The sequence below is a fragment of the Prauserella aidingensis genome, assembly GCF_024171865.1.
Classification (GTDB): domain Bacteria; phylum Actinomycetota; class Actinomycetes; order Mycobacteriales; family Pseudonocardiaceae; genus Prauserella; species Prauserella aidingensis.
Genome location: NZ_JAMTCN010000011.1, coordinates 1 through 113,612, shown reverse-complemented (window position 1 = coordinate 113,612; position 113,612 = coordinate 1). Strand labels below are relative to the sequence as shown.

The following is a 113,612-nucleotide window of genomic DNA, read 5'->3' as shown; positions in this document are numbered from 1 at the left end:
CGCTCGTCCGCCAGTCGCACCGGAGTCGCGATCCGCTCGCCGAGCCGCCGCGCGTAGTCCGCCGCGATCTCGGCGGCGGAACCGTGCCGATCGGCCAACGTTCTGGGGAGTCCCACGATCACCTCGACCACGTCGTGTTCGGCGACGAGCCCCGCGAGCTCGCCGATGTCGGTATTCCCCTCCGAGTCCCGGGCCAGCGTAACGAGCGGAGTCGCCAGCATGGGGCCGGGATCGCTCAGTGCCACCCCGACTCGGACGGAACCGACATCCACGGCGAGCCGACGACCCGGCCCGGGGTCGTCGGCCCCGGGCCGGTCCGGCTCCACGTCACTCACCCGTTCGCGAGGGCGTTCCGCAACGCCGCGATCGCCTGGTCGATACCGGCCGGGTTGCTGCCGCCGCCCTGCGCCATGTCCGGCTTGCCGCCGCCGCGGCCGCCGACGGCCTCGGCGAACGACGGGACGAGCGTGCCCGCGGCGAGGCCCTTGTCCCGGGCCGCCGACGTCGTCGCGACGACGAAGCTGACCTTGCCGTCATCGGACGGCGCGAACAGCGCGACGACACCGGGGCGGGAGCCGAGCCGGTTGCGGACCTCGCCCGCGAGCGCACGCACGCCGGCCGCATCGATACCGCCGTCGAGCTTCCGCGCGACCAGCGCGACGCCCGCGACGTCCTCGGCGCCGTCGGCCAGCGAGCCCGCCGAACCGAGGACCTGCTGGGTCTTGAGCTGCTCGATCTCCTTCTCCGCGCTGCGCAGGCGCGCCAGCACGTCCTCGATGCGCTCGGGTACCTGCTCGGCGGGCACCTTCAGCGTGCCCGCCAGCTGCGACACGAGGAGCTGCTCCTTCCGCACCTGGCGAAGGGCGTCGGTGCCGACCAGCGCCTCGACGCGGTGCACCCCCGAGCCGATCGACGCGTCGGACACGAGCTTGACCAGGCCGAGCTCACCGATCCGGCCGACGTGAGTGCCGCCGCACAGCTCGCGCGAGTAGTCGCCCATGTCGACCACCCGTACGTCGTTGCCGTACTTCTCGCCGAACAGCGCGATCGCGCCGAGTTCGAGCGCCTTGTCCTTCGTCGTCGTGTACGCGGACACCTCGACGTCGGTCTGCAGGTAGTCGTTGACCTCTTCCTCGACCTCGGTCAGCACGTCCGACGACACGGCGCCCGGCGTGGTGAAGTCGAACCGCATCCGGCCGGGCGAGTTCAGCGAACCGGCCTGTGCGGCCCGGTTCCCGTACGCGCCCCGGACCGCGGCGTGGACCAGGTGCGTCGCCGAGTGCGACCGCGCGACCGACTGCCGCCGCGTCTCGTCGACCGACGCCGTCAGCTCCGTGTCGAGCGCGAGCTCACCGCCCGTGACCTCACCGCGGTGGACGAACAGGCCCGGCACGAGCTTCTGCACGTCGGTGATGGTGACCTCGACGCCGTGGCCCACGAGCACGCCGGTGTCGGCGATCTGGCCACCGCTCTCGCCGTAGAACGGGGTGCGGTCGAGGATGATCTCGGCCTTGCTGCCCTCGCCGAGGACGGACACCGGCTGCCCGTCCGAGAGCAGTCCGAGGACCGTGGCCGTGGCCTGCAGGTCCGTGTACCCGAGGAACTCCGTCTCGCCGTGCTGTTCGAGCAGGCGCCGGTAGACCGACAGGTCGCCGTGGCCGGTCTTGCGGGAGGCCGCGTCGGCCTTCGCCCGCTGCCGCTGCTCCTCCATGAGCGTGCGGAAGCCGTCCTCGTCGACGGACAGGCCCTGTTCGGCTGCCATCTCGAGGGTCAGGTCGATCGGGAAGCCGTAGGTGTCGTGCAGCTGGAACGCCTTGTCACCGGCCAGGATCGACCCGCCGGAGCGCTTCGTCTCCTGGGCGGCCAGGTCGAAGATGCGCGAGCCGCTGGTCAGGGTCGCCAGGAACGATTCCTCCTCCTGGCGCATGACGTCGCTGATGCGGTCGAAGTCGCGTGCGATCTCGGGGTACGACGGCGCCATCGCGTCACGCACCACCTGGGCGAACTCGGGCAGCACCGGTTCGTGGACGCCGAGCAGCCGGACGGCGCGGACGATCCGCCGCAGCAGCCGCCGCAGCACGTAGCCGCGGGCCTCGTTGCCCGGCGTGACGCCGTCGCCGATGAGCATCACGCCGGAACGGGCGTGGTCCGCGATGACGCGGAAGCGCACGTCGTCGGCGTGGTCGGAGCCGTACCGCCTGCCGGAGAACTCCTCGGCCCGCGCGATGACGGGGCGCACCAGGTCGGTCTCGTAGACGTTGTCCACGCCCTGCAGCAGGAAGGCGACGCGCTCGATGCCCATGCCAGTGTCGATGTTCTTCTGCGGCAGTTCACCGATCGGCGCGTGGCCCAGCTTGGGACTCTGCTCGCCGCGGATGTCCTGCATGAACACGAGGTTCCAGATCTCGAGGTACCGATCCTCGTCGACCACGGGACCGCCGTCGCGGCCGTACTCGGGGCCGCGGTCGTAGTAGATCTCCGAGCACGGACCGCCGGGACCGGGTACGCCCATGTCCCAGTAGTTGTCCTTGCCGTCCCGCACCTGGATCCGCTCGGACGGGATGCCGGTGATCTCGCGCCACAGGCCCGCGGCCTCGGCGTCGTGTTCGTAGACGGTCACCCAGAGCCGCGCCGGGTCGAACCCGAGGCCGCCCGCGTCCTGCGAGGACGTCAGCAGCTCCCAGGCCCGTGCGATCGCGCCTTCCTTGAAGTAGTCGCCGAACGAGAAGTTGCCGGCCATCTGGAAGAACGTGTTGTGGCGCGTGGTCTTGCCGACCTCGTCGATGTCGCCGGTGCGCACGCACTTCTGCACGCTCGTCGCACGCGGGTACGGCGGCGGGACCTCGCCGAGGAAGTAGGGCTTGAACTGGACCATGCCGGCGTTGACGAACAGCAGCGTCGGGTCGTCCAGGATCAGGGACGCGCTGGGCACGCGGGTGTGGCCGTGGTTCTCGAAGTGGTCGAGGAACCGTTTGCTGATTTCGTGTGTTTCCACTGGAGCTTCCTCGCAGATGTGGCGGCGGTTCCGGGCCGGCGGGTGCACCGGGGTGCTCGCCGGTTCCGGGTTCCCCGACCGTCGCAGCGGTATGAGCGACGACCGCCGTCGGGGAGCCCGCCGCCGGTGGGATCGGCGGTCTGGTTCGGCAGACCGCCTACGGCGTCGGACCGGGGCGGCGGAAGGCACAGGCGGGCGACGGGGCCCGGTGGCCTGGTGGCCTCAGCCTTCCGCCCGCGGAGCTCGCGACCTGCGCTGCGCCGACGGCCTGCCACCCTGGCCACGTCCCGGTTGGGGAAGGCCTTGCTGACCGGCCTGGCCCGCGGGGCGAGCGGGTCGCGGCGGGCGTCCACCGGTCTGACCGGGCGCGCCCGCCTGCGGGGGCGCCGACGCCGGAGACGACATCCTCGCCTGCTGCACCGGCCTGCCGGGCTGTGCCGACCGACCCGATTGTGCCGACCGACCGGGCTGTGCCGACCGATCAGGCTCCGGCGGCCGGACCTGCGTCACCGGGCGGTCCACGATCCGACTCAGCTCCTGCTCCCGCTCACTCATGCCGGCGCGGACGTCCGCTCCGAACGCGCCGACGGCGCCGGCGAGTTCACGCACGGCGTCACCCAGGTTCGAGGCTACGCCCACCGGAGTGGCTTGACGAGCGGTCTCACTGGCCTTGCGGGACAGCGTGACGCCTGCGGCCACGCCGACTCCCAGCCAGAACAGGCGTTTCATCGCTTGCTCTTCCTCCCGCGCCGGAGCGTGTGCTTGCCGTTCTCGGCCTTCGCCGCGCGGCGCGCCTTGATCGCCTTGCTCATGCCGTACGACAGCGCCGCGGTCTTCACCAGCGGCCCGCCGAGCGTCGCGGTGAACACCGACGACAGCGCGGAAGCGTTGCCGGACACGGTGCGCACATCGGACGTGATGCCGTCGACCCGTTCCAGTTGGGTGTTGACGTGCGTGATCGTGTCGCTGGCCCCGTGCAACAGCGGGTCGGTGTTCTCGTGCGCCTTGCGGATCGCGACCGTGGCTTCGTCGAGCGTACGACCGAGCTTGACCAGCGCGATCACCAAGAACAACACCAGCAGCACGAAGGCGCCCGCGGCGACCAGTGCGGCGATCTGCCCTGCCGACACGTGCCCTCCCTATTCATGGATCGGTGAGACGGTCCCTTGGGTCGATGGGAACTGTGAGGCTACCGTGCGCCACCCCGTCCGGAGCGGCAGCCCTGCCTCTCGGTGACCCAGCGTGTCGCACCCGTACTCCGTGCAGGCCCGCGTGGGCGGCCGCGGCGGGCCGGTCGCCCACGCGCGGGGACGTCACCGCCCTTCGCCGGGGTCGCCTCGTTCGCCGCGGATGGTGCGCCGCAGCCGCGGCACGCGCTCGGCCAGCGTCCGCTCGGCGCCGCGCTGCGTGGGGGCGTAGTAGTCGCGGCCCACGAGCTCGTCCGGCGGGTACTGCTGGGCGAGCACGCCCTCCGGCACGTCGTGCGGGTAGCGGTAGCCCTGCGCGTGGCCGAGCGCCGCGGCGCCGGTGTAGTGACCGTCCCGCAGGTGCGGCGGCACCGTTCCGGCACCCCCGGCCCTGACGTCGGCGAGCGCACCGTCGATGGCCGCGATGACGGCGTTGGACTTCGGCGCGGTCGCCAGGTGCACGGTGGCCTGCGCCAGCGCCAGCCTGCCCTCGGGCATGCCGATGAACTGCACCGCGTGGGCGGCGGCGACCGCGGACTGCAGCGCCGTCGGGTCGGCCATGCCGATGTCCTCGCTCGCGTGCACGACGAGGCGGCGGGCGATGAACCGGGGATCCTCCCCCGCCTCGATCATGCGGGCGAGGTAGTGGACGGCGGCGTCGACGTCCGAGCCGCGGATCGACTTGATGAACGCGCTGATCACGTCGTAGTGCTGGTCGCCGTCCCGGTCGTAGCGGACGGCGGCCTTGTCCACGGTCGCCTCGACGGTCTCCAGGCCGATCACGGCCGGCTCGTCCGGGGCCGCGGAGACGCTCACGGCGTCCGCGGCGGCCTCCAGGGCCGTGAGGGCGCGCCGGGCGTCGCCGGAGGCGAGTCGGACGAGGTGGCCGTGGGCCTCGTCGGTGAGCTCGAACCGGCCCGCCAGACCGCGCTCGTCGGTCAGCGCCCGGCCGAGCAGCCCGGCGACGTCGTCGTCGGTGAGCGGCCGCAGCTGCAGCACCAGCGACCGCGACAGCAACGGTGAGACGATCGAGAAGGACGGGTTCTCCGTCGTCGCCGCGACGAGCAGCACGGTGCGGTCCTCGACGGCCCCGAGCAGCGCGTCCTGCTGGGTCTTCGAGAACCGGTGCACCTCGTCGATGAACAGCACGGTGTCCTCGGCGTTGTACTTGCGCCGCCTGCGGGCCTCCTCGATGACCCCGCGGACCTCCTTGACACCCGCCGACAGGGCCGACAGCGCGACGAACCGCCTGCCGGTCGCCGTCGACACGAGGTTCGCGAGCGTCGTCTTGCCGGTGCCCGGCGGGCCGTAGAGCAGCACCGACGCCGGGGCCGCGCCCTCCACGAGCCTCCGCAGCGGCGCGCCTTCGCCGAGCAGGTGCTGCTGGCCGACGACCTCGTCGAGCGACGCGGGCCGCATCCGGACGGCCAACGGCGAACCGGGTGGCGGTTCGGGTGGCGCCTGCGGCTGGTCCGACACCGGCGGGGGCGCCACGTCCTCGTTCACCGTGAAGAGTTCGTCTTGCTGCACCCCTCGACCGTAATCGGCGGCGCCCGCAGGAGTGACACGACGGGCGCCCTGCCGGTTCCCGCGGCCCGCACCCCTGCCCGGACCAGGTCGCGCGCCACGATCCCGGCGGCGTGCGGCACCAGGTCCCTGCCGCGGCGCCACAACCACGGCACTCCCTTGCCGAGCAGCCAGGCGACGTGGTCGACGGTCCGGGCGGAGGCCCCTCCCGAGCACACGAGCGACACCGGCTCCGGGACGGCGAACCCCTCGCCGGCGAGCGCCTCCGTGACGGCCAGGGCCAGCAGCCGGTGACCCCGTTCGGAGGGATGGAGCCGGTCGACACTCCAGGAGTCCAGGTCGTAGGCGCCGGGCAGGACGTCGAGGTCGACGCACAGCGCACCGCGGCGGGCCACGACCGTGTCGACGACGTCGTTGAGCGCGTCCACCCGGGTCGCGTGCGCCCGGCGCAGCGGTCCGGGCAGGCGGAACACGCGCCCGTGGTCGTGGAAGCGGACCGTGACGACCGTCGTGCCCGCGTCCTGCAGGGCGGACACGGTGGTGTCGAGGTCGTCCGCCAGCGCCGAGGTGTCGAAGTCGGACCGCAGCGTGTCGTTCATCCCCGCGATCACGACGGCGACGTCCGGGGCGGTGTCGAGCACGCCGGGCAGCTGGACGGTGCGCACGCAGCCGACCCGCGCACCGGTGAACGACACGTTGGCGTAGCGGTCCGCGGGGACGCCGAGCGCCTCGGCGACCAGGGGGCCGACGCCGCGCCAGGCACCGCCGGGCAACGGGTCGCCGAGGCCGACGGCCGTGGAGTCGCCCAGGACGGCGAGCCGCTCCACACGGCGGGGCGGCGCGACCGCCGGCTCCCCGGCGGCAGGTGGGGCGGGCACCCGGGGCCGGACGGACGGGACGGACGGCAGGGGGTCGGACGGAGGGGGATCGTCGGGCAGGACGGTGGGGCGCGGAAGGCGGTCCGGCTGTACGCGGCTGTCGAGCGTCACAGGGGCACGGTCGCGCGCCCGTGCGCACCCGCGGTGAGACCCGGGTAACGAGGTGGATACGGGCCGGCGAACCTTGACGTCACCGCCCCCGCACCCGGCGGAACACGGGAACGCCTCAGCGGAACGCCGGGTACAGCGGCAGTTCGAGGTCCGGGCCGAATCGCCCGTCGAGCGCGCGGGCGACGGCCCCGGCATGGTCGGCGACGGCGGCGCCGTCGGCCGGGTCACCGGCACGGCCCGCGTGGTCGGCGAGGTCGCGCCACCACGTGGCGAGCGCCGCGGCGCGCGCCGTGGCCGTGCCGCGCTCGTGACCACGTGCGCGGTCGCCGTTGTCACGGTTCTCGGCGGCGGCCCCCTCGCCGGCGAGCGTGGGCAGCCACCGGCACGTCGCCTCCCACACGAGCAGCTGCGCGGCGTCGGTCAGGTACCGGTCGAGCGTGTCCTCCTCGGCCAGGGACGGCCACAGATCGGCCACCTCGGCACGCCACGACGTGATCATCGCCTCGCTGACGCCCGCGGGCAGGCCCAGCGGCTCGGGGCCGGACACGAACGGCACCAGCATGTGTGCCGCGTCCACGAGCGCGCTGCGCACGCGTCCCCGTTCGAAGTCGAGGAACCGCACGCCGTCGCCGGTGACGAGGTTGTTGTCGGGCCAGAGGTCCACCGGGCTGAACGCACGGAACGCCGCCGACCGCGCCTGCTCGGCAGCGCGCTGCGCCGCGGCCACGACCTCGGGTGGCGTGTCGATACCGAGTGTCTCCCCGAGCAACGCGGGCGCCTCGGCCGCCGCGTCCACCGGGTCGGCCGCCCCTGCGGTGGCTGTCGTGGCGACGGGGGCGGCCGGTGCGGACGAGTCCGACTGTCCCGACCCCGGCCCGGCCTTGCCGAGCCGTCGGAGCAGGGCGTTGAAGTCCGCCTCACGGTTGGCCGTGCTGAAGTGCATTCGACCCAGCGTCCGTGCCCAGGACAGCAGGGCGGTTTCCGCCGCGCGGGCGTCGGATCCGCTCAGCTTGTCCTGCAGCGTCGGCGCCCGGCCCAGGTCGTCGATCACGAGCAGCCGGTGGTCCGCGCTGTGCGCGAGGATCTCCGGGCAGGTGCGGTCGTCGGCGGACAGCGCCGTGAACAGCTGGTAGCTGGCCGCCTCGCGGGCGAACGCGTCGTCCTCGCCCTCGCCCGGTTCGTCGGGATAGTGCTTGATGACGAGCGTGCGGGGCAGGGAGAACGGCGACGACGCCACCCGGGCGCGCACCACCGTGGCGGGGCCGCTCCCGGCGAGGTCCTCGGCGTCGACCAGGGAGATCGTACTGCCGAATCGCTGCGCGAGAACCGCCTCCGCAGCCGTCACCGCGGCCATGGCGGTATCACTGGAGGAAGTGTCCGCTCCTGTGCCGACGGTCGAATCGTCGGCAGGAGGGGTGTCCACAGTCATTGGCTCCGACCCTACTAGTGCGACGGGAACAGTGACCACAATCAGGTGACCGCAATCCGCGCCACACGGCGACATTCGACCGTGCGGCCCATGCGGCGTCACGTCGCGAGCGGTCGCGGAGCCCACCCGCGTCCCCCGACTGCCGGAACGCTCGCTCCGCAGCCGCCCACGACCGCGCGTGCTACTGGGCGGCCCCGTGCTCGGCGGGCTGCGCCGGCGTGGCCGGCTGGGAGGGCTTGGCGGGCTTCGCGTCGACGCCCGCCTCCTTCCGCTGCTGCGCCGTGATCGGTGCGGGCGCGCTGGTCAGCGGGTCGAACCCGCCGCCGGTCTTCGGGAACGCGATGACGTCGCGCAGCGAGTCGGCACCCGCCAGCAGCATCACGATGCGGTCCCAGCCGAAGGCGATACCGCCGTGCGGCGGCGGGCCGTACTGGAACGCGTCGAGCAGGAAGCCGAACTTCTCCTGCGCGTCCTCCTCCGAGATGCCCATGACCTCGAACACGCGGCGCTGCACGTCCCCGCGGTGGATACGAATCGAACCGCCGCCGATCTCGTTGCCGTTGCAGACGAGGTCGTAGGCGTAGGCCAGGGCGTTCCCGGGGTCGCTGTCGAACGTGTCGACCCACTCGGGCTTCGGCGAGGTGAACGCGTGGTGCAGGGCCGTCCACTGGCCGGTGCCGACCGCGACGTCGTCGGTCTCGTCGGCCGCCTCGAACATCGGCGCGTCGACGATCCAGACGAACGACCAGGCGTTCTCGTCGACGAGGCCGAGCCGGTCGGCGATCTCCCCGCGCGCCGCACCGAGCAGGCCACGCGCGCTGTTCGGCGTGCCCGCGGCGAAGAAGATGCAGTCGCCGGGGTTCGCCCCGACGGCGTCGGCCAGCCCGGCCTTCTCCTCCTCGGAGATGTTCTTGGCCACCGGGCCCGACAGCGTGCCGTCCTCACCGACCAGGACGTAGGCGAGCCCCTTGTGCCCGCGCTGCTTGGCCCACTCCTGCCAGGCGTCGAGCGTGCGCCGCGGCTGGTCGGCCCCACCGGGCATCACGACCGCACCGACGTAGGGCGCCTGGAACACCCGGAACGGAGTGTCGGCGAAGAACTCGGTCAGCTCGGTCAGTTCCAGGCCGAACCGCAGGTCGGGCTTGTCCGAGCCGTACTTGGCCATCGCCTCGGCGTAGCTCATCCGGCGGAACGTCTCGGGCAGCTCGACGTCGATCAGCTTCCACAGCTGCCGGACGATCTTCTCGCCGAGCGCGATGACGTCGTCCTGTTCGACGAAGCTCATCTCGATGTCGAGCTGCGTGAACTCGGGCTGCCGGTCGGCGCGGAAGTCCTCGTCGCGGTAACAGCGGGCGATCTGGAAGTAGCGCTCCAACCCGCCGACCATCAGCAGCTGCTTGAACAGCTGGGGCGACTGCGGAAGGGCGTACCAGGAGCCGGGCCGCAGCCGGGCGGGTACGAGGAAGTCACGGGCGCCCTCGGGCGTCGACCGGGTCATGGTGGGCGTCTCGACCTCGACGAAGTCCTCGTCGTGCAGCACGTTCCGCGCGACGCGGTTGACGTCGCTGCGCAGCCGCATGTTGCGGGCCTGACCGTCGCGGCGCAGGTCGAGGTAACGGTGCTTGAGCCGCACCTCCTCACCGACGTCGAGGCGCTCGTCCACCGGGAACGGCAGCGGCGCCGCCTCCGACAGCACGTCGAGGTCGTTGACGTACACCTCGAGGTCGCCGGTCGTGATCTCCGGGTTCTCGTTGCCCTCCGGGCGCTTCGACACCTCGCCGGAGACCTTGATGCAGTACTCGGCCCGCAGGTTGTGCGCGCGCTCGGCCATCTCGCCCTCGCGGAACACGATCTGGGCGACGCCACTGGCGTCCCGCAGATCGACGAAGATCACCCCGCCGTGATCGCGCCGCCTGGCCACCCAGCCGGTCAGGGTGACGGTCTGGCCAACGTGCTCGGCACGCAGCGTGCCGGCGTCGTGAGTGCGAAGCACTGCGCAGGGTCCTCTCGGAAAGCGGAGAATACGGTCGGACAACAGCGGCGGCGACACCGCCGACGGCCCAGGTTAACGAATCACCCGCGGCGCATCGCCACCAGGTTTCCCGCCCGCTCCGTGTCTCACCCGGGCGTCACCGGGCCTGCTCCGGCCCCGGGACCTGGCACCCGGCCCGCCGCACCGGCCCGCGAGGATGTCCCCGTGCCCCGCGACTTCTCCGACGACGACACGGGCCCGGTCCTGCCCGAACCGATCCCGCCCCACGAGGGACCCGCCGGGTCTCGTCCCCGCCGGGCTCCCCGCAGGACGGATCCCCGCGACGAGCAGCCGCGACGCCGGCCCCGACCCGGAACGACCGGGCGAGCGCCCGCCCGTGGGAACGACGGCGACAGCGGCGCCCCGGCGCCCGCGGACCGGCCCGAACGCGGCAGGCGGCCCCGCGACCCGGCCGCGAGCCCGGCGCCCCCACGGGAGGCGGGCGCGCGTCCCGGTGTCCGCGATACCGCCGACGGGCTCGACCCCACCCGCACCCGGCCGCGCCGCGCCGCCGACCGCGACACCGGTCCGAGGCGGCACGGCACCGCACGCCCCGGCGACGGGCCGGAGAAGCCGCACGGCCGCACCCGCTCCGGCGAGCAGACGCCGTCGACCGCAGCCACAGCCGCACACGGACACGGACACGGACACGGACACGGACACGGACACGGACACGGACACGGACACGGACACGGACACGAGCCTGCGGCACCGGCCTCGCGCCGGGTACGGGTCCTGCTGACCGCCCTGCTCGCGCCGTTCGCGCTCGCCGCGCTCGCCGCCGTCGTGCTGCTGTACTCGTGGGGAGAGCAGGACGTCCGCGGCCACGCCGTCGGCGAGCCCGTCCACGGCGACGTGGTCTCCTCCGAACTGGGGCCGTGCCTGTCCCCGGGCCAGGTGCAGGTCGGCGACCCGGGCGAGGGCGGACCGTGCCAGCAGATCGAGATCACGCTCACCGACGGCCCCGCCGAGGGCCGCACGATCGCCCAGAGCCTGCCGGCGGGGCAGGGCAATCCGCGATTCGCCGCGGGCGACGCGGTCGTGCTGTCCTACAGCGGCGCCGACCCACAGGCCGGGTCCTCCTACCAGGTCCGCGACTTCCAACGCAGCCTGCCGCTCGCCCTGCTGGCGGGCCTGTTCGCGCTCGCCGTCGTCGTGCTGGGCCGGTGGCGGGGTGTCGCGGCGCTCGGCGCGCTGGCCGTCACCGCGGTGATCATCGGGCTGTTCGTGCTGCCGTCGATCCTCCACGGCGGCGACCCGCTGCTCGTGGCGATCGCCGGCGCCGGGCTCATCATGTTCGTCGCGCTCTACACGACCCACGGCTTCTCGGCGCGCACGTCGGCCGCGGTGCTCGGGACGATGGTGAGTCTGTCGCTCATCGGACTGATCGCCGCCGTGTTCGCCGGTGCCGCGAGCCTGACCGGTCTCGACGAGAGCACCTCCACGCTGATCGGCTCGCTCGGGCACGGCATCGACGCACGGGGCCTGCTGCTGGCGGGGATCGTCATCGGTGCGCTCGGTGTGCTCGACGACGTGACGGTCACGCAGGCGAGCGCCGTCTGGGAACTGCACCGCGCGAACCCGCGGCAGTCGTGGCGGGAGCTCTACGGCGCCGCGCTGCGGATCGGCCGCGCCCACGTCGGCTCGGCCGTCAACACCCTGGTCATGGCATACGCGGGTGCGGCACTGCCCGCGCTGCTGCTGGCGTCGCTGTCCGACGTCGGGCTGGGGCCGATCCTGACGTCGCAGGAGCTGGCGTCCGAGATCGTGCGCACGCTGGCGGGCAGCATCGGGATCATCGCGGCGGTACCGGTGACGACGCTGCTCGCGGCACTGATCGTGGTGCGGGAGGAGAACCACGCCGTCCCTGCCGCCGAGGAGCGCACCGATTCCCGCGGTCCGGCCGATCCCGCCGACGTGGACCCGGCAGGCGGCGACGGCGAGTCCGACGATCCGGCCGGCGCCGGCGGCTGCACCGATCGTCACAGCAGTCACACCCGTCACGCCTGACCACAGCAGCCACAGAACCGCAGGGCGCCGCGCTGCGGACCCGGCCGGTGGGGTACGAACAGCGACGACCTCCCCACCGTCCGAGCGGAGACGCCATGCCGGGTCCGCAACCCCCACACGCCGAACCGTCACCGTCCGACGTCCCACACCCCGAGTCGGGACGCCGGGAATCGGCCGACCACGACACGGCGCTCCACGACACGGCGCTGCCGTCCCTGCGGGGTCTGGTGAGCCTGCCGCTGGCCGTGGTGCGCCGGGTGGCGGGAGCCGTCGCCGCCGCGCCCGGAGACGTCCTCCGCCACACGACGGGCGTGGCCAGGTCCGCGGCCGCACTGGTGGCGGGCGCGGCCGCCGTCCCGGAACTCGCCCGTGCGCTGCACGAACTGCGCGAGACGGCCTCGCACCTCGAGCGGCTGGCCACGTTCGCGGCGGGTGAGCTGCCCGAGGCGGTGTATCAGCTCGAAACGATCCGTCTCCGGCTGGACGGGCTGCGCGAACAGCTCACGGCGATCGAACTGCATCTCGCCGCACTGCACCCGGTGACGTCGGCACCGGACCCCGGCACCGGCGACGGCGGCGAGCACACTGCCGGCGAGGATGGCCGCGAGGGGGACGGGACGCGGCCGCGTCGCATCACTCCAGCGACGCGACGAACCGACTCACCGCCTCCATCGTGAACCGCTGCGCGAGCTTGCCCTGCGGCGCGAGCGAGGCGATGCGGTACAGCGGCCGATCCGCGGCCCCGTCGCCGCGCGCCTCGGACCGCAGCTGCGCCACGAGCAGCTCGGAGAAGACGAGGCCGTTGGCCTCGATGTTGTCGGCCAGTGCGTCCGCGAGCCTGCGGAGCGCCAGAATGCCGAGCTCGCGGCCACCGGTCCCGGCATAGATCGCGAGGTCCACCTTCACGGCCTTGTTCGACTCGGACGTGACGAGCAGGCTCACGGTGCGCGATCCGCGCACGTCGCTGAGCAGCAGCTCGATCCGCGGCGCGGTGACCAGGTCCACGCGGCGGCTGCCGAAGCTGCGCATGACCACGGTCCTGCCGTCGAGCCACACCTGCCGACGTGCGTTGGAGGCCACCACGAATCCCAGTGCCGCGGCGACGATCACGGCGACCACCAGCCCCGCGCCGAGGCCGCCGATCAGGCCCGCCACCCCGCCGAACGCCGCGGCGAACAGGAGGACCCCCACGAGACCCGCGGCGGCCCGTTTCCGCCGGAGCGTCGCGTCCTGGCCGTAGAGCACGATCCGTTCCGGCTCGTCACCGGCTCCTGCGGACCGGCCCGCGGCGTTCCCGCCGGGAGTCCCGGCGTTCCCGGCGCCGTCGGCGTTCCCGCCGCTGTCGCCGCCCGTGACGTCCGGCAGGTCCGGGTCGGTCGGCTCGGGTTCGTTCATGATCGCCTCTCTCCGGCAGCTGCCGGCCCGCGTGGCGGCCGGGCCGGACCGCTCCGGTCCGCCCCTCCGCACTCCTCCGTGTCGCCCCGGCCCGCGTGACCGTTGTCCGCGTGACCGTTGTCCGCGTGACCGTTGTCCGCGTGAGCCTCGCCTGCATGAGGCTCGCCTGCATAACGCTGACCTGGATGACCCTGACCTGTATAACGAAGCTCCGCGGTGCCGCGCCCCTCCGCGGCCAGCCAGGGGTTCGACGTCTTCTCCTGCCCCATGGTCGTACTCGGCCCGTGTCCAGGCAGCAGAACCGTGCCGTCGGGAAGGGTCGCCGTCAGCCGCGCCAGCGAGCGGCGCAGCGCGGCGCGATCGCCGCCGGGCAGGTCCGTACGTCCCGCCGAACCGGGCAGCAGGGTGTCCCCGGTGAGCGCGACCTGTCCACCCTCGCCGGTGGCCAGGCGGAACACGGTCGAACCGGCCGTGTGGCCGGGCGTGTGCAGCGCCTCGATCCGCAGTCCGGCGAGTTCCAGCACCGGCTCCGGCTCGCCGTCGGCGCCGAGTTCCCGCACCGTGTGCGGTTCGGGCCACGGGCGGTCGCCGAGTCCGGCCGCGAGTTCGTCGTTGAGCCCGAGCCACGGCATGCTCAACAGCCGGCGGTCCTCGGACCGGATCAGGACGGGGACGTCGTAGGCGCGCGCGGTGTCGGCGGCCGCGTGGACATGGTCCGGATGGCCGTGCGTGGCGAGGATCGCGGCAGGTGTCAGACCGTGCTCGGCGACCACCCGGCCGAGTGGCGCACCCGCGTCCTCACCGGGGTCGACGATCACGCACGCCCGGTCCGGCCCCGGTGCGAGCAGGTAGCAGTTCGCCTGGAACGCCCCGGCCGGAAATCCTGCGACCAGCACGTTCCCACCTCCGCATCCGCGACGCGTCCAGCGTAGCGGCCCCTGTACCGGGGTCTTACAGACCGTGCCCATAGACTGCCGCCAGCCAACACGTGGGTGAACGAGGAGGCCAGGTGGGGACCAACCAGCAGCGCCGGGAGGCAGCGAAGCGCAAGCTGGAACGGCAGCTCGCTCGCAGGGCCGAACGCGCGAAACGACGCAAGATCATCGGCATCGGGGCGGCCGTCGGCGTCGTCGTCGTGGCTGCGGGCCTGATCGTGGTCTTCACCGGCCAGGACGACGACCAGGGCGCGGCGAACGCGCAGGGCGAGGCGAGTTCGAGCGCGGCGCCGTCGGAGGACGTGTCCATCCCCAGTCAGCGGGTCGAACCACCGGAGCGCACCAAGCCGCTGCCGAACCCCACCGACTGCGAGTACCCCGAGAGCGGTGAGGCGGCCAAGCAGGTCGAACCACCCAACGGCAAGAACGTCTCGTCCCGGGGCACGGTCGACGTCACACTGTCCTCCACCGCAGGCGACATCCCGGTCACGCTCGACCGCTCGCTGGCGCCGTGCGCGGTCCACAGCTTCGAGAACCTCGTCGAGCAGGACTACTACACCGACACCACCTGCCACCGGCTCGGCACCCAGGGCCTGCAGATGCTGCAGTGCGGCGATCCGACGGGCCAGGGTTCCGGCGGCCCGGGCTACACCTTCGCCGACGAGACGTTCCAGCAGCTCAAGTACGGCCGCGGCATCCTCGCGATGGCCAACGCGGGTCCCGACACCAACGGCAGCCAGTTCTTCATGGTGTACGGCGAAGCTTCGGCGCTACCGCCGAACTACACGGTGTTCGGCACGATCTCCGACGAAGGTCTGAAGGTGCTGGACAAGGTCGCGAAGGCCGGGCACGACGGATCGCTCGACCCCTCCCCCGGCGGCGGCAAGCCGAACACCGAGGTCCGCTTCACCGACGTGACGGTCTCCGGCTGACGTTCCCTTCCCGGGCCCGACGGCACCGTGCGCCGCCGGGCCCGGGAGACCACCCCGCACCGCGACTGGGGCGCCAGGGGCGGGTCAGCGGTGGGTGAAATTCGGCGTCCTGCGTTCGAGGAACGCCGCCACGCCCTCGGCGTAGTCCGCGCCGCGGGCGGCCTCGTCGCGCAGCGCGTGCACCTCGGCGTCCGGTTCGGTCAGGCCCCCGGCGATCTTCCCGATGATGCGGTTCATGCCGCGCACCGACGTCTGCGAGCGCGCACACAGCGTCGCTGCGAACTGTTCCGTCTGCCCCTCGAGGTCGTCGAACACGTCGGTGACGAGGCCGATCTCCCGAGCCCGGGCGGCGTCGACGAGGTTCCCTGACAACAGCAGGTAGCGCGCCTGCGCCGGTCCGACGAGCTCGGTGAGCAACCGGGTCGATTCGAAGTGGTAGACGATGCCGAGCTTGGCGGGCGTGATGCCGAACCGGGATCCCGGCGCCGCGAAGCGCAGATCGCAGGCCACCGACAGCTGACAGCCGCCACCGATGCAGTTGCCGCGGATCATGGCGATGCTCGGCTTGGCCATCCCCGCCAGCGCGTCGACGGCGGCGTCCACGGCCTTGTCGTACGCCGCGACACCCTCCGGAGTGGACCGCAGGTCCCGGAACTCACCGATGTCCGCGCCTGCCGAGAAGTGCTCACCCTCCCCTGTCAGCACCAGCACCTTCACCGCGGGATCGGATTCGACGTCGGCGACGATCCCCGGGATCGCCGACCACATCTCGTGGGTGATCGCGTTCATCTTGGCCGGCCTGGTCAGCGTCAGCCGGGCGAGGTCGCCGTCGCGGGTGAGGTCGATTCCGTCCGTCATGGACGGTAAGGCTAGAAGTCCGCGGCCCGCTCAGGCCGCCGACGTGACCCGGTACACGTCGTAGACCCCTTCGACGTTCCGCACGACCTTGAGCACGTGCCCGAGGTGCTTCGGGTCGCCCATCTCGAACGTGAACTTGCTGACGGCCACCCGGTCGTTCGACGTGGTGACCGATGCGGACAGGATGTTCACCTTCTCGTCGGCGAGCACCTTCGTCACGTCCGACAGCAACCGGTGCCGGTCGAGCGCCTCGACCTGGATGGCGACGAGGAACACCGACGATTCGGAGGGCGCCCACTCGACGTCGACGAGCCGCTCGGGCTGGCTCCGCAGGTCGTCGGCGTTGGTGCAGTCGGTGCGGTGCACGCTCACGCCGCCGCCCCGGGTCACGAACCCGAGGATCTCGTCGCCCGGGACCGGGGTGCAGCAGCGGGCGAGCTTGGTCCAGACGTCGCTCGCGCCGGGCACGACCACGCCGACGTCGCCGGAACCGCGCCGCCGCGTCACCGTGGACGGCGTCGCCCGCTCGGCGAGTTCCTCCTCGGCCTCGTCGACACCGCCGATGAGGGCCGTGAGCCGTTGCACGACGTGCTGGGCGCTCGTGTGCTTCTCGCCCACGGCCGCGTACAGCGCGCTGATGTCGTTGTAGCGCAGCTCCTTGGCGACCGCGCTCATCGAGTCCGCCGACACCAGGCGCTGGATCGGGAGTCCGACCTTGCGGACCTCCTTGGTGATGGCCTCCTTGCCCGTTTCGACGGCCTCGTCGCGGCGTTCCTTCGCGAACCACTGCCGGATCTTGGCGCGGGCCTTCGGCGAACCGGCGAACTGCAGCCAGTCGCGGCTCGGCCCCGCACCCTCGGCCTTGGACGTGAAGATCTCGATGACCTCGCCGTTCTCGAGCTTGCGCTCCAGCGCGACGAGCCTGCCGTTGACGCGGGCGCCGATACAGCGGTGGCCGACCTCGGTGTGCACCGCGTAGGCGAAGTCGACCGGCGTCGACCCGACGGGCAGCGTGATCACATCACCCTTCGGCGTGAACACGAAGATCTCGCGGGTGGCGAGGTCGTAGCGCAGCGATTCGAGGAACTCGCCGGGGTCGGCGGCCTCGCGCTGCCAGTCGAGCAGCTGGCGCATCCAGGCCATCTCGTCGACGTCGACGGTGTTGCCGCCGTGCGTCCCGCGTGTCTCCTTGTACCGCCAGTGCGCCGCGATGCCGTACTCGGCCGTGCGGTGCATCTCGTGGGTGCGGATCTGCACTTCGAGGGGCTTGCCGTCCGGACCGATCACCGTGGTGTGCAGCGACTGGTACACGCCGAACCGCGGCTGGGCGATGTAGTCCTTGAACCGGCCGGGCATGGGCTGCCACAACGCGTGCACGACGCCCATCGCCGCGTAGCAGTCGCGGACGTCGTCGACCATGATCCGCACGCCCACCAGGTCGTGGATGTCGTCGAGCTCGCGGCCGCGGACGATCATCTTCTGGTGGATCGAGTAGTAGTGCTTCGGCCTGCCCTCGACCTTCGCGGCCACGCGGGACGCCTCGAGATGCGAGTTCAGCTCGCCGATGACCCCGCGCAGATACGTGTCGCGGGACGGGGCCCGGTCGGCGACCAGTCGCACGATCTCGTCGTACTTCTTGGGTTGCAGGATCGCGAACGCCAGGTCTTCGAGCTCCCACTTCACGGTCGACATGCCCAGCCGGTGTGCGAGCGGCGCGAGGACCTCGAGCGTCTCCTTCGCCTTGCGGGACTGCTTCTCCGGCGGCAGGAACCGCATGGTGCGCATGTTGTGCAGCCGGTCCGCCAGCTTGATCACCAGCACCCGCGGATCGCGGGCCATCGCGATGACCATCTTGCGGATCGTCTCGGCTTCGGCCGCCGTGCCGAGCTTCACCTTGTCCAGTTTGGTGACGCCGTCGACGAGCTGGGCGACCTTGTCGCCGAAATCCGTGCCGAGCTGGTCGAGCGAGTAACCCGTGTCCTCGACCGTGTCGTGCAGGAGCGCCGCGACGAGCGTCGTGGTGTCCATGCCCAGTTCGGCCAGGATCGTGGCGACGGCCAGCGGGTGGGTGATGTACGGGTCGCCCGACTTGCGCCGCTGGTCGCGGTGCAGGTGTTCGGCTACGTCGTACGCGCGCTGCAGCAGGGCGAGGTCGGCGCTCGGGTGCAGCTCGCGGTGGATCGCCGCCAGGGGTTCGAGGACCTGCTTGACCGGGGCGGCGCGCTGCGCCGTGATGCGCCGCGCGAGCCGGGCGCGGACCCGCCGCGTCGGGGACGGTGCCCGCGTGGCCCCGGGATGCGGATTCCCGCGGGAGGCCGGGGTCGCGTCCGTGTTCGCGGTGGCGCCGTTCGTGGCGGTCGTGTCGTTGCCGGACGTCGTGTCGTCGCCGGAGGTCGTCGCCCGCTCGGGCGAGGAGCCGCCGGACGCCGCGGCGGTCCCGTCGGACGGGGACGCGCCACCGGCCGATGCCGACCGCCCGGTGGCGGCCGTGCCGCCCTCCGGTCCCGCGTCGGGTGCCGAGGCCGCGTCGCCGCCCTGCGTACGCGCGGGGCCGTCGCCGTCGTTCGACCGGGCTGCCACGGAATCGAGCTCTTGGCTCACCCGTACCTCCAGCTCATCGCGCGGGGGTGTCTGTCCCTTCAGGGTAGACCCCGGTGCGAAGCGGTCGGCGCGGCGCCGTTCACGGCGGGTTCACGGTCCCGCTGTGGTCCGGATCCCACCTGGTCACGCGAGCAGGCGGGATCCGGACGCGGGTCACACGGTTTTCAGCACGTGCAGCGGCGCGTCGCCGAGCCGCTCACGGCCGCCGAGCGCGGCCAGTTCGAGCACGATCGCCACCGACCGCACCTCCGCGCCGGCTTCGGCGAGCAACGACTGCGTCGCCGCGACCGTGCCGCCGGTGGCGAGGATGTCGTCGATGATCGCCACCCGAGCGCCGGGACGGACCGCGTCCGCGGGCAGTTCGAGGGTCGCCGTGCCGTACTCGAGCTCGTAGTCGACGCTGCCGCCGACCGACGGCAGCTTGCCCGCCTTGCGCACGAGCGTGACGCCGACGCCCTTGGCGTAGGCGACGGCCGCGGCGAGCACGAATCCGCGGGCCTCGACGGCCGCCAGCTGGTCGACGTCACCGACCGCCTCGGCCAGCGCGTCGATCACCGTGGAGAACGCCTTCGGGTCACCGAACAACGGGGTCAGGTCCCGGAACACCACGCCGGGTTCCGGGAAGTCGGGCAACTCGGCGATCAGCTCGAGGGCCTCGTCGAGAGTCATGAGCGCTTCCTCTTTCCGGTCGGAGTGCTCTGTCCTGACGGAGTGCCCTTGCCCGCCGTGCTCTTCCCGGTCGGCGTGCCCGAGCGCCGCGGCCGCTGGTCGCGCCCCCGGTTCCGGTCGCGGGCCTTCTGGTTGCGGGCGGGAACGGACGCCGCGGCGGCCACCGCCTTCTCCTTGCGGAGCTCGCTCTCGAGCTGCGCGTCGTCGCCCGGGTCGAAGTAGTCGTCCGGGTCGACACCGCCGGCCTCGCCCTCTGCCTGCGCCGCGCGTGTGCGCTCCGCGCGGCGCTCGGCCACGCGTTCGGCCTGCTCCCGGTACTTGGGCTCACGCATCTTGAACGTCACGAGCAGCGGGGTGGCGAGCAGCACCGACGAGACGACACCGGCGAGCATGCCGGTCAGCTGCACCAGCGCCAGGTCCTGCAGCGTGCCGGTGCCGAGCAGGATGTAGCCGATCACCATGAGGCCGAGCACCGGCAGCAGCGCGATGATCGACGTGTTGATCGACCGCATCAGCGTCTGGTTGAGGGCCAGGTTGGCCGCCTCGGCGTAGGTGCGCCGGGTCAGGTTGAGCAGCCCGCGGGTGTTCTCCTTGACCTTGTCGAACACCACGACGGTGTCGTACAGCGAGAAGCCGAGGATCGTCAGCAGGCCGATCACGGTCGCGGGCGTCACCTCGAATCCGACCAGCGAGTACACGCCCGCCGTCACGATGATGTCGTGGGCCAGCGTGATGATGGCGGAGACGGCCATCCACTTCTCGAAGTAGATGACGAGGAAGACCGCCACCAGCACCAGGAACACGCCGAGGGCGATGAGGGCCTGCTTGGAGATCTCGCCGCCCCACGAGGCGCTGACCGCGCTGTCACTGATCACCGACCCGCTGGGCTGGCCGTTGGCCGCCAGCGGCCGGAACTCGTCGTACAGGGCCTGCTTGGCCTCGGCGACCTGGCCGGGCTCCAGCGAACTCAACCGGACCTGGATGGCCGCGGCGTCGCCGACGCCGACGACCTGCGCCTCCGAGGCGGAGACACCGGTCGCCTCGCTGACGACGTCCTTGGCCGCGTCCTCGTCGATCCGGCCGTCCGCGCCCTGGGCAGGCAGCTGGATCTGCGTGCCGCCTTCGAACTCGATGCCCAGGTTGAAGCCCTTGATCCCGAGCGACCCGGCGCACAGCAGGATCAGCAGCGCGAACGCCACGAACCAGCGGCGACGGTGGCCGACGATGTCGAAGGCGCCGGTACCGGTGTAGAGCCGCTGCAGCAGCGACGTCTTCGTGCCGGCGGTCTCGGCGGCGGGCGTGGGGCCGGTGGTGTTGTCCTCGGACACGTCAGGCCTCCTTCGTCGTCGTCGCGGCCTTGGCCTGGCTGACGTGGACGCCGCCGCGCCGTTGGCTGCCGAGCCGCTGCACGGTGCCGAGACCGGACAGCTTCGGGCTGGACAGCTTCTTCGAGCGCGACACCATCGCCACCAGCGGATGCGTCACGAGGAACACCACGATCAGGTCGAGCACGGTCGACATGCCGAGGGTGAAGGCGAACCCGCGGACCTCACCGACCGCCAGGGCGTACAGCACGCCGGCGCACAGGAACATGATCGCGTCGGACGCGAGGATCGTGCGCCGGGCACGGACCCAGGCGCGCGGCACCGCCGAGCGGAACGTCTTGGCGTCGCGCATCTCGTCCTTGATGCGTTCGAAGTAGACGACGAACGAGTCCGCGGTGACACCGATGGCGATGATGAACCCGGCGACACCGGCGAGGTCGAGCGTGAACCCGATCCACCGCCCCAGTAGCACGAGGACGCCGTACACGATGGTCGCCGACAGCGCCAGCGACAGCACCGTCAGCACGCCGAGCATGCGGTAGTAGGCGAGGCAGTAGACGAACACGAGCGCGATACCGATCGCACCGGCGATCAGGCCCGCCTCGAGCGAGGCGAGGCCGAGCGTCGGCGAGACCGTCGTGGCGTCGGACGATTCGAACGACAGCGGCAGCGAGCCGTACTTGAGGATGTCGGCGAGGTTCTGTGCCTCCGCCTCGGAGAAGTCACCGCTGATCTGGGTCTGCCCGTTGGGGATCGGCTCGTTGATCGTCGGTGCCGACACCACCCGGGTGTCGAGTACGAATGCGGCGTTGGCGCCGGTGTTCTGCGCGGTGTAGTCCGCCCAGATCTCGCTGCCCTCGCCCTTGAACTGCAGGTTGACGAGCCACCCACCCTGCTGCGGCTGGAACTGCGCCGAGGCGTCGTCGACCTGGGTGCCCTGGAGGAACACGGGGCTGAGCACGTACTTCTCGGTGCCCTCCTCGTTGCACGTGACCAGCGGCTTGTTCGGGTCGTCGTTGCCGACCAGCGGGTCGTTGCCCGAACACGTCAGGCTCGCCATCGCCTGCTGCTGCAGCTGCATGGCCTGCTGGGACGCGCCCTGTTGGGGGTTTCGGCCGGGGTCCAGCGCCGGGTTCTGCCGGATCTCCTTCGCCTCGCGGATCTCGCGTGCGACGTCCTCGTCCGACTGCGGCTGAGCGCCCCCGCCGCCCTGCGGACCGCCCGAGGCCTCGGGCGACCCGTCCTGCCCGTTCTGCTGGCCACCGCTGCCGCTCTGGTCCTGCTGGCCGTTCTCGCCTTGCTGACCCTGCTGGCCGTTCTGCCCCTGTTGGCCTTGTTGACCGTTCTGCCCCTGTTGGCCGTTCTGCTGGCCCTGCCCCTGGGGCTGCGCAGGCTGGGCGTTGATCACCGTCCGGAAGCCGAGCTTGGCGGTCCGGCCGAGGTTCTTGGCCTGCTCGCCCTCCTCGCCGGGAACCGTGATGACGACGTTGTTGCCGTCGAGCACCACCTCCGCGCCACTGACACCGATGCCGTTCACACGGGTTTCGATGATCTGGCGGGCCTGGTCGAGCTGTTCCTGCGACGGCTCCTGACCGTCGGGAGTGCGTGCGGTCAAGGTGACCCGGGTGCCGCCCTGCAGATCGATCCCCAGTTTCGGGGTCGGCTCGCGGTCACCGGTGAAGAACACCAGTGAATAGAGCGCGACGACGATGAGGATGAAGATGCTCAGATAGCGTCCCGGGCGGATCGTCCCGGCCGGTGGTGCCACGTCGGTGGTTCTCCTCGAAGGTGTTCAGCGGCTTGCGATGACTCCGGAAACTGCGCAGCGCGCCGCACGGACTCGACCGAAAGGCGGTCCGACGCGAACGCACGCAGCACCGAGACACTACTCGGCGCTGCGTGAACGCTGCGTGCAAAGCCGCGAATTCATGGCCGCCGATCCGGTGAAGAACCGACGGACGTCGCGGGCTCGCTGCCTTACTTCTTGTGCTCGAGCGGCTCGGCGACCTGGGCCGTCGTCACGGAGTCGGGCTCGGCGTCGGAGTCGGACGTGGTGGCCGACTCGTCGGCGGTCTCCTCGACGGAGTCCTCGTCGTCGTCCTCGTCCTCGGCCGCCATCGGGTCGATACGCTCGCGGATGGCCTGACGCAGCCAGGTCGTCACGACACCGTCGGCGATCTCGAGGTCGATCGTGCTCTCGTCGCTCACGTCCGCAACCGTGGCGTACAGGCCCGACGTGGTCATGACGCGGTCGCCGGGGGCGAGGCTGTTCTGCAGCTCCTGCTGCTGCGCCACAGCCTTCTTCTGCTTGCGTGTGCCCATGATCAGCGGGACCGCGAGCACGAGCATGAGCAGGAGCGGCAGCAAAAGGCCTTCCATGGTTCTCCATTCGCCGGACGTCTCTCCGCCGTGCGGTACGTCCACGTTTGTCTGGATGTGCTCTCTCGAGTGTGCCAGGTAACGCCGCCCGAACGAGCGACCCCCTGCCACCGCACCCCGGCAACGTTTCAGTCGAACAGGGTCGGCGCACCGGCGTCAACCCCGGCCGCATCCGACGGCGGCGCCAGGCCGAGGTGCTCCCATGCGGCCGCCGTAGCGATACGGCCACGCGGGGTACGGGCGAGCATACCTGCACGAACGAGATACGGCTCACAGACCTCTTCGACGGTCGTCGGCTCCTCGCCCACGGCCACGGCGAGCGTCGACACGCCGACCGGACCGCCGCCGAACGACCGCACGAGCGCGCCGAGCACCTCCCGGTCGAGGCGGTCGAGGCCGAGTTCGTCGACGTCGTAGACCTCGAGCGCCGCCCGCACCACGGGCAGGGTGGCCTGTCCGTCGGCGCGGACCTCGGCGTAGTCGCGGACCCGGCGCAGCAGCCGGTTGGCGATCCGCGGCGTGCCGCGGGAGCGGTGCGCGATCTCGGCGCGGCCCGCGTCGTCGATCGTGATGCCCAGCAACGCGGCCGACCGTTCGATCACGTGGCCGAGTTCGTCGGGCGTGTAGAACTCCATCTGCCCGGTGAAGCCGAACCGATCCCGCAGCGGCCCGGTGAGCGCACCCGACCGGGTGGTCGCGCCGACCAGCGTGAACGGCGCGACCTCGAGCGGGATGCTGGTCGCGCCGGGCCCCTTGCCGACGACCACGTCGACGCGGAAGTCCTCCATCGCGAGGTACAGCATCTCCTCGGCGGGCCGGGCGATGCGGTGGATCTCGTCGATGAACAGGACGTCGCCCTCGGCGAGATTGGACAGCATCGCGGCGAGGTCGCCCGCCCGTTCCAGCGCGGGGCCGGAGGTGATGCGGATCGCGGCGTCGAGCTCGGCGGCGACGATCATCGCCAGGCTCGTCTTGCCCAGGCCGGGCGGGCCGGACAGCAGCACGTGGTCCGGCGGCACGCCGCGTTTCCGCGCACTTTCGAGGACCAGTTCGAGCTGTTCGCGCACCCGCGGCTGGCCGACGAAGTCGCCCAGCTTCTTCGGCCGCAGCGCCGTCTCGACCTCCCGGTCACCGGCCTGCGGGAACGCCGAGAGCGCCGCCTCCGCGGCGGCGTCGGCGAACCCTGCCGCCGGGCCGTCCTCGAAGCCCGCGTCGCCGAAGTCGGTCATGTCGTCATCGTGCATGGTGAGCGGTCAGCGTTTCGTGCCGAGGGTGGTGAGCGCGGCACGGAGCAGCGCGGACGTGTCGGCCCCCGCGTGCTCGGCCGCGACCTTCTCCACGGCCTGCTCGGACTGCTTCTGCGCGAACCCGAGACCGACGAGCGCCTCGACGACCTCGGCACGCGCCGCGCCGTCGTCCTGCCGTGCGCCGACCGCGCCGTCGCCCGGGTCGCCTGCGAGCACCTTGTCGCGCAGTTCGAGGGTGAGCCGCTCGGCGCCCTTGCGGCCGATCCCGGGCACCTGGGTCAACGTCGTGATGTTGCCGTCGGCCAGTGCGGTGCGGAGCTGGTCCGGGTCGAGCACGGCCAGCGCCGCGAGCGCCAACCGGGGGCCGATGCCGGACACGGTCTGCAGCAGGGCGAACAGGTCACGCGCCTCGGTGTCGGCGAAGCCGAACAGCGTCAGCGAGTCCTCCCGCACCACCAGCGACGTCGCGAGCCGCGCCTCGTCGCCGCGGCGGAGCGTCGCCAGTGTCGCAGGCGTGGCCTGCACCGCGAGGCCCACTCCCCCGACCTCGACGACCGCGTGGTCGAGACCGATCGAGAGGACCTCACCTTTCACCGAGGAGATCACCGGCGCGTGTTCCTTTCGCTGTTCGTGTCGCCCGCGGCCCGCCGGGCCCTGTCCTTCGCCGCCGCGGCGAGTTTCGCCTTGTGGGCGCGCGCCAGTTGCGCGGCCTTCTCCTCCGCCGCCGCCAGGCGTTCGCGCATCGGTTCCCGCCAGAGGTGGCAGATCGCCAGCGCCAGCGCGTCCGCGGCGTCGGCGGGTTTCGGTTGCGACTCGAGCTTCAGCAGCCGCGTGACCATGCCGGTGACCTGTGCCTTGTCGGCGCGGCCCGATCCGGTCACCGCGGCCTTCACCTCGCTCGGGGTGTGGAACACGACCGGCAATCCGCGCCGCGCCGCGTTCAGCGCCACGACACCGCCCGCCTGCGCGGTGCCCATGACGGTGCGCACGTTGTGCTGGCTGAACACCCGCTCGACGGCGACCGCCTCGGGACGGTGGACGTCCAGCCAGTGCTCGACCGCGTCGGAGATCCGCAACAGCCGCGTGGCCAGCTCGGCGTCCGCGGGCGTGCGCACCACGTCGACGGCCACGCACGTCACCGACCGGCCGAGTCCGCCGTCGACGACGCCGAGACCGCACCGGGTCAGCCCGGGGTCCACACCGAGCACGCGCACCTGTCTCCCCCTGTTCGGGAACATCCGTTCGAGCCGTCACAGTACCGCCCGCGCGGCGGACGGTCCGACAGGCGCGCCGGACCCACGCGCCCGCGGGCGTGTCCCCGCGTCGTGCGGTCAGGGACCGTCGACGCCGGGGGTCCAGCTCTCGGGCCTGCCGCTCTCGGTGAGCACCGGCTGCCACGACGCGAACCCCTCGGGCGCGGCCGCGGCCCACGGCCAGTGACCGTCGGGGGTCGGCACGATGATCTGCAACGCGGGGAAGTCACCCTCGGGGTAGACCACGAACGCGCTGCCGAAGAACTCCGGATAGTGGCCCGCGTTGACTCGTTCGAACGTGACGGGCACGCCGTCGAAGAAGTCGCGGTACAGCTCGCCGCACCGGAACTCCTCGCCCGTGGCGGCACGGTCGACGTAGGCGTCCAGCAGCACCGGCGCGAGTTCCGGGGGCAGTCCGATCACGACGGCCTCGGGGATGCCGTGCATCGCCCAGGCGCACACGGTGAAGGCGTAGCCCGCGCCGCGTTCGTCGGCCGCCACGCTGATTACCGCGTTGCCCCGCCGTTCGGCCTCGGCGACGATCCACTCCCGGAGTTCGTCGTCGGGGTCGGCGGTGTTCGCGGAATCCGGCGTCTCGACACTCACGGCGTGCATTCTGCCCCATCCCCCACGGCGAATCCCACCGCCCGCGCCGCACGAACACGCAGCGGGCGCACCCCCGCACACGACGACGGCGCCCGGCGGCGGCAGGACTCGCCTGCCACCACCGGGCGCCGTGAATTCCGAAACGCCGTGATTCCGAGACGTCGGGATTCCGGTACGCCGGGGCGTACCACGGGAGACGCTCAGGCGGTCGCCTCGGCCATCACCTCGTCGGAGACGTCGAAGTTGGTATAGACGTTCTGCACGTCGTCGCAGTCCTCGAGTGCGTCGATCAACCGGAAGACCTTCTTGGCGCCCTCGACGTCGAGCGGCACGTTCACCGACGGCTGGAAGCTCAGCTCGGCGGAGTCGTAGTCGAAGCCGGCTTCCTGCACCGCCGTGCGCACCGCGACCAGGTCGCCGGGCTCGGAGACGATCTCGAAGGTCTCGCCGAGGTCGTTGACCTCCTCGGCACCCGCGTCCAGCACCGCCATGAGCACGTCGTCCTCGGACTTGTCGCCCTTGTTCATGAGCACGATGCCCTTGCGGGTGAACAGGTATGCCACCGAGCCCGGGTCGGCCAGCGAACCGCCGTTGCGGCTGAGCGCCGTCCGCACCTCGCCCGCGGCGCGGTTCTTGTTGTCGGTGAGGCACTCGATGAGGACGGCGACACCGTTGGAGCCGTAGCCCTCGTACGTGATCTCCTGCCAGTCCGAGCCGCCGGCCTCCTCACCGGCGCCGCGCTTGCGCGCGCGCTCGACGTTGTCGGCGGGGACCGAGTTCTTCTTCGCCTTCTGGATGGCGTCGAACAGCGTCGGGTTCGCGTCCGGGTCGCCCCCGCCCGTACGCGCAGCGACCTCGATGTTCTTGATCAGCTTCGCGAACAGCTTGCCACGCTTGGCGTCGAGGGCGGCCTTCTTGTGCTTGGTGGTGGCCCACTTGGAGTGGCCGCTCATCTCTCCTCCAGATCTACGTCTTCTTCCGCGATGCCCACCAACAGCCGGTGCATCCGGTCGTCCCCGGTGAGCTCGGGGTGGAACGCCGTTGCGAGCACCCTGCCCTGACGGACGGCGACGATCCTATCGGCCGCGTCCCCAGCCTCCGCGGTGTGCGGCACTCTGGCCAGCACGTCCACGTCCTCACCCACCTTCTCGACCCACGGCGCGCGGATGAAGACGGCGCGGATCGGCTCGTCCCCGGTTCCGTCGACGGCGAGGTCGGCCTCGAACGAGTCGACCTGCCTGCCGAAGGCGTTGCGCCGCACGACGACGTCGAGTCCGCCGAGCTGCTCCTGGTCGGGCCTGCCGTCCAGGACGGTACGGGCCAACAGGATCATGCCGGCACACGACCCGTAGGCGGGCATGCCCGCGGCGAGCCGTTGCCGGACCGATTCGAGCAGTCCGAAGGTGACCAGCAGGCGCGACATCGTGGTCGACTCGCCGCCCGGCAGGACCAGGCCGTCCACGCGCGCGAGTTCGTCCGGCGTGCGCACCGGTGCCGCCGTCGCGCCTGCGCGCTCGAGCGCCGCGGTGTGCTCACGCACGTTGCCCTGCAGGGCGAGCACCCCGATCGTCGGGCGGGCGTTCACGCGGATCGTTCCTCCGGACTCTCGTCGTTCCCGCGAGCACCTGTTTTCCCGCGAGCACCTGTTTTCCCGCGAGCACCTGTTCCCGAGGGCGCTTGCTCCGCTGCGGCGCGGAGCCGACGGCCCGCGGACCCGGCGCGTGGGCGGCGACGCAGGTCGGCCGCTCGCGTTGGTCCGTCCAGCGTACCCACCCCGGCGGAAGCTCCCGGCGAGTGCGGTCCTACGGCACGCCGAGCAGCCGGAGTCCCGCGGCGGTGGCCGCGGCGGCGAGGACGACGACCACGAACGGCGCCTTCCGCCACGCCAGCAGTCCGCCGACCGCGACACCCGCGGGCCGGGCCACGCCCGCGAAGTCGCCATCCTCGAGCAGCGCCGACGTCGCGACGAGGGCCGCGAGGAGCACGACGGCGGCCGTCGCCATGAGCTGCTCGGCGCGGTCCGACAGCGTGACGCGGCTGCGCAGCGCGGGACCTGCGACGCGGAACGCGAACGTGCCCGCGCCCAGCACGACGGTGGCGACCACGAGCACCAACGGGCTGATCATGTGGCGTCCTCCGAGCGAGCCGGTGGCGCGGCGGCGGGATCACGGGAGCCGTCGCGTGGTGGGTCCGGGGCGGCGCCGAGGGTGACGAGCACGCCCGCGAGGGCCAGCAGTACGGGCACGCCGGCGGGCAGCAGCGGTGACGTGGCCAGGGCGACGGCCACACCCACGGCGACGGCGAGCCGCGTCGCGCGATCCTTCAGCGACGGCAGCACGAGGGCGAGCAACACGGCGGGGAACGCGGCGTCGAGGCCGAAGGCGTCGGTGTCGGAGATGACCGTGCCGCCGAACGCGCCCGCCACGGCCCCGACGTTCCAGCAGACGAAAAGCATGATGCCGCAGACCCAGAACGCCGTGCGCCGGCGGTCGGCGTCCCGCTGGGCGAGGGCGAAGGCGACCGTCTCGTCGATCATCAGGTGGGCGCCGACCGCCCGCCGCGCGAGTCCGCGGCCGAACACGTCGCCGACCGCGAACCCGAACGGCAGGTGCCGCGCGTTGACCAGCAGTCCGGCGAGCACGGCGGCGATCGGGTTGCCGCCGGAGGCCACCAGTCCGACGAACATGAACTGCGCCGCGCCGGCGAACACGACCACGGACATGAGCATCGGCAACCACAGCGGCAGCCCCGAGCCGACCGTGATCGCCCCGAAGGAGGCACCGACGAGTCCGTCGGCGGCGCAGACGAGCGCGATGTCACGCAGTAGGCCGGGACCGAGCCGGGTTGTTAGTGTTCGCCACATCGAACGCATCACCTGACATGGTGAACACCGTGGCCGCGTTCGTCAAGCTGAACAGTCGGACCGATGGAGCGAACAGTTGACGGAGACCGACCCCGCGCAGCCGGCACCGGAGTCCGCTGTGGACGCGACGGACGGAACGGCACCCGAGACCACGGGGCCGCTGGCGCACATCGCCGCAGCCCTCCGGAGGGAACGACAGAAAGCCGGCCTGTCACTGACCGAGCTGGCGCGGCGCGCGGGCGTCGCGAAGTCCACGCTGTCGCAGCTCGAATCCGCGGCGGGCAACCCGAGCGTCGAGACGCTCTGGGCTCTGAGCGTGGCGCTCGACGTCCCGTTCGCGTTGCTCGTCCAGCCCGCACGGCCGCAGGTGCAGCTCGTGCGCGCGGGCGAGGGCCCGCGGTTCGCCGCCGACCGCGCGGACTACCTGGCGACGGTACTGTCCACGTGCCCGCCGAACGCGCGCCGTGACCTGTACCTGATCACCGCCGAACCCGGCTCGGTACGGGAATCGGACCCGCACATGCCCGGGGTCGTGGAGCACGTCGTGCTCAGCACCGGACGCGCACTGGTGGGGCCGAGCGACGACCCCGCCGAACTCGCGCCCGGCGACTACATCGCCTACCCCGGCGATCTGCCGCACGTGTTCGAGGCACTCGAGTCCGGCACCACCGCCGTCCTCGTCTCCGAACACACCTGAGCGCCCACGCGGAGCCCGCGGCCAATCACCGCCCCGCGGGCGATGTGGAAGTCGGGTACACCTCGATGTCGGCCACGTGGCCGTTCGATCCGCCGAGCCTGGCATCGGTGGTGACCAGCGGCACCCCGAGCTCCTCTGCGAGAGCGACATAGGTTGCGTCATACGGCGTCACGGCATGCCGCAGTTCCCACACCCTGGGGACGAGTGCCCGGTGCGGCGAACGCTCCACCGGGAACTGCGCCAGTCTCGCGGCGGCATGTTGCGCGACGCGGTCCTCCATCTCGCCGCGTCCCAGATGTTTCCTGAGGGAACTGAGCACTTCGATGTCGATCAGTTCGGGCGCAGCCGCCCGGCCGGTGTAGACCCGCCGCAGAAGCGCCTGGTCGGGATCCCTTGCCGCCATCACCTCGACGAGCGCCGAGGCGTCGAGGACGAAGTAGCCGTCGGTCGACATCACGCGTCGCGATCTTCTCGGACAACCTGGGAGATCAGCTCACGCGGCACACCGCCGGCACGGACCTCGTCGAACTCGGCGAGCAGCTCCGCGACGGTCGGCCCTGCGCGTTCGAACTCCTCGCGCTGCCGGTCAAGATAGGCCTGGAGACCGAACGGCTCGGGCCGGCCGGTCGGCGGCGTGGCATCGGAACGCCGTGCGTTGTCGGGCATGCTCCCAGGCTAGCGGCCCGCACCGACAATTCCCGCGAACACGCGCTGCGTAGCCGGGCGACTCCGTCGTCACCAGCCGCGTTCGGCGAGGCGGTGCGGTTCGGGGACGTCGTCGACGTTGATGCCGACCATCGCGTCGCCCAGTCCGCGCGAGACCTTCGCGAGCATGTCCGGGTCGTCGTGGAATGTGGTGGCCTTGACGATCGCCTCGGCCCGCTTCGCCGGGTCACCCGACTTGAAGATGCCCGAGCCGACGAACACGCCCTCGGCGCCGAGCTGCATCATCATCGCGGCGTCGGCCGGGGTCGCGACGCCTCCGGCGGTGAACAGCACGACCGGCAGCTTCCCGGTCGCCGCGACCTCCCGCACCAGTTCGTAGGGCGCCTGCCACTCCTTCGCCGCGACGTACAGCTCGTCCTCCGGCAACGCGGCCAGCTTGCGCAGCTCGGCACGGATCTGCCGCATGTGCGTGGTCGCGTTGGACACGTCGCCGGTGCCCGCCTCGCCCTTGGACCGGATCATGGCCGCGCCCTCGGTGATGCGCCGCAGCGCCTCGCCGAGGTTGGTCGCACCGCACACGAACGGCACGGTGAACGCGAACTTGTCGATGTGGTTCGTGTAGTCGGCGGGCGTGAGCACCTCGGACTCGTCGACGTAGTCGACACCGAGCGACTGGAGCACCTGCGCCTCGACGAAGTGCCCGATCCTGGCCTTCGCCATCACCGGGATCGACACGGCGTTGATGATGCCGTCGATCAGGTCGGGGTCGCTCATCCTGGCCACGCCGCCCTGCGCGCGGATGTCGGCGGGCACACGCTCGAGCGCCATCACGGCGACGGCGCCCGCGTCCTCGGCGATCTTCGCCTGCTCCGGCGTGACCACGTCCATGATCACGCCGCCTGTGAGCATCTCGGCCATGCCGCGCTTCACGCGGGCGGTGCCGGTCTCGGGGGTGGGCGACTGCGCAGTGGACGTCGACGTCGACACGAGGGAAACCTTTCGTCCGATCGGGTGGAACGCCCTCAGCCTAGGCCGCATGTGGACCTCTCGGAGTGGCCAGTTCGCACCATTCTCGAAAGGCCACTCGACGCGGCAGCCGCTTCGCCTTGCCGCCGGCCGCCGACAGGTGTGTGATCGAGCACACAGGTGCCGGCGAATCGCGAGGAGGCCGTGATGACCGAGAAACACAGCAAAGGAGGCGATGCGGGCGCCGTCGTCGTGGACGACCCGGCCCGGCTGCGCAACGTCGCGCTGGTCGGGCCGTCCGGCGCGGGCAAGACGACGCTCGCCGAGGCGCTCGTCGCCGTGGCGGGTTCTGGCGGCCGCACGGCGTCCGGCGACGGCGGGGCCGTGTTCGACCACGACCCGGTGGCCCTCCGCCAGCAGCGTTCCGTCGGGCTCGCGGTCGCGCCCCTGCTGCACCGCACCGCCACGCACGGCGACGTGAAGATCAACCTCATCGACACCCCCGGCTACGCCGATTTCGTGGGCGAACTGCGTGCCGGCCTGCGCGCGGCCGACGCCGCCCTGTTCGTCGTCTCGGCCGGTCACGGTGTGGACGCCGCGACGGTCGCGGTGTGGCAGGAGTGCGCCCGGATCGGCATGCCGCGCGCGGTGCTGGTGTCCCGCCTCGACCACGCCAGGGCGGACGTCGACGGGGAGATCGCCGCCTGCGCCGAGGCGTTCGGCGACGGGGTGCTGCCGCTCTACCTGCCCGCCCGCGACGGCACGGCGCTCGTCGGCCTGATCACCGGACGCCGCTACGACTACGCCGGCGGCCACCCGCCCGTCGTGGGCGATCCCGATCCGGCCGACCTCGACCGCCTCGCCACGGCACGCGACGAGCTCATCGAGGGGATCATCGCCGAGAGCGAGGACGAGTCCCTGATGGACCGCTACCTGGCCGGTGAGGACATCGCCGAGGACACGCTCGTCGCCGATCTCGAGACGGCCGTGTCCCGCGCCGCCTTCCACCCCGTGATCCCGGTGTGCGCCGAGACGGGGCTCGGACTCGCGGAGGTGCTCGACGGCATCGCGGCCGCGTGCCCGTCACCGGCCGAACGCGCCGTCCCGCTCGCCGCCTCGCCGGAGGGCATCCCGCACCCGCGCCTGGCACCCGACCCGGAGGGACCGCTCGCCGCGGAGGTCATCCGCACCACGGTCGACTCGTTCGTCGGCCGGGTGTCCCTGGCGCGCGTGTTCTCCGGCAGGATGCGGCCCGACCGCCCGATCCACGTCTCGGGTCACGGCCTGGCCGACCGCGGCCACGCCGACCACGACGAGGACGAACGACCCGCCCATCTCTACAGCCCGTACGGCTCGGGCCTGCGCGAGGTCCCCTACGCCGTGGCGGGCGACATCTGCGCGCTCACCAAGATCTCCTCGGCGGAAACCGGCGACACGCTGTCCACACCGGACGACCCGTTGCTCATCGCCCCGTGGGACATGCCCGAGCCGCAGCTGCCGATGGCGGTCGTCGCCGCGGGCCGCAGCGACGAGGACGCGCTGGCCCGCAACCTCGCCAGACTCGTCGCGGCCGACCCGACACTGCGGCTGGAACGAGGCGCCGAGACCGGCCAGCTCGTCGTGTGGTGCACCGGCGAGGCGCACGCCGACGTCGTGCTGGCGCGGCTGTGCGACGGCGGCGCCGACGTGACCACCGAACCTGTCCGCATCCCGCTGCGGGAGACGTTCACCCGCGCGGCGACCGGCCACGGCAAGCACGTCAAACAGTCCGGCGGGCACGGCCAGTACGCGGTGTGCGACATCGAGGTCGAACCGCTCTCCCGCGGCAGCGGCGTCGAGTTCGCCGACCGGGTCGTCGGCGGTGCCGTGCCGCACCAGTTCATCCCGAGTGTCGAGAAAGGAGTCCGTGCGCAGCTGGCGGCGGGTATCACCGACGGGCGCCCGATCGTCGACGTGCGTGTCACGCTCGTCGACGGCAAGGCCCACAGTGTCGACTCGTCCGACGCCGCGTTCCAGACCGCGGGCGCCCTCGCCGTGAAGGACGCAGCCACGGCGGGGCTCACGACGCTCGAACCGCTCGACGAGATCGAGGTGCGGCTGCCGGACAGTCACCTCGGTGCGGTCCTGGGCGACCTCTCGTCCCGCCGCGGCCGGGTACTCGGCACCGAGGCACCCGGGGGCGGCATCACGGTGGTGCGCGCCGAAGTGCCCGCCACCGAGCTGCTCCGGTACGCGGTCGACCTGCGGTCGGTCACCTCCGGCAGGGCGACGTTCAGCAGGCACCACGCGCGCTACGACCCGGCGCCCGATCACGCCGTGGCGATGCGGTGACGCGGCTGACCGCACCGCGGTGAGGCTGTGTCAGAAGGAGAAGCCGCCGGGACGGTCGTTGCGGTCGGCGAGCAGGCCGGCGAGGGTCGCGACGGCGATCTCCGGCGGCGTGCGGGATCCGATGTTCAGCCCGATGGGCCGGTGCACGCGGGCGATGTCGTCCTCGCTCACGCCGAGCTCCCGCAGTGCGGCGCGGTGCGGACCCTCGTGCCGGGGGTTGCCCATGACGCCGACCCACCGCGCGGGCTGGGCGAGCGCGTCCCGCAGTACCGGGCCGAGTTCGTCGCGGTGGTGGTCGGTGACGACGATGTCGGCCGTGTCGGGCGCCTCCGACAGGTCCGGGATCCGCGTGGGGGCGTCCGCGACCCGTTTGGCGTCGGGTTCGACGAGCAGGGCCCGGAAGCCGGCGTCCGCGGCGTAGCGGAGCAGGTAGTCGGCGACCGGCGTGGCGAACACCGCGATCAGGGTGCGGGTGTCCCGGGACGCGTCCGACCGGCCGTGGGCGACGTCGCACGCGTCGGCTCCCGTCGCACGCTCGGCGGTCTCGGGTCCGTCCGACGTCTCGGATCTTTCGGGCGTGTCCGGCGCTTCCGGTGTCGTTGCCATACCCCCAGTGTGACAGCGGTGGGCGCGTCGTCAGGAGTCGTGCGCGCGCGGCGTGGCCACCGGTTCGGGTTCGGCGATCTCGAAGTACTCCGGCTGCGGCGCCGTTCCCGCCAGCTTGAAGTAACGCACCTTGCGCCGTCTGCGGAGCGTGAGCGTGTCGCGCACGGCGTCGTTGTAGACGCGGCGGGCGATGACCATGCGGTGCTCGGCGTCGGCCAGTTCGTCGGCGAGCGGACCGGGCAGTGCCGCGCGGTCGAGCAGGCCGAGCAGCCGGGTCAGCTCGTTCTCGGCGGGCTCGCGGTCGGCCCGGGGAGCCCGTTCGGCGGTGGACGCCGCGGCGACGACGGCGTCGGGGTCGAGCCGCGCGAGCGCCTCCGCCGGCGCCGAGGCCGCCACGGTCCTCGCGACGACCGCACGTCGGGCGAGCGCCGCGTCGAGCGCACCCCAGCCCGCGTCCATGCGCACGTGCAGCCGGTCGAGGCGGTTCGCCGTGGCCAGCAGGAAGAGTCCGACGGCGACCACGAGCACGGCCAGCGCCGCCGCCACGAGGAAAACGGTCATGCGTCCACGTCCCGGTCGGCGCCGACCTTGCGCGGGTCGGCGGTGATGGCGGTCTCGTAGACGCGCTGGACCTGTGTCACGACGGTGCGCCAGTCGTACAGCGCGACCCGTTCGGTCGCCGCCGCCGACAGGCGTGCCCGCTCGGCGGAGTCGGCCAGCAGCCGGCGCAGCGCCGCGCCCAGCGCGGCGGCGTCTCCGGTGGGTGTCAGCACCCCGGCGCGGCCATCGTCGAGGACCCGGCGGAACGAGTCGAGGTCGCTGGCCACCACCGGGGCACCCGCGGCCATCGCCTCGGTCAGGATCATCCCGAAGCTCTCGCCGCCGGTGTTGGGCGCGCAGTAGAGGTCGACGCTGCGCAGGGCACGTGCCTTGGTCTCGTCGTCGACCTGGCCGAGCAGTTCCAGATGGCCTTCCAGCTCCGGGCCCGCGTGCCTGCGCAGCGTGTCGGCCTCTCCCCTGCCCGCCACCAGCAGTCGCACGTCGGGCAGGTCCGCGACGACACCCCGCAGCGCCTCCAGCAGCACGCCCATCCCTTTGCGGGGTTCGGTGTACCGGCCGACGAAACCGACGGTGCCGCCCGTGCGCGGGTAGCCGTCGAGCGGAGCGGCCCCGGCGAACGCGGGCACGTCGACCCCGTTGGGGATCTCCACGGCGTCGCCGCCGAGGTGCTCGACCTGCACCCGGCGGGCGAGCGCCGACACGGCGATGCGGGCGGTGATCTTCTCCAGCAGCGGCCGCAGCACGGGCTGGAACGCCGAGAGGGTGCGCGAGCGGGGCGTCGAGGTGTGGAACGTCGCCACGATCGGGCCGTCGGCGACCTTCAGCGCCAGCAGGGACAGGCTGGGCGCGGCCGGTTCGTGCAGGTGCAGCACGTCGAACCGGTTGTCCCGCAGCCACCGCCGCACCCGGGCGTACGACACGGGGCCGAACTGCAGTCGGGCGACCGAGCCGTTGTACGGGATCGCGAGCGACCGGCCCGCCGGGTGGACGAACTCGGGCAGGTCGGCGTCCTCGTCGGCGGGCGCGAGCACCGATACCGTGTGACCGCGGGAACGGAGCGCCGTGGCGAGGTCGACGACGTGCCCCTGGACCCCGCCGGGCACGTCGAAGGAGTAGGGGCAGACGATCCCGATCCGCATGCCGGTCACCCCGCGTCCGCGGCGGCGTCCCCGTCCGCGGTGCCGCCGGAGCCGTCGCGGTCGGCGGGCCAGAACGGCTGCAACATGTGCCAGTCGGTGGGATGGGCGGCGATGTCGCCCGCGAAGACGTCGGCGAGCGCCTGCGTCGCGGCCGGCGCCTCGGCCCGGTTGGCGACCCGGATGCGCGGGTGGATGCGCAGGCCCCAGCCGTCGTCGGTGTACCAGGACCCGACGGGCAGGAGCGCGGCACCGGTACTCGCGGCGAGCCGCGCCGGGCCTGCCGGGAACCGGGCCTGTTCGCCGAAGAAGGTCACCGGCGTGCCCGTGTTGCTCAGGTCGCGGTCGCCGACGAGGCACACGACGCGGTTCTCGCGCAGCCGCTGCAACAGCAGCCGGAACGACACGCTGCCGTCCGCGGGGACGACCTCGAAGCCCAGCGATTCGCGGTACTCGACGAACCGGCGGTACAGCGATTCCGGTTCGAGACGTTCGGCGACCGTGGTGAGTTCGCCGACGTTGCGCGCCGCCCACAGACCCGCGACGTCCCAGTTTCCGGTGTGGGGCAGGGCGACGACCGCACCATTGCCCTCGGCCAGCGCGGCCTCGAGGTAGTCGGTCCCGCTGATGTCCACGTCGGCCAGCACCGCCGCGGGGTCGGCCGTCGGGAGGCGGAACGCCTCGTGCCAGTACCGGGCGTACGAGTGCATCGCGCGGCGTGTCAGGTCGTCCAGTTCGGTCTCGCCCGCCTGTGGGACGACGCGCCGCAGGTTGGCCCGCAGTTGCCGGACGCTGCCGCCGCCGCGCCGTGCGGCGAGGTCCGCCACGCCCCAGAAGGCGACGCCGGCCAGGGATTTCGGCAGTTTCGGCACGAGGCGCCAGCCCGTGGCGAATCCCGCGTCGGCGAGTCTCCCGGCCAGGCCCGTCACGAGTGTCCCTCCGCGGCCGACCGCGCCACTCCGACGATCCGCTGGACCAGGGTGATCACCGACAGCACCGCGAGCAACCACTGCGAGACCTCGACGGCGACCGGCACGCCCAGTCCCTGCAGACCGGTGCCGACGAGCGCGATGATCAGGCGTTCGGCACGTTCGATGAGCCCGCCGTCGGCCGAGGTGAACCCGGACGCCTCGGCGCGCGCCTTGACGTAGGAGATCACCTGCGCAAGCACCAGCGAGATCAGCGCGGCGACGGCGATGCGCTCGTTGCCGGTGGCCATCGCCCACCACGCGATCGCGCCGAACAGGGCACCGTCGACGAGCCGGTCGCACGTCGCGTCCAGCACCGCCCCGAACGGTGTGCTGCCCCGCGCCCGCGCCATCGCGCCGTCCAGCAGGTCGAGCATGACGAAGCCCCACACCGTGAACGTGCCCCACAGCAGCATTCCGGCGGGAAAGAACACCAGCGCGCAGCCGAGCGCACCGGCCGTGCCGATGAGCGTCATGGCGTTGGGCGTGAGCCCGGCGCGTACCAGCGCGGCACCGATCGGATCGGTGACGCGCGATACGGAGGCGCGCGCGAAGATATTCAGCATCTGGTCCTACGAGGCGTGCAGGTCGGTCGGGGGACGTCGGTCGGGGCTGGTCATGCGGGCTGGTCGATCCGGCACGGCCACCGGATGTCACGTGGTCGAGTGACCACCGACCGGTCGGCGCATCCGCCCGAACCCTATCGACTTCCCGCACCGACCGCCGGAACGGATGCCCGGTGCGGCGACCGCGACGTGCGCCACGATGCTGGTCCGGACCTACGCCGCCCTGCCGGTGTCGCCCCCGTCACCGGCATCGAGCTCCGCGTCCTCGTCGCGGGCGTCCTCGTCGCCGGCGTCCGCATCCTCGGCGGCGAGCCGGTGTTCGACCTCGGGACATCGCGGCGTGAGTCCGGTCCGGATCGTCTCGCTGATCTCGCCGAGCATGCGCACCTGGTCCGGCGTCAGCTGGTCGAACACCGCGGCCCGGACCGCCTCGACGTGCCCCGGCGCCGCGGCCTTGATGGCGTCGAACCCCGCGGGTGTCAGATGGGCGAACGCGCCGCGCTTGTCGGTCGGGCACGCCTCGCGGCGGACCCAGCCTTTCGCCTCCATCTTCGCGACGGCGTGCGAGAGCCGGCTGCGGGACGATCGCGTGGCGATGGCCAGGTCGCTCATGCGCATCACCTGATCCGGCGATTCCGAGAGTTCGACCAGCACTTCGTAGTAGGCCTGCGGCATGCCGGCGTCACGCTGGAGCTGCGTCTCCGTGTGCGCGTTCAGCATGCCGACGGCCTCCCGGAAGGCGCGCCACACGCGCTGCTCGTCGTCACTCAGCCATCGCGGTTCGTCCATACGAGCCATCATACCCCGGTTGAACGCTCAACCAACATGCGTTACAGTCATAGTTGAGCGCTCAACAAAGAGCTTCCCTCCCGGGCCGCGACGACGGATCCGTGGTACCGAGGAAGCCGGAGGGGCGCGAGCGCCCTACCCGGAGGCACTCCCCGCACGACAACGGGCGACCACCACGGACAGGGCGCCGCAGACAGACGAGAACACGACACCGTGTGGAGGACACACCATGAGCGCAGCGACGCAGATCCCCGGATACCTCAAGGGCACGTGGACCATCGACCCCGTGCACTCCGAGGTCACCTTCATCACCCGGCACCTCGGCGTGTCCAAGGTGCGCGGCCAGTTCACGAACTTCGAGGGCACGATCGTGACCGGCGAGGACATCACCGACTCCTCGGTCCAGGCCACGATCCAGGCCGACAGCATCCACACGAAGAACGACCAGCGCGACGGGCACGTCAAGAGCGACGAGTTCCTCGACGTCGAGCGCTTCCCCACGCTGTCGTTCCGCTCCACCGGCATCCGCGCGACCGGCGACGGCTACGTCATCGACGGCGAGCTGACGCTGCACGGCGTGACCAAGCCGGTGTCACTCGAGGCGGAGCTCGGCGGTTTCGGTGACGGTATGGCCGAGGGCAGCAAGGTCGTCGGCGTCGAGGCGAAGACCGAGATCAGCCGCACCGACTTCGACGTGGCGTCGCAGTTCCCGACGGCCGTCGTCGCCGACAAGGTGAAGATCGAGCTCGACATCGAGGCCGTCCTCGACAACTGAGTCCGACCGGACCGAACGCGCACACCGCCGGGCCCCACCGCGGGACCCGGTGAGCGGAGGGCCCGCCTGCTCGATGTCCCCGAGCAGGCGGGCCCTTCGCGTGTCCTGCGCCCAGGTGTCGCCCGGCCACCACCCCTCGAGGCGCGCGTGTTGCGCATTCGGGTGCGCGTGTTGTGCATTCGGGTGCGCCAGCACGCCGGAAGGGTACGCGGCCGGGTCACCAGGCGTCGGCGAGCAGCTGCCGGGTCTGGCGCAGCAGCTGCGGCAACACCTTCGTCTGGCCGACGACCGGCATGAAGTTGGAGTCGCCGCCCCACCGCGGCACGACGTGCTGGTGCAGATGAGCGGCGATCCCGGCGCCCGCGATCACGCCCTGGTTCATGCCGATGTTGAACCCGTGGGCGGCCGAGACGGTCCGGATGACGGTCATGGCGCGCTGGGTGAACTCCGCGAGCTCGCGGGTCTCGTCGGCGGTGAGTTCGGTGTAGTCGGCCACGTGCCGGTACGGCACGACCATCAGGTGTCCCGGGTTGTACGGGTACAGGTTGAGGACCGCGTAGACGACCGCGCCGCGCGCGAGGATCAGCGCGTCCTCGTCGTCGGCGCCTGTGATCCGGCAGAACGGGCAGCCGTCGGCCTCGTCGCCCGACGGCTTGTTCTCGCCCTGGATGTAGGCCATCCGGTGCGGGGTCCAGAGACGTTGCAGTTCGTCCCGGACCCCGACACCGTCCTGGCCTTCGAGCGAGGGTTCGCCGGCGTCACCGGAACCCGCGCCGCCGGGCCCGTCACCGGCCAACAAGTGCCTCCAGCGCCTCGGCCGTCGGGGACGTGTTCTCGCGCCGGGCGATCCAGTCACCGATCGCCTGCACCGCGCGGTCCACGGGAACCCCGTTGATCTGACTGCCGTCACGGAACCGGAACGACACCGCACCCGCCTCGACGTCCTTGCCGCCCGCCAGAAGCAGGAACGGCACCTTCTGCGTGGTGTGGGTGCGGATCTTCTTCTGCATCCGGTCGTCGCTGGTGTCGATGTCGACGCGGATCCCCTTGGCACGCAACGCCTTCTCGACGCCCTGCAGGTGCTCGACGTGCTCGTCGGCGATCGGGATGCCCATCACCTGCACCGGCGACAGCCACGCCGGGAACGCACCCGCGTAGTGCTCGGTGAGCACGCCGAAGAACCGCTCGATCGACCCGAACTTCGCCGAGTGAATCATGATCGGCCGTTTCCGCTCGCCGTCGGCCGCTTGGTACTCCAATTCGAAGCCCTCGGGCTGGTTGAAGTCGTACTGCACGGTGCCCATCTGCCAGGTGCGGCCGATCGCGTCCTTGGCCTGCACGGAAATCTTGGGGCCGTAGAACGCCGCGCCGCCGGGGTCGGCCACGAGTTCCAGGCCGGTGTCGTGCGCCACCTGCTCGAGCACGGCCGTCGCTTCGGCCCAGTCGGCGTCCGAACCGGCGAACTTGTCCGGTTTGGACTCGTCCCGCGTGGACATCTCCAGGTAGAAGTCATCCATACCGAAATCGCGCAGCACCGACAGCATGAAGTGCAGCAGGTGCTTGACCTCGTCGGGCGCCTGCTCCTTGGTGCAGTAACTGTGCGAGTCGTCCTGCGCGAACCCGCGCACACGGGTCAGACCCTGGATGACCCCGGACTTCTCGTACCGGTACACGTGCCCGAACTCGAACAACCGCAGCGGAAGCTCCCGGTAGGACCGTCCGCGCGAGCGGTAGATCAGGTTGTGCATCGGGCAGTTCATCGCCTTGAGGCGATACTGGTACCCGTCGAACTCCATCGGCGGGAACATGGTGTCCGCGTAGTACGGCAGGTGACCCGAGGTGTGGAACAGCTGCTCGTGCGAGAGATGCGGGGTGCCGACGTACTCGAAACCCTCGTCGATGTGGCGCCGGCGGACGTAGTCCTCCATCTCCCGCTTGATGATGCCGCCCTTGGGGTGGAACACCGGCAGGCCCGAACCGATCTCGTCGGGAAACGAGAACAGGTCGAGTTCGGCACCCAGCTTGCGGTGGTCGCGCCGCTCGGCCTCGGCGAGCCGCTCGATGTACTCGTCGAGCTTCTCCTGGGATTCCCAGGCGGTGCCGTAGATCCGCTGCAGCTGCTGGTTGGCCTGGTCGCCGCGCCAGTAGGCGGCCGCGCTCCGGGTGAGCGTGAACGCGGGGATGAACTTCGTCGTCGGCACGTGCGGACCGCGGCAGAGGTCGCCCCACACGCGTTCCTTGCTGCGTGGGTCGAGGTTGTCGTAGATCGTCAGCTCGCCACCGCCGACCTCCATCACCTCGGAGGTGTCGACACTGTCGTCGCCGGACTTGAGGTCGACGAGTTCCAGCTTGAACGGCTCGTCGGCGAGCTCTTCCTTCGCCGCCTCGATCGAGTCGACGCGGCGCCGCGAGAACTGCTGCGAGCCCTTGACGATCTGCTTCATGCGCTTCTCGAGCGCCTGCAGATCCTCGGGGGTGAACGGGGTGTCGACCGCGAAGTCGTAGTAGAAGCCGTCCTTGACCGGCGGGCCGATACCGAGCTTGGCCTCCGGGAACTGCTGCTGCACGGCTTGGGCGAGCACGTGTGCCGCCGAGTGCCGGATGACACTGCGGCCGTCCTCGGTGTTGGCGGCGACCGGCTCGACCTCGGCGTCCGCATCGGGCGCCCAGGCGAGGTCGCGCAGCGCGCCGTCGGCGTCACGGACGACGACCACGGCGTCGGGACCCTTGCTCGGCAGGCCCGCCTCGCGCACCGCGGAACCCGCCGTAGTGCCCGCCGGCACCACCACGCGTTCGGTGGCTTCGGAGGCGGCGAACGACGGCTGGGACACGGTGAACTCCTCGAGACGCATCAACACAGGTTCTTGCCGTGTCAATGCTAGCCACCGGGCCCCGGCCGCCGGTTCGCCGCCCGCCGGGTCTGTGTGGCCTCAGGCCTCGGCGACGACCTGCTCGTAGTCGAGCCGCGGCAGCCGCTCCTTCCAGGCGTTCTCACCGGGCCTGCCGATGTTCACCACGACGAGTGACTTCCACGGCTTGTCGGCGAAGAACTCGGCGTCCACCCCGGCGCCGTCGAAGCCGGTCATGGGGCCCGCGGCCAGCCCGGCGGCGCGGACGCCGAGGATGAAGTAGCCCACCTGCAGCGAGGCGTTGAGCGTCGCCACCGGTTCGCGCTTGCCCGGGTCGGCGAACAGGTCCTTCACACCCGGCGCGTGCGGGAACACCGTCGGCAGGTTCTCGTGGAAGTCCGCGTCGGCGGCGAGCACGACGGTGACCGGGGCGGTCTCGGTCTTGGGGCGGTTGCCCTCGGACATGTGCTTGAGCAGTCGCTGCCTGCCCTCGTCGCTGCGCACGACGAGCGCGCGGAGCGGCTGGTTGTTCATGGACGTCGGTGCCCACTTCACGAGGTCGTAGATCGCGCGCAGCTGCTCGTCGGTGACGGGCTCGGAACTGAAGGTGTTGGCGGTCCGGGCGTCGCGGAACAGCAGGTTCTGCGCGTCGTCGGACAGTTCGAGCGCCGGCGTGGTCGTCATCGCGGGTCTCCCATTTCGTGGTCGGGCTGTTCGTGTCGAGCATGGTCGCCGTGGGGACGACCCGGCGACACCGGTCCGCGTCGTCCCACTCACGACAACATAGTTGAGCCTTTGACCACTTCCCGCGGACGGCTATGCCGCGCGTCACGTTCGGTCGACCCCACAAACTCGACGCGCGCATAGTTGAAAGCGCAACAACCACGGCAGTCGTCGTCGGAAGTGCCATCCCCGCCAGACCCCGGCGTGGAACCCCCGGACACACGACGACGGGGCACCTGTCAGGCAGGTGCCCCGTCGTGCGGTGCGCGATACTGAGATATGCGGTGCGCGATACTGGGATCGAACCAGTGACCTCTTCGGTGTGAACGAAGCGCTCTCCCGCTGAGCTAATCGCGCCGGGTGCTCTGTGCTGTTGTGCGGACAACTCTAGCGGACGCCGTCCGAGGGCCGACAAACGGGTGGTCCTTCGGCCCACACGGTGCGCATACATGCGGAAACACTCCGTAGAAGCGGCTGGACACGAGGGGCATGTCGGACGGTTGCCCGGCACTGACCGGGTATGTCGTGGACAACACGGGCGAGTCGAGTCCTATCGCCGACGAAGTAAACCCGCCAGTATGGACGGGGCGTGTGCCACACACGTGCCGTACGGCCGCCGGAGCGCGGCCGGGGTTCGACCGGAAGTGACGGGCACAACGCGGCTTAACTCGTCCGAGTGGTCTCGGCGATTACGGCGAGCGAATCGGGCTTCGGCTGCGTCTCACCGGTAAGCCTCGGCCGAAACCGGCCGGGAAGGGAGCAGAAGGGTACGACCATGCGAAACGATCACGTGACGCTCCGGTCCAACGCGGTCTTCGACCTGCTGGCACCGAAAACGCCTCCCGTTCCGGTGAAGGTGGAGCTGCGCTACGACACGAGCGACCCGTACGCCGTCGTCGCCGCCTTCCGCACGGGACGCGCCGGCTGGGTCGAATGGGTCTTCGCGCGCGACCTCATCGCCGACGGGCTGCTCGCGGACGCGGGCGACGGGGACGTCCACCTCCGGCCGTCGACGGAGGACCCCGAGTCGGTACTGATCGAACTGACGTCGCCGTCCGGGCACGCGATGTTCGAGGCGTCGGCCGAGGAGCTCGCCGACTTCCTCGACCGGACCTACGACGTGGTGCTGCCGGGCAACGAACACCTCTGGGTCGACGTCGACGAGGCGCTCACCCGACTGATCCCGAACGATCTTGGCTGATCACGACGCCTGCACGGCCGGACGGCGACGGAAAGTGACCCCCCGTGCAAACGGCCGTGCGGGCGTCCAGTAGAGTTCTTCACACACCACGGCAGCGGGGGCAACCCCGGGAAGTCGGCCCTCTACGGAGAGTCACCTTCCGGCCGGAAAAATGCGGACGTAGCGCAGCTGGTAGCGCATCACCTTGCCAAGGTGAGGGTCGCGGGTTCGAGTCCCGTCGTCCGCTCGACTGCGGCGGCTACCCGCAGTTGAATCGGGTGCGAGCCTGATTCACAACCGCGGCGGCGTGGCCGAGTGGTTCAGGCAAGGGCCTGCAAAGCCCTGTACGCGGGTTCGATTCCCGCCGCCGCCTCGCGCGATTAGCTCAGCGGGAGAGCGCTACCTTGACACGGTAGAGGTCACTGGTTCGATCCCAGTATCGCGCACCAGCTCAGCCCCCATCCCGGGCAACCGGGATGGGGGCTTTGTCGTTACCGGCTGTCCGACCGAGTGCCGGGTGTCCACCGAGTGCCTACGGGTCACGACCCGGCGCGGGACTCACCCCGCAGAACCGGCTGCCCGTCGCTGTCTCTCCCGCGTCCTGATGGACGGCGTCTCACCGGGTTGTCTCATCGGGTTCCTGCCGCCCCGGCGGTCGTGTCTCCGGGGCGGCAGTCCGATCACAGCAGTGTCGGCGTGTCAGCCTGCGTGGGCGTGCAGCCCGCGCAGCGGGGGAAGATTCCGCCACTGGACGCGCCCGGCGCGGACGTCCGTGAAGTGCCGGCCGACCCAGCTCGCCGCCACGCCGCTGTCGCGGGCCCTGTGCGCCACGAGCAGCGTGCTGAACGCTCCGCCGTCGCTCAGCGTGGCGCGTGCGGTGCTCAGGAAGCGGTCACGCTCCTCCCCCATGACCGTCCAGGGCACCGAGCACACGATGAGATCCACGGGCGGCAGATCGCGCTCACGCACCAGCTCGGGCAGGTCGAACGCCGAGGCACAGGCCACGTCGACGTCGGGGCAGCGGGTCCGTAGCCGGGCCGTCAACGCCGGACTGACCTCCACAGCCAGTAGCTGCGCCGGCTCCGGCAACCGGGTCGCGAGCTCCGCGGTGATCGCGCCGGACCCCGCGCCGAGCTCGACGACCGTGCGGGCGCCGTCCAGGCGGGCCTCGTCGAGGAAGCCGTTCACACAGTCGGTCGTCGTCTCCGTGACGGCGCCGGACCGTACCGGGTGGCGGAAGAACTCACCGGCGAACGGCCCGTTCTCGCGCCGGGGGCGCGCGGTCGCTGCGCCGTCGTGATCCATCCTCGACATCCAATCTCCCCACCATCTCGGCATCCTCGCCATTGTCCATGCCGCTCGCGGCGCTCTCCGCGGGTCCCTCAACACGCGATCCGCGGCTTCCCCGACCGGCGCGGATCACACACCGGTCACATCGACGCTCCCGCGTCTGACCTGAGCTCGACGACGTCGAGGGAGCGTGGACCAAGGCCGCAACCGACATCGGGCGGGGCGTGTCGCTCGTTTCGCTCGGCGCTGAAAGCGCGGCCGTCGATCGCGAGCACGGGGACGTCCGGCGACGTCCCCGCTGGCGCCGGTACCTGTCGTGCGCGCCAGGCTTCGGAGCCTCGACCATTTCGGACGGTGCGGGCTCCGTCCGGCGTCACGCGGCGCCGGGAACGACCCTCGTGCCGAATGCGGCCCGGGTGACCGGTGCCCATTCCCGCCAGACCCGTAGGCGTTCGGCGTAGATCTCCTCGATCTCGGGGAGGGTGTGCCCGAGGACGAGCCGCTGCGGCGGGGTCTCGGCGTCCACGAGCGTGAGGATCGCCTCCGCCGTGGCTTCCGGGTCGCCGAGGACCCACTCCCCGGCGGTCGCCTCGCGCACCCCGTCGTAGTCGGGGTGCGGCTCAGTGGTCCGCAGGCTCCTGCTCTCCGCGAACTCCGTGGCGTACGGGCCCGGCTCCACTGCGGTTACGTGGATACCGAACGCGGCGACCTCCTGGGCGAGCGAGTCCGAGAGGCCCTCCACCGCCCATTTCGACGCGTGGTAAGCGCCGATGCCGGGATAGGCGCGCACCCCGCCCTCGCTCGTGACCTGCAGGATGTGACCGGACTGCTGGGCCCGCAGCACGGGCAGCACCGCCTGCGTGACCCAGACGGTCCCGAAGAAGTTGGTCTCCACCTGGTCCCGCAGCTCCGGCTCGGTGAGTTCCTCGACCATGCCGAAGAGCCCGTATCCGGCGTTGTTGACGACGACGTCGAGACGGCCGAACCGTTCCACGGCGTGGTCGACGGCGCTGCCCACCGCGGCGCGATCGGTGACGTCGAGGGGGAGCGGCAGGACCGCGTCCCCGTAACGCTCCGTCAATGAGTCGAGGGTGGCGCGGTCGCGGGCCGTCGCCGCGACTCGGTCACCTCGCTCGAGCGCGGCTTCCGTCCAGAGCCGACCGAAGCCGCGAGAGGCACCGGTGATGAACCAGGTCTTGCTGTCAGGGGCGAACATGCGCGTTCCTTCCGTGGCGGCGTTGCCTTCGTACTCCAGCTTCGTGACGACACAGCTATTCCACAAACGACTCTCTGACATGGAAGACATGCGGGGAACACATATCTACTGTGGGCTCATGGCCGAGTTCACCGTTCCCGCGCTGCGGGTCGTCCACGCCGTCGTCGGAACCGGGTCGTTCACCGCCGCGGCCGAGCTCCTCGGGTACACCCAGTCGGCGATCTCCCGGCAGGTGTCGGCCGCGGAGGCGGCCGCCGGGCTGCCGCTATTCGTGCGCAAGGCCCGTGGCGTGGAGGCCACCCGGGCCGGCGAAGCGGTCGCGCGGCGGGCGGCAGCGGTGCTGGCCGAGCTCGACGCGGCGGGCCGTGAGCTCGCCGCACTGTCCGATACCGTCGCCGAGCAGGTGACCATCGGCGCCTTCCCGACCGCCACCTGGTCGCTCGTACCCGCAGCGATGGCGGCGCTCCGCGACGAGCACCCGGGTCTGGTCACCGAGTTGCACGAGGCGTCCACTCCTGCGCTCGTACGCCAGGTTCGGACGGGAGGAGTGGACGTCGGAGTCATCGCCGTCGGCCAGGGACTGCCCGCCTACGACCTGGACGGGCTGTACACGGAGCGGCTGACGACCGGCGGCAGCGGTGTCGTCGCGGTGCCCCGGGAGCACCGGCTGGCAGGACGGACGAGCGTCACGGTCGACGACCTCGCCGGCGAGGCGTGGATCACCGGGACGGGGCAACGGGGCGAGCCGCAGTTCGGCGCCTGGCCCACGCTTCCGCAACCCCGGATCGCCTACCGTATCCACAACTGGAACGCCCGGCTCGGCTTCGTCGCCGCGGGCCTCGGGATCACCACCGTTCCCGAACTCGCCGTTGCCGGCCTACCCGCCGAGGTCGCCACCGTCGGGGTTCAGGACCCCTCGTGGTCCGGCCGAACCGCCCTGGCTGTGGCCGCGCCGGAGCTGACCGCGGGACAGCGTGCCGTGATGGCGGCGCTGCGCGACGCCGCGACCGGGGATGGGTGAACTCATCCCCGGCAGTGCACCGTCGCGTCCGCCCAGTCGGCGGGGTCGGAGTTCTTGCCGTCACCGCCGTCGGTCACCCGCAGTGTCACCATCCGTGCCCCGGTGACGTCGGCCGACACCGGAACCGCCGGATCGGCCCCGGTCACGACACCGCTCTCGGACCGTGACCGCCCGTCGGCCAGCACCTCGAACGACACGGCACCGGGTTCGTCGGTCTCGTCGTCCAAGCCCACCGACGCGGAGATCGGACGCTCCCGCATCACCGCATGACGGGGAAGTCCTCGAAGTCCTCGTCGTCGCCGCGCCCGGAGCGCCGGGTGTTCGCGATCACGCCGTCGGCGGCCGCCGCGACCGGTTCGGGCCCCGGGTCGACCGGCTCGGCATCACCGAACAGTGTCCTGTCCTCGGCGAGCACCGTGTCCAGCAGGTCGCTGGAGCCGAGACCGCGTTGCACGACCTCGGCCTGCTCCCGGGTGGCGGCCACGCGCGCCAGCGCGATGGCATGCTGCACCTTCACAGCCAGTTCCGCGGGCTCGACACCGCTGCGGACGGCGTCCGAGAACGTGACCTTCTCGACCGCGCCGTCCGGCCCGGCCTCCACGGTCACCGTGCCGTCCGCCGAACTCGCCGTGCCTGTCACCTCGGCCAGTTTCTCCGTCATGGCCCGGTAGGTCTCCGCGCGGTTGCGGTTGGCCGCCGCGGCGTCGTCGACCGCCTGGATCCGCTGCACCAGGTGCCTGGCAGTCTCGTTCATGCCGAACCTCCACCATGGCCGGGGCCACCGTGTCCGGAGCCACCACGTCCGGGGCTGCCGTGTCCGGGCCCGCCCGCGTCGGGCCCGCCCCCGGGCGCGCCGCCCTGCTCCGGCCCGAGGGTGGCCAGGAACTCCTCGAAATCGGCGAACACCGGCTGGAACGTCTCCGGTGTCGCACTGAGCACGATCTGCAGCACCGCCCGGCGGGACGGGTCGGCGGTGTCCGGGAAGCCCATGAACACCTGGTACTGCACCAGGTACCGGCGACGGCCCGCCACGTCGGCGTCGATGCGCAGCGGCTGGGTGTACACCGGGTTGGCCGCGGTGCCGGTGGCCTGGGCGTTGCCGACCGTCACCTCGTGCGCGCCGCGCCGCAGCCGCTCCACCGCCTCGGCGGCGACCTCAGCCAAGGGCACGTCACCGCCGCGCACGTCACCACTGATCGTGATGTTCGCCGTGAACCCGTCACCACCGGTGTCGGGGCGCAGCGCCACGAACGCCGCGTTCGGGGTCCCGATCTCGTCGGGCGACACCGACAACCAGCCCTCCGGAATGGAGAACTCGATCGGCACCGGGATCGTCGTCGCCATGGTCACGCCTTCTTCCTCGTCGATCGGCCGTGGTCACCGCGGTCAGAAGCCGAACGCATCGCCCAGACCGTCGAGCGCATCGCCCGCCTTGTCCTTCACTCCGCCGACGGCCTCGCCCACGGCCTGGCCGGTGTCGTAGGCGGCCTGGCCGGCACTCGTCGCGGCGTCGACGACCCCGCCCGGATCGACGGTCACGTCGAAGCCGACCTTGCCGCCGACCCCGACCGCCGCACCCGCGGACGCTCCGATGTGGAACTTGCCGTCGTCACCCATGCCGAACTGGGCGTCGGCGGAGGCGCCGACACCGGCCCACGCCTCGCCGTTGACACCCGCACCGACACCGGCCACCTCGGCGCCGACGTCGCCACTGGCCTTGGCACCGGCGAACGCTTCGGCGCCGACGTCGGCGCCGGTCAGCCCGATACTGGCATCCGCGGACGCCTCGGCGCCCGCCATCGCCTCGCCACCGGCGGACACGTTCGCGTGGTCGCCGAAGTTCACCTGGCCCTCGGCGTCGGCCTTGGCACCGGCGAACGCCTCCGCACTGGCCTGCGCGCCCAGCGCGTCCACGCTCGCCTGGGCACCGGCCTCGGCGCCGTAGAAGCCGCTGGCACTCCCGCTGCCCGACAGCCCCGTACCGGTGTCGAACTCTCCGGACACCTCGCCCTTGGCCAGGTACGCCTCGGCGTTGGCGCCGGCGGCGAACCCGTCCTCGGTGGCCTCGGCGTACGCACCCGCCCCGGCGCCGAGCACCGAACCCGAACCGGACGCCCCGGCCGACATGCCGCCGTGCTCGACTCCGACCGCGAAGTCGCCGCCCGCGACGTCGACGTTGTCGCCGACCTCGTGCCGCACCGGGTCGACACCCAGCATGCCCGGCCCCGGCAGGTCGATGCCCAGGCTGTCGAACAGGTCCCTGGCGCCGTCGTGCATGAGCTTGTCGGCGGGCTGGTCACCGGCCGTCCGCTCGTAACTGCGGTTGCCGTCCGCGTCGGTCTGCCAGCCGTCCGGGCCTTCCCACCGGCCGGTCTCCGGGTTGTACACCGGCTCCGTCCGCCGGTTGTCGGCACCGAAAGCCTGCTCGCCGAACTCGTGCCGGAACCGGCCGTCCTCGTCGTGGGTCATGCCGAGTGCCATGGCGATCACGGGGCCTTCCGCGGCGACGGCCTTCCTCGCGGCGTCGAGGATCTGCTGCGCCTCGGCCATCGCGGGCGCGCCCGGGTCCTGGAACGGTCCCATCGGCCCGCCGGCCATCGGGCCCAGCGCGCGCAACGCGTCGTACTGGGCCTTCGCCGCGCGGCCCGCGGCCCGTGCCTGGTGGTACAGCTCGATCGCGCGCTGCGCCTCCCCCTGCCCCCAGGTCAGGATGTCGGCGTAGTCCGCCAGCCGGTCGCCGCCCTGCCCGACGGCGTCGACGGCCTGTCCCCATCGGGGAGGCTCCTCCGCCAGAACCGAACGGAAGGCCGTGGCCGCATCGCCGACCCAGCCGACCGGATCGATGGTGCCGAGGGTCGAACCGATCTCGTCGGCCACGGTGATCGGATCGACCAACGCGCCCAGATCGGACGAGATCGCCTCGGGGTCGCCGGGAACGAGTGCCTTCGGGTCGTCGGTCTGCCCCAGTTCCGCCATCACCGCTCCTGTCCCTCGCCGCCGGCACCGCCGTCGAGGACGGCGCTGATGCCGCCCGCGGCCACGCCGCCGAGCGCACCGCCCAGGCCGCCCGCGATCCCGCCGACGGCACCGCCGACCGCGCTGCCCGCGGCACCGCCTGCACCCATGCCGACCGCCGCGCTCTCGACCGCGTTGCCCAGTGTGTCCAGCGACGACCGCGTGCCCTCGTCGGATTCGAGGTACCGGGCGGCGGCCGAGCCGAGCTGACTCCCCAGTTCCTCGGCCTTGCCCTTCAACGCCTGGAAATGCTCACGCGTGCTCTCGATGTAGCGCTGCCACGCCTGCTGCACCGCGTCGTTGCCGTAATCGCCGCTGGGGCCCTGCCACACCAGGCCGGCCGCAGTGCTCGCGGTCTCACCGATCCGTCCTGCCGTCCCGCGCAGTTCGTCGGGAACAGCGTCGAAACCTGTCATCGTCCCCAGTCCTTCGCCTGTCCGGCGTCCGTGCCGGCCGCCGCACCGGCTGCCGGCCATCGCTCGTATGTAGCGACTGACGCGGCATCACCCGGACAGGTTCCGCCTCGGCGGGATTTTTCGGGCGGCGACCGGCGCGCGCTACCCCGGCGCACACACGTCAGGGGCGGGCCGGGAAGCCCCGACCCGCCCCGGCACAACCGGACATGCGCGCCCACGTCCGGCGGGTTTCCGCACGCCGCGGTCGGAGTCCGCGGCGGATGGCGTGCTGTCTCGTCAGCGGGGACGTCTCGTCACGTCGTGTCCGCGATCCCGGCCGATTCCAGCACCAGGTCCCGGACGTCCGCGGCCGCGATGCGGTCGCGGCGCGCGGCCGGGTCGCTGCACAGCAACACCGGACCATCGGCAGGGTCGTCGGGCAGCCTGCCGTGCGTGCCCTTCACCCATCGCCCGTCCGTCGGCACGACGTTCATCGTGTACCGCAGTCCCAGCTTCTTCTTCGCCAATCCGAGCAGGACCCGCGCCTTCGCCGTGCGATCGGCGGGGTCGAGGAACAGCTCTGCCGGGTCGTAACCGGGTTTGCGGTGGATGTCGACGCCGCGGGCGAAGTCCGGGGCGCGGGCGTCGTCCAGCCAGTAGTAGTACGTGAACCACGCGCCCTGCTCCGCAACCAGCACCAGCTCGCCCGCTCGCTCGTGGTCGATGCCGTAGTCCGCCTGCGCCTCGCGGTCCAGCACCAGGTCCACACCGGGCAGGTCCTGGCACAGCTTCGCCACCGCCCCGACGTCCGCCGGATTGTCGACGTAGACGTGCGCGACCTGGTGGTCAGCGACCGCGAACGCCCGCGACGTCCACGGGTCCAGGTACTCCATGCCCTCCTGGGTGTAGACCTCCAGCAACCCGGACTGCCGCAACATCCGGTTGACGTCGACGGGCCGCGACGCGGGCGTGATGCCGTACTCGCTGACCACGACGACCGTGGCGCCGGACGCCTGCGCGTCGTCGAGCAGCGGCGCGACGGTGCGGTCGACGTCGCGCACGGCGGCAAGGGCCTGCGGGCTGTCGGGACCGTGGCGTTGCAGGTCGTAGTCCAGGTGCGGGACGTAGGCCAGCGTCAGATCCGCATCCGGCAGCAGTCGCCGGGACGCCGCGACCACCCATTCGCTGGAACGCAGCGACGCCGTCGGACCCCAGTAGTTGAACAGCGGGAACGCGCCGAGCTCGTCGGTGAGTTGGTCGTGCAGCTCCGGCGGGCGCGCGTAGCAGTCCGGGGACTTGCGCCCGTCGGCGTGATAGACCGGGCGCGGCGTGATCGTCCAGTCCGTACTCGCGCCCATCGCGTACCACCAGCACACGTTCGCCGCGCGGTAGTCGGGATCGGCGCGCCGGGCGGTCTCCCACACCTTCTCCCCCTGCACCAGCCGGTTGTGCTGGCGCCACAGGTAGACCTCGCCGAGGTCGCGGAAATACCAGCCGTTGCCGACGATGCCGTGGTCGCGCGGCGGACGTCCGGTGAGCATGGTGGATTGCGCCGAGCACGTGACGGCGGGCAGCACGGTGTCGAGCTGGGCCTGCCAGCCGTCCGCGGCGAGCGCGCGCAGCCGTGGCGCATGCGCGAGCAGCCGTGGTGTCAGTCCGACGATGTTGAGGAGCAGGACCTTGTTCGCAGTCATGTGGTCTCCAATCCGGCTCGCCGCATCCGGTCGGCGACCCAGCGCAGTTCCGCGGTGAGGCCGGAGATCAGCTCGGCATCACTGCCCGGTCGTTGCCGCTCCGGCAGCACCGACCAGGTGTAGGTCTCCATCTCGACGTGGTCGGTCAGCGCGACCGGACCGCCGAGCAGAGCGTCCAGCGTCTCGCCGAGCTCGCCGCGTGTGGACTCCAGCGGTGGTTCGGGACGTCGATGGATCGGCACGTGGAAGTGCACGCGCCACGGCCCGTCGCCCCGCAACGCGCGGCGACCGTCGACGGCCTCGGGAAGGTCGTCGCGTTCGGCGATGCGCGACGGACCGCGCTCGCGCACCTGGTGCAGGAACCGGTCCTCGGCGTACGACGACAGCGCCTGCCGGGTCGCGCGGTCAGCCGGCGCCGCGGCGTGCAGCGCCGCCGAGGCCTGGGTTTTCACGATCGGCAGGCCCGCGTCGACGAGCCGTCGCACCGCCGCCGTCGGGTCCTCGAACGCCACCGCAAGGTGGCAGGCGTCCAGGCACAGTCCGATGTGGTCGGTGTCGATGCCGGAAAGCTGGTCGATCGCGTCGTCGACCGTCTCCACCACGCAGCCGGGCTCGGGTTCCAGTCCGACCCGGATCGGCCTGCCGGTCTCGGCGGTCTGCTTGGTGAGCCCTTCCGCCAGCCGGTCCAGCAGCTCGTGTGCCCGCAGGCGACGGTCGGAGTACCACGGCGCCCGCCACGCCAGCGGCACGGTCGAGATGCTGCCGCGCGCGGCGTCGTCCGGGAGCAGCCGCGCCAGCAGGCGGGCGCACGTCAGGGTGTACTCCAGCCGCCGCGTCTCCACCCAATCGGGGCTGTACACCGCCTTCTTCACCACCGGGTCGTGGAACCCCCGGTACGGAAAGGCGTTCAGCGTGACGACTTCGAGGCCGTGGTCGTCCAGGGTGGCCCGGAGCCGGTCCAGGTCCGGGTGGTCGGCGAGGTGCGCGGCCAGCGGCGCCGGCAGCCACAGCCCGACACCGAGCCGATCGACGTCGAGTTCCGCGCGGATACCGCCGCCGAACACGCGGAGCTGGCGCATCAGGCCGTCGATGTCCTCGGCGGGGTGGACGTTGGTGCAGTACGCCAGGTGGACGCGGCTGCCGTCAGGGTGGGTGAAGCGCATGGCGGGCTCCCCGTTTCCGAACAGATCCTAGGCCGGGCGCTGTCCGCGCAGCACCGAGTTGCCCTCGAACGTCTCTGTCTGGTCGACATCGATCGGGTCGAGCAACAATCGCCGGCTTTGGCCGTAGAACGCGACGGGGTTGCGCCACAGCACGCGGTCGACGTCGTCCTCGCCGAACCCGGCGTCACGCATCGCCTGCCCGGTCTTGGCCGTCTTGAGCGGATCGCTGCGACCCCAGTCGGCGGCGGAGTTGACGATCATCCGATCCAGGCCGTGGTCGGCGAGGATCCGGACCATGCGCTGTTCGTCCATTTTGGTGTCCGGGTAGATGGAGAACCCCAGCCAGCACCCGGATTCGGCCACCAGGTCGACGGTGACCTCGTTCAGGTGGTCGACCAGTACCCGTTCCGGTGGCAGCCCGGACGCCGCGACCAGTTCCAGGGTGCGGCGGGTGCCTTCGACCTTGTCGCGGTGCGGGGTGTGCACGAGCACCGGCAGGTCGTGCTCGCCGGCGAGTTCCAGCTGCCGGACGAACGCCTTCTCCTCGGCGTCGGTCATCGAGTCGAACCCGACCTCACCCACCGCGACCACGCCGTCCTTGGCGAGGTAGCGCGGCAGCACGTCCAATACCTCGGTGCACCGGGGGTCGTTGGCCTCCTTCGGGTTGAGCGCGATCGTGCAGTGATGCCGGATGCCGAACTGGGCGGCGCGGAACCGTTCCCAGCCGAGCAGTCCGTCGAAGTAGTCGTAGAACGACGCGGCACTGCTGCGCGGCTGGCCGAGCCAGAACGCCGGTTCGGTGACCGCGCGGACCCCGGCGGCGTACATGGCTTCGTAGTCGTCGGTGGTGCGGGAGGTCATGTGGATGTGGGGGTCGAAGATGCGCATCAGTCCTCCTGGTCGTACCGAACGCGTTACTGGTCGGGGACGGTTCCCCCATCGACGTCCGGGTGCTGCGAGGTCAACCGGTCGAGCAGCCACGTCCCGTCGGCGGGGACGTCGCGGCCCGCCGCGCGGCGCTCGGCGGCGAAGCCGTCGACCATCCGGGCCAACTCGGCGTCACCCCGTTCCGCGATCCCCGAGCGCTCCGCGATCCCGGCGACCGCCGCCAGCGGAACACCGGTGAACAGGCACTTCAGCACGCCGTGCCGCCAGCTGTGCGGGTCGAGGTGCTCGGCCGCGTACGGGCCGAGGGCTGCCGCGATGAGCCGGGTGTCGTTGCCGCGCAGTGCGTCCCCCACCAGGTCGAGCGCTGCGTCTCCCACGTCGAGGTGGTCCAGGGCTCGCAGTACGGCGCGTTTCTCGTCGGCGTCGCCGTGCCGGTACAGCGCGCCGATTTCCGCCACGAGGGCATCGGTGTTCCAGCCCTGCGCGGCGGCGCGCAGCAACGCGACCCTGGCCTGGTCCTCGATCCGGGGCGTGACCATGCCGTCGGGGTCGTCCGGGTCGGCCGGTCCCCTGCCGACGGCGCGCGCCACGGCGGGCAGCAGCACCCCGATCCGCGCCGGGTCGGCCGTCACCTCGCCGGTCAGCTCGGCCAGCCTGGCTCTGCCCTCGCTGTCGAGCAGGTCGTCCAGTGATGTCACCCGGTCACCTCCGCCGCGAGTGCCGTTGCCTGCGCGGTACGCAACGCCTCCAGCGAACGTGCGGCGACGGCGGGTGCGGCGTGGGAATGCCGGGGCAGTTCCACGCTGACCAGGCCCTGATAGCCGACGTCGCACAGCGCGCGGAGCGTGGCGGGCAGGTCGACGTCGCCGTCGCCGAATTCGAGATGCTCGTGCACTCCGGGGCGCATGTCGTCGATCTGCACGTTGCCCAGCGACGACCCGACGTCGCGGATGCGGTCCTGCGGCGGGGCGGGTTCGTTGCAGACGCAGTGTCCGACGTCGACGGTCACCGTGAGGTGTTCGGGATCGCCGAGTCTGCGGCGTAGTTCCGCCACGCCCGCGAGCGTGTCGACGAACATGCCCGGTTCCGGTTCGAACGCGCACCGCACGTCGCGGCGCTGCGCCTCGGCCAGCACCTGCTCGACGCCGCTGGTGAGCCGCTCCCAGGCCTGGTGGGGACCGGCGCCCTCGGGCACCGTCCCCGACCAGAACGACACCGCCTCCGCGCCGAGGTCGGCTGCGACGCGGATCGCGCGGCACAGGTAGTCGACACGGCGCTCGCGGCCGACGTCGGACACCAGGGTCGGTTCGTGTTTGCGCCACGGGTCCATGACGTAGCGCGCGCCGGTCTCGATCACGACGGCGAGTCCGTACGCGGCGAGCCGGCGGCGCACGTCGTCGGTGCGGGCGGCGAGGTCGGGAGCGAACGGGTCGAGATGTGGATGGTCGAGGGTGAGCGCGACACCGTCGTAGCCGAGGTCGGCGAGCACGCCGAGGGCGTCGTCCAGGCGGTGTCCGGCGAATCCGTTGGTGCCGTAGCCGAAGCGCAGGGTCATGTCGGCGACACCACCTTCGAGGCCAGCCGCGCGATCGGGCCCGCGGCCAGGAGTCCCCCGGCGAGGCCGATCGCCCCGGTGCCCGCCACGAGAGCGGCGTGCAATCCGATGACGCCTCGCACGCCTGCGCCGGTCGCGGTGCGTACCGTGGCGGCATCCGGGGTGCGCGCGGCGCCGGCCTGCGCGCGGCCGACCGTGCCCGCGTACGTGGCGGCGAACGCGGCGCCGGCGACGGCGCGGCCCCTGTCGTCGGCGCGGCGCCTGTCGTCGGCGCGGCGCCTGTCGTCGGCGCGGCGCCTGTCGTCGGCGCGGCGCCTGTCGTCGGGCGGCGCCTGTCGTCGGCGCGTCGCGTGTCGTCGGTGGGGAGCGTGTCGTCGCCGCGCCGCCCGCGACGTCGAGGTAACGCGGCCACCGCAGCCGCAGTGGCCGCCGACGCCGTCGTGGCGAGTGCCGCCAGGCCGGTGCGCCGCGATCCGCCGTGCACCTCACCCCTGCTCAGGGTGGTCACACCGAGCGTGTGCCCGGCGACCGCGGAGGCCGGCAGTGCCGCCCTCCGCGGTCGACCCCCAGCTCCGAGCAGCACGTCCAACCCCCGCGCGGCCGCCATGACGGCGGGCCCGGCCGGGGTGTCTTTCGCGGCGAGGTCGTACGTCCACGCCGCGGCGGCGACCGGCACCGCGATCCGCACGGCGGCGCGGCCGCCCACAGCGGTGGCGATGCCCAGGCCCGCGCCGGTCAACCCGGCCGCCAACGCGAGCGCCTCGCCGGGCCGCACCCTGCCGGACGGGATCGGGCGCTCGGGACGTTCGACGGCGTCCAGCTCCCGGTCGGCGTAGTCGTTGAGCGCCATGCCCGCCAGGTAGAAGCACGCCGAGGCGGCCGGCATCGCCCAGCCCCGCCTGCCGTACGGCCAGCCCGCCGCCGCGCCCCCGGCGAGGCTGTCGCCGGGAATGGTCAGTACGGCAGGCAGCCGTACCAGCTCGACCGCGTCCCGCGCCTTCATCGGTCACCTCCGAGCCGCCCGCACCATTCGGTGAGGGCGCGCCACTGGCCTGCCAGGTCGTGCCCGCCCTCCCCTGCGGGGTCCTTGAAGAAGAAGCCGAGCGCGCCGAGTGGGCCGGACTCCCCGACCTGGTGGGCGCGTGCCACCAGCCGGGCGAGGTCGAGCACCAACGGCGCGGCGAGCGCGGAATCACAGCCCTGCCAGGTGAACTGCATCGACATCCTGGTGCCGAGGAAACCTTCGAACGACACCATGTCCCATGCCGTCTTCCAGTCACCGAGATCGTCGACGTAGTCGATGTGCAGCGGGCCGTCCACCGGCTCGCCCAGCATCTCGGTCAGTCCCTTGCCCTTGGTCGCCGTCTTGCTCGTCGCCGTCACCGGATCGGCCAGTGCCCGGCCGTCTCCGCCGCCGAGCAGGTTGTACGACGCCCACGAGCGCACCCGCAGGGCGCGGGTCGCGAACATCGGCGCGAGCGCCGACTTGACCAGCGTCTCACCGGTCTTGCCGTCCGACCCCGCCCACGGCAGTCCCATCCGCTCGGCCAGTTGGGCCAGCGCGGGAAGCCGGGGGCCGGGGCTCGGCGTGAACGCGACGACCGGGCACCCCGCCCGGAACGCCGCGTAGGCGTAGAGGGAGCTGAGCGGCAACGGCGACTCGCCCGCCGCCAACGCCCGCTCCAATGCGTCCAGATCGGACAGTTCCGGGGTCACGTCGACCGGTGGCTCGGTGGTGGCGACGTCGACGACGATCACCTGATCCAGCGCGTGCGCCGCACGGAACCCGGCGAGGTCGCGGCTGATCCGCTCGACGGCGTCCCGCTGAGTACCCTCGTCGGGACCTTCCGAACCGGTGTGCTGCCCGTCGTGCGGACCGCTGCTCGCGACGCCGTGCCGGATGCGGGCGTCCACCCGGGTCAGCCCGTCGTGCACCGCCCGCGCGAGCTCGACGCCGAACACCCCGCCGTCCGCCAACGCCTCGGCGCGTTTCGGCAGTGAGTCGCCGGCGACGTCGTGGCCACCGATCACCAGGTCGGCCACTCCGGGCGGCCGGGCGGCCGCCACCTCGGCGAGATCCGTGACGCACCCGGTGCGCCGCGTGAGCCCCGCGGTGAGCGCGAGCGCGCCGACGGTAGCGGTGGTGGCCACCGACCCGCGCGCGCCGATGAACCACAGTCCGGTCTTCGGTGCCATCCTCCGGCCTCCCTGGGGTGGTTGGGTCACGGGGAGCGTGAGTCGTTGCGGCCGGCAGGCGGCCACAACGACTCACGCTCCGTCAGGAGTGGTGCGCTTACTCCGCCGGTTCGAGCACGACCTCGTCACTGCCGGTCAGCGACGGCAGACCGTCGGCGCCCGGGTCGCTGTAGGTCGCGTTGAACACGCCGTGCAACTCGTCGTGTTCGGGGTCGTGACCTTCCGGCTCGCTGGTCTCGATCGAGCCGGAGCAGCCGGACGCCGTCGTCTGCGGGTGCCCGTGATCGTCGTGGCCGAGGATGTAGGTCACCTCGACCTGCGAGCAGTCCACCGCCTGGTCGTCGCTCACCGAGACCTCGAACTCGACGACGTCGCCGAAGGAGAACTGCTGCCCGTCGACCGGCGTGGTGAACTCGACCACCGGCTCCTGGTTGCCGACGACGATCTCCACCTCGGCGACGCCGGTCTTGCCCCGGTGCTTGCCGCCGACGTCGGTCACCTGCAACGAGGCGTTGTAGACCCCGTTCTCGGTGTAGGTGTGCGTGGGGTTCGGCTCCCGCGAGTCGACCTCACCGTCGGCGTCGAAGTCCCAGGCGTAGCGCAGCCGGTCGCCCTCGGCGTCCTCGGTGCCGTCGCTGGAGAACGACACCGTCAGCGGCGCGTGCCCGTTGTCGACGTCCGCCGTGGCCGCCGCCTCCGGGCTGTGGTTGCCGTTCGGTCCGATGTAGTCGATCCGCGACAGCGCCGCCCCCGGGAGTTCGCCGAAGTAGCCCTTGCCGTACTCGAGCATGTAGAGCGCACCGTTCGGGCCGAACTCCATGGCCATCGGGCCGGACAGCGGGATGGACGACACCACGTCCTCGATGCCGCTCACCGCGCCGGAGTCGTCGACGTGGAATCCCTTGATGTAGTCGCGGGTCCACTCGAAGAACAGCGGCATCCCGTCGTAGTGCTTCGGCCAGCCGACCGGGGCGCGGCCACGCCGGTTCTTGTGGTCGAAGTCGTAGGCCGGACCCGCCATCGGCCCGACGCCGCCGGTACCGAGCTCGGGGAACTCCGACGAGTGTTCGAAGTCGTACCAGACCTGCGGCTGCTCCACCGGCGGGAGCTCCGTGAGCCCGGTGTTGTGGGGTGACTCGTTCACCGGCGCCGCGCAGTCGAAGGCGTCGCCGGACTCGCCGGTGGCGAAGTCGTAGTCGACATAGGGCAGCTCGGGGGTGGCGCAGTACGGCCAGCCGTAGTTGCCCGGCTCGGTCGCGGTGAACCACTTGCCGGTCCCTGCGGGGCCGCGCTCCGGGTCGGCGGTGGCCGCGTCCGGCGAGTAGTCGGCGACGTAGAGCGCGTCGGTGTGGGGGTCGACGTCGATGCGGAACGGGTTCCGCAGCCCCATCAGGTAGATCTCCGGGCGCGTCTTCGGTGTGCCCTGCTCGAAGAGGTTGCCGTCCGGCACGGTGTACGAGCCGCCCTCGCCGACATCGATCCGCAGCACCTTGCCGCGCAGGTCGTTGGTGTTGGCCGAGCTGCGCTGCGCGTCGAAGGCCGGGTTGCGGCCGTCCCGCTCGTCGATCGGCGCATAGCCGTCCGAGGCGAACGGATTGCTGTCGTCGCCGGTGGCGAGGTAGAGATTCCCGTCGCTGTCGAACGCGATGTCCCCGCCGACGTGGCAGCACGTGCCCCGGTCCACCGGGACGTCGAGGACCTGCTGCTCGCTCGACAGGTCCAGGGTGTCGCCGTTGAGCTGGAACCGCGACAGCCGCAGCGCGCCTTCGAACGGCGCGAAGTCCTCCGGCGTGCCGAATTCCGGCGCATCGCCTTCATTGACGTCCGGTGTGGACGGATCGTCCACCGGGGTGTTCATCGGCGGCGAGTAGTAGAGGTAGACCCAGCGGTTCGTCGTGCCGTTGAACCCGGGGTCGATCGCGATGCTCTGCAGACCCTCCTCGTCGTGTTCGTAGACGTCGACGTCGGCGGCGACGATGTTGCGGCCGGTGTCCGGGTTGTGCAGCCGCACCTCGCCCGACCTCGTGGTGTGCAGCACTCTGCCGTCCGGCAGCACGGCGAGATCCATCGGCTCGCCGGGGGTGTCGTCGAGGACGACCTTCTGGAACTCCGAGTCCGGCGGTGGCGGCGGAGCTTCCTCCGCCGTGGACAGTCCTGGCGCTGTCAGTAACGCGGTTGTCACGGCGGTCACGACCGCCGCGACGGGAATTTTGCGCATGACGAACTCTCCTCGGATAGGGGGAGACCAGACGCGCGGCTGAGGTGACCGCACGCCACTGGGACGGGATCGGCTCCGGTGACGACCGGCCGATCAACGGGAAGGGGACTCAGAAGCGCAGGTTGCGCAGGTAGGAGTAGCCGACCTCGGAGGTCCGGGGAACGCTCACGTCCGGGGTGTCGTTCTCGACGATGTACTCCCGCACGGAGTGCGCGCGGAAGATGCGGGCGAAGTCGATGTGGCCGGTGCCCAGGTCGGCCATGTCGCCGTCGTGGGCGTGCCGGTCCTTGACGTGGTACTGCAGCACCTGCTGCGGCGCGGACCGCATCACGTCGATGGCGAAGCCCTCGGGGTCGCTCGCCCCGTCGCCGCTCTCGATGCCGCCGCGGACCACCCAGTAGATGTCGATCTCGAGGTGCACGAGCTTCGGGTCCAGTTCGGACGTCAGCACCTGCCACGGCGTGACGCCACCACCGAGGTCGGTGGTGAACTCGTGCGCATGGTTGTGGTAGCCGTAGTGCAGTCCGGCCGACCGGGCCACCTCGGCCTCGTGGTTCATCCGCTCGGCCCATCGCTGCCAGTCGGCCTTGTCGGACGAGTTCAGGTACGGCACCACCATGTACGACTGGCCGAGAGTGAGCGCGTTGTCGATCTTGGTGTGCAGCGCCTGTTCACTGTCGCTGATGTCGTCGTGGCCGGACGTCGCCGAGATGCCGATGCCGTCGTAGAACTCGCGCAGCTCCCGCGCGGTGCGGCCGAAGTAGCCGAGCGCCTGCTCGACCTTCGGGTAGCCGGTGTCGGCCAGCATCCGCAACGTGGCGTCGAAGCCCGGCTCACCCTGCAGTGCGGAACGCACCGTGTACAACTGCATGCTGATCAGCCCCGGCGGCACCAGGGGCCGGCCGGTGCCTTTGATGGTCGCCTGTGCCGCCGGTGCGGCCACGCCGGCGGCGAGCAGGCCGGCACCGACGGCACCGCCGAGTGCGGTCCGCAATGCGCCTCGTCTGCTGAGGCCCCGCTCACCGAGCGAGCGGCGGATCGCGCTCTCACCATCGAATCCGTAACACATGAACCCTCCTTTTCCGTACTACTTCGTTGGAGACGTCAGGATCGGGTGCAACCGCACGCGAGGCGCGCGGGTGTCGAGGTTCAGGAACTGAACGCCGCGTCGAACGCGGCGTCCGGTGGATCGAACAACTGCTCGCGCACGTACCGCAGCGACTCGGGAGCGCCCCGCAGCCGGTCCATGCCCGCGTCCTCCCACTCGATCGAGATCGGACCGTCGTAGCCGATGGAGTTCAGCACGCGGAAACACGTCTCCCACGGCACGTCGCCGCGCCCGGTGGACACGAAGTCCCAGCCGCGCCTCGGGTCGCCCCACGGCAGGTGCGAGCCGAGCCTGCCGTTGCGGCCGTTGCCGGTGTTGCGCTTGGTGTCCTTGCAGTCGACGTGGAAGATCCGGTCCGCGAAGTCGACGAGGAACCCGGCCGGGTCGATGTCCTGCCACACCATGTGGCTCGGATCCCAGTTGAGGCCGAACGACTCCCGGCGCCCGATCGCGTCGAGGGTGGCCACGGTGGACCAGTAGTCGTAGGCGATCTCCGACGGGTGCACCTCGAGCGCGAACCGCACGCCTTCGGCCTCGAAGACGTCCATGATCGGGTTCCACCGATCGGCGAAATCCTGGTACCCGGCCTCGACGAGCTCGGCGGGCACCGGTGGGAACATCGCCACGTACTTCCAGCTCGCCGAACCCGTGAAGCCGACGACGGTGTTCACGCCGAGTTTCGCGGCGACCCGGGCGGTGTGCTTCATCTCCTCGGCCGCGCGTTGCCGGATGCCCTCCGGCTCGCCGTCACCCCAGATCCGCTCCGGCAGGATCGCCTTGTGGCGCGCGTCGATCGGGTCGTCGCAGACCGCCTGCCCCTTGAGGTGGTTGGAGATCGCCCACACGCCGAGTCCGTACTTGTCCAGGATGTCCAACCGGGACTGCAGATACGACTCGTCCTCCACCGCGCGCCAGACGTCGAGATGATCACCCCAGCAGGCGATCTCCAGTCCGTCGTAGCCCCACTCCGATGCGAGCTTCGCGACCTCCTCGAACGGCAGGTCGGCCCACTGCCCGGTGAACAGGGTGACCGGTCGTGCCATTACGCCACCTCCCTCGTCGTTCCTGCTGTCTTCGTCTCGTCCACGGCGACCCACTGGCTGCCCGCCGCCGCGCTGGCCTGTACCGCGGCGACCACCCGCTGCACCCGCAGCCCGTCGGCGAACGACGGCTCGGGGTCGGTGCCCTCCGCGATCGCGGTGAGCAGGTCGGCGGCCTGGTGCGAGAAGCCGTGTTCGTAGCCGAGCAGGTGGCCGGGTGGCCACCACGCGCCGAGATACGGGTGCGTCGGCTCGGTGACGAGGATCCGGGTGAAGCCCTGCGTCTCGGCCTGCGCCGAGGCGTCGTGGAACCACAGGGTGTTCATGTCCTCGAAGTCGAACGCGAGGCTGCCCTCGGTCCCGTTCAGCTCGATGCGAATGGCGTTCTTGCGGCCTGCGGCGTAGCGGGTGGCTTCGAAGGAGGCCATCGCGCCGCCGCTGAACCGGCCGAGGAACACCGCCGCGTCGTCCACGGTCACCCGGCCGGTGCCGTCGCCGTCGGGTAGTGGGCGTTCGGGGACGAAGGTGTCCAGCGTGGCGCTGACCCCGGTGATGTGCTCATCGGTGAGGAACTGGGTCAGGTCGATCACGTGGGCACCGATGTCACCGAGCGCGCCGGAACCCGCCCGGGCGGCGTCGAGCCGCCAGGAGTACGGCGCGGCCGGGTCGGTGAGCCAGTCCTGCAGGTACTGCGCCCTCACATGGCGCAGCGTGCCGATCCGGCCGTCGCGCACGAGTTTTCGTGCGAGCGCGAGCGCGGGAACGCGCCGGTAGGTGAATCCCACCATCGCCCGAACACCCTCGGCGTGGGCTCGTTCGGCGGCCTCGGCCATCTTCTCGGCTTCGTCGACCGAGTTGGCGAGCGGCTTCTCGCACAGCACGTGCTTGCCCGCCGCGAGCGCGGCGATCGCGATCTCGGCGTGCGTGTCGCCGGGGGTGCAGACGTCGACGAGGCCGACGTCCTCCCTGGCGATCAGTGCGCGCCAGTCGGTTTCCACGCTCTGCCAGTCGAACCGGCGAGCCATCTCCTCGGCCTTGGCGCGGTCGCGCCCGCCGAGCGCGACCAGCCGAGGCTCCAGCTTCGGGTCGAAGAAGCTCTTGGCGTTACGCCATCCCTGGGAATGCGCCATCCCCATGAAGGCGTAGCCGATCATGCCGATCCCGATCGGCGCTCTGTCCGCGTGCGTCATCAGCCCTCCCCGGGCGGTTCGTGGGTGTCGTGCGATCTCAGGACTCGAACCCGAGCGGGAGGTATTCCTCGACGTTCTCCTTGGTCACCACAGGGGCGTTCAGCACGATCCGGCGCGGCACCTCGCGCTGCACCAGGTCGGACATGCCCTTGTCCTGGGCGAGCAGCCGCGCGAGGCGGACACCGTCGGCGGCCTGTGTCGGCGGGTAGAGGACGGTGGCTTCCATCTCGCCCTGCTGGATCCAGCGCATCGCGTTCTTCGAGCCGGCACCACCGATGAAGAAGAACTCGTCACGGTTGGCGTTGTCGAACGCGGCCTTGACGCCCACGCCCTGGTCGTCGTCGTGGTTCCAGATGATGTCGATCTCCGGCACGGCCTGCAGCAGGTTCGATGCCGCCTGCTCACCGGACTCAACGGTGAAGTCCCCGGCCACCCGGTGGTCGACGTTCTGGTTGCACTCCTTCAGCGCGTCCTTGAACCCGTCGGAGCGGTCCTGGGTCAGTGGCAGCGAGTCGGTGCCCGCGATCTCGGTCACCACCGCGTCGCCGCCGAGGTCGTTCTCCTCGACCAGGTTGCACGCGTAGGTGCCGGCCGAGACGCCCATGCCGTAGTTGTCACCGAGGATCGTGGTGCGTGCGGCGAACTCGCTGGAGAACTCGCGGTCGACGTTGACGACCGGGATGCCCGCGTCCATCGCCTGCGTGGCGACCTTGGTCAGCGCCGCGCCGTCGGTCGGCAGCAGCACGATCGCGTCCACGCCGTCGTTGATGAACGTCTCGATGTGGCTGATCTGCATGCTCGGGTCGTCGGTGCCTTCCGCGACCCGCAGCGTGACGTCCTCGTACTTCTTGCCCTCGGCGACGGCGGTCGAGTTGATCGCACCCAGCCAGCCGTGGTCCGCCTCGGGACCGGAGAAGCCGATGACGACTTCCTTGCCGGGGTCGTCGTTCGAGCTGACCGCCCTCGGGTCGCTGTTGTTCTCCTGCGCCGCCGGATCGTTGCCGGTACAGGCGGTGGTGAGCAGGGCGAGCGCCGCGACGGCGCCGGTGGCACGAAGGAGTCTGCTGCTGCGCTGCGGCATGGTTCTCTCCTCGGGGAGTGGGTTCCGATGGGTTTCGCGTAGGGGTCGCGCGTGTTCCGCGCGGTTCACGGTGGGGAGCCGTTGCGGGCCGCGACGCGCTGTTGCAGCAGCACGGCGACGACGATGATCACGCCCTTCGCGACGGCCTGGGTGGACGTGTCGAGGTTGTTGAGCGTGAAGACGTTGGTGAGCGTGGTTAAGATCAGCACGCCGAAGACGGTGCCGACGATCGTGCCGCGACCGCCCGAGAGCAGCGTCCCGCCGATCACGACGGCCGCGATGGCGTCGAGCTCGTAGAGCATGCCGTGCGTCGAGGTCCCCGCGGTGGTGCGCGCCAGCAGCATCACCGCGGCGAGTCCACAGGCGACACCCACGATGACGTACAGCAGCGTGGTGTGGCGCTTGACGTTGATGCCCGCCAGCCTCGCGGCCTCCGGGTTGCCGCCGACGGCGAGGGTGCGGCGGCCGAACGTGGTGCGGTTGAGCAGGATCCAGCCCGCGACGGCGACCACCGCGAAGATGATCACGAGCACCGGAATGCCGAACACCCTGCCGCCGATGACGTCGATGAAGTCGCTGACCGTCACGACCTGCGTGCGCTTCTGCGCGATGATCTCCGCGAGGCCGCGCGCACCGGCCATCATCGCCAGCGTCACGATGAACGCGGCCAATCTGCCGTAGGCGATGAGCGCCCCGTTGACGAGGCCGCAGCCCGCGCCGACCAGCAATGCCGTGGTGACCATGACGATCCAGTGGGTGTCCGTCGCGAGCGTCTGCGTGGCGAGGGTCGACGCCCACACCGACGACAGCGCCACGATCGCACCGACCGACAGGTCGATACCGCCGCCGGTGATCACGAACGTCATCCCGACGCTCACCACGCCGATCACCGACGCGAGGCGCAGGATCGTCATCATGTTGTCGAAGCTGACGAACCGATCGCCCGCGGTGATCACCCCGACGATGCACAGCAGCAGCAGCGCAAACACCAGACCGAGGTTGCGCCCGGCAGGACCGGAGAACATCGCGGTGACCCGGCTCAACGGCCCGTCGGTGTCTCCACCGGGCGCGCCGGCGCCGGTTCTCTCGTCGGATGCGGTCGTCATGCCGCGTCTCCTTCCATCACCATGTCGAGCACCTGGTGCTCGTCGATCTCGTCGGCGGGACCGTCGTGGAGGAGAGCGCCGTCGGAGACCACCAGGACGCGGTCGGACAGCCCGATCACCTCCTCGATCTCGCTGGAGACGACAACGACCGCGATGCCGCCTGCCGCCAGGTCCCTGATCAGCGCGTAGATCTCCGACCGCGCGCCGACGTCGACGCCGCGTGTCGGTTCGTCCAACGCCAGCACCCGGCACTCCCGCAGCAGCCAGCGCGCCAGCACGACTTTCTGCTGGTTGCCGCCGGAGAGCGTGCCCGCGTGCCGCTCCGCGTCGGCAGGCCGCACGTCGAGAGCGCGAACCTGCTCGTCGGCCGCTCGCCGCTCGTCACGACGGTTGACGAAACCACCGCGGGCGAACCGGCCCAGGCTGGCGAGCGAGATGTTGCGCGCCACCGACTCGTGCAGCACGAGTGCCTGACTTTTGCGTTCCTCGGGGCACAGCCCGACGCCCGCGGCCACCGCGGCTCCGACCCGGCCCGGGCGCAACCGGCGTCCTGCGACGGACACCGTGCCTGCCTGGGCCTTGCGCGCGCCGTAGATCGTCTCCAGGATCTCCGAGCGGCCGGAGCCGACCAGTCCTGCGAGGCCGACGACCTCCCCGGCGGCCACGGTGAACGACACGTCGTGGAACTCCCCCGGCCTGCTCAGCCCCGACACCTCGAGCACGGTGTCGCCCAGTTGCCGCTCCGGCCGTTCCGGGAAGACGTACTCGATCGACCGGCCGGTCATCAGGCGGATGATCTCCGACGTCGGCGTCTCGGCCGCCGGGAGGCCGGTGGCGGCGGTACGCCCGTCCTTGAGGACGGTGACCCGGTCGCCGATCTCGCGGATCTCCTCCAGCCGGTGCGAGATGTAGACGATCGCCACACCCTGCGCCGCCAGTTCGCGGATCACGCCGAACAGCCGCGCGACCTCTTCCTGGTCCAGCACGGCCGACGGCTCGTCCATCACGATCAGCTCCGCCTCGTGCGACAGCGCACGGGCCATGCTCACGATCTGTTTTCCCGCGGCCGACAGTCGCCCCACCTCGACATCGGGGGCCACCTCGGGATGACCGAGGCGGCGCAGCAGCTCCGCGGCTGAGCGGTTCGCTTCGGCGCGCGCGACGACACCCCACCGCGCGCGCTCGTGCCCGAGGTAGATGTTCTCCGCCACGGTCAGCCCGTCGACCAGGTCGAGCTCCTGGTAGATCGTGGCGATCCCGTGGTCGATCGCGTCCTGCGGATTGGCGATGCGGATGTCGTCGCCGTGCCAGCGGATCGTGCCGCCGTCCGGCTGGTGCGCTCCGGCAAGCACCTTGATCAACGTCGACTTGCCCGCGCCGTTCTGGCCCAGCAGGCAATGGACGTCGCCGGCCCGCACCTCGAGGTCGATGCCGTCCAGCGCTTTCACGCCGGGGAAGTGCTTGACGATGCCGCTCATCTGCAGCAGGGGCTCCTGCCCGGCATCGGCTGTGATCTCGCTCTCCCTTGAGCTCATAGCGGTGGACTATAAGCGCACTTTTGCCTGAGCGTCAATCAGAAGTTCGCTGCGCTACATCCAAATGGCCGCATCTACGGCGCGAGAAGTCGCGGCTGTTCTAGTGTCGAACCAGCGAATTCTGCTGACGAGGGGAAGGAAGGCGATCACATGACGCGGGGTGAGCTGTCGCCGGCGGGCACGGCGGCGCTGTTCCAGTTCCTGCGCGACGGACGGCCGCGCACCCGCGCCGAGCTGTCCGCCGAGACCGGCTTGGCACGCTCGACCGTCGCCGAGCGCATCGACACCCTGCTCAGCTCGGGTCTGCTGAAGTTCAGCGACAAGGCCAACTCCACCGGCGGCCGTCCGCCGACGACGGTCGCCTTCAACCCGGCGGCCAGGGTGGTGCTCGCCGCCGACGTCGGCGCCACACACGCCAAGCTCGCGGTCACCGACCTCGCGGGCGACGTGCTGGTGGAGGAGGACAAGGTGCTCGACATCGCGGCAGGCCCCGAGGTCGTGCTCCGGGAAGTGTGCGACCGCGGCCGCGCGCTGCTCACTCAGGCCGGGCGCGGCGAATGCGATCTGCTCGGCGTCGGCATCGGCTTGCCCGGGCCGGTCGAGCACCTGTCGGGGAAGCCGACCAATCCGCCGATCATGCCCGGCTGGGACGGGTTCGACGTCCCCGCGTTCGTGCGCGCCGAGCTCGGCGCGCCGACCTTGGTGGACAACGACGTCAACATCATGGCGCTCGGCGAGTACCGCGCCCACTGGGCCGAGCACGAGCACATGGTGTTCGTGAAGGTCGCCACCGGCATCGGCAGCGGCCTGATCAGCTACGGCCGGCTGCACCGGGGGTCGCAGGGTGCGGCGGGCGACATGGGCCACGTCCGGGTGCCGCACGACACCGATGTCCGCTGCCGCTGTGGCAATGTCGGGTGTCTGGAGGCCGTCGCGAGCGGCGCGGCGATCGCGGCGAAGCTGACCGAGGCGGGTGTCCCCGCGACCAGCAGCGCGGATGTCGTCACGCTCGCCCGCAACGGCTCGGTGCCCGCGTTGCAGTACATCCGGCAGGCCGGCCGCGACATCGGGGAGGTGCTCGCGACGGCGGTGAGCCTGTTCAACCCGTCCGTGCTCGCGGTCGGCGGGGCGCTCTCGCTGGCGGGTGAGCACTTGATCGCCGGGGTGCGAGAAGCGGTCTACCAGCGTTCGCTGCCGTTGGCGACGCAAAACCTGCGCATCGTGCCGTTGCGCTCCGGCGACGAGGCCGGCGTGTCCGGTGCGGCGTTCATGGTGATCGACCATGCCCTCGCGGCCGGTCAGGTGGAGTCGCTGCTCACGCAGTGAGCGCCGTGCCGCGCGGGCCGCCTGGTTGGAGGACGGGCCGGGACGTCCCGCGCCCGTCGTGGCCGTGCGGTGTTTCGGCTGCGACGGGCCCGCGGCCGCGGTCGGCCACGCCAGTAGGCCGGCCTGACCGCGCGTAGCTGCGCGAATGTCAGGACCCGCAGGCTCCGGTCGGGGTGAGTGGCTGACGCGCGTTTAGCCGGCCGGGAGCTTCATCGTCCCAGGAGAAGTATCCATCCCGGCTCGGCCACGCTACTGCGGTGTCGCCGGTATGGGGGTTGGTCACGAGCACACGGTCACCGAGCTCGACCTCCTCGATCGGCCGAGAAGTCCCATCCGCCATCAACACCACGGTGCTGAACCGCCCTCGGGGTTCAGTGCGACCGCACGACGTCCTCAATCCGGGCGCTGGAGCATAGTACTGCGGCCGGACTTCTATACGAACATGATTACGTCGATTCCGCCTTGTACGCCGATACGCAGAAGGAGAATTTCGATCCATCCAAGCCAAATTTGTCAACCGCACCGGAATAAAATTTCTCCAGCGCCAACTTCACCTGGCTAACCGTTGCATCATAGCCAACCGGCGTTTCCATCGCTATTCCAAGTATACTCTCAAGCTCAGGGCGCGAAGCATTCTCCAAGCAGACCTTCCACTCGAGGAGCTCATCCGACTCACGGAACGCTTCCAACCACCAGGCTGTCCCGTCCTCCCACGTATACCTATTCATGGCTCAACCTCCTTCCGGACATCGGGACCCTCACAACTTCCGTCTCATCAAACAACTCAGACCTCAGTCCTCACAATGGACTCACTCATAAAATGACCGAACTGTTACCCGACGCCTCCGGAACGTCCGGATCGTCGCTCGCGGCGGGTGCCGTCGACGGTCGTCGCGTGACAGGGCCGGTCCGCATCGCGGAGCTCGGCACCGCGGCGGACAATGCGGAGACATGAGAGGTCCGGCGAACAGGGATGAACTGCACGCCTTGGCCGACCCGGCTCTCGAGCAGCACTTCCTGGTATCGCCCGACAAGCTCACCATGCTCGTCGACGCGGCCGGCATCCGCCCGAGCGATACGGTGCTCGAGGTGGGAGCAGGAGCAGGCACGGTGGCGCGCGCGATGCCGCCCTGCGCCGGCCTGACCGTCGTGGAACTCGATCCGCGGCTGCTCGAGGCACTCCGGCGGGCAGTACCACACGCACACGTCCGGCAGGGCGATGCGCTGCAGCTCGTGCACGAGCTGCGTTACGACGTGCTGATCGGCAGCCTGCCCGACGCCGTCACCGAATCGCTGATCGACCTTCTGCCGCAACTCTCGTTCCGCACGGCCGTGCTCGCCACCGGCCAGGACTCCGACTTCGGCCGGCTTCCGCCCGAGTTCACGGTCACCGAGATCACCCGCATCGGCGGTGACGACTTCAGCCCGCCGCAGCCGAGCGTGTCCCGCATCGTGCGGGTCGCGCGTCGCACCTGAACCCGGTTCCCGGGCCCGCGCCGGTGCTCCGGTTCGCCGAGAGCACCGGCGGCCGACAGCGCCACCGGCGGCCGGTCCACGACACCGTCACCGCGCCCGGTGCCGACGCCCTCGGTCGAACGGACCTACCGAACGGCAAGGGGCGGGCCGGGACACCCACCTGATCCCCGGCCCGCCCCTCACGTGCGGTGTTCGGCTGCGCTCAGCCGAGTCCGGCGGCGAGCCTGCCCGACAGCAGCTGCGCGAACTTGTGCGGATCCGGCAGCTCCTCACCCTCGGCCAGCAGCGTCGTGCCGTACAGCAGCTGCGCCACCTCCGGCAGCGACGGGTCCTCGGCGTTCTTCGCGTGCGACTCGCGCAGCCCGGTCACGAGCGCGTGCTCCGGGTTGATCTCCAGGATGCGCTTGACGTCCGGCAGCGGCTGACCCAACTGGCGGTAGATGCGGACCAGTTCCGGGCTCAGGTCGCCCTCGTCGCCGACGATGCAGGCGGGCGAGGTCGTCAGCCGCGACGACAGCCGCACGTCCTTCACCTCGTCCGACAGGGTCTCCCGGAGCCACTCGAGCAGCCCGGCGAACTCCTCCTTCTTGGCCTCGTCGGCCGAGTCGTCGGCCTCGTCGTTGCCGTCGAGGTCGACCTCGCCCTTGGCGATCGACCGGAACGTCTTGCCCTGGAACTCGGCACCCGAGTCGACCCACATCTCGTCGACCTGGTCGGTGAGGATCAGCACCTCGATGCCCTTGCTGGTGAAGGCCTCCATGTGCGGCGACTTCTCCACCATCTCGCGGGACTTGCCGGTCAGGTAGTAGATGTGCTCCTGACCCTCGGGCATCCGCTCGATGTACTCGGCCAGGGTGGTCTGCTCGTCGGCCGAGCGGGTCGAGTCGAACGAGGCGATCTCGAGGATGTCCTGCCTGCTGTCCGGGTCGGTGACCAGCCCTTCCTTCACGCACGTGCCGAACTGACTCCAGAACGTGCGGTACTTGTCCCTGTCCTCGGACTCCTCGGACTTGACCAGACCGGCCACGGTGGACAGCACCTTCTTGGCGAGCCTGCGCCGCATGGCACGGATCTGCCGGTCCTGCTGCAGGATCTCCCGCGAGACGTTGAGCGACAGGTCCTGCGCGTCGACGACGCCCTTGACGAAGCGCAAATACTCGGGCATCAGCTCTTCGCAGTCGTCCATGATGAACACGCGCTTGACGTAGAGCTGCACGCCGCGCTTCGCCTCGCGGGTGAACAGGTCCATCGGCGCACGCGAGGGCAGGAACAGCAGCGCCTGGTACTCGAACGTGCCCTCGGCGTGCAGCCGCATCGTCTCGAGCGGGTCCGCCCAGTCGTGGCTGATGTGCTTGTAGAACTCGTTGTACTCGGCGTCGGTGACCTCGCTGCGCGGCCGGGCCCACAGCGCCTTCATCGAGTTCAGCGTCTCCGGCTCGACGACGGTCTCCTCGGACTCGCCGTCCTCGCTCTTCCGGACCCGCTCGACCTCCATGCGGATCGGCCAGGCGAGGAAGTCCGAGTAGCGGGTGACGATCCGCCGCAGCACGCCGGTGTCGGTGTAGTCGTGCATGCCGTCGTCGGTGTCGACGGGCTTGAGGTGCAGGGTCACGGCGGTGCCCTGCGGGGCGTCGGGCACGTCGGCGATCGTGTAGGTCGCCTCGCCCTCGGACTCCCACCGGGTGCCGACGCTCTCACCCGCCTTGCGGGTCACGACCGTGACCTTGTCGGCGACCATGAACGCCGAGTAGAAGCCGACACCGAACTGCCCGATGAGGTCGCTGCCCTGCGCCTCCTGCGCGGACTTGAGTTTCTCCAGCAACTCGGCCGTGCCGGACCGGGCGATCGTGCCGATGAGGCCGACGACCTCGTCGCGCGACATCCCGATGCCGTTGTCGCGCACGGTCAGCGTCCGCGCGGCCGGGTCGCGTTCCAGCTGGATGTGCAGGTCGTCGGTGTCGACCTCCAGATCCTTGTCGACCATCGACTCGAGCCGCACCTTGTCCAGCGCGTCCGACGCGTTGGACAGCAGCTCCCGCAGGAACACGTCCTTGTCCGAATAGATCGAATGCACCATCAGTCGCAGCAGCTGCCGCGCCTCGGCCTGGAACTCGTGCGTCTCGGCCTGCTGCTCCGACTCCACTGCCTGCTCCGCCATCGGCGATGGACCCCCTTGGGTGATGACATGTCTCGTGATGTGACGTTCGCGGCGTCTGCGCCGCCCTTCCATCATCCACCGACGGGTGACACGCGCGGTCGACGCCCCTGGCCTCCACGACCTTGGTATGACGACGGGACGCCGACCGCGCGCGTCGGATGCTCCGGTGCCTGCGCGGGCGCGACGTCAGTGCGCGTGCACGACCCCGCTCAGCTCGTTCGGCGCGGCCTCGAGATCGGCGGTCGCGGTCGTCTCCCCCGATTCCAGGTCGACGGCGTGGAGCTGCTGCTTCTCCGGGTCCGACACGTACGCGGTGCCCCCGCGCACGAACAGGGCAGGCCGCGGCTGCTGCCACTCGATCGGCTCGGACCACTCCTCGTCGAGCACCGGGATGGACTCGGTCAGCTCACCACTCTCGGGATCGACGACGTGGATCCTGCCGTCGGTGCCGAGCACCAGGGCCTCGCCCTCCGGGCCCCGCGCGAGCGAACGGAACGTGTAGCTGGCGGGCAGGTCCACCCGCCGCAGCTCCGCGCTCTCGGTGTCGACGAGCGCGATCTGCGTCGGCCGTTCCAGTTCGGCGCCGGCGTCTTGCTTGTAGTCGCCGAGGACGATCGGCGACTCGGGCGAACCCGCCTGGTTGCCGATCCGGCCGTACTCGGTCGGGCTGTCGACCTTCGTGATCTTCCCGTCGCGGTAGATCAGCACGCCGTCCTCGCAGCCCACCGCGATGGCCTCGCCCTGCGCGGCCGACTCGCCGTGCACCCCGGGGCAGTTCTCGTTGCGCGTGACCTCCTCCCGGTTCTCGTCGAGGATCGCGATGCCATTGCGTTCCTCCTCGTCGCCGAGCGTCACGAGCATCCCGCCGTTCTCGAGCTCGACGGCCACCCCGTGGTGCGGCTCCTCGGTCGTGTACTCGGTCGTCTCGGGCGTGCCGTCGCCGAGGTCGTGCGGGTCGAAGCTGCGCACCTGCCCGGTGCCGTCGGTGAACAGCACCGTGCGGCCCGCGTGCCGGACGACGTGGCCCGGCTCGGCACCGCCGAACGTCACGTCGGTCAGCTGTCCGCCGACCGCGTCGAGGACCCGGAAGCCCTCCGAGGTGGACACCATGACGTGCCGGTCGTCACCCGCGGGGTTGAGCCGGTTGAACCCCTCCAGCGGGATGTCGGCCTGCACCTCGAGCGTGGTGCCGTCCAGGATGTAGACGCCGCCGTCGTAGGTGGTGACGACGGGTTCGGCGATGTCGGCACCGCCACCCTGTTCACCGCCGCCGCCTCCGCTTCCGCTCTCCTGTTCGTCCGCGGCGCAGGCACTCACCGCGAGCATCGCGGCCGCCGCCGACAGCGCGGCGGCTCTCCTGATCCGAGCCGTACTGCTCATCTCTTCTCCTTCTCCTGGGGAACCGGGTTCGGGTCCGCGGCGTGTCCTGGCCCGCCGCGGGTGAGGTCATGCGCCGGTGAGGCCGTCGACGATCGCGTCGGTGTTGGCGCGCATCATGGCCAGATACGTCGGTGCGCCCCCGTCGCGGCCGGTGAGCGACTCGGTGAACAGCGAGCGCACCTGCACGTCGACGCCCGCCCGGTCGGCCAGCACGTTCGCCAGCCGGTCCGGCTGCGTCGAGTCCGCGAAGATCGCCGGAACCCCGGCCTCGCGGACGGTGCCCGCCAGGTCTTCGAGGTCCGACGCACTGGGTGAGGCCAACGTCGTACCGCTGGGGATCACCGCTCCGAGCACGGTGAACCCGTACCGCTGGGCGAGGTAGCCGAACACGTGGTGGTTGGTCACCAGCGTGCGGTGGTCGTCGGGGATACGGTCGAACCGTCGCGTCATCCACTCGTCGAGCTCGCCGAGCTTCGCCAGGTACGCCTCCGCGTTGGCGCGCACCGCCCGCTCGTCGACACCGTCCACGTCGGACACGATGCGGTCGGTGATGTGTTCGACGGCGGTGCGCATGCGACGGGGATCGGTCCAGAAGTGCGGATCGGCCTCGCCGTCGGAGTCGCCACCGGAGAAGCGGATCGGATCGACCCGTTCGGCCACGGCGAGGTCCGGCACCCCCGACTCGACCGCGGCGTCCACGTTGCGCTGGACGCCCTCCTCCAGGCCGAGCCCGTTGTGGACGAGCAGGCCCGCCTGTTCCACGACCGCCGACTCCCTCGCCGAGATCGCGAACGAATGCGGATCGGCACCGGGCTTCATGAGCACCGTCACCTCCGCCTCGTCGCCTGCGATCTCGCGGGTGACGTCGCCGAGGATGTTGGTCGTCACCACGATTCCGCCGCTGCCTGCACCCGCGGAGGAACAACCGGTCAGCACCAGCGCGCACACCGACAGCAGCGCCGTCGCCACGGCCGCGAACCGGCCTCCGCGCCGCGGCCTCGTCACGCCCTCGTCCCACATCCGTGCCCTCATCGGCCGGTCTCCACGAGCAGCGAGGGCGTGACGTCGGTGTCGAACGTCCTGGCGACCCGCAGGTCGTCGCGGTAGTCGACCTCGTGCACGGTCGCCGCCGCGGGGTCGTTGACGTAGGCGCGGTCGGTGTCGACCGCGATGGTGACCCCGTCGGGCACGTCACCGTCCAGGAGCCTCGTCGCCGCGGTCTCCTCCCCGGTCTCCGCGTCGTGGGCGTGGGCGTGGGCGTGGGCGTGGGCGTGGAGGACACCGTCCTCGGTCAGCACCAGCAGCGGACCGTCCGGGCCCGTGGCGGCCGCCGCCGCGGCGGGGCCGGTCCCGGCGTGCGTCCACGCGGGCTCGGCGGCGTCGAACAGCCAGGCGCCGTCACGGCCCGCGACCGCACCGAGCGTCTCGGCCCCGGGACGCTGCCGGAACGGGCCCGCGCCGGCGCCGCCGTCCGGCTGCGGCACCGCCTCGCCGGTGAACTCGCCGTCGTCGGAGTCGACGAGCACCGCGCCACCGCCGCAGCCGAACACGACGCCGCGGGTGGTCACCGCAGCGTCGCCCGGGTCCTCGCAGGTGACGTCGAGGTCGGCGACCTCGCCGCCGTCGCGTTCCCGCACCGCGACGCCCTCACCGGTCGCCACGACGACGTGCCGGTCGTAGGGCACGGCGACGCCGTCGACGGTGTCCCGCTCCTCGACCTCGCCGGATTCGAGTGCCTCGCGGTCGAGCAGCACCGTCGTGCCGTCGTCGCGGGCGAGCGCGGTGAGCGCGGTGTCGGACCATGCGCCCGTGACCGTGCCGGCTACGGTGCCGGCCGCGCCGGGCTCGGTGCGGTAGTAGTGGTTGTGGTAGCCGTGTTCGACGGTCCACACCCCGCTGTCGATCACGCGGGTGCGGTTCCCGCCGGAGAGGAACGCGAACCTGCCGTCGGTGACGGCACCGGTGACCGCACCGTCGCCCGCCAACTCGGTCGCCTCGCCGCTGAGCAGGTCGAGCACGCGCACTCCCCGGCCGTCGCCGTCGGCGACCACGAGCCGCGACTGGGGTTCGGCGGCCTCCTCGGCGCCGTCGACGTAGCCGTGGGGCGTGCTGGTGGCGGTCGCTGCCGTGCGGCCCGTCTCACCGCCGCACGCCGCCAGCATTACTCCACAGAGGACTGTGGCGAACGCCGCCGCGGCAGGCGGGCGGAACATCGTCGTTCTCACACGTGATGTCACGGTGTCCTTCTCCGTGACAGCGTCCTTGTCCCTCACGGTGTCGTTGTCGGTCACAGTGTCCTTTCCGGAACCGGTTCGGGGGCTGTGCTGCGCGGCGCGCGGTGGCGCGGGCGCAGCCGGGAGAGCAGCGCGGAGAGGCCGAACAGCGCGACGGCGACGAGCGCGATCGTCGCGCCCGCGGCGGTGCCGGCGTGCCAGGAGACGAGCAGTCCGACGGCCGTCGCCGCGGTGCCGTGGAGCGCGGCGCCGAGCATGACCAGCGGAATCCGGTCGGCCCAGAACATCGCGGCCGCGGGCGGCGCGACGAGCAGCCCGACCACCAGCAACGTGCCGACGACGTGCAACGACGACACGATGGCCAGGGTCAGCAACAACAGCAGCGCCCCGTGCGCCACCCGCGGCCGCAGGCCGAGCGCCGTCGCCGTCCTCCGGTCGACGCTCAGTGCGACGAACGCCCGGTGCCCGCCCGCGCACACCACGGCGGCGAGCGCGAGCGCGGCGACGAGTTGCAGCAGGTCGCGGGACCGCACGGCGAGGACGTCGCCGAACAGGATGCTCGTGAGATCCACGGCGAACGATCCCGAGTACGACACGATGATCACGCCGGTCGCGAGCATGGCGACGAACAGCAGTCCGATCGCGGTGTCCTGAGCGAATCTCCGGGACCGGCCGAGCATCGTGACGCCGCAGGCCATCGCCGCGGCACTGAGTGCGCCGCCGAGCATCAGATTCCCGCCCGCCAGGGACGCGACGGCGACTCCCGGCAGCATGCCGTGCGCCATCGCCTCACCGAGGAACGCCATGCCGCGCACGACCACCCACGTGCCCGCGAGGGCGCAGATCGCCGAGACGAGCACGCCTCCCCACAGCGCCCGCTGAACGAACGAGACCTCGAACGGCGCGATCAACCACTCCACACGCGGTAGCCTAAACTGAAAACGAATTTCATTTCAATCAGGGTTGCCGAGCGACCGAGGAGAGCCATGACACAGGCGAGGACGCACGCCGAGCGGGAGACGGGCGACACCACGGACGGGAGTACCGCCTCGCCACCCGGAATCAGCCCCGCGACGACGTCTTCCGATGCGACGTCTTCCGACAAGGCGGCCGTGACGCTCGACGACGTCTCCGCCGGCTACGACGGCACGGACGTCCTGCGGGGTGTGAGCGCACGGATTCCACGCGCCGCCGTCACGGCGATCGTCGGGCCGAACGGGGCCGGGAAGTCGACCATGGTCGGAGTGATCGCGGGAGTGGTCCGGACCACGTCGGGCACGGTGACACTGCCGCCGGACGGCAGGCCGGCCCTGGTCGTCCAGCAATCGGGTGTCCCCGACCAGCTCCCGATCACGGTGCGGGAGGTCGTGCGCATGGGCCGGTGGGCCCACCGCGGACCGTGGCGCAGACTGCGGCGGGAGGATCACCGGCTGGTCGAGGGCGCGCTCGACCGCCTCGGCATCGCCGACCTCGCCCGCAGGCGGCTGAGCACCCTCTCGGGCGGACAGCGGCAACGGGCGCTCGTCGCACAGGGACTCGTGCAGCACTCGGCCGTCCTGCTGCTGGACGAGCCGACCGCGGGCCTCGACGTCGCCGCCCAGGACGCGATCGCGGCCGCACTACGCCGTGCCGCCGACGACGGCGCCGCCGCCGTGCACGTGACCCACGACCTCGCCGACGCCGACCGCGCCGACCACTGCGTGCTGCTCTCCGGCGGACGCGTCGTCGCCGAGGGCAGACCCGAGGACGTCCTCACCCACGACACCGTCGACCACGCCTGGGGCCTGGACCGCTACCGCGGGCGGTAACGCCTCACGGCGTGGAAACCGGCGGCCGTCGAATCCGACCGGGCCCTGACACGCGCTCCGTTCCGGCCGCGGCACCCGGCGTCGACGAACCACGAACGCGGCGAATCCCGGCCATGACCGTCGACACGGCGGCGAGAGCCGCGGCCATGAGCACGAACGCGGCCGCATCCGTTCCGGCAGCGGCCGTCGCGGTGGAGGCCGCCGCGAGGCCGATCGCGCCACCGAACTGCTTCGCGGTGTTCATCAGTCCGGACGCGGCACCGGTGTCTCCCGATCCGACACCTGTGGTGACGATCGTGGCCAGCGGAGTGTTCACCAGACCCCCGCCGATGCCGATCACGACACTCGGCACCAGGAAGGCGATGACGAACGGTCCGTGATCGACGACCGCGACCCAGATCAGACCGCCCGCGGCGATCAGAGTGCCCGCGGTGACGAGAACGCCGGGTGCGTAGCGCGTCGTCAGCCGCGGCGTGAGCCCGAGATTCACGACCATGATCGCCGCCGTGATCGGCAGAAAGGCCAGGCCGGCCTGAATCGGCGTGTATCCCCACTGGTCCTGCATGCGATAGGTGAGGAAGTACCACAGCCCGACCTGGAAGGAGGTGGCCGTCAGCCCGGTCGCGAGGTTGCCGAGCACGATGGTCCGGTCCCTCAGGAGCGCGCTCGGCACGAGTCGGTGCGGGGTCCGTCGCTGCTGGACCACGAGCAGGACGAACAGCACGAGCGCACCCCCGCCGGCCAGGGCGGGCGCGACTCCGGCAGCAGGCTCCCCCGCCGACGACAGCGCATAGGCGGCGCCCGTGAACGCGCCGGTCGCCAACACAACCCCGGTAAGACTCATCCGCCCGCCACAGGGGTCGGCGACGCGCCGCCGATGCAGCACGGCCGCGGCCACGGCCACGCCGGCACCGATGGGCAGGTTGATCAACAGCGTCACGCGCCACGAGATCAGGTCGGTGAACACCCCGCCACCGACATTGCCGATCCCGCCCCCGGCGAGGCTGACGGCCGTCCAGACCGCGATCGCCCGAGTACGGCTCGGGCCTTCGGCGTGGGTGGCGGTCAGGAGCGTGAACGTGGCCGGTGAGACCACCGCCGCGGCGAGGCCCTGCACCGCGCGGGCTGCCACCAGGGTCCATCCCTCGCCGGCGAGACCACCGATCGTCCCGGCGAGCGCGAACGCCGCGGCCCCCCAGGCCAACAGTCTCGCGGTGCCGACGACGTCGGCCAGCCTCGCCCCGACCAGTAGCACCCCCGCGAAGCCGAGGCTGTAGGCCATCGCCACCCACGACGCCGTGAGCCGGCCGAGCCCCAGGTCGGCCTGGATCGAGGGCAGGGCGACGTTCACCACCGAGATGTCCAGTACCACCAGCAGCTGAGCCAGGCAGGAGGTCCACAACCCGAGCCGGTGCGCAGCGGCCACGAAACCCTCCTTGATACGCGTGTATCAAATTTGATACGAGCGTATCATCACCGCGTGAAAGGAGCGGCCCATGTCTGAGCACGAACGCAGGACCGAGATCATGGACGCGGTGGAACGCCTCCTGGCCCGAGGCGGCGTCGACGCGGTGACCATGCGAGCCGTGGCGACGGAAGCCGGGGTCTCACTCCGGCTCGTCCAGTACTACGGCCGAACGAAGGACGACCTGCTGAGCTCGACCCTCGACCGCCTCGCGGAGCGCAGCATCGAACGGTGGCGCACCCGCGCCGCACACCAGGACGCGAACCCGTCGGCCCTCGACGAGATGCGGGTGTTCCTCGACGAGGCCCTGCCCACCGACGAGGAGAGCAGGGGCTTCCATCGGGTCGGTGTCTCCCTCGAAGCCCTCGCGATCACCCACCCGGGCACGGCCGGCCGCGCCTACCAACGACACCTCGACGGCCTCGCCGACCACCTCGCGAACACCCTCCGATCCCGCTCTCGACTCGATGCGACGACGGCCCGACTGCTCGCCATGGAGGTCATGGGGCTCGCGCACGGCGTCGGAACGCTACTGATGGCGGGGCGCATCGACGAACGGGAGGCCGGCGCGCTGACCGGCGACTACCTCGAACGACTGCGGCCGCGCCTCACGGCGTGACCGTCGGTCTCCCCCGGTTGCACCTCGTGTCACTTCCCACAAGGTCTGTACGCTGTGCGCCCCAGTGTTCAGTATGCGTACGGCGACAGGGTGGCCGCTCCCCGACCGCAGGGACGCGGCCACGGGCACGCGACCGAGGAGGGCCGCATGACCACGACCGACGGCGACGCGACGGCCACTCCCGCCGGCCCGCCCCCACACCGGTTCGAACGCCCGCCACGCCCACTGTCCGATCTGCGCACCCTGCGCCGCCACTCCGGCGGCGCGTACCTCACCAACGGCCTGGTCGGCATGGTGTTCGCCGCCACCGGCCCGATCGCGGTGATCATGTCCGTCGGCGTGTCCGGAGGCCTGTCGACCGCGCAGCTGTCGTCGTGGATCTTCGGCATCTTCTTCCTCAACGGCCTGCTGACCCTGCTCGCGTCGTGGCTCTACCGGCAGCCGCTCGCGTTCTTCTGGACCATCCCCGGCACGGTCGTCGTGGGCGGCTCGCTCGGTCACCTCACGTGGCCCGAGGTGCTCGGCGCGTTCGTCGTCACCGCGGCACTGATCCTCGTCGTCGGGCTCACCGGCTGGGTACGGCGCGTGATGTCGGCACTGCCCATGCCGATCGTGATGGCGATGGTCGCGGGCGTGTTCCTGCAGTTCGGGCTCGACCTCGTCGACGCGTTCGGCGTCGACCCGGGACTCGCCGTTCCGATGGTGGCCGTGTTCCTGCTGCTCAGCGTCATGACCGGCCTCGGGAAACGCATCCCGCCGATCCTCGGCGCGCTCCTCGCAGGCGTCGCGGCCGTCGCACTCTCCGGCCGGTTCGACCCGGCGGGCGACGCGGGCTGGCTGGCCCAGCCGATGCTGCAGCCGCCGCAGTGGTCCTGGCAGGCGATCCTCGAACTCGTCGTGCCACTGGCCATCACCGTGCTCGTGGTGCAGAACGGCCAGGGCATCGCCGTGCTCAAACAGGCAGGGCACGAACCGCCGGTCAACGTCGCCACGGTGGCGTGCGGCCTGTGGTCACTGCCCGCCGCCGCGGTGGGCGCCGTGTCGACGTGCCTCACCGGGCCGACCAACGCCCTGCTCACCGCCTCCGGCCAGCGGCACCGCCACTACATCGCCGGCATGGTCTGCGGCGGGCTCGCGATGCTCGTCGGGCTGCTCGCCCCTGCCTTCGTCCAGCTCATGCTCGCGACACCGGAGGCGTTCATCGCCGTCCTCGGCGGCCTCGCCATGCTCCGCGCGCTCCAGGGGGCATTCGTCAGCGCCTTCGGCGGCCGCTTCACCCTCGGCGCGCTCGTCGCGTTCGTCGTCACCGTCTCCGACGTCGACCCGCTCAACATCAGCGCCGCCTTCTGGGGCCTGGTGGCCGGACTCGCCGTCTCGGGCCTCATGGAACGGGCCGACTTCACCGCCGAGCGCGCAAGCCGAGCGGGCGAACCGGCAGGGTGAGCCGAACCGCGCGGAACCGACGCGACAGGCGGGCCCACGCGACAGACAGGCCGGGCGACACCCTGTGCCGCCCGGCCCGCCCGCGCGGTCAGTCCTGCTCGGTGCCGGGCTGCTGCGCGAGGAACCGCTCGAACTCGGTGGCCAGTTCGTCACCGGTCGGCATCTCGGTGTCCCCGACCAGCAGGTTGTCGTCCGACGAGGTGAACGCGTCGTACTGCTCCTCGAGGGAGTGCACCACGTTCGCCGCCTCGTCCGAGTCCTCGACCTGGCGGTTGACCTCCACCTCGGCGCGCCGCGCGGCCTCCCGCAACGCGTCGTCGGGCAGCTGCAGACCCGAGACCTTCTGCACGGCGTCGACGAGCGTCAACGCCGCCGCCGGATAGCGCGACTGCGACAGGTAGTGCGGCACGTGCGCGGCGAACCCCGCCGCGTCGTGACCGGCCTGCCCCAGCCGGAACTCGACGAGCGCCTCCGCACTGCCCGGGACCTGAGCCCGGTTGAACGTCGGGCTGAACTGGCGCACCAGCTCCGTCCGCGTCGCGTGCGCCGTCACCCCGAGCGGCCTGGTGTGCGGCACGGCCATCGGAATCCCCTGGAACTGGACGCTCAGCCGGACCTTCCACCGCTCCACCAGCCTGCGGACCGCCTCGGCGAACAGCTCCCACTCCCGATCCGGTTCCGGACCCGTCAGCAGCAGCATCGGCGTCTCGTCGCCGTCGTGCAGCAACCGCACCGTCAGCTCCGGCACCTGGTAGTCGGCCCAGCCGTCGCCGTCCCACGTCATGGCGGGCCGCCGCGACCGGTAGTCGATCAGCCGGTCCACGTCGAACCGCGCCACCACGGGGCCGTCGAACGTCTCCGTGAGGTGCTCGGTGAGCAGCTCACCCGCGTTGCCCGCGTCCACGTAACCGTCCAGGTGGTACAGCAGGACCGCACCGTCGAGCACCGGCACGTCGGAATCGACCACGTACAACTCGTCCGCATCGGTCATGTCGCCACCTCCTCCTCGGCCCATCGCGTCACGTCCGCACTGCCCGGCCGTGTCGAGGCGGGGCGCGCACCAGCCGCGATGGGTGGTTGCCGGCGCCCCAGTGCGCCCGTCGCTACCGCTGCTTCTTCGGCTTCTTCTCCCTCACCCGCACGTTGATCCGCACCGGTGAGCCGGGGAACCCGAATCGCTCCCGGAACTTGCGCTCGACGAACCGGCGGTAGCCGGCCTCGAGGAAGCCCGTTGTGAACAACACCAGAGTAGGCGGCCGGATTCCCGCCTGGGTCGCGAAAAGTACCTTCGGCTGCTTGCCACCCCGCACAGGCGGGGGTTTCGCCGCGACCAGGTCCGACAGCCAGCTGTTCAGCTGGCCCGTGGGCACCCGCTGGTCCCAGGAGTCGAGCGCCGTCCGCAGCGCCGGTGCGAGCTTGCGCACGGCGCGCCCCGTCGACGCCGACACGTTGACCCGTTCGGCCCACGGCACACGCACCAGCCCGCGGTCGATCTCCCGCTCCAATTGACGCCTGCGGTCGTCGTCGACCAGGTCCCACTTGTTGAACGCGAGCACGAGCGCGCGGCCTGCCTCCGAGACCATCGTGATGATCCGCAGGTCCTGTTCGGACAGTGGCTCGCTCGCGTCCAGCAACACGATCACCACTTCGGCCGCGTCGATCGCCGTCTTCGTCCGCAGCGACGCGTAGTACTCCATGCCGCTGGCCGTCTGCACCCGCTTGCGCAGTCCCGCGGTGTCGACGAAGCGCCAGTCCTGCCCGTCGAGTTCGACGAGCGAGTCGACCGGGTCGACCGTCGTGCCCGCGACATCGTCCACAACGGACCGCTCTTCGCCGGTCAGTTTGTTCAGCAGACTCGACTTCCCGACGTTGGGCTTGCCGATGAGGGCCACCCGGCGCGGCCCGCTGACGGGTGCCCGCCGCTCCCGCGGCGCCTCCGGCAACACCTCGAGGATCGTGTCGAGCAGGTCACCGGAGCTGCGGCCGTGCAACGCGCTCACCGGGTGCGGCTCGCCGAGACCCAGCGACCACAGGGACGCCGTCTCGGCGATGAGCCGCTGGTCGTCGACCTTGTTCGCCGCCAGGATCACCGGGCGCTTCGACCGCCGCAGCACCTTCGCGACGGCCTCGTCGGTGGCGGTCGCCCCGACGGTCGCGTCCACCACGAGCAGCACCGCGTCCGATGTGGACATCGCCAGGTCCGCCTGCGCGGCCACCGATCCCTGCAGCCCGTCGGCGTCCGGCTCCCAGCCGCCGGTGTCGACGAGCGTGAACCGCCTGCCGCCCCACAGGGCGTCGTAGGCCACGCGGTCGCGCGTCACACCCGGCACGTCCTGCACGACCGCCTCGCGGCGGCCCAGGATCCGGTTGACCAGGGTCGACTTGCCCACGTTCGGCCTGCCGACCACGGCCAGCACCGGCTGCGTGCCGACGACCTCCTCGTCGCCGGTCCCCGACTGGGCGCCCAGCTCGTCGAGGCGGGCGAACTCGGCCTCGTCGGACCAGGTGCCGTCGACCTCGCCGGAGGCCGTGCCGTCTGCTTCGGTCATCGCTACTGTTTCTCTTCCCTGTCGCTGTGCCTGGTCTCGTCGACACGGGAGACCAGCTCGGCGAGCGTCCCGCGGATGTGTTCGGTCGCGTCGGCCAGCCCGCTGCGGCCGCGACCGACCTCCAGTGTGAACGGTTCCCCCGCCACCACGTCGACCGCGGGGCGCAACCGCCTGCGCTGCCGATCCGGCGGGCGTAGCGTGCCGCGCACCGCCACCGGCTGCACCAGGGCGCCGGAGTTGCGCACCAGCCACGCCGCACCGTGGTGCGCCGAGGTCACCTCACCCGCGCCGCGAGTGCCCTCGGGAAAGACTCCCACGAGCCCACCGCGCGACAACACGCCGGTCGCCGTCGTCAGCGCCGTCCGGTCGGGCGCTCCCCTCGTCACCGGGACCTGGCCGAGCCGCCGCAGCCACGGCCCCGTCGCGGCGTCGAACATCTCGTCCTTGACCAGGAACACCGAGCGCCGCGGCACGAGGCCGAACAACAGCTGCGGTTCGATCATCGTGCTGTGGTTGGCGACGAGCACCACGGGCCCGGTCCGCGGCACCCGCTCCATCCCCGCGACACGCAGCCGGTACGCGGGCCGGTACAGGTGCCGGCCGATCGTCCGGCCCAGATCGTGCAACCACGGCACGGCACCCTCGGGCAGCCCGTCCGGCAGTTCGCCGGAGCCCGCCGCGCCCGCGGATCCGGTCACCGGCACGGCTCCGCCACGCCCTCGTCGAGCAGTCCGCGCGTGCCCGCCAGCTCGGTCAGCGCCGCCAGTACCTGGTCGATCGACAGCTCCGACGTGTCGAACTCGACCGCGTCGTCGGCGGGCCGCAGCGGCGACGCCGCCCGGCTCGAGTCCAGTCGGTCGCGGCGCTCGACCGACGCCAGCACCGTCGCCTGGTCGGCCTCCCGGCCCGCGGCGGTGTCCTGGGCTCCGCGACGCGCGGCACGCACCTCCGGCGAGGCGGTGAGGAACACCTTCAGCGGAGCGTCCGGGGCCACGACGGTGCCGATGTCACGTCCGTCGACGACGACGCCGCCGTCCCGGGCCGCCTCCGCGATGAGTGCCCGCTGCCGCTGCACCAGCAGGTCCCGCAGCTCCGGGACGGCCGACACGGCCGAGACCGCGGCGTCGACCCGCGGGGTGCGGATCGCCTCGCCCACGTCCGTGCCCTCGAGCCGCGCACCGGGGGCGGCCGGGTCCGTCGACACGTCCAGCCGCACCGACCGGGCGAGCGCCACGACCGCGTCGGCGTCGTGAGGATCGACACCCGCGTCGAGGACCGCCAGCGTCACCACGCGGTACATCGCGCCCGTGTCCAGGTACCCGGCACCGAGTGCGGCCGCCAGTTTCCGCGCCACGGTGGTCTTCCCCGTCCCCGACGGCCCGTCGAGGGCGACCACACCGCGTAGGGCTCCCGTCACCGACTGCTCCTCGCTACTCGCCTGTGTGCTGCGGCCCCATTCTGCCTGGCGGTCACTCCCGCCCAGCACGCAGGCGCTGCGACAGTTCGTCCACCGCCAGTGTCGACCGATCGACACCGCCCGTGCGGTAGGCGGCGCGGCCGAGCAGCTGCGACAGCACCGGTGCCGTGATGACCTGGAACAACCCGGCGAGGACGAGCCCCACCGCGAAATGCGGTTCGAGCCGCACCGCCGTGCCCGCGAGCACGAGCAGCAACCCCAGCGTCTGCGGTTTCGTCGCCGCCTGCAGCCTGCTCAACGTGTCCGGCAGCCGCACCATGCCCCACGCACCGATCACGCAGAACAGCGCGCCGGCGATGAGCAGCACCGCGCTGATCCAGTCCCGCACGCTCATCGGTACTCCTCCCTGCGCTCGACCAGCCGCACCACGGAGATCGTCCCGACGAACCCGAGCAGCGCGACCACCACGATCAGCGCGATGTAGATGCCCCGTGACGACATCGCCATGCCGACCGCCGTGCCCGCCACCATCAGGATCACCAGCACGTCCACGGCGAGGATCCGGTCGAGGGTGCGCGGGCCGCGCACGATGCGCAGCAACGTCAGCAGAGCGGCCAGTCCGAGCAGGCCGAACGTGATCGCGAAGACGACGCTCATCGGTTCTCCCGCCTGTCCTCACGGCCGGGGCGCGGTTCTCCCGGTGGTCCCCCCGTGCCGTCGCCGGCCCCCTCCGCACGGGACCCGCTCTCCCCGGTCCCGCCTGCGTCGTGCTCGTCGGAGGGAGGCTCGTCTGGGTCCGGCTCCGCGGCGTCGCGCGTAGCGGTGGCGGGCGTAGCGGTGGCGGTCCCGTCGGGCGGGGCGCCTCCCGGTGCCGTCGCCGGGGTCAGGGCAGCACCGGTGCGGCGGCGCCGTTTCGCCTCCCCGGCACGCTCGCCCGCCGTCGAGGCCTCGTCGTCGCCCGCGACCGCCCAGACCACGGCCCGCTGCAGGTCCAGCACGTCGTCGAACGCCTTGTCGGCGTCCTCCCTGCTGCGCACCCCGGTCACGTAGACGTACCAGATGCCGCCGGGGCGGTCGATCTGCAGCACGAACTTGCCCGGGGCCAACGACACGACGTTCGCCGCCGAGGCGATGACGTGATCCACATCGGACAGCACGGGTACCGCGACGATGCCCGCCGACACCGAACCGCCGCCCCGTGCGATGTCGGTGAGGAACCGCAGTGCGGAGGCGAACAGGTCCACCACGACGTACAGCGCCACGGTCACGAGCCGCAGCGGTCGGCGGAAGATGTTCCACCGATGGGTGGGCAGTGGGAACAGCATCAGCACGGCGAGCGCCACGATCGTGCCGTAGACGAGGGTCGCGACGTCGAACGTGCCCCACAGCAGCAGCCACACCAGCACGAGCCAGATCAGCAGGGACGGTGCGACGCGCGTACCGGGCATGGTGCGCCGGGCCATCAGCGACCCTCCTCTCCCAGCACGGCCGACCGGTAACCGGCGTCGTGCAGCACGTCGTTCGCGGCGCGTTCACTCATAGCGGCGAGCGGACCCGCGAACACGGCGATCAGCACGCTCACGACGACCAGACCGCCCGTGGCGCCGAGCATGGCACCCGAGGTCGTCCCCGTGCCCACCGTCACGTCGTCGTTCGGGTCCGGATCGGGCTGTGGCGGCGCCGGCTTGCCCCAGAAGGCGCCCGCCCAGATCTTCGTGACCGCGTACAGCGTCAGCAGGCTCGTCACGACGGCGCCGCCGGTCACGGCGAGGGCCGCCGGGGTTCCCACCTCGGCGCCGGCCTGGAACAGGGCGATCTTCGCGACGAACCCCGACAGCGGCGGGATGCCGGCCAGGCTCAGCGCCGGGACGGCGAACAGCACGGCCACGAGCGGATACCCCTTCGCCACGCCCGACATGGCCTGCAACGACACGGTCCCGGTGTGGCGCGTGACCAGACCGCTCACCAGGAACAGCGCCGCCTGCACGGTGATGTGGTGGACGACGTAGAGGATCACGCCTGCCAGCCCGATCACCGTGAACAGCGCCAGTCCGAACAGCATGTACCCGATGTGGCTCACCAGCAGGAACGACAGCATCCGGTTGAGGTCGTTCTGCGCGATCGCCCCGAGCACGCCCACGATCATCGTCAGCAGCGCGACGACGAGCAACGCCGTCCAACTGTCGGAGTGCACGAACACGAGCGTCTGGGTGCGGATCAGCGCATACACGCCGACCTTCGTGAGCAGCGCGGCGAACACCGCGGTGATCGGGGCGGGCGCCGTCGGATAGCTGTCGGGCAGCCAGAAGTGCAGCGGCACGAGCGCCGCCTTGATGCCGAACACGATCAGGAACAGCAGCGCGAGACTCGACTGCACGCCCGGCGGCAGGGCCGCGATCTTCTCCGGCAGTGCGGCCATGTTGACCGTGCCCGTGGCGGTGTAGACGAGCGCGATCATGGTGATGAACAGCAGCGACGAGGTCAGGCTGACGATCACGTACGTCATGCTCGCCCGCACCCGCTGGGCGGTCACCCGGCGCGTGATCAGCACGTACGACGAGCCGAGCATCACCTCGAACGCCACGAAGAGGTTGAACAGGTCCGCCGTCAGGTAGGCCAGCGACACGCCCGCGCACAGCATCAGGTACATCGGGTGGAACGTCGTCGACGCCGCCCTGCGGCCGAAGTCGGTGATGCGCTGACCGACGGAGAAGACCAGCACCGCGAGGGTGACCAGCGCCGACACGAGCAGCAGCAGCGACGCGAGCCGGTCGGCCACCAGGGTGATGCCGAACGGCGGGCCGTATCCGCCGAGCTCGAGCACCACCGGGCCCGAGCTGTCGGCCTCCACCAGCAAGGCGGCCGCGACGCAGGCGATCACGGTCAGCACGACGACGCCGAGCGCCCGCTGCACCATCGGTGACCGGCCTGCGACCAGCGACAACGCCGCTGCCAGCAACGGCAGCAGCACCGGCAGTGCGACCAGGAAGCTCATCGGACACCGGCCTCCTCGTCGGTCTGCCCGGGACCGGCCTCCGGTGCCTCGGGGGCCTCGAAGCCGGCGACCCGCTCGGCCTCGGCCGCCTCGTCCTCGATCTCCCGCTCGGCGAGCTCGGCCTCGGCGACGCGCCGGTCCTCCACGTCGTCCTGCACCTCGTCGTGCCCCAACAGGGCCCACGACCGGTACGACAGCGCGAGCAGGAACGTCGTGAGCCCGAAGGTGATGACGATCGCCGTCAACGCCAGTGCCTGCGGGAGCGGGTCGACCATCGCCTCGACGGCCGCGGTGCCGACGAACGTCGGCTCCCCCGGTGGACCGCCGGCGACCTGCAGGAACAGGTTGGCGCCGTGGCCCAGGATCACGATGCCGAGGATCACCCGCATCAGCGACCGCTGCATGAGCAGGTAGAACCCGATCGAGTAGAGGCCGGCGAGCATGACGGCCATCGTGATGTTGATGGTCATGATCGCCTCATCTCGTCGTCGCCGTCGGCGCCGGAGCCGGGGTCGCGGTCGGTGCCGCGGCCGGTAGCCGGGCCGTGGTGCGGGCCGAAGCCGTCGAACCCGTCCCCGCCGACGCCGCCCGCGGCGTCCTCGTCATCCGCGAGCTCCTCCGGGTCGTCGGGATCGTCCGGGACGCCCTCGCCGTCGACACCCGGTCCGCCGAACTCGGTGCCGGAGCCGAGCGTGCGCAGCAGGTCCACCACGACGCCGATGATCAGCAGATAGACGCCGAGGTCGAGCGCCAGGTTCGTCGTGAGCTTGAGCTCGCCGAGCACGGGAAGGTGCAGTTTCCACACCGCCGACGACAGGACCACCTCGCCCAGCAGCACCGGTGCCAGCGCCGTGGTGACGGCGATCGCGAGACCCGTGCCGATGACGACCGGTGGCCGCACCCGCACGGCCGTCGCCAGTTCGGCACCGCCGCCTGCCACGTACCGCAGCACGAACGCCAGCCCGGCGACGAGGCCGCCGCTGAAGCCTCCGCCCGCGTTGTTGTGACCCGCCAGCAGCAGATACACCGAGAACACGAGGACGGTCGGGAACAGGACGCGCGCGAGGACCTCGAGCAGCATCGAGCGCGGCCAGCTCCCCGCGCTCTGCTCGGTCATCAGCCACTGCTCACGCGGGGTGTCCCACGCCGTCCACGGCGCCTCCGTGTGGGAGACCGCGCCCCGGGAGGTGGTGTGCCGCTCGGGCGCCGGACGTCCGGCCTCGCCGTGCTCCCGGCCGGGCGCGGGGTCGGGGTGCTCGGTCATGACGTCACCTCCGGTTCCGGGCCGTCACCGGGACCGGTGTCGCGGGCGCGCGCGGAACGGACCGCGCCCGCATCGCCCGACTCCTCGGCCTCGTCCCGGCCGCCGACCGGGTCGGTGCCCTCGGCGACGCCCGGCTCGTCCGACGTGCCGTCTCCCCCGGTCCGCTTGCGCGAGCGGGCCAGGATCAGGCTCGCCGCGCCCGTGGCCGCGACTGCGAGCACCGCGATCTCGCCGATGGTGTCGAACGCGCGGAAGTCGACGATGATCGCGTTGACGACGTTCGTCGCCCCGGTCTCGTCCTCGGCCCGCTCGATGTACTCCCGGCTCGCCTCCGGCATCCCGTGGGTGTACCCGGAGTACAACACCGCCAGGACCGCCACGAACGTGCCCGCGACACCGGCGACGACGGCCTTGACCCACCGGCCCGGGATGTACTCGCGGTTCTGGGTGAAGCGGGGCGGGAACCGGCGGATGACGAACACGAACACCACGAGGGTGAGCGTTTCGACGAGGAACTGGGCGAGTGCGAGGTCGGCGCCGCCGTCGACGACGAACCACGCGCCGATGCCGTACCCCACGACACCGGTCAGCAGCACGGCCGTGAGGCGGCGGCGCGCGACCAGCGACGTCACCGCGGCGGCGAGCACCAGCACCGCGAGCGGCACCTGCAGCCCGTTGTCGAACAGCCGCAATGCACCGAATTCGACGCCGCCCGCCAGCAGGCCGGCCCCGGGCACGACGACGAGTGTGGTCAGGATGACGCCGAGGTACACCGGCAGCGAGCCGACCTGCGTGCGGCCCGTGACGCCGTGTGCGACGTGTTCGAGGCCGTCGACGGACGCGGTGTACCAGTTCTGGGCCTGCAGCCCGGAGGGCACACGTCCGCCGAGCCGTTGCAGGCCCGCGTAGCGGTGTACGAGGTACCCGGCGACGACGATGCCGACGCTGAGCGCGAGCGGCGGGGTGAAGCCGTGCCACAGCGCCAGGTGGTAGCCGGGGTCACTGCCGTACCGGTCGGCGTAGCCCGCCTCGATCGGCTCGATCAGGCCCGGAGCGAGCGCGAGGACCAGCCCCGCGAGCGAGGGGACGGCCACCAGGGCGGTCATGACGCGCCCGCACGGCACGGACGGCGGTGGTGCGACGTCCGGTTTCCTGGCGAACGCTCCGCGGAGGAAGCGCAGGCTGTAGGCGACGGTGAGCACGGACCCGGCGACCACCCCGACGCAGGCGACCATGTCAACCGGTCCTCCGTGCAGCAGCGCCTCGAGCGCCACCTCCTTACCGAGGAACCCCAGCAGCGGCGGCAGACCGGCCATGGACAGCAGCGCGAGCGTGGTCAGCGTCGTGAGCACGCGCCAGCGGCCGCCGAGCCCGGACAGTTCGCGGATGTCGCGGGTCCCGGTGCGCTTGTCGATGATGCCGACGGTCAGGAACAGCGCCGATTTGAACAGTCCGTGCGCGAGGATCAGCGTGCCCGCCGCGAGCGCCGACATCCACGTGCCGATGCCGAGCATCACCATGAGGAAACCGAGTTGGCTGATGGTGCCGTAGGCCAGCAGGGTCTTGAGGTCGTACTGGCGCAGCGCGCGGAACCCGCCGAGCAGCATCGTCCACAGGCCGCATCCGACGACGGGGATCCACCACGCGGGATGGTCGGCGAACGCGGGCGAGAACCGGGCCACCAGGTAGACGCCCGCCTTCACCATCGCGGCGGCGTGCAGGTACGCGCTCACCGGGGTCGGCGCCACCATGGCCGAGGGCAGCCACGGGTGGAACGGCACCTGTGCGGATTTGGTCAGCGCCCCGAGCAGGATCAGCAGCAGTGCCGCCGTGACCACTCCGCCGCCGGGCGGGTCGGCCAGGATCTCCGAGATCCGCAGCGTGCCGGCCGCGGTGCCGAGCAGCACGAGCCCGAGCAGCATCGCGAGGCCGCCGAACGTGGTGACCAGCAGTGCTTGCGTCGCCGACTGGCGGAGCCGTTTCCGCAGCCCGTCCCCGCCGACGAGCAGGAACGAGCACAGTGTCGTCAGCTCCCAGAACAGGTACAGGGAGAGGACGTCGTCGGCGAGGACGAGGCCGAGCATCGCACCCGCGAACGTCACCAACAGGGCCGAGTCGCGCGCGGCGGTGCGGTGGTCGCCGACCTTCGCGTAGCCCGCGTAGTAGCCGAGCACGATCGTGCCGACGCCGCTGATCAGCAGGATCAGCAGGACCGCCAGCTCGTCGAACCGCGCCGTGAATTCGAGTCCGATCGCGGGCGCCCACGCCGCCGTCTCCAGCGGCGGCGTGTCGGCCAGCGCCTCGCCGGCCCGCGCGAGTGCGTAGACCAGCGTGCCCGCAGGCGCGAGCGCACCGACCACGAACGCCGCCCGGCCGTACCGGCGCGCGACGAGGGGGAGCACCGCGGCGAGTGCGAAGTGCACCACGATCGCCACCAGCACCCGGCCTCACCCGCTCCCGTTCGGCGCCGTAACCGAACCGATACTACGAAATCTCTGATCATTCCGCGCGTCCGGCCGAAGTGGACGGTCCATGACCGGCGGATACCCACGGTCAGGTCACCGCTACTCCCGCTGGTCGGCGAAGGGTTACTGTGGAGCTGTGAACGTCGAAGTCACTCCACTGCCGGGCATCGGTGTCCGGAAGGAATTCGTCGCGGCCAACGGCCGCCGGGTCGGCGTCGTCAGCCACCGCGACGGCACGACCGATCTCATCGTCTCCAAGTCGGACGACCCCGACGCCTGCCTGGCCTCGCTGGCCCTGACCTCGGACGAGGCCGGTGCGCTCGCCAACCTGCTCGGCGCGCCGCAGCTGGTCGCGCAACTGACCGAGGAGCAGAAGGAGCTGCCGGGCATCAGCACCCGGCAGCTGACGATCAAGGCCGCGTCGCCCTACGACGGCCGGACGCTGGCCGACACGGAGATCCGCACCCGCACCGGCGTGTCCGTCGTCGCCGTGATGCGCGCGGGGCAGATCCACCCGTCCCCCGCCCCGGACTTCGTGTTCACGGCGGGCGACCTCGTCGCGGCCGTCGGTACGGCGGAGGGACTCGACGCGGCGACGAAGATCCTCCACCAGGGGTAACGGCCCGCCGTGGACCACACCGCACTCGCACTGATCGAGCTGGGCGCGGTCTTCTTCCTGCTCGGCGTACTCGGCAGGGTCGCCCAGCGCATGGGCATGTCGCCGATCCCGCTCTACCTGGTGGGCGGGCTGTTCTTCGGCGAGGGCGGCGTGATCGAGCTGGGCGACATCGGCCAGTTCACGCACCTGGCCAGCGAGATCGGCGTCGTGCTGCTGCTCCTGCTGCTCGGGCTCGAGTACTCGGCGGCCGAACTGGTCGGCGGGATGAAGCGGTCCTGGCTGGCCGGCGTCGTCGACATCGTGGCCAACGCGGCACCGGGTGCCGTCGTGGCGCTGCTGCTGGGCTGGGGGCCCATCGGCGCGCTGGTACTCGGCGGCGTCACCTACATCTCCTCGTCCGGCATCATCGCGAAGGTCCTGGGCGACCTGGGCAGGCTCGGTAACCGCGAGACGCCGGTGGTGCTGTCGATCCTCGTGTTCGAGGACCTGGCGATGGCGCTGTACCTGCCGATCCTCACCGCGGTCCTCGGCGGCGTGAGCCTCGTGGGCGGCCTGACCGCGGTCGGCATCTCGCTCCTGGTCATCTCGGTCGTGCTGGTGATCGCCCTCAAGTACGGGCGGTTCGTCTCCGCGATCGTCGACAGTGACGACCGCGAGGTGTTCCTGCTGCGCGTGTTCGGGTCGGCGCTGCTGGTGGCCGGTCTGGCCCAGGCGCTGCAGGTGTCGGCCGCGGTGGGCGCGTTCCTGCTGGGCATCGCGATCTCGGGGTCGACCGCGGAGAACGCCACCCGCCTGCTGGAACCCCTGCGCGACCTGTTCGCGGCCGTGTTCTTCGTGGTGTTCGGCCTCAACACCGACCCCGCGTCGATCCCGCCGGTACTGGTCTGGGCCGTCGTGCTGGCCGTGGTCACGACGGTGACCAAGATCGGCACCGGGTGGTGGGCGGCCCGGCGCTCGGGCGTCGGCAGACTCGGACGGGCGAGGGCGGGCGCGGCCCTCGTGGCACGCGGCGAGTTCTCGATCGTCATCGCCGGTCTCGCGGTGAGCGCCGGCGCCGTCGAGGGCGAGCTCGCCGCCCTGGCGACCGCGTACGTGCTGCTGATGGCGATCCTCGGCCCGACCGCGGCCCGCGTCATCGAGCCCGTGGCCCGCCGCCTGCAGCCGCGCCCGGCGACGTCCGGCGCCTGAACGGCCACCGAACGCCACCCGGCCTCACACCGCCTGCGCCACTACCGTCGTGGGGGAAAGGATCGGTCCAGACGCGCTCAGCGAGGAGAAGTCCATGTCAGACGCCGTGTACACCGCGATTGCGACCTCCACCGGCGACGGCAGGCGCGGCGGCAGGGCCGCCACCAACGACGAGGCGCTCGACGTCACGCTCGCCGTCCCGGCCGAGATGGGCGGCACCGGCGGCGGCACCAACCCGGAACAGCTGTTCGCCGCGGGCTGGGCTGCGTGCTTCCACTCCGCGCTGAAGGCCGTCGCCGCCGAACGGAAGGCGACGATCAGCGACTCGGCCGTCGTCGCCGAGGTGCAGCTGCGGTCGCAGGACGGCGGCGGGTTCGGCCTCGCCGCGGATCTGCACGTCGAACTGTCCGGCGTCGACCAGGCCACGGCCGACGAGCTGACCCAGGCGGCCCACGCAATGTGCCCGTACTCCAATGCCACTCGCGGCAACATCCCGGTGACGGTCGACGCCACGGTCGGCTGAGCCCGGGGCCGCTGCGGGTGGCCGGACAGCCGCCGGTCAGGAACCGACGGCCTTGTAGAGCGAGCCGACCTCCTTGCGGTTCAGCTTGCGGATCGCGCCCGGCTTGGTCTGCCCGAGCTGCACGCCACCGACCTGCGTGCGGACGAGTTTGCGCACCGGGTGGCCCACCTCGCGCAGCAGCCTGCGCACGATGTGCTTGCGGCCCTCGTGCAGCACCAGCTCGACGAGCGTCCGCCCGGCCTGGACGTCCTTGACGCGGAACTCGTCCACCCGCACCGGACCGTCCTCCAGCTCGACGCCGTTGCGCAGCCGCTTACCGAGGCCCCGCGGCACGGAGCCGTCGACCTCGGCCAGGTAGGTCTTCGGCACGTGGAACGACGGGTGCATCAACTTGTTCGCCAGGTCGCCGTCGTTGGTCAGCAGCAGCAGGCCCTCGGTGTCGGCGTCGAGCCTGCCGACGTGGAACAGCCGCTCGTTGCGCTTGCGCACGTAGTCGCCGACGCACGGCCTGCCCTCCTCGTCGGACATCGTGCTGTGCACGCCCTTCGGCTTGTTCAGCGCCAGGTAGACCAGCGTGTCGTCCACGATCAGCCGCTCGCCGTCCACGTGGATCACCGCGGTGTCCGGGTCGACCCGCTTGCCGAGTTCCCGCACGGTCTCGCCGTCGACGCTCACCCGGCCCTGCGCGATCAGCTCCTCGGAGGCGCGCCGCGACGCGACGCCCGCCTGTGCGAGCACTTTCTGCAGGCGAACCCCGTCGGGGTTGCTAGATGTCATCGATCGAATCCACCTCGGGTAGCAAGGGTGCGATGGGCGGCAGGTCGTTCAACGACTCAAGGCCCAACCGCTCCAGGAACAGCTCGGTCGTCACGTAGAGCGTGCCGCCGGACTCGCCGTCGGCGCCGCTCTCCTCGATGAGACCGCGCTGTACGAGCGTACGGATCACGCCGTCGACGTTCACACCGCGTACCGCCGCGACCCTCGAGCGCGTGACCGGCTGCCGGTAGGCGATGACCGCGAGCGTTTCGAGCGCCGCCCGCGTGAGCTTCGACCGCTGCCCGTCGAGCAGCAGCTTCTCCACGAACGGGGCGTAGGTGCTACGCGTGTAGAACCGCCAGCCTTCCGCCGACCGGCGCAGGTCGAACCCGCTGCCACGGTCGGTGTAGTCCTCGGCCATCGTGCGCAACGTCTCGGTGACCCGGTCGACGGGCTGCTCCAGCGCGCCGGCCAGGGTCTCCTCCCCGACCGGCGCGTCGACCACCAGCAGCATCGACTCCAGCGCGGACACCAGCGTGTCGTACTCGGACACGTCCGGCAGCTCCCGGTCCTGCGCCACCGCCGTGAGGCTCGTGTCCTCGCCGTCGGGCGCTGCGTCCCCGGCCGCCTCTCCCTCGGGCTCCCCGCCGACGGACGCCTCACCGCCGGCTGCGTCGCCACCGCCTGTCTCGCCGTCGGGCGCGTCGCCGTCGAGGTCGGGAACATCACCGCCGGTGCTGTCAGCCACACCGCTGTCGGTGGTGGCGCTGTCGGTGGCGGCGCTGCCGGTGGTGACGGCGTCGGTCACGGCGGCGTCCGGCTCGGAGTCGTCGGCCGCGGCGCTGTCCGGCGCGACCCCGTCGGCGGCGACGGCGTCGGTGCCGCTGTCGGTGGTGCCGCTGTCGGTGGTGACGGCGTCGGCGCCGGGATCGGCACCGACGTACGCATCGATGTCGTGTGGCTCGCTCACCCGTACTCCTCGTCGTCCGTGTCGGCGGCCCGGTCGGCTTCGGCCCGGGCCGTGGCCTCCTCGAGCGAACCGCCCGTCCAGCTCACGTGCAGCTCGCCCAGTGCCTCCTCCTGTTCGAGGTTCACCGACTTCTCCCGGTACAGCTCGAGCAACGCCAGGAACCGTGCGACCACTTCGAGGGTGTGCTCGCAGTCGACGACGAGCTCGCGGAACGTGCCCGCCCCCTGTTCCGCGAGCCGCACGCGCAGCACGGCCGCGTGTTCGCGCACCGACACCTTGCCCATGTGCAGGTGGTCGAGCGACACCTCGGGCGTGGGTTTGGGCCGGAACACGCCGAGCGCGATGTCGGCGAACCGGTCCGGCGTGACGCCGAGCATCACCTCGGGCAGCAGTCCGAGATAGCGCTCCTCCAGGCTGACCGACCGTGGATACCGCCGGAGCGCACCGGCCTCTAGCTCGCCGAAGAGCGCCGCGACCTGCTTGTAGGCGCGATACTGCAACACTCGCGCGAACAGCAGGTCCCGCGCCTCCAGCAGTGCCAGGTCGTCCTCGTCCTCGACCTCCGCGGACGGCAGCAGCCGCGCGGCCTTCAGGTCGAGCAGCGTCGCCGCGACGACGAGGAACTCGGTGGTCTCGTCGAGGTTCCATTCCTCGCCGAGCGACCGGGTGTGGGCGATGAAGTCGTCGGTGACCTGGTGCAGCGCGACCTCGGTGACGTCCAGCTGGTGCTGCGAGATCAGCTGCAGCAGCAGGTCGAACGGGCCCTCGAAGTTCTGCAGCCGCACCTGGAACCGAGGCGTGCCGTCCGCCGTCTCGCCGTGACCGGCGTCGGCACCACTCTCGTCGCCGTGCCCGCTCGTCCCGGCCCCGTCGCTCGCAGCCGTCTCCCCGGAGTCGCCCGAAGCGGGCTTCCCGGCCACGTCGTCGAGCGCCTCGGCACCGCCGGCGGGGACGGGGTCGGCGGTGGTCGCGTCGGTCGGTGTGTCGTCGGCGTCCGGCTGGGGCTGCGCCCCGTGGTTCATCAGTTCGTGGCTTCCTGGTCGTCGAGGTCGCCGTCGCGCAGCCGCGTGACGAGCACCGAGTCCTCGCCGCCGGCCTCGAAGTCGGCCAGCAGCACGGCGACGGCCTCCCGCACGATGCGCCCGCGGTCCACCGCGAGGTCGTGCGACGCGCGCAGCGCCAACCGGGCCTGCTCCATCGCGACCAGCTCGTCACCGGACAGGTACACCGTGATCTTCGCGTCGTGCTTCTGCCTGCCCGAACCGCGGCGGCCCGCTTTCGCCAGGCCGGCCGAACCCGCCGACGCGGGCTTCGCAGCGGTCGTCGACGCCGTCTGCTTCCGAGGGGACTCCGCCTCCTCGGCCGCCCCGTCCGCGGACGTCTCCGTCACGGCGGCAGTCTCCGGCGCGGCGGACGTCTCGTCGGCGGCCCCGGCAGGGGCGTCAGCCGCGGACGTCTCCACCGATTCGGCGTCCGGAGCCGCCGCGGGCGCGGGCGGAGCTGCGGGTGTCACGGCGCCGTCCCCGAACACGGGGTTGCTGGTGCGGCGGAACAGTTCGGACGCTCCGGGCAGGGATGCTCGCCTGCTCACCGGCCGATCACCTCACGCGCCAACTGCCGGTACGCCGCCGCGCCCGCCGAGCGAGGAGCCCACTTGGTGATCGGTTCACCGGCCACAGTGGTCTCCGGGAACCGCACGGTGCGGTTGATGACCGTGTCGAACACGGTGTCGCCGAATGCCTCCACCACGCGCGCCATGACCTCCTTCGAATGCAACGTCCTCGGGTCGAACATCGTGGCGAGAATGCCGGTGATGTCCAGTTTGGGGTTGAGCCGTTCGCGCACCTTATCGATGGTGTCGATCAGCAACGCCACGCCCCGCAGACTGAAGAACTCGCACTCCAGCGGGATGATCACGCCGTCGGACGCGGTGAGCGCGTTGACGGTGAGCAGTCCCAGCGACGGCTGGCAGTCGACAAGAACATAGTCGTACTGCTTCATCACCGGATGCAGCACCCTCAGTAGCGTGTGCTCACGCCCGACCTCGGCGACCAGCTGCACCTCGGCCGCCGACAGGTCGATGTTGCTCGGCAGCAGGTCGATGCCGTCGAGTTTCGTGTTGCGGATGACGCTGCCGACCGGCAGCGACCGCTCCATGATCACGTTGTAGACGCTCTGTTCGAGCTCGTGCGGCTGCACGCCGAGACCAACCGACAGCGCACCCTGCGGGTCGAAGTCGACGAGCAGGACCCGCCTGCCGTACTCGGCCAGCGCCGCGCCGAGGTTGATCGTCGACGTGGTTTTGCCCACGCCACCCTTCTGGTTGCACATCGCCAGCACCGTGGCCGGGCCGTGACTGTGCAGCTCCGGGGGCTCGGGGATCTCCCTCAGCGGCCTGCCGGTCGGGCCGAGTTTCACCTCGTCCTCGGCCTGCTGCCCACCGGTCTGCTGCCCACCGGTCTGGTTCTCGCCGGTCTGGTCCTCGCCGGCCGCAGCGGGTGCCGTGTCGGCCGCGGCCGCGCCGGAGTAGCCCGGGGCGGCTGCGTGGTCGGACGTGGCGTCTGCGGTCGCGCCGCTGCCCTCGGCGGTCGGGCCGCCGGACTGGGAGCGCGGCTGCTGGGAGGTCGACATAGGGCGGAAGCTCCTCCTTGGGGCAAGAACGCCGTCAGCCTATTCGCGGTGTAGACATAGCGGCAAAGAGGCTCGCCGCGTGGCGAGCGGATTGTCGCCGCACGTCGCACCGGTGCCGGGCCCGGCCACGGGAGGACCCGGGCGTGGGCGGACGACCGACCGGATCGCACGTGGCGGGCCGGCGAGCACGTGGCGGGCCGCGGGACCGTGGCGGGCAGGCAGCCGGCTGGGTCAGTGGAGCGCGCGCGGGTGCGCCGTCGCGTACACCTCGCGGAGCGTGGTGACCGTGACGAGCGTGTAGACCTGTGTGGTCGAGACGGACGCGTGCCCGAGCAGCTCCTGCACCACCCGTACGTCGGCACCGCCTTCGATGAGGTGGGTGGCGAACGAGTGGCGCAGCGTGTGCGGCGACACCGTCGCGGTGATGCCCGCCCGCTCGGCGGCGGTCTTGAGCACGTGCCATGCGCTCTGCCGCGACAGCCTGCCTCCCCGCGCGTTCAGGAACACGGCGGCCGTGCCCCTGCCCGACCGGGCCAGCACCGGACGGGCGCGGACGAGGTAGGCGTCGAGCGCTTCGAGCGCGGGTCTGCCGATCGGCACGAGCCGTTGGCGGCCGCCCTTGCCGTCGAGCAGGACGGTGCGCTCGGTGGTGTCGATGTCGTCGACGTCGAGACCGACCGCTTCGGAGATCCGCGCGCCGGTGGAGTACAGCAGTTCGAGCAGTGCCCGGTCCCGCAACGGGCGTTCGCCGTCCGGCGCGGGGGTCGCGAGCAGCCGCAGCACGTCGTCGACCGGTAGTGCCTTCGGCAGTCGCCGGGCCGGTGCGGGCGGATGCACGTCGCGGGCCGGGTCGTGGTCGGTGATGCCGTCGGCGCTGGCGAACTTGTGCAACCCCCGCACCGCGACGAGCGCCCTGGCCGCCGACGAGGCCGCGAGCGGGCGATGCTCGTCGTCGCCCTCCCGCAGCACGGCACCGAACTCGGCGACGTGCCGCGGCTCCACGGCCGCCGGATCGGTGATGCCGTTCCCCTCCAGGAACGCCACGTAGCGGCGCAGGTCACGGGCGTACCCGTCGAGAGTGTTCTTCGACGTGCCGCGCTCCACCGCGAGATGGTCGAGATAGGTCGCCACCACGTGTTCCACGGACCCTCGCGCGCGTGCCACGCGGACACTGTAGACGGATCCGCCCGCGATGCGGGCGCAGCGCGCAGACAGCGGGCGCACTCGGGCGCCGTGGGACGTCAGGTCGCGTCGCGGACCCGTTCGGCGAACGTCATCGGCCGGTGCCGCCACGGGGCGTGCGGTCCACGCGGGGAGCGCTGCCCGGTGACGACGGCGTGCGCCGCGAGGATGCCCCCGACGCTGGCCCCGTTGACGATCTCGCCCGCCAGGACCATCCCGACCGCGTCGTCCAGGGGGACGGTCGTGATCGTCAGGTCGGCCTCCTCGTCCCCGTGGGCCTGCCGCTCCACCGCCCGCAGCTCACGCGCCAGGTAGACCCGCACGACCTCGTCGGTGAAACCGGGCGAGGCGGCCACCTCCACGAGCGTGTCCCAGCGCGCCGCCGCCAGCCCGGCCTCCTCGACGAGCTCCCGGGCCGCGGTGTCCACGGGATCCTCGCCGTCGACGTCGAGCAGCCCCGCGGGCAGCTCCCACAACCGGTCCTGCACCGGATGCCGGTACTGATGGATGAGCGTCACGCCGCCGTCGTCGTCGACGGCACAGACGGCCACGGCGCCGAGGTGCTCCACGACCTCGCGCCGCGCCGTCGCACCGCCCGGCATGGCCACCTCGTCCACGCGCAGTCCCACGACCCGTCCGATGTGGATGTCCCGCGTGGACACCACGTCGAACTCGTGCGTTCCCGGCTCGGTCACCGCGCACCCGCCGATTCCGGCAGCTCGACCGGCAGCCGCTCGGCCGTGTGGTACTCGACGGCGGCCTTGACGAACGCGCTGAACAGCGGGTGCGGGCGGGTCGGCCTGCTCTTGAGCTCCGGGTGCGCCTGCGTGGCGACGAAGAACGGATGCTGTTCGGCGGGCAGCTCCACGAACTCGACGAGCCGGTCGTCGGGCGAGGTGCCGGAGAACACCAGGCCCGCCTCGGCCAACCGGTCGCGGTAGGCGTTGTTGACCTCGTAGCGGTGGCGGTGCCGCTCGGAGATCTCGGTCTCGCCGTAGGCGGCGGCGACCTGCGATCCGGCCCGCAACGTCGCCGGGTAGGCGCCGAGCCGCATGGTGCCACCCATGTCCTTCTCCCCCGCGACGACCTGCTTCTGGTCGGCCATCGTGGAGATCACCCGGTGGGCGGCCGCCGGGTCGAACTCGGACGAGTCGGCGCCGTCGATGCCCGCGAGGTTGCGGGCCGTCTCGACGACCATGCACTGCAGCCCGAGGCACAGCCCCAGCACCGGGATCTTGCGCTCACGCGCGAACTTGATAGCGCCGATCTTGCCCTCGATACCGCGGATGCCGAATCCGCCGGGAATCAACACGCCATCCACATCGGACAACGCAGCGGCCGCACCGGACTCGGTCAGCAGGTCGTCCGAGGCCACCCAGACGATCTTCACCTTGGCGTGGTGGGCGAATCCGCCCGCACGCAGCGCCTCGGTCACCGACAGGTAGGCGTCGGGCAGGTCGATGTACTTGCCGACCAGCGCGACCCGGACCGTCTCGTTCGGGTTGTGCACGCGCTCGAGCAGGTCGCCCCACACCGTCCAGTCGACGTCGCGGAAGGGCAGGCCGAGCCTGCGCACGACGTAGGCGTCGAGGGCCTCGGAGTGCAGCACCTTCGGGATGTCGTAGATCGACGGCGCGTCCGGGCAGGCGATGACGGCCTCGCTGTCCACGTCGGACATGAGGCCGATCTTGTTCTTCACCTCGTCGGACAGCTCGCGGTCGGCGCGGCACACCAGCGCGTCCGGCTGGATGCCGATGTTGCGCAGCGCGGCCACCGAGTGCTGCGTCGGCTTCGTCTTGAGCTCGCCGGACGGCGCCAGGTACGGCACCAGCGAGACGTGCAGGAAGAAGCAGTTGTCGCGGCCCACGTCGTGGCGCACCTGACGGCACGCCTCGAGGAACGGCAACGACTCGATGTCACCCACGGTGCCGCCGACCTCGGTGATGACGACGTCGGGGCGCTTGCCACTGCCGTCACCGTCCGCGACGGCCATGATGCGCGCCTTGATCTCGTCCGTGATGTGCGGAATGACCTGCACCGTGTCGCCGAGGTACTCGCCGCGCCGCTCCTTGGCGATCACCGACGAGTACACCTGCCCGGTGGTCACGTTGGCAGAACCGGAGAGATCCCGGTCGAGGAAGCGCTCGTAGTGCCCGATGTCCAGATCGGTCTCGGCGCCGTCCTCGGTGACGAACACCTCACCGTGCTGGAACGGGTTCATCGTTCCCGGGTCGACGTTGAGATACGGATCCAGCTTCTGCATCGTGACGCGGAGTCCACGAGCGGTGAGAAGCTGGCCCAGGCTGGAGGCGGTAAGCCCCTTGCCGAGCGAGGAGGCGACGCCTCCCGTGACGAAGACGTACTTGGTTGTCCGCGGCTGAAGTCCCACGGGCTTCCACCTTAACTCACACTCACGGATTCGTGCGCAGGCGCCTCACGCGCCGCGTGGCGCCGCTCGTGCGACAGTGGCTGGCGTGTCCACCGAAGACGCCGCAACCACCGCCTCCCCCTGGACCGCACCGACGGCACGCCGTGCGACGGGCGGGACGCTCGACGCGACGGTGCGGGTGCCCGGGTCGAAGTCCATCACCAACCGGGCCTACGTGCTCGCGGCCCTGTCGACCGGGGCGACACTGGTGCGGGAACCGCTCGATTCGCGGGACGCACGCCTGATGCTCGGCGCGCTGGCCGCACTGGGCGCCGGCGCCGAGCACACGTCCGACGGGGTGCGGGTCAGCCCGCTCACTCCCGGATCGGGTGACGCCGCCGTGACACTCGGTAACGCGGGCACGGTGGCCCGGTTCACGCCGGCGCTGGCCGCGCTGGGTGAGCGGACCGTCCACTTCGACGGTGACGCCGCGATCCGCCGCAGGCCGCTGTCGCCGCTGCTAGGCGCACTGCGTGAGCTGGGTGCGGACATCCGGGACGACGGTGGGGAGCCCGGCGCTCCGCCGTTCACCGTCCGGGGCCACGGCGGGCTGACCGGCGGCGAGGTCGACCTCGACTCGTCGGCGTCCAGCCAGTTCCTGTCGGCCTTGCTGCTCGCCGCTCCCGCGTTCGAACGCGGCGTCACGGTGCGATTGGTGGGCACGGTGCCCAGCGAGCCGCACATCGCCATGACCCTCGACATGCTGCGCCGCTTCGGCGCGGCCCCCGAGCGCAGCGGCCGCGAGGTGCACGTCCCGCCCGCGACGCTGACGCTCACCGAGTACACGGTCGAGCCGGACCTGTCGACCGCGGCACCGTTCGTCGCGGCACCGCTGGTGGCCGGCGGCACGGTCCGCATCGCGGGCTGGCCGCGCGAGACCACCCAGCCGGGTGACTGGCTGCGCAGCCTCGTCGCCGAACTGGGCGGTGAGGCCGTGTTCGAACGCGCCGCCGACGGCTCCGACCTCCTCCGCGTCACCGGTGACGGCGTGCTGGCCGGCCGCGAACTCGACCTGCACGAGGTCGGCGAGCTGACGCCGGTCGTCGCGGCGATGCTCTGTTTCGCCGACGGCCCGTCACGCATCTCGGGTGTGGCGCACCTGCGCGGCCACGAGACCGACCGGCTGGCCGCGCTCGCGACCGAGCTGACCGCGCTCGGCGGTGACGTCACCGAGACCGACGACGGGCTGGTCATCACCCCGGCGCCGCTGCACGCCGGCATGTTCCACACCTACGACGACCACCGGCTCGTCATGGCCGGCGCGGTGCTCGGTCTGCGGGTGCCCGGGATCGGGGTGGAGAACCCCGCCACGGTCGGCAAGACCTTCCCCGGTTTCGTCGACGCGTGGCACACCATGCTCGACCGGGGCTGAATGCTCGACCGGGGCTGGCCGGGCTCCTCCGCCGTCAGCGGCTCTCTCGGTCGACGCCCGGTGCCGGCGCCTCGGCGTTGCCCGCGGTGCCGTAGCGGCCCGTGTCGCCTTCGAGCTGCTCACGCAGTGCCAGGACCGTGGCGATCCGGCCGGAGTGCGAGGCGACATTGTCCACCGTGGACAGAACTGAGGTCACCGCCGTGTCCGCCCGCGCGACACCGACAGCGCCGGCGCCTCCTGCCGAGCCCTCCCGGCCCGCCAGCACGGCGCCCGCGCCGGAACGGTCGAGCTGGGCCGCGAACCGCGCGATCGTCGCCGCCTTGTTGCCTGCGCCGTCGCCGGTCTCCGCACCGCCGGTGAGCACGATGGCCAGCTGCGCGGGCTTGACCGACTCCTTGCTCGGGTTGACGAACCCGCTGTCGGTCAGCCCGGACAGTGCCGCCTGACGTTCGTCACCGGACGCCTGCGGTTTCGCGTTCTCGCCGTCGAGCAGCAACACCGACCCGGCGAGCGCGCCCGCGAGCGTGCCCGGGTCGCCCGCCGTCGGGAACTGTGCGCCCGACGGCTGCAGCCTGGTGGCGATCTCGCGCAGCTGGTCCGACTGGCCGGGGTCGGTGAACGCCTCCGTCAGCTGCACCTCGCCGGTGACCTCGGCACCCGCCTGTTCGACACGCTCGGTCAGCGCGTCCCGGTCGGCCGAGCTCGCGTCCGGGGTGGTGATGAACACGACCGACCGCTTGTCGAGCAGCCCGTCGACCACGCTGCCGCCCACCGAGCCCGCGAACGCGTCCGCGTCGGACAGCTGCGCCTGCAACGAGTTCCGCTGCGACTCGAGGTCGCTCACCTGCCCGGCGAGGTCCTCGCGCTCGTCCGACAGCCCGGACAGCAACGGCCCGTTCAGTGCGGTCGAGCCGAGCACGACCCCGATCGCCAGCGCGAGGAACGCCGCGGCGATCGAGACGATGTGATACCGCAGCGAGATCACGAAAACAGCCCCCTGACCCAGGACGCGAACGAATTCCAGGTGTCGCGCAGCCAATCCGCGTACACGCTGCCGACGTCGGAGACCAGCAGCGCCGCCGCGACCACGGCCAGCGCGGCCAGCACCAGCAGCACGACCGCGCTCATCGACACGCGATTGCGATGCAGCGTGGCGACGGCCTTCCCGTCGACGAGTTTCGTGCCGAGCTTGAGCCGGGTGAGGAACGTCGACGGATTCGAGCCGGACCGGCCGTGGTCCAGGAACTCCCGCAGCGTGGCCTGGAACCCGATCGTCACGACGAGGCCGGCGTCGTGGGCATCGGCCAGCAGCAACGCGAGGTCCTCCGCGTTACCCGAGGCCGGGAACGTCACGGCCCCGATCCCGAGGTCCTGGATACGTTCGACGCCCGGTGCGTAGCCGTCCGGCTGCGCGGGCACGACGACCTCGTGGCATTCCTTGAGTGTCTGCGCGCCGATGCCGCTCGGGTCGCCGACGACCACGTCCGGGGTGTAACCGAGGTCGCGGAGCGTGTCGGCCGCGGCGTCGACGCCGATCAACGCGGGTCGGTGCTCGTTGATGTACTTCTTCAGCGCCTTGAGGTCCTCGGCGTGTTCGTTGCCGGGCGCGACGACCAGCACGTGCCGGTCCTTCAGCTGCAACCGCAGCTCGGGCACGCCGACACCGTCGAGGATCAGCGCGCGTTCCCGCCGCAGGAACTCGATCGTGTTGGCGGAGAACGCCTCCAACTGCGTGGACATGCCGGCCTTGGCCTCGATCATCGCGTCGGCGACGCTCTCGGCCGTCTGCACCGTGCCGGACGCGATCGCCTCGTCCCCGGCGTACAGCGTGCCCTCGTGGAGGCGCACCTTGCTGCCGTCCTTGAGGCGCTGCACGACGTCGGAGCCGACGTTGTCGACCAGCGGAACACCCGCCTCGACGAGGATCTCCGGGCCGAGGTTGGGGAAACGACCCGAGATGGACGGTGCGGCGTTCACGACCGCGGCGACCTCGGCCGCGACGAGCACGTCGGCCGTGGCGCGATCGATGTCGACCTCGTCCATGACGACGATGTCCCCGGAACCCACCCGCCGCAACAACTCCCGGGTGCGCCGGTCGACACGTGCCACTCCGCTGGTACCGGGCAGGGATTCCTTGGCCCGGGTGAGCAAGCCGGAGAGTTTCATGCCTTCGATACTGGCAAACGACACCGCGTAATACGGCGGCGACGCGCCGAGAACGGCCGACGATCACCCTCGTCCACGCCGCAGATCACACCACCGTGCCGGCGACCAGCGGGCACCGGCGGGGTTCGGCCGGGGCGGGGACGCCCCTCCGCGGGCCGTTCGGTGGCACCACCGCGATCCCGTGAAGATCCACTTCGGACGGCTCACACCCGGTCGCCGCCGCCCGTCTTCTTCCCGGAGACGGACTTTCCGGACGCCTTCGAACCGGCTCCCTTCGAGCCAGCGCCCTTGGATCCGCCGCTCTTCGAGCCACCGCCCTTGGAGCCGCCGCCGGATCCTGCGACCTTCGACGCTCCGCCCTCGGATCCGCCGCCCTTCGCACCGCCCTTCGCACCGCCGCTGCGGGAGCCGGCGTTCCCGGCGCCGCGGGCGGCGTCGGCCTTGTACGTGTCGGCCGTGCCGATGAGTTCCTCCGCGTGCGCCCGGCCCGCCTCGCTGTCGTCGAGGCCCGCCAGCATGCGCGCGAGCTCGTCGACGCGGTGCTCCGGGTCGAGCACGGTCACTCCGCTGCGCGTGATGCCGTCGGCCGCGGCCTTGTCCACGACGAGGTGCCGGTCGGCGAATGCCGCGACCTGGGGCAGGTGCGTCACGACCAGCACCTGGTGGGTGCGCGCCAGCGAGGCGAGCCGTTTGCCGATCTCGACCGCCGCGCGGCCGCCGACACCGGCGTCCACCTCGTCGAACACGAGGGTCTGCACGGGATCGGCGTGTGCCAGCACGACCTCGATGGCGAGCATCACCCGGGACAGCTCGCCGCCGGAGGCGGCTTTGTGCACCGGCATCGGCTGCGCCCCGGAGTGGGCCTTGAGTACCAGCTCGACCTCGTCGACGCCGTCCGGGCCCGCGTGCACGCGCTCCCCCGCCACGGTCAGCGCGTGCGGATCGGTCTCGTCGGCACCCTTGGTACGGACCAGCAGTTCGATCTCGGCCTGTCCCATGGCCAGGCCCGCCAGCTCGGCGGTGATGCGGTCCGCGAGCTCGGCCGCAGCGGTGCGTCGGGCGGTGCTCACCTCGTCCGCACGTGCGGCGAGTTCGGCGGCCAGTTCGTCGCGGCGGCCCGCGAGCGCGGTCAGGGCCTCGTCCGAGGTGTCCAGCCCGGCGAGCCGTTCCCGCGCGTCCTCCGCCCACGCGAGCACACCGTCGACGTCGGCGGCGTACTTGCGCGTCAGTTTCTTCAGCTCGGACTGCCTGGCGAGGATCTGTTCCAGCCGTTCCGGGTCGGCTTCGAGTCCGTCGAGGTAGCCGGTGAGCTCGGCGCCGACGTCCGACAGCAGTGTCGCCGCCTCGGCCAGCCGCGGTTCCAGGTCGCGCAGCACCGCGTCGTCGGCCGCCGACAGCCTGCGGCGCGCGTCGGCCAGCAACCCGAGCGCGCCGGGCTGGTCGAGGTCTCCGTCGGCGTCCCCCGACACGGCCGCCGACGCGGCCGATGCCGCCTCCCGCAGCTCGTCGACCGCGGACAGCCGTTTCACCTGTTCGGTCAGGTCGGTGTCCTCGCCGGGCTCGGGGGCGACCGCCTCGATCTCCGCGAGGCCGTGGCGCAGCATGTCCGCCTGCTGCGCCAGCTCCCGCGAGCGTGACGACCGCTCCTCGAGCTCGGTGATCACGTCGAGCCACTCCCGCCGGATCCGCCGGTACTCGGCGAGCGGCGTCGCGACGGGGTCGCCTGCGAACCGGTCGAGCACCGCGCGCTGCTCGGCCGAGCGCAGCAGTTTCAGCTGGTCGTTCTGCCCGTGAACGGCGATCAGCTGCTCGGCGAGGTCGCCGAGCACCCCGACCGGCACGGACCGGCCACCGAGGTGGGCGCGCGACCGTCCGTCGGCGCCGACCGAGCGGAGCGCGATCACGCTGCCGTCCTCGTCCGTGTCCGCGCCCGCGTCGGCGATGATCGTCGGCGCGCGGTCGCCGGAAGCGGCACCGCCGCCCGCGGCGCCGATGCCTTCGAAACGCCCTTCGACGGTCGCCTTGGCCGCGCCCGCACGCACCTTCGACGCCTCCGACCGGCCACCCGACAACAGGTGTAGCCCGGTGACGACCATGGTCTTGCCCGCCCCCGTCTCACCGGTGACGACGGTGAGACCCGGGTGCAGTTCGAGCAGGGCGTCCTCGATCACTCCGAGGCCCTGGATTCGCATCTCGGCCAGCACGCGCACCACCGTATCGGCAGCCACCGACAGCCGGGAGTGTGCAGGGGGTGCGAGGTCGCGTACCCGGCGGGCCGGTCAGCTCGGGTCGCCGCGGTCGTGCCGTTCCCGCCAGCTCTTCACCGGCAGCGAGAACTTGTGCACGAGGCGGTCGGTGAACGGCCCGTCCCACAGGTGCGCGAGCCGCACCGGCACCGAGCCGGCCACGACCCGTACCTGCATGCCTGCGTCGAGCTCGATGTGCCGGAGTCCGTCGCAGGTCAGCACCGCGGGCGAGCCGTCCGGGTCGACACCGACCGTGATCACCGACTCGCGGGAGACGACGAGCGGACGCGAGAACATGGCGTGCGCGTTGCTCGGCACCACGAGCAGCGCCTCGACGTCGGGCCACACCACGGGTCCGCCCGCGGAGAACGCGTACGCCGTCGACCCGGTCGGCGTCGAGCACAGCACGCCGTCGCAGCCGAAGGCCGACACGGGCCGCCCGTCGACCTCGATCAGCGCGTCCAGGATGCGTTCACGGGTGGACTTCTCCACGCTCGCCTCGTTGAGCGCCCATGTGGCGGCCACGACCTCGTCGCCTCGGGTCACGGTGACGTCGATCGTCATCCGCTCCTCGATGCGGTAGGCGCCCCGCACGACGCGTTCGACCGTGTCGGCCAGGGCGTGCGAGTCGGCCTCGGTGAGGAATCCGACACGGCCCAGGTTCACCCCGAGCACCGGCACCCCGGCGGGGCGGGCCAGTTCGGCCGCCCGCAGCAGGGTGCCGTCGCCGCCGAGCACGAGCACCAGCTCGGCGCCGTGGGCTGGACGGTGATCCGGGTCGACCACGACGCACGGCGTGTCCCCCGCCCTGCCGACGAGCTGACGTACCTCGTCGTCGACCACGCGCAGGCCGATGCCCGCTCCCGCGAGCCGCGCCGCGACCGCGCGCGCGGCGTCCTGCGTCGACTCGCGGTCCGGATGCACCACGAGCAGCACTTCCCGAGGCCCGAAACTCACTGCGGCCCCCTCACCGTCGTCCTCACCGTCACCGCGGTCACTGTGGACCCGCTTCGACCGCGGTGCGTACCAGTTCCTCCGGATCCGGCCGGTCGGAACCCGCCTCGGGCCCGCCCTTGCGCAGCCAGGCGAAGAACTCGACGTTGCCGGACGGCCCGGGCAGCGGACTCGCCGTCACCCCGCGCGGCTGCAGCCCGTGGTCGGCCGCCGCGGCCAGCACGTCGAGCACCGCCTCGGTGCGCAGCGCGGGATCGCGGACCACGCCGCCGCTGCCCAGCCGGTGTTTGCCGACCTCGAACTGCGGTTTCACCATCGGCAGCAGATCGCCGCCCTCGGCCGAGCAGGCGGCGAGTGCGCCGAGCACGAGCTTCAGCGAGATGAACGACAGATCGGCGACCACCAGGTCCACCGGTCCGCCGATCTCGTCCGGCGTCAGGCTGCGCACGTTGGTCTTGTCCAGCACGACGACGCGTTCGTCGGTGCGGAGGCGCCAGTCGAGCAGCCCGCGGCCGACATCGGCGGCCACGACCTCCCGTGCGCCCTCACGCAGCAGGACGTCGGTGAAGCCGCCGGTGGAGGCTCCCGCGTCGAGACAGCGGGCGCCGGTGATGCTCAGCCCTTCCGGCCGGAACGCCTCCAGCGCGCCGAGCAGCTTGTGAGCGCCCCGCGACGCCCACCCGGGGTCGTCGTCGGTGCGCACGACGATGGGAGCGTCCGGCTCGACGCTCGTCGCCGGTTTGGCGGCGACCATGCCGCGCACGGTCACCCGGCCTTCCCCGATCAGGGCACTGGCCTGTTCGCGCGACCGGGCGAGCCCGCGCCGCACCAGCTCCGCGTCGAGCCGCGCCCTACGCGGCATGACCAGACCGATCGCCGAGCGTGCGCGTGGGCACACCGGAACCCGTGGCCGCCATGCTCACACCTTGTCGATGCTGGACAGAGCCACGGTGAGCTCGGTGTGCACGGCCTCGAACCGTTCGACGTGCTCGGCCACGGGCAGCTGCTCGAGGTCGTCGAGCGCGGCGACGGCCTCGTCGATACCGGCCCTCGGGTCGGTGTCCTGGGCCGCGTCCTGGGCCGTGTTCGCGTCGTGGTTCGGTGGCGTGTCCTGGCCGGCCTCCTGCGGCGGGCCGGGTACCGGGCTGTCGTCGTGCACGCCTCAACGCTATCCGATCCGGCGCGGACCACCGTCGCCGACAGGGCCCGGTGCTGCTCGGAACGCCCGGTGCCGCGGTCGGTGGAGCGCGGCACCGGGCGCGGTCAGGTCAGGCCGAGGTCGGCCAACGCCGTGGCCGCCGCGTCGTCGCCCGGGCGGGCCGCCATGATGCCCGTGCGCCACGCGGCGTCGCACAGCGCGCGCAGCAGTGCCATCGGGTCGGCGGCGTCCCCGGTGCCGGCCGTCGTGACGGTCAGCGTGTCACCGCCGGTGTCGATGTGCCAGCCGTCCTGGGGCCCGACCGCCACCCGGCAGGCCGGCTCGTCGAGCGCGGCCAGGTCGGCGGCCACGTATCCGGGCCGCTGCCCGGGCCCTGCCGCCAGCAGTCCCGCGGGCGTCACGACGCCGGTCAGCACCGCGAGGGAGGCCATGTCCGCGGCCGCGGCGCCGGCGATGTCGGTGTCGAGCCGGTCGCCCACGACGAGGGGGCGCGTGCTTCCCGCCGAGTCCGCGGCGAGCCGCAGCAGCGGAGTCTCCGGCTTGCCCGCGACGACCGGGGCCGCGCCGGTGGCCGCGCGCAGCGCCGCGACCATGGCGCCGTTGCCCGGCAGCAGTCCACGTTCGGCAGGGAGGGTCGTGTCCTCGTTGCACGCGACCCACACCGCGCCCGCGCGGATGGCGAGGCACGCCTCGGCGAGCACGGGCCACGCCGTGTCGGGCGAGTGGCCCTGCACGACGCCCGCGACACCGTCGTCGGCTGTCCGCACCGGCGTCAGTCCGGCCGCGGCGACCTGGTCGGCGAGCGCCTCCGTGCCGACGACGAGCGCGCGCGCACCGGGGTCGATCCGCTCCGCGAGGAGCCGGACGCCCGCCTGCGCGCTCGTGCTCACCTCGTCGTCGGCCGCGGGGACGCCCACCTCGGCGAGATGCGCCACGACCGCCTCCGGCGCCTTCGACGCGTTGTTGGTGACGAACCGGACCGGGGTGTCGCGACTGCGTGCCCGCGACACCGCGTCGGCCGCTCCCGGGACGGGGTCCGCACCCCGATACACGGTGCCGTCGAGGTCGAACAGCAGCGCGTCGCAGACGTCGAGCAGTGTTGCGGCGTCATTCACCCGCGAGCTCCGAGGCGCGTTCGGCGGCGTCGGTCTGCATGTCGTCGTCGACCTCGGCGGCGTGCAGGAACCACTGCACCGCCTCGGCGGTGCGGCCGGCCTCGGCGAGGTTGTCGGCGTAGGCGTAGAACAGCCGCACGCTCCACGGCTGCGGCCGCTGCGGGTCCAGGTCGGCGCCCTGGAGCGTCACGACGGCGGCGTCGAGCTGGCCGAGGTCGCGGCGCGCGCCTGCCTCGACGATCTTCAGTTCGACCGCCGTCTCCTTCGGCAGCCCGGCAACGTTCGTCTCCTTGACGATGTCGATCGCCCGCTCCGGCCTGCCCATCGCCCGTTCCGCGTCGGCGATCACCGCGATGTGGGCGTCGGTGTGGGTCATGCGCCGGACCGCGCGCAGCTCCGACAGCGCCTCCGACCAGTTCCCGGTGTGATACGCCGTCAGCCCGAGCGCCTCCCGCACGACCGCGATCCGCGACGCGCGCTTCTTCGCGTAGCGCGCGTGGGCCAGTGCCGCGTCCGGGTCCGTGTCGACGAGCAGGCCCGCGGCGACGAGATGCCGTCCGATACGTTCCGCGAAATCCTTCGGCAGCGAGCGCAGTTCCTGCCTCGCGTCGGCGTCGAGCATGGAGTACTCGGCCTCGTCCGGCAGATCCGGTGCCGTCGGCACGTCCCGCGGCCCGCTGCGTTCCGGCTTGGCATTGCCGTCCGGCCGGGCACTGCGTTCCGGCTTCCCGTGAGCTGTCGCGCCGCCGCGGGGGCCGCGCTCCGACCGTCGGTCGTCGTCCCGGCGCCGGCCGCCGCCGAACGTCCGGTCGTCACGGTTGCCGTCGTTGCGGCCACGGCCGTCCCGGTTGCGGTCATCCCGGTCGTTGCGGTCCCGGTCACTGCGGTTGCGACCATCGGAGCTGTTGCGGTTGTGGCGATCCGGTCGGTTGCGATCGTCCCGCGCGTTCCGGTCTCCGCCGGAACGGCGGTCGCCGTACCCGCCGCGTGTGTCTCCGCCGGTCCTGGGCCGGCCACCGCCGTCACGGGAGCCGCGGCCGTCCCGGCCACCGCGGTCGTTGTCCCTACGGTCGTTGTCGTTCCGGCCGGGACGCCCGCGATCGTCCCGGCCGCGGTCACCGCGGCTGCGCTCGTCGCGGCCACGATCGTCGGAACCACGTCCGCGCTCGCCTGCCCCGCGGCCGTAGTTGCCCCGACGATCACCGTCGCGGCCTCCACGCCGATCGTCGGACCCACGTCCGTCGCCGCCACGGCCACCACCGCGGCGGTCGTCGTTCCGACCTCCGGATCGGCCGCCGCCCTCGCCTCCGCGAGCGCGGTCGTCACGACCTCGGCCGTGCGGTCCTCCCTGTCCGGGACCACCACGGCCACGGTTTCCGGAATTACCGGAACTACCGGAACGTGCATTGCCGGCGTTTCCGGATCGCTCGGATCGGCCACGGTCGTCGCGGCCCGAACGGTCGCGCCCGCTCTTGTCGGACACGGGTCCTCCCACTGTTGAAGTTCTGGTTGAGCATACGTGTAGGGCCCGCTGGGCGCCCATCCCGTACGTTCGGGATAGTCGCTCCAGCGGGCCCTCCCACTGTAAAGAAAGTTCGGCGGTGTCCTACTCTCCCACACCCCTTCGGGTGCAGTACCATCGGCGCTGGCAGGCTTAGCTTCCGGGTTCGGAATGGGACCGGGCGTACCCCTACCGCTATCACCACCGAAACACTACGAAACAACACACCGGCTGCCTCCCCACACACCCACGTGGGGGTGGTGTGGTGTTTCAGGATCGTAGAGTGGGTGCGTAGCATCGTTGTGGACAAGTCCTCGGCCGATTAGTACCAGTCCACTCCAACACACATTACTGCGCTTCCATGTCTGGCCTATCAACCCAGTCATCTACTGGGGGCCTTAACCCACAACGGGGTGGGAGACCTCATCTAGGAACAGGCTTCCCGCT

General features: G+C 71.5%; 107 protein-coding genes, 4 tRNA genes, 2 rRNA genes and 2 pseudogenes (1 of these 115 running past the window's edge). 21 read left to right on the top strand and 94 right to left on the bottom strand.

The window, feature by feature from the left end; genetic code table 11:
- From ruvX to aspS, 8 genes and pseudogenes are all read right to left on the bottom strand, one after another.
- On the bottom strand, window positions 1–335 hold the 5' portion of the coding sequence (gene ruvX, locus LY13_RS13630; protein ID WP_253828778.1) for a Holliday junction resolvase RuvX. 157 nt of this gene lie to the left of the window's left edge; the window shows 335 of its 492 coding nt (coding positions 1–335); its start codon is at window positions 333–335; its stop codon lies off the left edge, out of view.
- Entirely contained in the window at window positions 332–2,995 is a 2,664-nt protein-coding gene (gene alaS / locus LY13_RS13625; RefSeq protein WP_253828777.1) for an alanine--tRNA ligase, read from the bottom strand. The genes ruvX and alaS overlap by 4 nt, the downstream gene beginning before the upstream one ends.
- A 405-nt stretch (window positions 2,996–3,400) precedes the next feature.
- Window positions 3,401–3,724 (bottom strand): annotated as a pseudogene (locus tag LY13_RS13620) (hypothetical protein); the annotation flags it as partial.
- Complete coding sequence (locus LY13_RS13615) at window positions 3,721–4,125, bottom strand: DUF948 domain-containing protein (protein WP_183658843.1); 405 nt, start codon at window positions 4,123–4,125, stop codon at window positions 3,721–3,723. The gene LY13_RS13615 and the pseudogene LY13_RS13620, both read right to left, overlap by 4 nt.
- 183 nt (window positions 4,126–4,308) lie before the next feature.
- A complete protein-coding gene (locus tag LY13_RS13610) occupies window positions 4,309–5,712 on the bottom strand; it encodes a replication-associated recombination protein A (protein WP_253828776.1) in 1,404 nt (467 codons plus the stop codon).
- Window positions 5,685–6,536: an SGNH/GDSL hydrolase family protein gene (locus LY13_RS13605; protein WP_253828817.1), complete on the bottom strand. Its 852-nt coding sequence runs from the start codon at window positions 6,534–6,536 to the stop codon at window positions 5,685–5,687. Before LY13_RS13605 ends, LY13_RS13610 begins: the two co-directional genes overlap by 28 nt.
- 277 nt (window positions 6,537–6,813) lie before the next feature.
- A complete protein-coding gene (locus LY13_RS13600) occupies window positions 6,814–8,127 on the bottom strand; it encodes a phosphotransferase (RefSeq protein WP_253828775.1) in 1,314 nt (437 codons plus the stop codon).
- A 181-nt stretch (window positions 8,128–8,308) separates the two neighbouring features.
- Entirely contained in the window at window positions 8,309–10,120 is a 1,812-nt protein-coding gene (gene aspS, locus LY13_RS13595; RefSeq protein ID WP_253828774.1) for an aspartate--tRNA ligase, read from the bottom strand.
- A 204-nt stretch (window positions 10,121–10,324) separates the two neighbouring features.
- Here aspS and LY13_RS13590 point away from each other — a divergent pair, with 204 nt between their 5' ends.
- Window positions 10,325–12,169 carry a YibE/F family protein gene (locus LY13_RS13590; RefSeq protein WP_253828773.1) on the top strand — a complete coding sequence of 615 codons (1,845 nt, stop codon included), beginning with the start codon at window positions 10,325–10,327 and terminating at the stop codon, window positions 12,167–12,169.
- 95 nt (window positions 12,170–12,264) lie between these two features.
- Window positions 12,265–12,846 (top strand): hypothetical protein, encoded by a 582-nt coding sequence (locus LY13_RS13585; protein ID WP_253828772.1) that lies wholly within the window; start codon window positions 12,265–12,267, stop codon window positions 12,844–12,846.
- On the opposite strand, the gene LY13_RS13580 is transcribed toward LY13_RS13585, so the two are convergent.
- Together LY13_RS13580 and LY13_RS13575 are read right to left on the bottom strand one after the other, a co-directional pair.
- Window positions 12,803–13,564 (bottom strand): hypothetical protein, encoded by a 762-nt coding sequence (locus tag LY13_RS13580; protein WP_253828771.1) that lies wholly within the window; start codon window positions 13,562–13,564, stop codon window positions 12,803–12,805. The genes LY13_RS13585 and LY13_RS13580 overlap by 44 nt on opposite strands.
- The gene (locus tag LY13_RS13575; RefSeq protein ID WP_308216328.1) at window positions 13,561–14,460 is read right to left on the bottom strand and encodes an MBL fold metallo-hydrolase; all 900 of its coding nucleotides are present in this window, start codon (window positions 14,458–14,460) and stop codon (window positions 13,561–13,563) included. The genes LY13_RS13580 and LY13_RS13575 overlap by 4 nt, the downstream gene beginning before the upstream one ends.
- Window positions 14,461–14,573: 113 nt before the next feature.
- Here LY13_RS13575 and LY13_RS13570 point away from each other — a divergent pair, with 113 nt between their 5' ends.
- Window positions 14,574–15,431, top strand: a complete 858-nt coding sequence (locus LY13_RS13570) for a peptidylprolyl isomerase (protein ID WP_253828770.1) — start codon at window positions 14,574–14,576, stop codon at window positions 15,429–15,431.
- 84 nt (window positions 15,432–15,515) lie between these two features.
- On the opposite strand, the gene LY13_RS13565 is transcribed toward LY13_RS13570, so the two are convergent.
- The 14 genes from LY13_RS13565 to LY13_RS13500 all read right to left on the bottom strand — a co-directional run bounded on the left by LY13_RS13565 (window position 15,516) and on the right by LY13_RS13500 (window position 29,241).
- Window positions 15,516–16,289 (bottom strand): enoyl-CoA hydratase-related protein, encoded by a 774-nt coding sequence (locus LY13_RS13565; RefSeq protein ID WP_253828769.1) that lies wholly within the window; start codon window positions 16,287–16,289, stop codon window positions 15,516–15,518.
- Window positions 16,290–16,319: 30 nt separating this feature from the next.
- Window positions 16,320–18,890 (bottom strand): RelA/SpoT family protein, encoded by a 2,571-nt coding sequence (locus tag LY13_RS13560; protein ID WP_253828768.1) that lies wholly within the window; start codon window positions 18,888–18,890, stop codon window positions 16,320–16,322.
- Between the two features lie 153 nt (window positions 18,891–19,043).
- A complete protein-coding gene (locus LY13_RS13555; protein WP_253828767.1) occupies window positions 19,044–19,559 on the bottom strand; it encodes an adenine phosphoribosyltransferase in 516 nt (171 codons plus the stop codon).
- Window positions 19,556–20,887, bottom strand: coding sequence for a protein translocase subunit SecF (secF, locus tag LY13_RS13550; protein WP_253828766.1), 1,332 nt, complete (start codon window positions 20,885–20,887; stop codon window positions 19,556–19,558). Before secF ends, LY13_RS13555 begins: the two co-directional genes overlap by 4 nt.
- A gap of 1 nt (window position 20,888) precedes the next feature.
- Entirely contained in the window at window positions 20,889–22,652 is a 1,764-nt protein-coding gene (gene secD, locus LY13_RS13545; RefSeq protein ID WP_253828765.1) for a protein translocase subunit SecD, read from the bottom strand.
- Window positions 22,653–22,861: 209 nt separating this feature from the next.
- Window positions 22,862–23,263, bottom strand: coding sequence for a preprotein translocase subunit YajC (yajC, locus tag LY13_RS13540; RefSeq protein WP_253828764.1), 402 nt, complete (start codon window positions 23,261–23,263; stop codon window positions 22,862–22,864).
- Window positions 23,264–23,391: 128 nt separating this feature from the next.
- Entirely contained in the window at window positions 23,392–24,507 is a 1,116-nt protein-coding gene (ruvB, locus tag LY13_RS13535) for a Holliday junction branch migration DNA helicase RuvB (RefSeq protein WP_372493827.1), read from the bottom strand.
- A 9-nt stretch (window positions 24,508–24,516) separates the two neighbouring features.
- Window positions 24,517–25,116, bottom strand: coding sequence for a Holliday junction branch migration protein RuvA (gene ruvA, locus LY13_RS13530; protein ID WP_253828762.1), 600 nt, complete (start codon window positions 25,114–25,116; stop codon window positions 24,517–24,519).
- Window positions 25,113–25,724, bottom strand: coding sequence for a crossover junction endodeoxyribonuclease RuvC (gene ruvC / locus LY13_RS13525; protein ID WP_253828816.1), 612 nt, complete (start codon window positions 25,722–25,724; stop codon window positions 25,113–25,115). The genes ruvA and ruvC overlap by 4 nt, the downstream gene beginning before the upstream one ends.
- A 117-nt stretch (window positions 25,725–25,841) precedes the next feature.
- Window positions 25,842–26,378 (bottom strand): DUF4262 domain-containing protein, encoded by a 537-nt coding sequence (locus LY13_RS13520; RefSeq protein ID WP_253828761.1) that lies wholly within the window; start codon window positions 26,376–26,378, stop codon window positions 25,842–25,844.
- Between the two features lie 191 nt (window positions 26,379–26,569).
- Window positions 26,570–27,322 carry a YebC/PmpR family DNA-binding transcriptional regulator gene (locus tag LY13_RS13515; protein ID WP_253828760.1) on the bottom strand — a complete coding sequence of 251 codons (753 nt, stop codon included), beginning with the start codon at window positions 27,320–27,322 and terminating at the stop codon, window positions 26,570–26,572.
- Window positions 27,319–27,954, bottom strand: a complete 636-nt coding sequence (gene pdxT, locus LY13_RS13510; protein ID WP_253828759.1) for a pyridoxal 5'-phosphate synthase glutaminase subunit PdxT — start codon at window positions 27,952–27,954, stop codon at window positions 27,319–27,321. Before pdxT ends, LY13_RS13515 begins: the two co-directional genes overlap by 4 nt.
- Before the next feature lie 217 nt (window positions 27,955–28,171).
- A complete protein-coding gene (locus LY13_RS13505; protein ID WP_253828758.1) occupies window positions 28,172–28,495 on the bottom strand; it encodes an AzlD domain-containing protein in 324 nt (107 codons plus the stop codon).
- Window positions 28,492–29,241 (bottom strand): AzlC family ABC transporter permease, encoded by a 750-nt coding sequence (locus LY13_RS13500; protein WP_253828757.1) that lies wholly within the window; start codon window positions 29,239–29,241, stop codon window positions 28,492–28,494. Before LY13_RS13500 ends, LY13_RS13505 begins: the two co-directional genes overlap by 4 nt.
- Window positions 29,242–29,350: 109 nt before the next feature.
- On the opposite strand from LY13_RS13500, the gene LY13_RS13495 reads away from it, so the two are divergent.
- Window positions 29,351–29,929 carry a helix-turn-helix domain-containing protein gene (locus LY13_RS13495; RefSeq protein WP_253828815.1) on the top strand — a complete coding sequence of 193 codons (579 nt, stop codon included), beginning with the start codon at window positions 29,351–29,353 and terminating at the stop codon, window positions 29,927–29,929.
- A gap of 25 nt (window positions 29,930–29,954) precedes the next feature.
- On the opposite strand, the gene LY13_RS13490 is transcribed toward LY13_RS13495, so the two are convergent.
- The 3 genes from LY13_RS13490 to pdxS all read right to left on the bottom strand — a co-directional run bounded on the left by LY13_RS13490 (window position 29,955) and on the right by pdxS (window position 31,582).
- Window positions 29,955–30,383 carry a type II toxin-antitoxin system VapC family toxin gene (locus LY13_RS13490; protein ID WP_253828814.1) on the bottom strand — a complete coding sequence of 143 codons (429 nt, stop codon included), beginning with the start codon at window positions 30,381–30,383 and terminating at the stop codon, window positions 29,955–29,957.
- The gene (locus tag LY13_RS13485) at window positions 30,383–30,595 is read right to left on the bottom strand and encodes a hypothetical protein (RefSeq protein WP_253828756.1); all 213 of its coding nucleotides are present in this window, start codon (window positions 30,593–30,595) and stop codon (window positions 30,383–30,385) included. Before LY13_RS13485 ends, LY13_RS13490 begins: the two co-directional genes overlap by 1 nt.
- A 69-nt stretch (window positions 30,596–30,664) precedes the next feature.
- Complete coding sequence (gene pdxS / locus LY13_RS13480) at window positions 30,665–31,582, bottom strand: pyridoxal 5'-phosphate synthase lyase subunit PdxS (RefSeq protein ID WP_308216327.1); 918 nt, start codon at window positions 31,580–31,582, stop codon at window positions 30,665–30,667.
- 186 nt (window positions 31,583–31,768) lie between these two features.
- Here pdxS and LY13_RS13475 point away from each other — a divergent pair, with 186 nt between their 5' ends.
- A complete protein-coding gene (locus LY13_RS13475) occupies window positions 31,769–33,892 on the top strand; it encodes an elongation factor G-like protein EF-G2 (RefSeq protein ID WP_253828755.1) in 2,124 nt (707 codons plus the stop codon).
- Window positions 33,893–33,922: 30 nt separating this feature from the next.
- On the opposite strand, the gene LY13_RS13470 is transcribed toward LY13_RS13475, so the two are convergent.
- From LY13_RS13470 to LY13_RS13445, 6 genes are all read right to left on the bottom strand, one after another.
- Entirely contained in the window at window positions 33,923–34,498 is a 576-nt protein-coding gene (locus tag LY13_RS13470) for an XdhC family protein (RefSeq protein ID WP_253828754.1), read from the bottom strand.
- Window positions 34,499–34,528: 30 nt separating this feature from the next.
- Entirely contained in the window at window positions 34,529–35,059 is a 531-nt protein-coding gene (locus LY13_RS13465; protein ID WP_253828753.1) for a LemA family protein, read from the bottom strand.
- Entirely contained in the window at window positions 35,056–36,198 is a 1,143-nt protein-coding gene (locus tag LY13_RS13460; RefSeq protein ID WP_253828752.1) for a glycosyltransferase family 4 protein, read from the bottom strand. Before LY13_RS13460 ends, LY13_RS13465 begins: the two co-directional genes overlap by 4 nt.
- A 5-nt stretch (window positions 36,199–36,203) precedes the next feature.
- Window positions 36,204–37,124, bottom strand: coding sequence for a phosphatidylinositol mannoside acyltransferase (locus LY13_RS13455; RefSeq protein ID WP_253828751.1), 921 nt, complete (start codon window positions 37,122–37,124; stop codon window positions 36,204–36,206).
- Window positions 37,121–37,729, bottom strand: coding sequence for a phosphatidylinositol phosphate synthase (gene pgsA / locus LY13_RS13450; RefSeq protein ID WP_253828750.1), 609 nt, complete (start codon window positions 37,727–37,729; stop codon window positions 37,121–37,123). The genes LY13_RS13455 and pgsA overlap by 4 nt, the downstream gene beginning before the upstream one ends.
- Window positions 37,730–37,942: 213 nt before the next feature.
- Window positions 37,943–38,518 carry a MarR family winged helix-turn-helix transcriptional regulator gene (locus LY13_RS13445; RefSeq protein ID WP_253828749.1) on the bottom strand — a complete coding sequence of 192 codons (576 nt, stop codon included), beginning with the start codon at window positions 38,516–38,518 and terminating at the stop codon, window positions 37,943–37,945.
- Between the two features lie 229 nt (window positions 38,519–38,747).
- Here LY13_RS13445 and LY13_RS13440 point away from each other — a divergent pair, with 229 nt between their 5' ends.
- Window positions 38,748–39,293 (top strand): YceI family protein, encoded by a 546-nt coding sequence (locus LY13_RS13440; protein ID WP_253828748.1) that lies wholly within the window; start codon window positions 38,748–38,750, stop codon window positions 39,291–39,293.
- Between the two features lie 217 nt (window positions 39,294–39,510).
- Here LY13_RS13440 and LY13_RS13435 read toward each other — a convergent pair whose 3' ends face one another.
- The 4 genes from LY13_RS13435 to LY13_RS13420 all read right to left on the bottom strand — a co-directional run bounded on the left by LY13_RS13435 (window position 39,511) and on the right by LY13_RS13420 (window position 43,222).
- A complete protein-coding gene (locus tag LY13_RS13435) occupies window positions 39,511–40,089 on the bottom strand; it encodes an HIT family protein (RefSeq protein ID WP_372493826.1) in 579 nt (192 codons plus the stop codon).
- Window positions 40,079–42,124, bottom strand: coding sequence for a threonine--tRNA ligase (thrS, locus tag LY13_RS13430; protein ID WP_253828811.1), 2,046 nt, complete (start codon window positions 42,122–42,124; stop codon window positions 40,079–40,081). Before thrS ends, LY13_RS13435 begins: the two co-directional genes overlap by 11 nt.
- Window positions 42,125–42,223: 99 nt before the next feature.
- Window positions 42,224–42,826, bottom strand: coding sequence for a malonic semialdehyde reductase (locus LY13_RS13425; protein ID WP_253828747.1), 603 nt, complete (start codon window positions 42,824–42,826; stop codon window positions 42,224–42,226).
- Window positions 42,827–43,150: 324 nt separating this feature from the next.
- Window positions 43,151–43,222: transfer RNA gene (locus LY13_RS13420), tRNA-Val, on the bottom strand.
- Between the two features lie 418 nt (window positions 43,223–43,640).
- Here LY13_RS13420 and LY13_RS13415 point away from each other — a divergent pair.
- The 4 genes from LY13_RS13415 to LY13_RS13400 all read left to right on the top strand — a co-directional run bounded on the left by LY13_RS13415 (window position 43,641) and on the right by LY13_RS13400 (window position 44,494).
- A complete protein-coding gene (locus LY13_RS13415) occupies window positions 43,641–44,066 on the top strand; it encodes an SsgA family sporulation/cell division regulator (RefSeq protein ID WP_253828746.1) in 426 nt (141 codons plus the stop codon).
- Window positions 44,067–44,219: 153 nt separating this feature from the next.
- Window positions 44,220–44,292, top strand: a tRNA-Gly gene (locus tag LY13_RS13410).
- A 54-nt stretch (window positions 44,293–44,346) separates the two neighbouring features.
- A tRNA-Cys gene (locus LY13_RS13405) sits at window positions 44,347–44,418 on the top strand.
- A gap of 1 nt (window position 44,419) precedes the next feature.
- A tRNA-Val gene (locus LY13_RS13400) sits at window positions 44,420–44,494 on the top strand.
- Window positions 44,495–44,744: 250 nt separating this feature from the next.
- Here LY13_RS13400 and LY13_RS13395 read toward each other — a convergent pair.
- Together LY13_RS13395 and LY13_RS13390 are read right to left on the bottom strand one after the other, a co-directional pair.
- Entirely contained in the window at window positions 44,745–45,359 is a 615-nt protein-coding gene (locus LY13_RS13395; protein ID WP_253828745.1) for a class I SAM-dependent methyltransferase, read from the bottom strand.
- Window positions 45,360–45,708: 349 nt separating this feature from the next.
- On the bottom strand, window positions 45,709–46,551 hold the full coding sequence (locus LY13_RS13390) for an SDR family NAD(P)-dependent oxidoreductase (protein ID WP_253828744.1): 843 nt from the start codon (window positions 46,549–46,551) through the stop codon (window positions 45,709–45,711).
- A 118-nt stretch (window positions 46,552–46,669) separates the two neighbouring features.
- Here LY13_RS13390 and LY13_RS13385 point away from each other — a divergent pair, with 118 nt between their 5' ends.
- The gene (locus LY13_RS13385; protein ID WP_253828743.1) at window positions 46,670–47,572 is read left to right on the top strand and encodes a LysR family transcriptional regulator; all 903 of its coding nucleotides are present in this window, start codon (window positions 46,670–46,672) and stop codon (window positions 47,570–47,572) included.
- A gap of 2 nt (window positions 47,573–47,574) precedes the next feature.
- Here LY13_RS13385 and LY13_RS13380 read toward each other — a convergent pair whose 3' ends face one another.
- The 20 genes and pseudogenes from LY13_RS13380 to LY13_RS13290 all read right to left on the bottom strand — a co-directional run bounded on the left by LY13_RS13380 (window position 47,575) and on the right by LY13_RS13290 (window position 67,756).
- A complete protein-coding gene (locus LY13_RS13380; protein WP_253828742.1) occupies window positions 47,575–47,832 on the bottom strand; it encodes an NPCBM/NEW2 domain-containing protein in 258 nt (85 codons plus the stop codon).
- Entirely contained in the window at window positions 47,832–48,326 is a 495-nt protein-coding gene (locus tag LY13_RS13375; protein WP_253828741.1) for a YbaB/EbfC family nucleoid-associated protein, read from the bottom strand. Before LY13_RS13375 ends, LY13_RS13380 begins: the two co-directional genes overlap by 1 nt.
- Window positions 48,323–48,916, bottom strand: coding sequence for a hypothetical protein (locus LY13_RS13370; protein WP_253828810.1), 594 nt, complete (start codon window positions 48,914–48,916; stop codon window positions 48,323–48,325). The genes LY13_RS13375 and LY13_RS13370 overlap by 4 nt, the downstream gene beginning before the upstream one ends.
- Before the next feature lie 42 nt (window positions 48,917–48,958).
- Window positions 48,959–50,548 carry a putative T7SS-secreted protein gene (locus LY13_RS13365; RefSeq protein WP_253828740.1) on the bottom strand — a complete coding sequence of 530 codons (1,590 nt, stop codon included), beginning with the start codon at window positions 50,546–50,548 and terminating at the stop codon, window positions 48,959–48,961.
- A complete protein-coding gene (locus tag LY13_RS13360; RefSeq protein WP_253828739.1) occupies window positions 50,548–51,003 on the bottom strand; it encodes a type VII secretion target in 456 nt (151 codons plus the stop codon). The genes LY13_RS13365 and LY13_RS13360 overlap by 1 nt, the downstream gene beginning before the upstream one ends.
- Before the next feature lie 293 nt (window positions 51,004–51,296).
- Window positions 51,297–52,676, bottom strand: coding sequence for an alkaline phosphatase family protein (locus LY13_RS13355; protein WP_253828738.1), 1,380 nt, complete (start codon window positions 52,674–52,676; stop codon window positions 51,297–51,299).
- Entirely contained in the window at window positions 52,673–53,839 is a 1,167-nt protein-coding gene (eboE, locus tag LY13_RS13350; RefSeq protein ID WP_253828737.1) for a metabolite traffic protein EboE, read from the bottom strand. The genes LY13_RS13355 and eboE overlap by 4 nt, the downstream gene beginning before the upstream one ends.
- 27 nt (window positions 53,840–53,866) lie before the next feature.
- On the bottom strand, window positions 53,867–54,727 hold the full coding sequence (locus LY13_RS13345) for a TatD family hydrolase (RefSeq protein ID WP_253828736.1): 861 nt from the start codon (window positions 54,725–54,727) through the stop codon (window positions 53,867–53,869).
- Between the two features lie 26 nt (window positions 54,728–54,753).
- On the bottom strand, window positions 54,754–55,266 hold the full coding sequence (locus tag LY13_RS13340) for an EboA domain-containing protein (protein ID WP_504965040.1): 513 nt from the start codon (window positions 55,264–55,266) through the stop codon (window positions 54,754–54,756).
- Between the two features lie 155 nt (window positions 55,267–55,421).
- The gene (locus LY13_RS13335) at window positions 55,422–56,282 is read right to left on the bottom strand and encodes a sugar phosphate isomerase/epimerase family protein (protein WP_253828735.1); all 861 of its coding nucleotides are present in this window, start codon (window positions 56,280–56,282) and stop codon (window positions 55,422–55,424) included.
- Window positions 56,279–56,404, bottom strand: coding sequence for a hypothetical protein (locus LY13_RS25675; protein ID WP_301298920.1), 126 nt, complete (start codon window positions 56,402–56,404; stop codon window positions 56,279–56,281). Before LY13_RS25675 ends, LY13_RS13335 begins: the two co-directional genes overlap by 4 nt.
- Window positions 56,405–56,577: 173 nt before the next feature.
- Window positions 56,578–57,285: pseudogene (locus LY13_RS26190) on the bottom strand (SCO3242 family prenyltransferase); the annotation flags it as partial.
- Entirely contained in the window at window positions 57,282–58,478 is a 1,197-nt protein-coding gene (locus tag LY13_RS13325; protein WP_253828734.1) for an inositol-3-phosphate synthase, read from the bottom strand. The gene LY13_RS13325 and the pseudogene LY13_RS26190, both read right to left, overlap by 4 nt.
- A 97-nt stretch (window positions 58,479–58,575) precedes the next feature.
- Window positions 58,576–60,696 carry a PQQ-dependent sugar dehydrogenase gene (locus LY13_RS13320; RefSeq protein ID WP_253828733.1) on the bottom strand — a complete coding sequence of 707 codons (2,121 nt, stop codon included), beginning with the start codon at window positions 60,694–60,696 and terminating at the stop codon, window positions 58,576–58,578.
- A gap of 109 nt (window positions 60,697–60,805) precedes the next feature.
- Complete coding sequence (locus LY13_RS13315) at window positions 60,806–61,765, bottom strand: sugar phosphate isomerase/epimerase family protein (RefSeq protein ID WP_253828732.1); 960 nt, start codon at window positions 61,763–61,765, stop codon at window positions 60,806–60,808.
- 80 nt (window positions 61,766–61,845) lie between these two features.
- On the bottom strand, window positions 61,846–62,847 hold the full coding sequence (locus tag LY13_RS13310; RefSeq protein WP_253828731.1) for a sugar phosphate isomerase/epimerase family protein: 1,002 nt from the start codon (window positions 62,845–62,847) through the stop codon (window positions 61,846–61,848).
- Window positions 62,847–64,034: a Gfo/Idh/MocA family protein gene (locus tag LY13_RS13305; protein ID WP_253828730.1), complete on the bottom strand. Its 1,188-nt coding sequence runs from the start codon at window positions 64,032–64,034 to the stop codon at window positions 62,847–62,849. Before LY13_RS13305 ends, LY13_RS13310 begins: the two co-directional genes overlap by 1 nt.
- A gap of 37 nt (window positions 64,035–64,071) precedes the next feature.
- Window positions 64,072–65,115 carry a substrate-binding domain-containing protein gene (locus LY13_RS13300; protein ID WP_253828729.1) on the bottom strand — a complete coding sequence of 348 codons (1,044 nt, stop codon included), beginning with the start codon at window positions 65,113–65,115 and terminating at the stop codon, window positions 64,072–64,074.
- Between the two features lie 65 nt (window positions 65,116–65,180).
- Window positions 65,181–66,140, bottom strand: a complete 960-nt coding sequence (locus tag LY13_RS13295) for an ABC transporter permease (protein WP_253828808.1) — start codon at window positions 66,138–66,140, stop codon at window positions 65,181–65,183.
- A 77-nt stretch (window positions 66,141–66,217) separates the two neighbouring features.
- Window positions 66,218–67,756, bottom strand: a complete 1,539-nt coding sequence (locus LY13_RS13290) for a sugar ABC transporter ATP-binding protein (RefSeq protein ID WP_253828728.1) — start codon at window positions 67,754–67,756, stop codon at window positions 66,218–66,220.
- A gap of 150 nt (window positions 67,757–67,906) precedes the next feature.
- Here LY13_RS13290 and LY13_RS13285 point away from each other — a divergent pair, with 150 nt between their 5' ends.
- The 3 genes from LY13_RS13285 to LY13_RS13280 all read left to right on the top strand — a co-directional run bounded on the left by LY13_RS13285 (window position 67,907) and on the right by LY13_RS13280 (window position 70,558).
- Window positions 67,907–69,082: an ROK family transcriptional regulator gene (locus LY13_RS13285; protein WP_253828727.1), complete on the top strand. Its 1,176-nt coding sequence runs from the start codon at window positions 67,907–67,909 to the stop codon at window positions 69,080–69,082.
- A gap of 820 nt (window positions 69,083–69,902) precedes the next feature.
- Window positions 69,903–70,037 (top strand): hypothetical protein, encoded by a 135-nt coding sequence (locus LY13_RS25670; RefSeq protein ID WP_301298919.1) that lies wholly within the window; start codon window positions 69,903–69,905, stop codon window positions 70,035–70,037.
- Entirely contained in the window at window positions 70,034–70,558 is a 525-nt protein-coding gene (locus tag LY13_RS13280; RefSeq protein ID WP_253828726.1) for an rRNA adenine N-6-methyltransferase family protein, read from the top strand. The genes LY13_RS25670 and LY13_RS13280 overlap by 4 nt, the downstream gene beginning before the upstream one ends.
- Before the next feature lie 202 nt (window positions 70,559–70,760).
- On the opposite strand, the gene htpG is transcribed toward LY13_RS13280, so the two are convergent.
- The 5 genes from htpG to aztB all read right to left on the bottom strand — a co-directional run bounded on the left by htpG (window position 70,761) and on the right by aztB (window position 77,250).
- Window positions 70,761–72,716, bottom strand: coding sequence for a molecular chaperone HtpG (htpG, locus tag LY13_RS13275; protein WP_253828725.1), 1,956 nt, complete (start codon window positions 72,714–72,716; stop codon window positions 70,761–70,763).
- A gap of 186 nt (window positions 72,717–72,902) precedes the next feature.
- Window positions 72,903–74,096: a zinc metallochaperone AztD gene (gene aztD / locus LY13_RS13270; protein WP_253828724.1), complete on the bottom strand. Its 1,194-nt coding sequence runs from the start codon at window positions 74,094–74,096 to the stop codon at window positions 72,903–72,905.
- 66 nt (window positions 74,097–74,162) lie between these two features.
- Window positions 74,163–75,116, bottom strand: a complete 954-nt coding sequence (aztC, locus tag LY13_RS13265) for a zinc ABC transporter substrate-binding protein AztC (protein ID WP_372493829.1) — start codon at window positions 75,114–75,116, stop codon at window positions 74,163–74,165.
- Window positions 75,117–75,124: 8 nt separating this feature from the next.
- Window positions 75,125–76,387, bottom strand: a complete 1,263-nt coding sequence (locus tag LY13_RS13260) for a hypothetical protein (RefSeq protein WP_253828722.1) — start codon at window positions 76,385–76,387, stop codon at window positions 75,125–75,127.
- Window positions 76,384–77,250: a zinc ABC transporter permease AztB gene (gene aztB / locus LY13_RS13255; RefSeq protein ID WP_253828721.1), complete on the bottom strand. Its 867-nt coding sequence runs from the start codon at window positions 77,248–77,250 to the stop codon at window positions 76,384–76,386. The genes LY13_RS13260 and aztB overlap by 4 nt, the downstream gene beginning before the upstream one ends.
- Window positions 77,251–77,316: 66 nt before the next feature.
- Here aztB and aztA point away from each other — a divergent pair, with 66 nt between their 5' ends.
- On the top strand, window positions 77,317–78,138 hold the full coding sequence (aztA, locus tag LY13_RS13250; RefSeq protein WP_253828720.1) for a zinc ABC transporter ATP-binding protein AztA: 822 nt from the start codon (window positions 77,317–77,319) through the stop codon (window positions 78,136–78,138).
- Window positions 78,139–78,142: 4 nt separating this feature from the next.
- Here aztA and LY13_RS13245 read toward each other — a convergent pair whose 3' ends face one another.
- Entirely contained in the window at window positions 78,143–79,564 is a 1,422-nt protein-coding gene (locus tag LY13_RS13245) for an MFS transporter (RefSeq protein WP_253828719.1), read from the bottom strand.
- 70 nt (window positions 79,565–79,634) lie between these two features.
- On the opposite strand from LY13_RS13245, the gene LY13_RS13240 reads away from it, so the two are divergent.
- Both LY13_RS13240 and LY13_RS13235 read left to right on the top strand, forming a co-directional pair.
- On the top strand, window positions 79,635–80,222 hold the full coding sequence (locus LY13_RS13240) for a TetR/AcrR family transcriptional regulator (RefSeq protein WP_253828718.1): 588 nt from the start codon (window positions 79,635–79,637) through the stop codon (window positions 80,220–80,222).
- 147 nt (window positions 80,223–80,369) lie between these two features.
- Window positions 80,370–81,665, top strand: a complete 1,296-nt coding sequence (locus tag LY13_RS13235) for a benzoate/H(+) symporter BenE family transporter (protein WP_253828717.1) — start codon at window positions 80,370–80,372, stop codon at window positions 81,663–81,665.
- A gap of 88 nt (window positions 81,666–81,753) precedes the next feature.
- On the opposite strand, the gene LY13_RS13230 is transcribed toward LY13_RS13235, so the two are convergent.
- From LY13_RS13230 to mbhE, 11 genes are all read right to left on the bottom strand, one after another.
- Window positions 81,754–82,656 (bottom strand): proteasome assembly chaperone family protein, encoded by a 903-nt coding sequence (locus tag LY13_RS13230; protein WP_253828716.1) that lies wholly within the window; start codon window positions 82,654–82,656, stop codon window positions 81,754–81,756.
- A 112-nt stretch (window positions 82,657–82,768) separates the two neighbouring features.
- Window positions 82,769–84,214: a ribosome biogenesis GTPase Der gene (der, locus tag LY13_RS13225; protein ID WP_253828715.1), complete on the bottom strand. Its 1,446-nt coding sequence runs from the start codon at window positions 84,212–84,214 to the stop codon at window positions 82,769–82,771.
- A 2-nt stretch (window positions 84,215–84,216) separates the two neighbouring features.
- Window positions 84,217–84,918: a lysophospholipid acyltransferase family protein gene (locus LY13_RS13220; protein ID WP_372493825.1), complete on the bottom strand. Its 702-nt coding sequence runs from the start codon at window positions 84,916–84,918 to the stop codon at window positions 84,217–84,219.
- Window positions 84,909–85,610: a (d)CMP kinase gene (gene cmk / locus LY13_RS13215; RefSeq protein WP_253828807.1), complete on the bottom strand. Its 702-nt coding sequence runs from the start codon at window positions 85,608–85,610 to the stop codon at window positions 84,909–84,911. Before cmk ends, LY13_RS13220 begins: the two co-directional genes overlap by 10 nt.
- A gap of 73 nt (window positions 85,611–85,683) precedes the next feature.
- Complete coding sequence (gene mnhG / locus LY13_RS13210; protein WP_253828713.1) at window positions 85,684–86,025, bottom strand: monovalent cation/H(+) antiporter subunit G; 342 nt, start codon at window positions 86,023–86,025, stop codon at window positions 85,684–85,686.
- Entirely contained in the window at window positions 86,022–86,288 is a 267-nt protein-coding gene (locus tag LY13_RS13205; protein ID WP_253828712.1) for an MrpF/PhaF family protein, read from the bottom strand. The genes mnhG and LY13_RS13205 overlap by 4 nt, the downstream gene beginning before the upstream one ends.
- Window positions 86,285–87,094, bottom strand: a complete 810-nt coding sequence (locus LY13_RS13200) for a Na+/H+ antiporter subunit E (protein ID WP_253828711.1) — start codon at window positions 87,092–87,094, stop codon at window positions 86,285–86,287. The genes LY13_RS13205 and LY13_RS13200 overlap by 4 nt, the downstream gene beginning before the upstream one ends.
- Window positions 87,094–88,626, bottom strand: coding sequence for a Na+/H+ antiporter subunit D (locus tag LY13_RS13195; RefSeq protein ID WP_253828710.1), 1,533 nt, complete (start codon window positions 88,624–88,626; stop codon window positions 87,094–87,096). Before LY13_RS13195 ends, LY13_RS13200 begins: the two co-directional genes overlap by 1 nt.
- Window positions 88,623–89,096, bottom strand: a complete 474-nt coding sequence (locus LY13_RS13190) for a Na(+)/H(+) antiporter subunit C (RefSeq protein WP_253828709.1) — start codon at window positions 89,094–89,096, stop codon at window positions 88,623–88,625. The genes LY13_RS13195 and LY13_RS13190 overlap by 4 nt, the downstream gene beginning before the upstream one ends.
- Entirely contained in the window at window positions 89,093–89,890 is a 798-nt protein-coding gene (locus LY13_RS25970) for an MnhB domain-containing protein (RefSeq protein WP_308216326.1), read from the bottom strand. Before LY13_RS25970 ends, LY13_RS13190 begins: the two co-directional genes overlap by 4 nt.
- Complete coding sequence (gene mbhE, locus LY13_RS13180) at window positions 89,887–92,331, bottom strand: hydrogen gas-evolving membrane-bound hydrogenase subunit E (RefSeq protein ID WP_253828708.1); 2,445 nt, start codon at window positions 92,329–92,331, stop codon at window positions 89,887–89,889. Before mbhE ends, LY13_RS25970 begins: the two co-directional genes overlap by 4 nt.
- Before the next feature lie 160 nt (window positions 92,332–92,491).
- Between mbhE and LY13_RS13175 the strand changes: the two genes are divergently transcribed.
- The 3 genes from LY13_RS13175 (at window position 92,492) to LY13_RS13165 (ending at window position 94,685) form a co-directional block, all read left to right on the top strand.
- Window positions 92,492–92,974 carry a cation:proton antiporter regulatory subunit gene (locus tag LY13_RS13175; protein ID WP_253828707.1) on the top strand — a complete coding sequence of 161 codons (483 nt, stop codon included), beginning with the start codon at window positions 92,492–92,494 and terminating at the stop codon, window positions 92,972–92,974.
- 9 nt (window positions 92,975–92,983) lie between these two features.
- Window positions 92,984–94,162: a cation:proton antiporter gene (locus LY13_RS13170; RefSeq protein WP_253828706.1), complete on the top strand. Its 1,179-nt coding sequence runs from the start codon at window positions 92,984–92,986 to the stop codon at window positions 94,160–94,162.
- Between the two features lie 94 nt (window positions 94,163–94,256).
- Window positions 94,257–94,685: an organic hydroperoxide resistance protein gene (locus LY13_RS13165; protein WP_253828705.1), complete on the top strand. Its 429-nt coding sequence runs from the start codon at window positions 94,257–94,259 to the stop codon at window positions 94,683–94,685.
- Between the two features lie 36 nt (window positions 94,686–94,721).
- Here LY13_RS13165 and LY13_RS13160 read toward each other — a convergent pair whose 3' ends face one another.
- From LY13_RS13160 to pyrG, 8 genes are all read right to left on the bottom strand, one after another.
- Window positions 94,722–95,462 carry a pseudouridine synthase gene (locus tag LY13_RS13160; protein ID WP_253828704.1) on the bottom strand — a complete coding sequence of 247 codons (741 nt, stop codon included), beginning with the start codon at window positions 95,460–95,462 and terminating at the stop codon, window positions 94,722–94,724.
- Entirely contained in the window at window positions 95,452–96,189 is a 738-nt protein-coding gene (scpB, locus tag LY13_RS13155) for an SMC-Scp complex subunit ScpB (protein WP_372493828.1), read from the bottom strand. The genes LY13_RS13160 and scpB overlap by 11 nt, the downstream gene beginning before the upstream one ends.
- A 218-nt stretch (window positions 96,190–96,407) precedes the next feature.
- Window positions 96,408–97,433 carry a segregation and condensation protein A gene (locus tag LY13_RS13150; protein WP_253828703.1) on the bottom strand — a complete coding sequence of 342 codons (1,026 nt, stop codon included), beginning with the start codon at window positions 97,431–97,433 and terminating at the stop codon, window positions 96,408–96,410.
- Entirely contained in the window at window positions 97,433–98,002 is a 570-nt protein-coding gene (locus LY13_RS26185) for a cobyrinic acid a,c-diamide synthase (protein WP_372493824.1), read from the bottom strand. Before LY13_RS26185 ends, LY13_RS13150 begins: the two co-directional genes overlap by 1 nt.
- Entirely contained in the window at window positions 97,999–99,042 is a 1,044-nt protein-coding gene (locus tag LY13_RS13140) for a ParA family protein (protein WP_253828702.1), read from the bottom strand. The genes LY13_RS26185 and LY13_RS13140 overlap by 4 nt, the downstream gene beginning before the upstream one ends.
- A gap of 231 nt (window positions 99,043–99,273) precedes the next feature.
- Complete coding sequence (gene xerD, locus LY13_RS13135; protein WP_253828805.1) at window positions 99,274–100,176, bottom strand: site-specific tyrosine recombinase XerD; 903 nt, start codon at window positions 100,174–100,176, stop codon at window positions 99,274–99,276.
- 107 nt (window positions 100,177–100,283) lie between these two features.
- Window positions 100,284–100,919 (bottom strand): NUDIX domain-containing protein, encoded by a 636-nt coding sequence (locus tag LY13_RS13130; RefSeq protein ID WP_253828701.1) that lies wholly within the window; start codon window positions 100,917–100,919, stop codon window positions 100,284–100,286.
- On the bottom strand, window positions 100,916–102,613 hold the full coding sequence (gene pyrG, locus LY13_RS13125; protein WP_253828700.1) for a CTP synthase: 1,698 nt from the start codon (window positions 102,611–102,613) through the stop codon (window positions 100,916–100,918). The genes LY13_RS13130 and pyrG overlap by 4 nt, the downstream gene beginning before the upstream one ends.
- 85 nt (window positions 102,614–102,698) lie before the next feature.
- Here pyrG and aroA point away from each other — a divergent pair, with 85 nt between their 5' ends.
- The gene (aroA, locus tag LY13_RS13120) at window positions 102,699–104,024 is read left to right on the top strand and encodes a 3-phosphoshikimate 1-carboxyvinyltransferase (RefSeq protein WP_308216325.1); all 1,326 of its coding nucleotides are present in this window, start codon (window positions 102,699–102,701) and stop codon (window positions 104,022–104,024) included.
- Window positions 104,025–104,058: 34 nt separating this feature from the next.
- On the opposite strand, the gene LY13_RS13115 is transcribed toward aroA, so the two are convergent.
- The 10 genes from LY13_RS13115 to LY13_RS13070 all read right to left on the bottom strand — a co-directional run.
- Window positions 104,059–105,009 carry a copper transporter gene (locus LY13_RS13115; protein WP_253828698.1) on the bottom strand — a complete coding sequence of 317 codons (951 nt, stop codon included), beginning with the start codon at window positions 105,007–105,009 and terminating at the stop codon, window positions 104,059–104,061.
- The gene (gene steA / locus LY13_RS13110) at window positions 105,006–106,190 is read right to left on the bottom strand and encodes a putative cytokinetic ring protein SteA (RefSeq protein ID WP_253828697.1); all 1,185 of its coding nucleotides are present in this window, start codon (window positions 106,188–106,190) and stop codon (window positions 105,006–105,008) included. The genes LY13_RS13115 and steA overlap by 4 nt, the downstream gene beginning before the upstream one ends.
- A gap of 203 nt (window positions 106,191–106,393) precedes the next feature.
- Window positions 106,394–108,394 carry a DNA repair protein RecN gene (gene recN / locus LY13_RS13105; protein ID WP_253828696.1) on the bottom strand — a complete coding sequence of 667 codons (2,001 nt, stop codon included), beginning with the start codon at window positions 108,392–108,394 and terminating at the stop codon, window positions 106,394–106,396.
- A 75-nt stretch (window positions 108,395–108,469) separates the two neighbouring features.
- Window positions 108,470–109,393: an NAD kinase gene (locus LY13_RS13100; RefSeq protein ID WP_253828694.1), complete on the bottom strand. Its 924-nt coding sequence runs from the start codon at window positions 109,391–109,393 to the stop codon at window positions 108,470–108,472.
- Window positions 109,394–109,430: 37 nt separating this feature from the next.
- Window positions 109,431–110,252, bottom strand: coding sequence for a TlyA family RNA methyltransferase (locus tag LY13_RS13095; RefSeq protein ID WP_253828693.1), 822 nt, complete (start codon window positions 110,250–110,252; stop codon window positions 109,431–109,433).
- Window positions 110,253–110,309: 57 nt separating this feature from the next.
- The gene (locus LY13_RS13090) at window positions 110,310–110,549 is read right to left on the bottom strand and encodes a hypothetical protein (RefSeq protein ID WP_253828819.1); all 240 of its coding nucleotides are present in this window, start codon (window positions 110,547–110,549) and stop codon (window positions 110,310–110,312) included.
- Between the two features lie 104 nt (window positions 110,550–110,653).
- The gene (locus LY13_RS13085) at window positions 110,654–111,664 is read right to left on the bottom strand and encodes an HAD-IIA family hydrolase (protein WP_253828691.1); all 1,011 of its coding nucleotides are present in this window, start codon (window positions 111,662–111,664) and stop codon (window positions 110,654–110,656) included.
- Complete coding sequence (locus tag LY13_RS13080) at window positions 111,657–112,328, bottom strand: tetratricopeptide repeat protein (RefSeq protein ID WP_253828690.1); 672 nt, start codon at window positions 112,326–112,328, stop codon at window positions 111,657–111,659. The genes LY13_RS13085 and LY13_RS13080 overlap by 8 nt, the downstream gene beginning before the upstream one ends.
- 929 nt (window positions 112,329–113,257) lie before the next feature.
- Window positions 113,258–113,374, bottom strand: a 5S ribosomal RNA gene (gene rrf / locus LY13_RS13075).
- A gap of 93 nt (window positions 113,375–113,467) precedes the next feature.
- Window positions 113,468–113,612, bottom strand: a 23S ribosomal RNA gene (locus LY13_RS13070); the annotation flags it as partial.

What these genes read in the sequence shown, in the direction of transcription:
- LY13_RS13315 (WP_253828732.1), bottom strand. Translation starts at nt 61,765, where the DNA reads ATGTGTTACGGATTCGATGGTGAGAGCGCGATCCGCCGCTCGCTCGGT.
- LY13_RS13490 (WP_253828814.1), bottom strand. Translation starts at nt 30,383, where the DNA reads ATGTCGACCGACGGCTACTTCGTCCTCGACGCCTCGGCGCTCGTCGAG.
- LY13_RS13465 (WP_253828753.1), bottom strand. Translation starts at nt 35,059, where the DNA reads ATGACCGTTTTCCTCGTGGCGGCGGCGCTGGCCGTGCTCGTGGTCGCC.
- LY13_RS13230 (WP_253828716.1), bottom strand. Translation starts at nt 82,656, where the DNA reads ATGACCGATGCGGACGAGTTGTACGTGGTCGATTCCGACGTGCCGGTG.
- LY13_RS13165 (WP_253828705.1), top strand. Translation starts at nt 94,257, where the DNA reads ATGTCAGACGCCGTGTACACCGCGATTGCGACCTCCACCGGCGACGGC.
- LY13_RS13325 (WP_253828734.1), bottom strand. Translation starts at nt 58,478, where the DNA reads ATGGCACCGAAGACCGGACTGTGGTTCATCGGCGCGCGCGGGTCGGTG.
- LY13_RS13285 (WP_253828727.1), top strand. Translation starts at nt 67,907, where the DNA reads ATGACGCGGGGTGAGCTGTCGCCGGCGGGCACGGCGGCGCTGTTCCAG.
- htpG (WP_253828725.1), bottom strand. Translation starts at nt 72,716, where the DNA reads ATGGCGGAGCAGGCAGTGGAGTCGGAGCAGCAGGCCGAGACGCACGAG.
- LY13_RS13500 (WP_253828757.1), bottom strand. Translation starts at nt 29,241, where the DNA reads ATGCGTTCGATGTGGCGAACACTAACAACCCGGCTCGGTCCCGGCCTA.
- LY13_RS13370 (WP_253828810.1), bottom strand. Translation starts at nt 48,916, where the DNA reads ATGGCGACGACGATCCCGGTGCCGATCGAGTTCTCCATTCCGGAGGGC.
- LY13_RS13580 (WP_253828771.1), bottom strand. Translation starts at nt 13,564, where the DNA reads ATGAACGAACCCGAGCCGACCGACCCGGACCTGCCGGACGTCACGGGC.
- LY13_RS13475 (WP_253828755.1), top strand. Translation starts at nt 31,769, where the DNA reads ATGACCGAGAAACACAGCAAAGGAGGCGATGCGGGCGCCGTCGTCGTG.
- eboE (WP_253828737.1), bottom strand. Translation starts at nt 53,839, where the DNA reads ATGCGCTTCACCCACCCTGACGGCAGCCGCGTCCACCTGGCGTACTGC.
- LY13_RS25670 (WP_301298919.1), top strand. Translation starts at nt 69,903, where the DNA reads ATGACCGAACTGTTACCCGACGCCTCCGGAACGTCCGGATCGTCGCTC.
- LY13_RS25970 (WP_308216326.1), bottom strand. Translation starts at nt 89,890, where the DNA reads ATGACCGAGCACCCCGACCCCGCGCCCGGCCGGGAGCACGGCGAGGCC.
- LY13_RS13140 (WP_253828702.1), bottom strand. Translation starts at nt 99,042, where the DNA reads ATGTCGACCTCCCAGCAGCCGCGCTCCCAGTCCGGCGGCCCGACCGCC.
- der (WP_253828715.1), bottom strand. Translation starts at nt 84,214, where the DNA reads ATGACCGAAGCAGACGGCACGGCCTCCGGCGAGGTCGACGGCACCTGG.
- LY13_RS13355 (WP_253828738.1), bottom strand. Translation starts at nt 52,676, where the DNA reads ATGACTGCGAACAAGGTCCTGCTCCTCAACATCGTCGGACTGACACCA.
- LY13_RS13195 (WP_253828710.1), bottom strand. Translation starts at nt 88,626, where the DNA reads ATGAGCTTCCTGGTCGCACTGCCGGTGCTGCTGCCGTTGCTGGCAGCG.
- LY13_RS13600 (WP_253828775.1), bottom strand. Translation starts at nt 8,127, where the DNA reads ATGACTGTGGACACCCCTCCTGCCGACGATTCGACCGTCGGCACAGGA.
- LY13_RS13470 (WP_253828754.1), bottom strand. Translation starts at nt 34,498, where the DNA reads ATGGCAACGACACCGGAAGCGCCGGACACGCCCGAAAGATCCGAGACG.
- LY13_RS13095 (WP_253828693.1), bottom strand. Translation starts at nt 110,252, where the DNA reads ATGCCGCGTAGGGCGCGGCTCGACGCGGAGCTGGTGCGGCGCGGGCTC.
- LY13_RS13375 (WP_253828741.1), bottom strand. Translation starts at nt 48,326, where the DNA reads ATGAACGAGACTGCCAGGCACCTGGTGCAGCGGATCCAGGCGGTCGAC.
- LY13_RS13360 (WP_253828739.1), bottom strand. Translation starts at nt 51,003, where the DNA reads ATGACAGGTTTCGACGCTGTTCCCGACGAACTGCGCGGGACGGCAGGA.
- LY13_RS13150 (WP_253828703.1), bottom strand. Translation starts at nt 97,433, where the DNA reads ATGAACCACGGGGCGCAGCCCCAGCCGGACGCCGACGACACACCGACC.
- LY13_RS13365 (WP_253828740.1), bottom strand. Translation starts at nt 50,548, where the DNA reads ATGGCGGAACTGGGGCAGACCGACGACCCGAAGGCACTCGTTCCCGGC.
- LY13_RS13485 (WP_253828756.1), bottom strand. Translation starts at nt 30,595, where the DNA reads ATGCCCGACAACGCACGGCGTTCCGATGCCACGCCGCCGACCGGCCGG.
- LY13_RS13295 (WP_253828808.1), bottom strand. Translation starts at nt 66,140, where the DNA reads ATGTTCTCCGGTCCTGCCGGGCGCAACCTCGGTCTGGTGTTTGCGCTG.
- yajC (WP_253828764.1), bottom strand. Translation starts at nt 23,263, where the DNA reads ATGGAAGGCCTTTTGCTGCCGCTCCTGCTCATGCTCGTGCTCGCGGTC.
- LY13_RS13565 (WP_253828769.1), bottom strand. Translation starts at nt 16,289, where the DNA reads ATGACGGACGGAATCGACCTCACCCGCGACGGCGACCTCGCCCGGCTG.
- LY13_RS13515 (WP_253828760.1), bottom strand. Translation starts at nt 27,322, where the DNA reads ATGAGCGGCCACTCCAAGTGGGCCACCACCAAGCACAAGAAGGCCGCC.
- LY13_RS13205 (WP_253828712.1), bottom strand. Translation starts at nt 86,288, where the DNA reads ATGAGCGTCGTCTTCGCGATCACGTTCGGCCTGCTCGGACTGGCCGCT.
- LY13_RS13440 (WP_253828748.1), top strand. Translation starts at nt 38,748, where the DNA reads ATGAGCGCAGCGACGCAGATCCCCGGATACCTCAAGGGCACGTGGACC.
- LY13_RS13310 (WP_253828731.1), bottom strand. Translation starts at nt 62,847, where the DNA reads ATGGCACGACCGGTCACCCTGTTCACCGGGCAGTGGGCCGACCTGCCG.
- LY13_RS13415 (WP_253828746.1), top strand. Translation starts at nt 43,641, where the DNA reads ATGCGAAACGATCACGTGACGCTCCGGTCCAACGCGGTCTTCGACCTG.
- mnhG (WP_253828713.1), bottom strand. Translation starts at nt 86,025, where the DNA reads ATGAGCGTGCGGGACTGGATCAGCGCGGTGCTGCTCATCGCCGGCGCG.
- LY13_RS13320 (WP_253828733.1), bottom strand. Translation starts at nt 60,696, where the DNA reads ATGCGCAAAATTCCCGTCGCGGCGGTCGTGACCGCCGTGACAACCGCG.
- aztA (WP_253828720.1), top strand. Translation starts at nt 77,317, where the DNA reads ATGACACAGGCGAGGACGCACGCCGAGCGGGAGACGGGCGACACCACG.
- LY13_RS13425 (WP_253828747.1), bottom strand. Translation starts at nt 42,826, where the DNA reads ATGACGACCACGCCGGCGCTCGAACTGTCCGACGACGCGCAGAACCTG.
- ruvB (WP_372493827.1), bottom strand. Translation starts at nt 24,507, where the DNA reads ATGCACGATGACGACATGACCGACTTCGGCGACGCGGGCTTCGAGGAC.
- LY13_RS13585 (WP_253828772.1), top strand. Translation starts at nt 12,265, where the DNA reads ATGCCGGGTCCGCAACCCCCACACGCCGAACCGTCACCGTCCGACGTC.
- LY13_RS13555 (WP_253828767.1), bottom strand. Translation starts at nt 19,559, where the DNA reads ATGACTCTCGACGAGGCCCTCGAGCTGATCGCCGAGTTGCCCGACTTC.
- LY13_RS13200 (WP_253828711.1), bottom strand. Translation starts at nt 87,094, where the DNA reads ATGGCCCGGCGCACCATGCCCGGTACGCGCGTCGCACCGTCCCTGCTG.
- LY13_RS13305 (WP_253828730.1), bottom strand. Translation starts at nt 64,034, where the DNA reads ATGACGCACGCGGACAGAGCGCCGATCGGGATCGGCATGATCGGCTAC.
- LY13_RS13240 (WP_253828718.1), top strand. Translation starts at nt 79,635, where the DNA reads ATGTCTGAGCACGAACGCAGGACCGAGATCATGGACGCGGTGGAACGC.
- aztD (WP_253828724.1), bottom strand. Translation starts at nt 74,096, where the DNA reads ATGAGCAGTACGGCTCGGATCAGGAGAGCCGCCGCGCTGTCGGCGGCG.
- pgsA (WP_253828750.1), bottom strand. Translation starts at nt 37,729, where the DNA reads ATGCTGAATATCTTCGCGCGCGCCTCCGTATCGCGCGTCACCGATCCG.
- LY13_RS13345 (WP_253828736.1), bottom strand. Translation starts at nt 54,727, where the DNA reads ATGCGCATCTTCGACCCCCACATCCACATGACCTCCCGCACCACCGAC.
- LY13_RS13385 (WP_253828743.1), top strand. Translation starts at nt 46,670, where the DNA reads ATGGCCGAGTTCACCGTTCCCGCGCTGCGGGTCGTCCACGCCGTCGTC.
- LY13_RS13380 (WP_253828742.1), bottom strand. Translation starts at nt 47,832, where the DNA reads ATGCGGGAGCGTCCGATCTCCGCGTCGGTGGGCTTGGACGACGAGACC.
- LY13_RS13395 (WP_253828745.1), bottom strand. Translation starts at nt 45,359, where the DNA reads ATGTCGAGGATGGATCACGACGGCGCAGCGACCGCGCGCCCCCGGCGC.
- LY13_RS13235 (WP_253828717.1), top strand. Translation starts at nt 80,370, where the DNA reads ATGACCACGACCGACGGCGACGCGACGGCCACTCCCGCCGGCCCGCCC.
- LY13_RS13460 (WP_253828752.1), bottom strand. Translation starts at nt 36,198, where the DNA reads ATGCGGATCGGGATCGTCTGCCCCTACTCCTTCGACGTGCCCGGCGGG.
- LY13_RS13390 (WP_253828744.1), bottom strand. Translation starts at nt 46,551, where the DNA reads ATGTTCGCCCCTGACAGCAAGACCTGGTTCATCACCGGTGCCTCTCGC.
- LY13_RS13280 (WP_253828726.1), top strand. Translation starts at nt 70,034, where the DNA reads ATGAGAGGTCCGGCGAACAGGGATGAACTGCACGCCTTGGCCGACCCG.
- aztC (WP_372493829.1), bottom strand. Translation starts at nt 75,116, where the DNA reads ATGTGGGACGAGGGCGTGACGAGGCCGCGGCGCGGAGGCCGGTTCGCG.
- LY13_RS13520 (WP_253828761.1), bottom strand. Translation starts at nt 26,378, where the DNA reads ATGCACGCCGTGAGTGTCGAGACGCCGGATTCCGCGAACACCGCCGAC.
- LY13_RS13335 (WP_253828735.1), bottom strand. Translation starts at nt 56,282, where the DNA reads ATGACCCTGCGCTTCGGCTACGGCACCAACGGATTCGCCGGACACCGC.
- LY13_RS13290 (WP_253828728.1), bottom strand. Translation starts at nt 67,756, where the DNA reads ATGAGCTCAAGGGAGAGCGAGATCACAGCCGATGCCGGGCAGGAGCCC.
- LY13_RS13340 (WP_504965040.1), bottom strand. Translation starts at nt 55,266, where the DNA reads ATGGTCACGCCCCGGATCGAGGACCAGGCCAGGGTCGCGTTGCTGCGC.
- LY13_RS13190 (WP_253828709.1), bottom strand. Translation starts at nt 89,096, where the DNA reads ATGACCATCAACATCACGATGGCCGTCATGCTCGCCGGCCTCTACTCG.
- LY13_RS13505 (WP_253828758.1), bottom strand. Translation starts at nt 28,495, where the DNA reads ATGATCAGCCCGTTGGTGCTCGTGGTCGCCACCGTCGTGCTGGGCGCG.
- LY13_RS13445 (WP_253828749.1), bottom strand. Translation starts at nt 38,518, where the DNA reads ATGGACGAACCGCGATGGCTGAGTGACGACGAGCAGCGCGTGTGGCGC.
- LY13_RS13300 (WP_253828729.1), bottom strand. Translation starts at nt 65,115, where the DNA reads ATGCCGCAGCGCAGCAGCAGACTCCTTCGTGCCACCGGCGCCGTCGCG.
- LY13_RS13160 (WP_253828704.1), bottom strand. Translation starts at nt 95,462, where the DNA reads ATGACATCTAGCAACCCCGACGGGGTTCGCCTGCAGAAAGTGCTCGCA.
- steA (WP_253828697.1), bottom strand. Translation starts at nt 106,190, where the DNA reads ATGAAACTCTCCGGCTTGCTCACCCGGGCCAAGGAATCCCTGCCCGGT.